This is a genomic window from Streptomyces longisporus (assembly GCF_039532765.1).
Taxonomy (GTDB): Bacteria; Actinomycetota; Actinomycetes; order Streptomycetales; family Streptomycetaceae; genus Streptomyces; species Streptomyces longisporus.
The window spans coordinates 110,775-226,117 of sequence record NZ_BAAASG010000023.1 but is presented as its reverse complement, the minus strand read 5'-3'; the positions used below and the strand labels follow the sequence as shown (position 1 = coordinate 226,117).

Below are 115,343 nucleotides of genomic sequence, written 5' to 3'. Positions count from 1 at the left end.
TGCGGTCCTCGACCACCTCGACCAGGTACGCGACGACGTCCTCGCCTGGGAGAAGCGCACCCGCCGCACGGGCTTCCGCGACTGAACCGCCTCCTGCCCGGCGCCCGCCCCCGCCGAGGCCCGAACTCCGCTCGGGCAGTTGGAACCGAGGGGCGGCTGCGGCTGGGCTGTCGAGGCCGCCAGTACGCGTCGGCGCGGGCCTTGCACGAACCGAGCCGGTACGAGCTGCGGCGATTCTCCGGTGCCGCCCCGTATCCGGCCGCAGGGCCGGCCCTCAGATCCCGTCCACCCACGCCACGGTGAACGGCTCCTCCGGCACCCCCTGCCCCATCGGCCCGCCCTTGTCGAACTGTGAGCGGACGACCAGCAGCCGGCCGTGGGTGCGCGCGAGCGTGGTCGGGATCTGCAGCGCGGTGTCGGTGAACTGCCGCTCCAGGCGGGCCGAGGTGCCGTCCGGGGACAGCCGCCAGCGGCTGAGGGTGTTGGTGGCGTTGTGCGCGGCCCACAGCGTGCCGTGTGCCAGCTCCAGACCGTCGCCGTGCTTCAAGTCACCGCCGTTCAGAGCCACTTGGCGTACGGATCCGGTGGCGGTACCCACCCGGTACAGGCCGCCGCCCGTCATGCCGACGGCGAGCAGGTACCGCCCCGACGGGTCGACGACAATGCCGTTGAGGAAGAGCCCGTCGGAGGGGGCCACGGCGCTCAGGTCGTAGGCGGCGTCGAGTGTCGCACTGCCGCCGTGGGCGCGGCCCAGGTCGGCCGGGGTGACGCGGTAGACCACCGGGCGGGAGCTGTCGGTGAGGTAGGCCGTGCCGTCAGGACCGAGCGCCAGGTCGTTGACGAAAGAAGGGCCGCCGCCGGGGACGGTGAAGCGCGCGAGCAGGGCACGGGTGCGCAGGTCGTAGACGTCCACCCCGGCGGTGGAGTCGATGACCCACAGGCGCCCGGCCCGGTCGGCCTTCAGACCGTTGGCGGTGGTACGGCCGTCGGTGCCGGACGGCAGGAACACCTCGGCCGCACGGCTGCCGCGCACGGCCCGGTACACCGCACCCGTCGTGTACGAGCCGACGTAGGCGTCGCCGGTGCGCGCGTCCAGCGCGATGCCTTCGGGATAGGCGCGCTCCTCGGGAAGCGTGAAGGCGGTGCTGATGCGGGGTGCGGCGGCGGCGCGGGCGGCCGTCGCCGGAAGCGCCACGGCGCCGGCCAGCGCGGCGGCGGTGGTCAGGAAGGTGCGGCGGTGGATCGAACGGGACACGTCGGTGCCTCTCGTCTCGGGTCGATTCGGTACTCACTTCCTTGCGGGTCTGAACGTAGATTAGAACTCTAATCTTCGTCAATGCATTAACTGATGGCTGCATGTGGATCGTTGAATGGGGCCGCTACCATGCGGAGATGACGTCCATGCCCGTGTCCGAGCGCCTCGGCTCCCACCTCAAGCGGGCCGAACAGGCTCTCAGCGCCACCAAGGCGGCCGTCCTCAAACCGGCCGGTGTGACGGTGGCGCAGTACTCGGCGCTGCTGCACCTCTCCGAGAACCCCGGTATCTCGGCCGCGGCCCTGGCCCGCCTGTGCGGCGTCACCCCGCCGACGATGAACACGGTCCTGAACAACCTCCAGGACCGCGCCCTGATCGAACGCACCCCCCACGAGTGGCACAGGAACGTCCTGGAGACCCGTCTCACCGACGAGGGCCGCGCGGTGATGGCCGACGCGGACGCCCGCGCCGTACGGGTCGAGCGCGCCCTGGCCGCCGAGTTCACGGACGAGGAACGCGAGGCGCTGACCGGGCTGCTGGGGCGGTGCGTGGCCCTGCTGGAGACCGAGCGCGGGCGGGCGTAACGGAGGCAGGGGGTCCTCTTCTCCTCACCGCGCGCTTACCATGCGCCCAGTCGTACGAGTTCCGTACGCCCGTTCTGTGCGTCAGTCGTCCGAACCAGGAGCACGGCAGCCGTGTCCACACCACCCCCGCCTCCCGGGCCGTACCCGTACCAGCCCTGGGGGCAGGGTCACCGCCCGTACAACGCGCCTGCGCCGGTCAACGGGGTCGCCATCGCCGCCCTGGTGCTCGGCATCCTCTGCTGCGTCCCGGCCCTCGGGCTGCTCCTCGGGCTGGTCGCGCTGCGCCAGATCAGGAGGACCGGCGAGCGGGGACGCGCGATGGCCGTGACCGGTGCGGTCCTCTCCGGTCTCGGGCTCGTGCTGTGGGTGGCGGTGCCGGTCGGCGGCGCCGCGTTCGGCGACTGGGCGAAGGGCGCCGCGCGCGACCACGGCAGCGCCTACTCCCTCACCAAGGGCGAGTGCTTCGACGCCCCGAGCGGTTCCCTGGAGGGCGTGGCCTACGACATCGACAAGGTGCCCTGCACCGGGCTGCACGACGCCGAGGTCTTCGCCACCTTCCGGATGCCGGGCGGCGCCGACTACCCCGGCGACGGCGAGATCACGGACGCCGCCGACACCAGGTGCTACGCGCTGCGCTACGGCTACGCCATGGACGCCTGGGCCGTGCCCGACGACGTCGACGTGTACTACCTGACGCCGAGCCGGCAGAGCTGGCGCTACGGCGACCGCGAGGTCACCTGCCTGTTCGGCAACACCGACGAGAAGGCCGGCATGGAGGGGTCGCTGCGCAACGACGAGCACACCCTGGACGCCGACCAGGCCGCCTACCTCAAGGCCGTCGACGTCGAGAACGCCGCTTTGGACCGACAGCCCTCGGACAGCCCCGACGACGATCTGCGGGCCAACCGCCAGTGGGCCGGACGGATGTCGGCCGCGCTCAGCCAGGAGGCCCGGATGCTCCACGCCCACTCCTGGCCGGCCGGTGCGCGGACACCGGTCGCCAAGGTCGCCGAGGAGGTCGCGGCACGCCGGCAGGAATGGGCGGACGCCGCGAAGGCCGGTGACGCGAACGGCTTCTACCAGCACTACGACCTCGTCATGGCGCTCTCGACACCCGACCGCGCCGTCACCGCCCGCAAGGCTCTGGGCCTGAACGCCACCCCGCCCGAGTCCAAGGACGCGGACGACGACGGGAACGGCTCCTCAGGGCCCTCCGAGTTCGAGGTGTGACCGCGGCTATAGCGGGGAGAAAGTGCCTGCGTAAAGCCCTCCGCGGGCACATGTCATCACATCGAGTGATTCTCTGGCCTTTGCTTGCACGGCACAACCCACGGTTGCCACGCTGTTGCTGTCTGTACAACCTGATGGGAGCGGCCAGTGACTTTCGGTGAGCAGCCGGCGTACCTGCGTGTCGCGGGTGATCTCCGCAAGAAGATCGTCAATGGTTCGCTGCCGCCGCACACCCGACTGCCCTCCCAGGCCAGAATCCGCGAGGAGTACGGCGTCTCGGACACCGTCGCGCTGGAGGCGCGCAAGGTGCTGATGGCGGAGGGCCTGGTCGAGGGCCGCTCCGGTTCGGGGACCTACGTCCGTGAGCGCCCGGTGCCCCGCAGCGTGGCCCGCTCCGGGTTCCGCCCGGCCGGCGGCGCGACCCCCTTCCGGCAGGAGCAGGCCGACGGCGAGGGGCGCGGCACCTGGGAGTCCAGCAGCGCCCAGGCCGAGGCGAGCAGCTCCGTCGCGGAGCGGCTCGACATCAAGCCCGGCAACCGCGTGATGTGCACGAGGTACGTCTTCCGCGAGGCCGGCGAGGCGATGATGCTCTCCACCTCCTGGGAGCCCCTCGCGGTCACCGGCCGCACCCCCGTGATGCTTCCCGAGGAGGGTCCGCTCGGCGGCATGGGCGTCGTCGAGCGCATGGCGGCGATCGACGTGATCGTGGACAACGTCACGGAGGAGGTCGGCGCCCGCCCCGGCCTCGCCGAGGAACTCGTGACCCTCGGCGGCGTCCCCGGTCATGTCGTCCTGGTCATCCAGCGCACCTTCTTCGCCTCGGGCCGCCCCGTGGAGACGGCCGACGTCGTCATCCCCGCTGATCGCTACCGCGTGGCGTACCACCTCCCAGTGAAGTAGCGCACACCTTTACGGCAGTTGACCCCGCCGCCCCCTCGCCACGACCCTCTGCGCACGCCCTCGGAACCTGTCGGTCCGTCGCTGGAATCTGGCCGTTCTCGCAGGTCGCCCCACGCATGCCCGTGATGCCGCTGACCGGATGCGTCGATGCCCGCGCGCGGCGCGTTCGAGTATGTGCGCCCCCCTCGTTCTGGCCGGTTGCGTACCTCTTTGTGAAAAGGCGTGTTCGCTGCGTAAAGGTAAGGCGTAGGCTCGGGCATATGCGGATTGCGGTTTCCTTAGAGGGTGGGGCACGGCACGAACCGCGGGCGAGGAGCGGGCGGGCCGGGGTGGGAAGGAGCGGTGGGGCGCGATGAACGACGGCACGATCACGCTTCCCTGGCTCGTCATTCGCCAGGACGACAACGGCAATCGCTACCGCGTGGGCCGGTACGCGACCCGCGCCGAGGCCCAGAAGATCGCGGACAGCCTGGACGACCGCGGGCACAAGCAGCTGTACTGGGTCGAGCGCATAGGCCAGAACGGGCAGAACGGATCAGCCGCGGCCAACTGACTCCCGTAGGCTCCCCCGCATGACGGAACGGATCGTGGTGGTGGGCGCCGCCCTTTTCGACGGCGACCGCCTGCTCGCCGCGCGCCGCAGCGCACCCCCCGAACTCGCCGGCCGCTGGGAACTCCCGGGCGGCAAGGTCGAACCGGGCGAGACCCCCGAGGCGGCCCTCGTGCGCGAACTGCACGAAGAACTCGGCGTGCACGCCGACCCCGTGGCCCGCGTATCGGGCGAGTGGCCCCTGAGGCCCCCGTACGTCCTACAGGTGTGGACGGCCCGCCTGTGCCCGGATTCCGCCGCCCCCAAGCCCCTGCAGGACCACGACGAACTGCGCTGGCTCACTCGGGACGAGCTGTGGACGGTGCCTTGGCTGGACCAGGACGTCGAAGCGGTCCGTGAGCTGTCCGCCCTCCAGGGGCGCGGGGCCGTGTAGATACGCGGCTCCGGCCCCCCGCGGAGCAAGCTCCGACCGTGGACGGTACTCCGCCCCAGATATCGGGTATGTGCCCATTAACCCCACGAAACCGGACAAGGGTGGGCTTCTGGCCTGGGAAGTGATCGGCGTGATCGACACAGAAGGCGACTGCGCCGAGTGGAGCTTCCCCGCGGAACCGGGCGCCGCCCGCAGCGCCCGCGCCGCCGTCCGCGGCCAGCTGCGCACCTGGGAGCTCGACGCCCTCGGAGATCTCACGGCCCTGCTGGTCAGCGAGCTGGTGACCAACTCCCTGCGGCACGCCACCGGACCCATCGGCGTACGTCTCGTACGGCCCGCCGGCCTGGAGGACGTCCTGCTGGTGGAGGTCTCCGACCCGCTCCCCGACCCGCCGCGCGAACGCGTCGCCCGCCCCGAGGACGAGAGCGGCCGTGGGCTGCAACTCGTCGCCCACTCCTCGCGTCGCTGGGGGACCCGGCCCGGCGAGGCGGGCAAGACGGTGTGGTTCGAACTGGCCCTGCCCGGCTGAGCCGGTGGCAGTGTCCGGCGAGCGGGATTCGACGAGGTGTCGGCTGGTTAGAAGACTGGAAGTGTTGTCGCAGCCGGGACCGAAAACCGTCGGGACCGTGCTGTGATCGTGAACACCGTGTTGTGCGGCGCCGTAGTGCTGGATACTGCGGGCAGCCGCCCCCGGTGACCGGTACCGGACGCGGTGAGCTGGAGGGGACGGTTCGCGTGAGCGAGATACCAGCGAAGGCCACGGAGTCCGAGGACCCGTCGGACGGCGCGAGGGCAGAGGCCGCGGGCGATGCCGCGGCCGATGTGACGAGCGGGACGGCGGGCGGGACGGGCCTGTCCGCCTTCGACGGGACCGACGGAACGCCTCACGGTGACGCCATGTGGCAGAGCAGTCCACCCGGCTCCATCTACGACTACATCAAGGTCGCGTCCTTCTCCATCGGCCCGGACGGGCTCGTCGACCAGTGGAGTCTGCGCGCCGAGCAGCTCTTCGGGATCCCCGCCGAGCGCGCGGTCGGTATGGACCCCATCGAGGCGTTCATCGACCCGGACCTGCGGGAGCAGGGTCAGCGCAAGATGGCCGAGATCCTCGACGGGCGGGAGTGGACCGGAGTGGTCCCGTTCCGTCAGCCCGGTGCGGCGGCGGGGGAGAGCGGGCGGGAGGGACTCGCCGAGGTCTATGTGATGCCGACGCGGACCGAGGAGGGCGAGAAGGCCGCCGTCTGCATCGTGGTCGACGTACGCACCCTGCGCAGCATCGAGACCGACCTCGCTGCCTCGCAGTCGATTTTCGGTCAATCTCCTTTCGGTTTCCTCCTGATCGACCCCGACCTGCGGGTCCGTCGCGTCAACGAGCAGTTTGCGAACACCTTCGGCGGCACGCCCGACGACCACCGCGGCCGCGGCGTCCACGACTATCTGCAGCGGCCCGAGGCCGAGCGGGTCGCGGCGACCTTGCGCCGGGTCCTGGAGACCGGCAACTCCATCACGGACATGCATGTCACGGGCTTCGTGCCGGGTTCCGAGGACCGCCGGCACTGGTCCATCAACCTGTACCGCGTGCACAGCGGCTCCGGGCGCCCCATCGGGGTCGCATGGCTCGGAACCGACATCACCTCCCGCCGCGCCGCGGCCCGCGAGGCCGCTGCCGCGCGGCGCAATCTCGCCCTTCTCAACGAGGCGGGCGCCCGTATCGGCAACTCCCTCGACCTGGAGACCACGGCCCGCGAACTCCTCGATGTCGTCGTCCCCGGCTTCTGCGACCTCGCCACGGTCGACCTCTACCAGGGGCTGCTGGCGGGCGACGAGACCCCGCCGGGCCTCGCCGACGGCAGCGCGGAGCTGCGCCGGGTCGCCTTCGCCAGCGCGGTCTCCGACGCGCCGTTCGTCGGGGGCGGTGCGCCCGTCGCCGTCGGCGCGGTCCACCACTACCCCTTCAACTCCCCTTGTGCGGACGCCCTGCGCACCGCCCGCCCCCAGCTCGTCCCCGCCGAGGAGGGCGGCCTCGTCCAGTCCACGCTGGCCGTGCCGATGGTCGCCCACGACACCGTCGTAGGACTCGCGCAGTTCGCCCGTACGAAGGGCAGCGAGCCGTTCGGGGACCGGGATCGGGATCTGGCGGTGGAGCTCGCGGCGCGCGCCGCCGTCTGTATCGACAACGCGCGACTGTACCGCCGTGAGCACGAGCGGGCCCTGATACTGCAGCGTTCGCTGCTCCCGCCGGGCGACCCGGTCGCCTCCGGTCTGGACATCGCCTGCCGCTATCTGCCGGGCAACTCCTCCGCCGACCGCCCCAGCGAGGTCGGCGGCGACTGGTTCGACGTGATCGAACTGCCGGGGCACCGTACGGCGTTGGTGGTCGGGGATGTCATGGGCCGCGGTCTGCGGGCGGCGGTGGCGATGGGCGAACTCCGTTCGGCGGTACGGACACTCGCGCTCCTGGACCTGGAACCTGCGGAAGTGCTGAGCGCGTTGGACGAGATCGCCCGGGGCCTCGGCGCCCCCGGCGGGGTCCAGCAGGCCACCCGTGCGGCCCGCCGCCCCCGGGAGGCGGACCTCTCGGAGGTGTACCTCGCCACCTGTGTCTACGCGGTCTACGACTCCGTCACGCGTCGCTGCACGTTCGCCAACGCGGGGCATCTGCCGCCCGTGCTGGTGGAGCCCGGCGAGGACGCGCTGATGCTCGACGTGCCGCCGGGGATGCCGCTGGGCGTCGGCGGGGAGCCCTTCGAGGAGGTGGAGGTCGAACTACCCGAAGGTGCACTGTTGGCGCTCTACACGGATGGACTGGTCGAATCGCGCGACCATCCGCTGGACGAGGGCCTCCAGGCGTTCGTCGGTGCGCTCACGGACCCCTCCGCGCCCCTGGAGGACGTCTGTGACCAGGTCCTCAACACCCTCGACACCCACCACGGTGAGGACGACATCGCGCTGCTGATGGCCCGCGTCCAGGGGCTGCCCGCCGATTCCGTCGGCGACTGGACGCTGCCGCGGGAGCCGCGCAGTGTGGGCAGGGCCCGCGAGTACGCCCGCGGGCAGCTGGTGTCCTGGGACCTCGAACCCCTCGTCGACACAACGGAGCTGCTGGTCAGCGAGCTGGTCACGAACGCGCTGCGGTACGGCGAGGGTGAGATAAGACTGCGGCTGCTGCTGGACCGCACGCTGGTCTGCGAGGTCTGGGACTCCGGCCTCGTCCAGCCCCGCCGCCGCCGTGCCCGCGACACCGACGAGGGCGGCCGGGGCCTGCAGCTCGTCGGCCTCCTGAGCGCCGCGTGGGGCTCCCGCCGTACGCCGCGCGGCAAGACGGTGTGGTTCGAACTGCCGCTGCCGGACGGGGAGACGGGGCTGGCGGATCCGGCGGAGGCGCTGCTGAGTCTGTTCTGAGCCGGGGTGCGCCTATTGGGTGCGGGGTTCTTGTCGTCGGGCGACTGCCGGTGCGTTGTGGCTGGTCGCTCCCCCACTCTCGGCTTCGCTCGAGCGGGGGGACCCCCATCGCGGCGGAGCCGCATACTCCATGCAGCCCCGCGCCCCTTTGGGGGGGCGGCTGGTCACCCTTTCGCGGCGGAGCCGCATGTCGGCACAGCCCTGCGTCCCTTCAGGCGGGGCCGCCGAGGCTTCGTCGCTGTCTGCCGAGGCTGTGCCGCAGGGTCAGTGATGGCCGTTGTGTGTGGCGACACGTCGTGGCTGGTCGCGCAGTTCCCGGCGCTCCTTTGGGGCGCGGCTGGTCACCCTTTCGCGGCGGAGCCGCATGCCGGCACAGCCCTGCGCCCGTTCGGGGCGCGTGACCCCGGCCGGGGCAGTACCCCCTATTCGGGGGACCCCCGTTCCGCGCGACGGGTGCGGGTCTGGGGGCCGCCGAAGCTGGCCGGTGGGGCGGTCTGTGGGGCTGTGCTCAGGAGGATTCCGCCGACGATCGCCCCCGCGACGCCGCTCTCGTGCTCGGCAGCCCCGGCCGTCGGGTTGCCGTGGAGCCGTACGTCGCGTTCGGCGAGTTCGTGTGCCCTGCGGGCCAGGGCGTCGGCGGTGAGGAGGTCCGGTGGTTCCCCGGTGAGCAGCCGCTTCGCCTCCGCCAGCCGGGTGCGCGCCGTGCTGCCGACGACCCCCCGGTGCGTCGTGACGAAGGCGTCGGCCTCGGCCACGGCACTGCGGGCGACCAGCGACGCGGCGGCCGACAGCACCCCGGCCCGCCCCACACCCACCGGCAGGAGCCCCCGTACCAGCAGCCGTAGGGCGTCGAGCGGGTCGTAGGGCCCCGCGGTCAGCTCTTCTCGTACGGCCGCCAGGACGAGGTCGGCGTGCGCGGCGCGGGCGTGCAGTTCACCGGCGGGGACGTCCCCCGCGCCCGTCCGCGCGCCCGCGAGTTCCGCCTCCGCCCCGGTGAGCGCGGCCGGCACCAACTCCGCGGCCGAGGCCAGATCGGCGGCGAGCCGCTCGATGCCGGCCACGAACACCTCGGCCTGTGCCGTCGCCCCCTCGGCGGCCCGCAGATGCCGTGCCGCGTCCGCCGCGTTCCCCATGTCGGCAGCCTGACGGGCCTGGTTCAGCCGGGTCGTGGCGAACACCAGGCGGTCCTTGGCCTGTTCGGCATGCCCGGTGACGGCGTCGACCGCGGCGGACCCGTACCGCCCGGCGAGAGCGGCCGGTGTCGCCCCGGCGCCTCCGGTACGGGCGGCCAGCGCACGGAACCGGTCCTCCGCGACCTCCAGCGCCGCGCCCAGGCCCTCCGCCGTCTCCAGCGCACGCAGCAGATCGAACCCCGCGGCCTCCGCGTCCAGCCGCCGCCCTGCCTCCTGACACCGCCCGATCATCCCGGCGAGCGCATGCCGCCGGGCCGCCTCGTCCTCCGGGATCCCGTCGTCGTACTGCTGCCGCATCCGAAACGCGGCGGACAGCTCGGCCTCGGCGTCCCGCACGGCCCGTACGAACGGCGCCACGGAGTCCGCCCCGGACCGCGCCTCGGCGAAGTCGAGCTCCTCGCGGCTGGTGCGCACCCAGTCGTCGGCCAGGGCCAGCAACACCCGTACCCGCTCGTCGAGTTCGGAGAGCGGCGGTGCGGCGGGCCCGGCGGGGGCCGGGCCGCCACCGGGCGTCGTACGCGTCCGGGCGCGCCGAGTGCGCCGCACATACCCGTACCCCGCGACCACCACCACCGCGCCCGCCGCGACGAGCGGCAGCACCAGATCGGCGGCCGAGGTCCCGTTCTGCTTCGGCGCGGCGGCGCTCGCGGCGGCCGGATGCGCGCGGGCGGCCGGAACCGGCACCTCACTGTTGATCGTCATCCACGGCAACACCAGCCACACCACCGCGGCCAGCCCGCCCACCACGGTGTGCAGCACCCGCACGGATATGTGAGCGGTGGCCCGCCGCGGGCGGCCCCGAATCAAGGGTGACGTCACATTTCGGAGCGTATGAGCAGGAATGCGGCCGCGCGACCGGGGGCGGATCGGACGCAGTCGACGAGGGGGAGCGGGAATGGAGCGCACGGGGAACGGGACGGGGGCCCACAAGGGCAGCGGAACGGAGGAAACCACCCCGGCGGACCCGCCGGCGACCACGCACACCCCCGCAGCCGCCGACGGCGAGGACGCCCCACAAGGGCCACCCGCACCCGACGACGAAAGCAGTACGGGTGGTGCGGGTGGGAACGAAAAAGCCGATGGCGAAGCCGAGGCGCCAAAGCCGCGGTCCCGCCGCTGGCGACGCCTCGCCCTCGCCCTCGTCCTGGCCCTCCTCGTCCCCGTCCTCGCCGCCGAATCCGCCCTCCGCCTCAACTACACCGGCGACCCCAAGGACGGCACGTACACCAGAAACCGTGACGCCATGTGGCTCGGCCACGCCTGGGTCGACGGCCGCAAGACCGACGCCGACGTCACAGCCCTCGCCGACCGCCTGAAGACCACCGGCATCCGCGACCTGTACGTCCACGCAGGCCCGCTGGAACACAACGGCACCCTCCCCGAGTCTGCGTACAGCAAGGCGACTTGGCTGATAAAGACCCTGCACGGCCGAGCGCCGCGGCTACGCGTCCAGGCCTGGCTCGGCGACGTACTCGCGACCGAGGGTCCGACGGGGATGCGCCTGGAGCGGCCGGCCACCCGCGCGGCGGTCGTCGCCTCCACCCGCGAGATCCTGGCGGCCGGTTTCGACGGCGTCCACTTCGACCTAGAGCCCCTCCACTCCGGCGACCGCGACTACCTCACCCTCCTCGACTCCCTCCGCTCCGTCACCAGGGCGCACCACGCCCTGCTGTCCGTCGCCGCCCACCAGATCGATCCGCTCCCCGGCTTCCACGCCTTCTGGGGCACGGTCGCCGGACACCCGAAGTGGTGGTCACAGAGGTTCTTCGGCCAGGTCGCACGCAGGGTCGACCAGATCGCCGTGATGTCGTACGACACCATGCAGCCGCTGCAGAGCCTGTACGGCGGCTATGTCGCGCAGCAGACCTCGCTCGCCCTGGAGGTCACCCCGCCCACGACCGACCTGTTGATGGGCCTGCCCTTCTACCACGAGAACCGGTTCGGCCACTGGAACCATGCAGAGACCGTCCCGGCCGCCGTCCGCGGCGTCCGCCTGGGCCTGTCCCGCACGGACGCGGGCCGGTCCCGCTTCGGGGTCGCGCTCTACGTCGACTTCGCGGCCACGGAGGCGGACTGGAGGGCGTACCGGGACGGCTGGGTGCGCTGACCCGGCCGCCCTCCCGCAGCCTACGAAGACCGCCGCCTGATCTTCGACCCCAGCCACACCAACGGGTCGTACTTGCGGTCGACCGCCCGTTCCTTCAGCGGGATCAGCGCATTGTCCGTGATCTTGATGCCCTCGGGGCAGACTTCGGTGCAGCACTTGGTGATGTTGCAGTAGCCGAGGCCGTGTTCGTCCTGGGCGGTCTTCTTGCGGTCCAGGCCGGTCTCGGCGGCCGCGTCCAGCGGATGCATGTCCAGCTCCGCCACCCGCATCAGGAAGCGGGGCCCCGCGAACGCCGTCTTGTTCTCCTCGTGGTCCCGCACCACATGGCAGGTGTCCTGGCACAGGAAGCACTCGATGCACTTGCGGAACTCCTGCGAGCGGTCCACGTCCTCCTGCATCATCCGGTACTCGCCCGGCCCCACACCCTCCGGCGGCACGAACGCGGGGACCTCGCGCGCCTTGGTGTAGTTGAAGCCGACGTCGGTCACCAGATCGCGTACGACCGGGAAGGCGCGCAGGGGCGTGACGGTGATCGTCTCCTCCCGCGTGAACACCGACATCCGCGTCATGCACATCAGCCGCGGCCGCCCGTTGATCTCGGCGGAGCACGAACCGCACTTGCCCGCCTTGCAGTTCCAGCGGACCGCCAGATCAGGGGCCTGGGTGGCCTGGAGGCGGTGGATGATGTCCAGCACCACCTCGCCCTCGTTGACTTCGACCTTGAAGTCCTCCAGGCCGCCGCCCTTGACATCGCCCCGCCACACCTTGAAGCGGGCCTCGTAGCTGCTCACTCGTACAGCTCCTCTTCGGCGAGGTACTTGACCAGCTCCTCCTTGTCGAAGAGGGCGAGCAGGTCGGCGCGGATGGGTTCGGTGGTCTCACGGGAGAGGGCGATCTGGCCCTGCACGGGGTCCGTCGCCGCAAGGCCGCCCGTGGGGTCGATCAGCTCGCACAGCAGATTGATGTTGCGCCACTTGCGGTCCATCGTCGGATGGTCCTCGCGGGTGTGGCCGCCGCGGGACTCCGAGCGCTCCAGGGCCGCGCGGGCCACGCACTCGCTGACCAGCAGCATGTTCCGCAGGTCCAGCGCGAGATGCCAGCCGGGGTTGAACTGGCGGTGCCCCTCGACACCGGCCCGGCGGGCCCGTACCCGCAGGTCCGCCAGCTTCTGAAGCGCCTGCTCCATCTCGCCCTCGCGGCGGATGATGCCGACGAGGTCGTTCATGGTCTGCTGGAGTTCCTGGTGCAGGGTGTACGGGTTCTCCGGCGGGCGGCCGTCGTCCTCGCCCGCCGCGGGGCCCTCGGCGGAGAAGGGGCGCAGCGCCTCCGCGGCCGCGGTGTCGACCTGGACCTCGTCCACGGCGGGACGTTCGAAGGCCAGGGCCGCCGCGTACTCGGCCGCGTGCCAGCCCGCCCGGCGTCCGAACACGAGCAGGTCGGAGAGCGAGTTCCCGCCGAGCCGGTTGGAGCCGTGCATACCGCCCGCGACCTCCCCGGCCGCGAACAGCCCGGGCACCCCGCGTGCGGCGGCGGTGTCGGACTCGACCGCGATGCCGCCCATCACGTAGTGGCAGGTCGGCCCGACCTCCATCGCCTCCGCGGTGATGTCGACGTCCGCCAGCTCCTTGAACTGGTGGTACATGGACGGCAGCCGGCGCCGGATGACCTCGGCGGGCATACGCGTCGACACGTCCAGGAAGACACCGCCGTGCGGGGAGCCGCGGCCCGCCTTCACCTCGGAGTTGATTGCGCGGGCGACCTCGTCACGGGGGAGCAGCTCGGGGGGACGCCGGTTGTTGTCCGGGTCCTCGTACCAGCGGTCGCCCTCCTCCTCCGACTCCGCGTACTTCTCCTTGAAGACGTCGGGGATGTAGTCGAACATGAAGCGTTTTCCGTCGGAGTTCCTGAGCACCCCGCCGTCGCCGCGGACCGACTCCGTGACGAGGATGCCCTTCACCGACGGCGGCCAGACCATCCCCGTCGGGTGGAACTGCACGAACTCCATGTTCAGCAGCGGCGCCCCGGCCAGCAGCGCCAGCGCGTGCCCGTCGCCCGTGTACTCCCACGAGTTCGACGTGACCTTGAAGGACTTGCCGATGCCGCCTGTCGCGATCACCACGGCAGGGGCTTCCAGGACGAAGAAACGGCCGGTCTCGCGCTCGTAGGCGAAGACACCGGAGACCCTGTTGCCGTCCTTCAGGACCCTGGTGACCGTGCACTCCTGGAAGACCTTCAGCCGGGACTCGTAGTCACCGGTCTCGCGGTGGTCCTCCTGCTGGAGGGAGACGATCTTCTGCTGGAGCGTGCGGATGAGTTCCAGGCCGGTACGGTCGCCGACGTGCGCGAGGCGCGGGTACTCGTGGCCGCCGAAGTTGCGCTGGGAGATCTTCCCTTCCTTCGTACGGTCGAAGAGGGCGCCCCAGGTCTCCAGCTCCCACACCCGGTCCGGGGCCTCCTGCGCGTGCAGCTCGGCCATCCGCCACTGGTTGAGGAACTTGCCGCCGCGCATGGTGTCGCGGAAGTGGACCTGCCAGTTGTCGTGCTCGTTGACATTGGCCATCGCCGCCGCGATGCCGCCCTCGGCCATCACCGTGTGCGCCTTGCCGAACAATGACTTGCAGATGACTGCTGTACGTGCGCCTCGCTCGCGCGCCTCGATGGCGGCACGCAGTCCGGCGCCCCCGGCGCCGACCACGACCACGTCCCACTCCTGGCGGTCGACCACGGACATCAGAAGGCACCCCTCATCAGAAGAATCGCGGATCGTCGAAGGCGCCGGACGCCAGCAGATAGACGTAGAAGTCGGCGAGCGCCACGCTCACCAACGAGGCCCAGGCGAGCAGCATGTGCCGGGCATTCAGCTTTCCGACGAACTGCCACGCCTTGTAGCGCACGGGATGCTTGGAGAAGTGTTTGAGCTTGCCGCCGACGATGTGCCGGCAGGAGTGGCAGGAGATCGTGTAGGCCCAGATCAGCGTGATGTTGACGAGGAACACGACGGTGCCGAGGCCCATGTGGCCCCAGTTCTCGTGCGTGTCGCGGAAGGACAGCACCGTGTCGTACGTCAGCACGCCCGCGACCAGGATCGCCGCGTAGAAGAAGTACCGGTGGATGTTCTGCAGGATCAGCGGGAAGCGGGTCTCACCGGTGTACTTCTTGTGCGGCTCGGCCACCGCGCAGGCCGGGGGCGAGGCCCAGAAGCCCCGGTAGTAGGCCTTGCGGTAGTAGTAGCAGGTCAGGCGGAAGCCGAGCGGGAAGATCAGGATGATGATGGCGGGGGAGATGCCCCACCAGCTCCCGAAGAGGTCGGCGTTCGGGCCCGACGGCATGTTCTTGCAGTTCTGCGCAAGACACGGCGAGTAGAACGGGGAGACGTACGGCGCCGAGTAGTAGTCCGCGTTCGCGAAGGCCCGCCACGTCGAGTACACGATGAAGGCCAGCAACCCGGCCGCGGTGGCGGCCGGAGCCAGCCACCAGCGGTCGGTCCGCAGATGCGGGGCGTCGATCGCGGCGCGCGTACCGGTGCGTACACCGCCGCTGTTCAGATGTGGTTCCGTACCAGTGGCCAACTCATGACTCCGGTCGGGTTCAGGGGGCGTGGCGGTCGCGGGCGCCGAGTCCTTCGTCGTCCGTGTCGATCCACAGCGAGGGGTCGTACGGGGTGTCGGGGATGGTGACGAGTTCCGGCTTGCGCGGTGCGCTCGGACTCGACGCCGCCTCGCGCAGGAGCGCGACGCTCTCCCGCAGGTGATCGGCGTCGGCGCGGACGCGGCGTATGTCCAGTCCGCCGCTGCCCAGCTGCTTCTCCAGGCGGCCCACGGACCGGGACAGGTCGTCCAGGCAGCGCTGCATTGTCGTCAGGTCGTCTTGCACGGACATGACGTGACCTCACTTCCATGGGCCGTCAGGCCCCAGGTGGCAACGTTCATGCGCCTGCGAGTGTTGCGCGTCACACCTGCCGGTGGGAAGGGATGTGCAGCGATTGGCGGATTGCACGCCTCCAGTGCACGCCTGCAAGCGCTCTGTGTGCGCCGGGGGCGCACATTGGGCCGTACGAGTGGGGTTGCCCGGCTCTGCCGCCGTGTCACCCCGGGTCGGCGAACCCTTTCCTCTTCAGTGGGGCCGTACATCTGATCAACTCCAAAATACCGCCAAATGTGAACAGACCCCCACCCGTGTCACCGGCTGGAGCGGCCTCGGAGGTAGCGAAGATGTCCCACGACGGGAGACTGAGGACCAGGCCCGGTGCGGTCGCGCGTTCGGTCGCCTTCCTCGCCGCGGGCGTGCTGGTGGTGCCCGTGCTCGCCGGCTGTGCCTCCGAGGACGAGGCGGGCAAGCCCCTGGCGGGGCCGGACATCGCGCCCGCCGGCCGGGACCTGGTGGCCGACGGCGGCACCCTGCGATGGGCCGTGGACGACGTGCCGGAGACCCTGAACACGTTCCAGTCGGACGCCGACGCGGTCACGAACCGCGTCGCACAGGCCGTCCTCCCGTCCATGTACCGGCTGGACCGGAACGGACGGCCGCAGCGCAACTCCGACTACCTGGAGTCCGCCAAGGTCGTGCAGACCGAGCCCAAGCAGGTCGTGCTCTACAAGATCGCCCAGCAGGCCGTCTGGAGCGACGGCCGCGAGATCGGCGCCGCCGACTTCGCCGCCCAGTGGCGCGCCCTGTCCGGCAAGGACACCGCGTACTGGACCGCCCGCAACGCCGGCTACGACCGCATCGAGAAGATCGAGCGCGGCGCGAACGACCTAGAGGTCAAGGTCACCTTCGCACGGCCGTACGCCGACTGGCAGTCGCTGTTCTCGCCGCTGTACCCCAAGGACGTGATGGGGACGCCGGACTCCTTCAACGACGGGGCGCGCAGGACGCTCAAGGTCACCGCGGGGCCCTTCGCCGTGAAGGCGGTCGACCACAAGAACAACCAGGTCAGCCTGGTCCGCAACCCGCGCTGGTGGGGTCAGCCCGCCAAGCTCTCCGAGATCGACCTGAAGGCCGTACCGCTCGACAAGCGGCCCGCCGCGCTCGCCGACGGGGAGATCGACCTGGCCGAGATCGACCCCGCCGCCGCCCAGCGCATCGCGCCGACCGCCGGGGCCAGGGGCTCCGCCGCGCTGCCGGGCCCGGAGGCCCGGCGCGCGGCCGCCAAGGCGCTGCCCGCCGACGCCCAGGGGCTGACCGGTTTCGAGGTCCGCAAGTCGCTTGAGCCGGTCTACACCCAGCTCGCCCTGAACGGCGCCGAGGGCCCCCTCGCGGACGAGCGCGTCCGCCGTGCGGTGGCCCGTGCCCTCGACCGCAAGTCGCTCGCCGAGGCCGTGCTCAAACCGCTCGGGCTGCCCGCCGTGCCCGTCGGCAGCCATCTCGCGCTGTCCGGGCAGGCCGCCTACGCCGACAACAGCGGTGCGCTCGGCGGCCAGGACACCGCGGAGGCGCAGGCGCTGCTCGCGGACGCCGGGTGGGTGCGCGGCGGTCCGGTCAAGGAGGAGAAGAAGAAGCAGAAGGGCGAGAAGGCCGCCGGGGCCCAGGGCCGGAAGGCGGACGAGTCGGAGGGCGGCGACGACGGTACGTACATCGTCGGCGAGGACGACAACGGCGACAGCAAGAGCGGCCACGACAAGGACCCCAAGGACCACTCCAAGAAGGACGAGAAGGCCAAGGGCGGCACGCACCTCGCGGACGGCAGGCAGTACGCCGGACGGCAGCCGGTGCACGGCGGCGCGCCCGGCGCCTACGCCCCCAAGGGCACCGCGGCCCCGGCGGGCGCCGCCACGGCGATGCTGGCCAAGGACGGCAAGCCGCTCACCCTGCGCTTCGTGCTGCCGTCGGGACCCGGCTCGCAGGCCCTGCGGACCGTGGCCGACCGGATCGGCGCCATGCTGCAGCGGGTCGGCATCGGCACCCGGATCACGAAGGTCTCCGACGACAGCTACTTCAAGGACCACATCGCGTCCGGGGAGTTCGACCTCGCCCTGTACTCCTGGCCCGCCTCCGCCTTCCCGGCCACCGACGCCCGGCCCATCTACGCCAAGCCGGTCCCGGCCGCCGACGGCTCCCTCGACGTCGAGCAGAACTACACCCGCATCGGCACCGACCAGGTCGACCACCTCTTCGACCAGGCGGCCGCCACCCTCGACACCGACGAGAACCTCTCCCTGATCCGCAAGGCCGACTCCCGCATCTGGGCCGCCGCCGGCTCCATCCCGCTGTACCAGCGCCCCCAGCTGACCGCCGCGGCCAGGAACCTGGTGAACGCCGGCTCCTTCGGCTTCCAGACCCCGGTCTACGCGGACATGGGCTTTCTGAAGAAGGGGGCCAAGCCGTCGGCGAGCGCGTCGGGCGGCTGAGCGGTGCGGTAGCTCAGGGCTCCCTCAAGTCGGTTGCCTCTCCCGCCCGGTGCCCGCACCATGAGGTCGGTATCGATCATGGTGCGGGCACCGGGCGTCCGCGCGCGGGGCGGACGGGGGCGGGGCATGCGTGGTGTCGCACGCGGGAGTGGCGCAGTGGGTGTGGCCGCGGCGGTGTTGTTCGCCGGGCTCACGGCCTGCACCGGCGGCGCGAGCGGACACCATGAGGCGAAGGCACCGGTGAGGGCCTGTGCCGACGGCACCTTCACCTGGTCCCGGATCAAACAGACGGACGAGCTGACCGGCATCTCCGACGTGGAGGTGCTGGGCGTCGGCGGCGGACCGCTACGGCACGGCATGCGGCGCGTGTCCAGCCCGCGGCCCTCGGTGCGCGCGGCGGGACCGGACGTCTCCGCCGCCGAGGTCCTCTTCTCGCTGGGCAGGAGGATCGGCGAGATCGACTCCGACGCGCACACGCTTGCGGAGGACGGCGACGGCACGACGTACGCCTTCACGGATGTGCACGCCAAGGCCCCGGCGCCGGCCGGCCGCACCAGCCGGATCGACGGAGCCGGGCACTTCGTGCAGTACGCCGGAGTGCGCATGGAGGAAGGTGACTTCCGCTACTCCTGTGCCGACGGCACCACCACCACCGGCCATGCGCGCAACTGGACGCTCGACATGACCGGCACCCTCGACTGCCAGGTGAACGTCGGCCGCTCCGACCTCGCCCGCCAGGCGGCCCGGCGCTCCTGCACGGCAGGCTCCCCGGCCACCCGGGGCGCCTGAGCCGACCGCCCGGGCGAGCCGCCGCGGCCGAGGCCCCGTACCATGGGGTGAGGCCGTGGCGTGTCCAGCCCGGCAGGGTCCGCGTAACACAGACGTACGCGTCGGCCTTCCTCACACTCCAGGAGTACGCCTTCATGGCCACGCGCCACGACATCCGCAACGTCGCCATCGTCGCCCACGTCGACCACGGCAAGACGACCCTCGTCGACGCCATGCTGAAGCAGGCCGGTGCCTTCGCCGCGCACGCCGCCGAGTCGCTCGACGACCGAATGATGGACTCGAACGACCTGGAGCGTGAGAAGGGCATCACGATCCTGGCCAAGAACACGGCCGTGAAGTACCACCCGAAGGATGGCGGCGACGTCATCACCATCAACATCATCGACACCCCGGGCCACGCCGACTTCGGTGGCGAGGTCGAGCGCGGTCTGTCGATGGTGGACGCGGTGGTCCTGCTGGTCGACGCCTCCGAGGGTCCGCTGCCGCAGACCCGGTTCGTGCTGCGCAAGGCCCTCCAGCAGCGCCTGCCCGTCATCCTCTGCATCAACAAGACGGACCGCCCGGACTCCCGGATCGACGAGGTGGTCAACGAGACCTACGACCTCTTCCTCGACCTGGACGCCGACGAGGACCAGATCGAGTTCCCGATCGTCTACGCGTGTGCGCGTGACGGTGTGGCCTCGCTGACCAAGCCGGAGGACGGCACCGTCCCGGCCGACAGCGACAGCCTCGAGCCGTTCTTCTCCACGATCCTCTCCCACGTCCCGGCCCCGGAGTACGACGAGGCCGCCCCGCTCCAGGCGCACGTCACCAACCTGGACGCCGACAACTTCCTCGGCCGTATCGCGCTGCTGCGCGTCGAGCAGGGCGAGCTGCGCAAGGGCCAGACCGTCACGTGGATCAAGCGTGACGGCACGATGTCCAACGTGCGCATCACCGAGTTGCTGATGACGGAGGCGCTCACCCGCAAGCCCGCCGAGAAGGCCGGCCCCGGTGACATCTGTGCCGTCGCCGGTATCTCGGACATCATGATCGGCGAGACCCTGGCCGATCCGGAGAACCCGATCCCGCTGCCGCTGATCACGGTCGACGAGCCGGCGATCTCGATGACGATCGGTACCAACACCTCGCCGCTGGTCGGCCGCGGCGGTACCGGCAAGGGCGCCGACAACAAGGCCGCGGTCAAGGACCGCAAGGTCACCGCGCGTCAGGTCAAGGACCGCCTCGACCGCGAGCTGATCGGTAACGTCTCCCTCCGCGTGCTCGACACCGAGCGTCCGGACGCCTGGGAGGTCCAGGGCCGCGGTGAGCTGGCGCTCGCCATCCTCGTCGAGCAGATGCGCCGCGAGGGCTTCGAGCTGACCATCGGCAAGCCGCAGGTCGTCACCAAGGACGTCGACGGCAAGGTCTACGAGCCGGTCGAGCGCATGACGATCGACGTGCCCGAGGAGCACATGGGCGCGGTCACCCAGCTGATGGGCGTCCGCAAGGGCCGCATGGACAACATGTCCAACCACGGCTCGGGCTGGGTCCGCATGGAGTTCGTGGTCCCGTCCCGCGGTCTCATCGGCTTCCGTACGGAGTTCTTGACCAGCACCCGCGGCACGGGCATCGCCCACTCCATCCACGAGGGCCACGAGCCCTGGTTCGGCCAGCTGCAGACCCGCAACAACGGCTCCCTGGTCGCCGACCGCGCCGGTGCCGTCACCGCCTTCGCGATGACGAACCTCCAGGAGCGGGGAGTGCTCTTCGTCGAGCCGGGCACCGAGGTGTACGAGGGCATGATCGTCGGCGAGAACTCGCGCTCCGACGACATGGACGTGAACATCACCAAGGAGAAGAAGCTCACCAACATGCGGTCGTCCTCGGCCGACACGTTCGAGGCGATCGTCCCGCCGCGCAAGCTCTCCCTTGAGCAGTCGCTGGAGTTCTGCCGCGACGACGAGTGCGTGGAGGTCACCCCGGAGGCGGTCCGCATCCGCAAGGTGAACCTGGACGCCCGCGAGCGCGCCCGCGCGGCGAGCCGGGCGAAGCACGGCTGACCTCAAAGGCATGTGGATGCCGGGCAACTCCGGTGGACCGGACCCGGCATCCACGGCACGGCCTCGGGTGACCCAGAAGCCCGACTCCCGTCTTCTCCCCGACGCCTGCTGCCTCGTCACCCCCGGCGACTCATCGGGTCGCTGCGCTGACCGCTGCTGCCGTCCCGGTAGAGGCAGAAAGGGTGCCCGGCCGGGTCGAGCATCACCCTGACGCTGTCCTGCGGCTGGTGGCCGCTCTCCCGTGCGCCGAGTTCGAGAGCGTGCGTTACGGCCTCCTGCAGATCGACGACCTCGAAGTCGAGGTGCATCGTGATCCGCTGAGCGCCGTCCTGGGCGGGCCAGACCGGCGGGACATACCCGTCCGCGAGCTGGAAGGCGATGTAGGCCACACCCTCTGGAGGTGCGATGGCCACCCCGTCAGAGTCCTCCTTGACGATCTCCCAGCCCAGCAGGTCCGCATAGAAACGTGCCAGCGCCCGCGGATCGGGCGCCTCGAGCACGACGCCCCACCAGTCGTGTCTGGACATCCGCGGGGTGCCCGGCTCGTGGCCGGCGCCTCCGTCCATGTCGGCGGTACCCCCCGGTGTTCAGACAGATGTAGGGAAAACCCTAGTTCTCGTTCCGGATCCGTAAAGGCGGTTCGAACCGGTCTAGGCTCCTGCCAGCGTGAGTTCTGGCCATCCGCCGTGAGAGCGATGCGAACGGCCCCGGGTTGTCGGTCCGGTGACCGAATGTGAGGGGCCGTGCGGTCCATGCACAGTGGCCGTGGATCCGCAACTCAATTTTCATGGGTTTCGCGTTCGGTATACGGACATGCGGGTCCGATAGGTGTGTAACAAGTCCGTTTCGCAGGGATCTTTCGGCAAACCCTTTGTCCGGATTTTGGAAGATGTACGCGTAAGGTGTGATCGAACCGAGACCTTATGAGTGTGGTTCGGCCATGGCTCATGGCAGATAGTTAGGCGCGTAGCGCTCGGGTCGACGGGTCTCGCACTGTGGGGGCAGCGTGGGCTCGCGAGCACAAGGGATGTCTGACTGTCCGTCAGGGGTGGCGGAGGCCAGACATATGCCCTGCCTGTCGGTGAACACGTGGAGTCATGAGGAGGAGCCCCATGTGCGGTGTCATGAACACCAGGTGGGCCACGCCGCCCGTGGTGGGCAACTGCCCCACTGGTAGCGGCGGTTCACTCTGAGGGATTTGACGGCCGTTCAGCGCGGGCCAGCGCCTACGCGCGTCCGGCTGCGGATTTCTCGCTTCCTCGGGAGCCTCGACACTTCTTCATGAACCGGTCCCCGGTCGCGCACACCCTGCGGCGCCCGTCGGCTCGGCACACCCACACCTGTTGAAATGGACCAACTGTGACCAGTCCTATCGAGGTTGACGGCGGCGGTACGTCGGTCGTCGTCGACGGCGCCCCCCAGCCTCCGAAGGAGGCCGCGGCGGCCGAGCTCGAGGGCCGCTCGCCCGGCCAGCTGATGTGGATCCGCTTCAAGCGCGACCGCACCGGCGTCATCTCGGCGTTCGTCGTGCTCTTCTTCTTCGTCATCGCGGCCGCCGCGCCACTGATCGCGAAGCTGTACGGCAAGAACCCGTACACGATCTACGCCGACGTCCGCCCGGAGTTGTTCGACAGCGCGGGTGTACCGGTACAGCCCAACGGCGGCATCAGCAGCGAGTTCTGGTTCGGGCTCGAACCAGGCAACGGCTACGACGTGTTCACCAAGCTGATCTACGGGATCCGCACCTCGCTGATGATCTCCGTCGCGGTGACGGTCGCCACAGTGCTGACGGGCATCCTGCTGGGCATCGCGGCCGGCTACCTCGGGGGCAGGACCGACTACTGGATCGGCCGGGTCATCGACTTCCTGCTGGCCTTCCCCTCGCAGCTGTTCTTCATCGCCAGCATGCCCGTGGTGGTCTCGCTCTTCGTGAGCCCGCGCGACGAGACACCGACCTATGTGCGGGTGGTCGCGCTCATCCTCGTGCAGTGGTTCCTCGGCTGGATGAGCCTCGCCCGCATCCTGCGCGGCACCACTCTCGCCCTGCGCGAGAGGGAGTTCATCGAGGCGGCGAAGGTCAGCGGAGCCTCTCCCTGGCGCATCATCCGCAGGGAGCTCCTGCCGAACGTGGTGACGCCGATCCTCGTGCAGGCGACGTACATGCTGCCGGCCTTCGTGACGGCGGAGGCGGGACTGTCCTTCCTCGGCGTGGGCATCGTCGAACCGACCCCCGACTGGGGCCAGATGTTCTCCAAGGCGTCGACCGAACTCGTCTTGCAGAACGACATCACCTACATGATCTTCCCCGGCGTCTCGATGGTCATCTTCGTCGTCGCGTTCAACCTGCTCGGGGACTCGGTCAGGGACGCCTTCGATCCCAGGGCAGCGCGCTGACCGAGAGTTTGGGCGTCCTCGCCCGGATACGCACAGCAATTTCTTCGCATCAGGCGACACACAGATGGGTGGAGACTTCAGTGATGAGTAGGGGCGGACGCCAGACATACGCCGCGCTCTCCGTGCTCGCGGCGGGGGCACTCGTGCTCACCGGCTGCAGCAAGGGCGGCAGCAACGCCAGCGACAACGAGAAGAAGGACCAGCAGAACGCCAAGCGGCAGCAGGCGTCCATCAAGTTCGGCAACGCGGCGGACTCGCAGGGTCCGGCCGCCGCCGTCCCGGGAGCCAAGAAGGGCGGCACCATGGAGGTGCTGCAGCGTGACTCCTACGCCCACCTCGACCCGGGGCAGATATACGTCTCCGACGAGGGCTCGCTGGCCACGCTGCTCCACAGAGGGCTGACCGGCTACAAGGCCACCAGCAACGACGGCAGCAAGCACGAGGTCGTCGGCGACCTGGCCACCGACTCCGGTACCACCACGGACGGCGGCAAGACCTGGAAGTACACCCTCAAGGACGGCATCAAGTTCGAGGACGGTACGCCGATCACCTCGGCGGACTTCCGGCAGACCTTCGAGCGCCTGTTCGCGCCCTTCATCAACCAGGGCCCGACGTACCTCCAGCAGTGGATGGCCAACACCTCCAGCGCCGCCGACTACCGCAAGCTGCTGCCGGACGGCCCGTACAAGGGCAAGCACCTGCCCGACAGCGTCCTCGAGACGCCGGACGCCAAGACCATCGTCTTCCACTTCCAGAAGCCGCACCCCGACCTGCCGTACGCCCTCGCCATGGCGGGCTACGCGGTGGTGTCCAAGAAGGGTGACACGCAGCAGAAGTACGACAAGGCGCCGCTCGCGACCGGTCCGTACAAGATCCAGTCGTTCAAGTCCGGCAAGTCGATGGTGCTGGTCAAGAACACCAACTGGGACCCGAAGACGGACCCGATCCGCAACCAGTACGTGGACCAGTTCAACTTCACCTTCAACGTCCAGTACGAGGGCTCCACCAAGGCGCTCCTCGCGGACACCGGTGCCGACAAGACCGGCGTCAGCTTCAACAACTCGGTGGACGCGGGCAACATCAGCGCGGTCCTCGGCGGCAACGCGGCGATCAAGGCCCGTACGGTCGCGGGCTACCAGCCCTACGTCGGCCAGATCAACATCAACATGTCCCACGCGCCGCTGCAGGACAAGACGGTCCGTGAGGCCATCGCCTACGCCCTGCCGATCACGCCGATCATCCGCGCCTTCGGCGGCAGCTCGGCCGCGGAGGTCGCGGGCGGCTTCATCAGCCCGACCGTCAGCGGCTACGACGCCAGCTTCGACCCGTGGGGCAAGAAGAAGAACCCGGGCGGTGACGCGGCCAAGGCCAAGGCGCTGCTGAAGAAGGCCGGCAAGCTCGGTCTGAAGCTGACCTACGGCTACCAGAACACGCCCGAGGGCCAGCAGTACTCCACGGCCATCGCCGCGGCCCTGAAGAACGCCGGCTTCAACGTGCAGCGCCAGGACATCCCGGCCGAGACGTACTACGACCAGGTCGGCAAGACCAACAACAACTACGACATCTACGCCTCCGCCTGGGGCGCCGACTGGCCGTCTGCCTCGACCGTGATCCCGCCGGTGTTCGACGGCCGCACGATCGCCGACGGCTCGCCGAACTACTCGCATGTCAACGACCCGAAGGTCAACGCCGACATCGACGCCGCGAACAAGATCGCGGACCCGGTCAAGTCGGCCGAGGCGTGGGAGAAGATCGACCAGTACCTGGCCAAGGACGTCATCAACGCCGTCCCGACCATCTACTACAAGCAGGTCCAGATCTCCGGCTCCAAGGTCGGCGGCCTGGTCTACGACGACGTCCTCGGCGGAATCGACCCGCGTCGTCTCTTCATCAAGTAACCCCCCTGTCCGACCGGTACCCGGTGCGGCCGCCTCGCGCGGCGGTCGCACCGGGTACCGCCCGGCCCGCTGACGTCAGAGAGCTGCCCCTGTCATGCTGCGCTTCCTCGTCCGCCGGACCCTCGGTGCCGTCGTCATCCTCTTCCTGTTGAGCATCGTGACGTTCTTGCTGTTCTTCGGGATGCCTCGTGATCCGGCGCTGCTGATGTGCGGCAAGACCTGTAACCCGACCAGTCTGGCGAACATCCACCATGTGCTCGGCCTGGACAAGTCGATCCCCGAGCAGTACGGGATCTTCCTGAAGAACCTCGTCCTCGGCAGCAACCAGTTCGCCCAGGGCCCCTGCCCCGCCCCCTGCTTCGGGTACTCGTACCACACCAACGACCAGGTCTGGGCGACCATGATGGACCGCCTGCCCACCACCATCTCGCTCACCCTGGGTGCCGCGGTGGTCTTCCTGATCGTGGGTCTGGGCACCGGCATGCTCGCCGCCTGGAGGCGCGGGACACTGCTCGACAAGTCGGTCACCGCGGGGTCGATGGTGATCGGTTCGCTGCAGATCTACTTCATCGGCCCGCTGCTGCTCGCGGCCCTCGTCTACCAGTCCCACCTCTTCGACAAGCCCGTCTACAACGACTTCACCGCGGATCCGGTCGCCTGGTTCACCGGGTTGATCATCCCGTGGGTGGTGCTGTCCACGATCTTCGCCTCGCAGTACACCCGTATGGCGCGCTCGGCGATGATCGAGCAGCTCCAGGAGGAGCACGTGCGCACCGCCCGCGCCAAGGGCATGTCCCGCAAGTACGTCTTCTTCCGCTACGCCTGGCGCGGCTCGCTGATCCCGATCGTCACCATCTTCGGCATCGACCTCGGCTCGCTGCTGGGCGGCGCCATCATCACGGAGTACACCTTCGGACTGGCCGGCCTCGGCCGACTGGCCGTGGAGTCCGTGCAGTTCAGCGATCTGCCGATGCTGCTGGGCGTGATGCTGTTCTCCGCCGCCATGATCCTGCTGTTCAACATCATCGTCGACGCCTGCTACGCCTTCATCGACCCGCGCGTGCGGCTGTCCTAGGCCGGGTAAGAGGAGCACTCTCGTGACCACTTTGACCAAGGAAGCCGGCGCCCCCGTGCCGGCCGACGCGGGCACCTTCCTCTCCGTGCGGGACCTGCACGTCAGCTTCAAGACCGAGGACGGAGTCGTGAAGGCCGTCAACGGCCTCTCCTTCGACCTGGAGCGGGGTCGGACCCTCGGCATCGTCGGTGAGTCGGGCTCCGGCAAGTCCGTCACCAACCTGACGATCCTCGGCCTGCACAACCCGATGTTCACCACCGTCGAGGGCGAGATCCTGCTGGAGGGCAAGGAGCTCACCACCGCCCGGGAGTCGGAGCTGGAGAAGCTGCGCGGCAACAAGGTCGCCATGATCTTCCAGGACCCGCTGACCGCGCTCTCGCCGTACTACACGGTGGGCCGGCAGATCGCCGAGCCGTTCATGAAGCACACCGGTGCCTCGAAGAAGGCGGCCTGGGACCGGGCCGTCGAGATGCTCGGCAAGGTCGGCATCCCCAACCCCAAGGAGCGGGCGAAGGAGTACCCGCACCAGTTCTCCGGCGGTATGCGCCAGCGCGCGATGATCGCCATGGCACTGGTCTGCGACCCCGACCTGCTGATCGCCGACGAGCCGACGACGGCCCTGGACGTGACGGTCCAGGCCCAGATCCTGGACCTGCTGAAGGACCTCCAGCAGGAGTTCGGCTCGGCGATCATCTTCATCACCCACGACCTGGGTGTCATCGCCGACATGGCCGACGACATCATGGTGATGTACGCGGGCGGCGCGATCGAGCGCGGCACGGTGAACGAGGTGATGCGCACGCCGCAGCACCCCTACACCTGGGGTCTGCTGAACTCCATGCCGCGCCTCGACTCCGACCTCTCCGCCCCGCTCGCGCCGATCCCCGGCGCCCCGCCCTCGTTGCTCACGCCGCCTTCCGGCTGCCGCTTCCACCCGCGCTGCACCTTCCAGGACCGGGTCGGCGGCAACCGCTGCGTCACCGAGCGCCCGCTGCTCGCCCCGGACCGCGCCTCGGCGTGCCACCTCACGGCGGAACAGAAGCACACCATCTTCGTCGAAGAGATCAAGCCCCGTCTGGGCTAGGAGGACACGTCATGACAGAGGACCTCGTCCTTCCCGCCCCCCGCGACGGGGGCACCGGCCCGAGCGGGGAACCGCTGCTCGAAGTCACCGGCCTGACCAAGCACTTCCCGATCAAGGGCGGCTTCCCGATCCGCCGCACGGTCGGCGCCGTACAGGCCGTCGACGGTCTGGACCTCACCGTGCACGTCGGTGAGAGCTTCGGCCTGGTGGGGGAGTCCGGCTGCGGCAAGTCGACCACCGGTCGGCTGATCACGCGGCTGATGGAACCCACCGGCGGCAAGATCTCCTACCGCGGCCGGGACATCACGCACGCCTCGCGCAAGGAGCTGGCGCCGATCCGCTCCGAGATCCAGATGATCTTCCAGGACCCGTACTCGTCGCTGAACCCGCGGCAGACGGTCGGCAAGATCATCTCCGGACCGATGGAGATCAACGGCATCGAGCCCGAGGGCGGCCGTGAGAAGCGCGTACGTGAGCTGCTCGAGATCGTCGGTCTGAACCCCGAGCACTACAACCGCTTCCCGCACGAGTTCTCCGGCGGCCAGCGTCAGCGCATCGGCGTGGCGCGGGCGTTGGCGCTCGAACCGAAGCTGATCGTCGCGGACGAGCCGGTGTCGGCCCTGGACGTGTCGATCCAGGCCCAGGTGGTGAACCTGCTCCAGAAGGTGCAGGACGAACTCGGCATCGCGTTCCTGTTCATCGCCCACGACCTCGCCGTCGTACGGCACTTCTCGCAGCGCGTGGCGGTGATGTACCTCGGCAAGATCATCGAGGTCGGTGACCGCGACTCCATCTACACCCGCCCCCGCCACCCGTACACCCACGCCCTGCTGTCCGCCGTTCCCGAGGTGAGTCTGAGCGGCGAGGACACCGGCGGGCGCGAGCGCATCCGCCTGGCGGGCGACGTCCCGTCGCCCATCGCTCCGCCCTCCGGGTGCCGTTTCCGTACCCGCTGCTGGAAGGCGCAGGACAAGTGCGCGACCCAGGAGCCGCCGCTGATCCAGCTCTCCGGCAACCACGACGGCCACCTGACGGCCTGCCACTTCCCGGAGGAGCCGACCGTCGAGGGGCGTGCGGAGGACATCGTGCTGGATCCGGCGCTGGCGGCGCTGGAGGAGGGCACCGAGCAGTAACGGCCAACCGGGCGGCCGTACCGCGGAGATGAGCTCAGGGGCGGCGGGGACTGTCAGGCCCCGCCGCCCCCTGACTCGTTCTGCGGGCAGAACTTGAAGGGCATGCCCGTTCAGAAGCCGAGTACTTCGGGGATCATGAAGCATGCGCCCGGACGACTGGCAACTCACCGAAGACGTCGACGACTTCCTCGCACGAGCGGGCTCCTTCCTGCGCTCGCGCCCCGTCATGCACAACACGCCGCTGACGACGCTGGAGAAACTGAGAAGAAGCGGCGCGGACGCCTCCGGCGCCGAGGCCACGCTCTTCGGCCGACTGGAGTCGGAGGGTGAGGTCCGGGCCGTCTTCTACCGCACTCCGCGCGGCCGCCTGACCCTCACCGCCCTCTTGGCCGGGCAGGCCGACACGCTCGCCGCTCACCTGGCCGGCCTCGGCCACACCTTCTCCGGCGTCACCTCGGACCACGACACCGCCACGGCTTTCGCCGAGGCATGGAAACGGCACACGGGCGCGGCGCCGGTGCGCGACTGGCAGGCCCTTCTCTACCGACTCGGCACGCTCACCCCGCCGGAGCCGGTCCCAGCGGGCCGGGGGCGGCTCGTGGGCGAGGGAGACCATGAGCAGGTGATGCGCTGGTGCCGTGAGTTCGCGGCGGATGTCGGGGAGGCCGTCACCGTCGACTCCGCTTCCTGGGCCGGCACTCGCTTCGCCGAGAAGCGCTATACGTTCTGGGAGACCCCGGACGGCACGCCCGTCTCCATGGCGGGCGCCAACCCGATGGTGGCCGGCATGGTCCGGGTGGACCCCGTCTACACGCCCGCCCATCTGCGCGGCCGTGGTTACGCGGGCGCGGTGACGGTCGAGGTGAGCAGGGCCGCGCTGGCCGCGGGCGCGACGGACGTGGTTCTGTTCGCCGATCCGTCCAACCCCACCAGCAACGCGCTCTACCAGCGCATCGGATACGTCCTCGTCGCGGACTTCACCGGGTACGACCTCTCCCGAACCGGGTGCGGACGGAGCTGACCCATCCGGATGGCGCGTTCCCCCAACGGGTGGCGTGCGAGTGCGGTGTGCCTTCTCGGACCCGATATTGACCGGTAACGGACAGTATCCCCGAGGAGGCCCCCATGCCCGCAGCCACGCACGCCAAATGGGCCGCAGGCGCCGCGGCGCTCGCCCTCGCCGCGACGGGCTGCGGCGGCGGCAGCGGCGGCAGTGGCGGCGGTGGTGACAGCAGTGCGGTGCTCAGCTCGTCCTGGGGGGACCCGCAGAACCCGCTGGAGCCGGCCAACACCAACGAGGTGCAGGGCGGCAAGGTCCTCGACATGATCTTCCGGGGGCTGAAGCGGTACGACCCGAAGACCGGCGCCGCCAAGGACATGCTCGCCGAGAAGATCGACACCACGGACTCGCAGAACTTCACCGTCACCGTCAAGAGCGGCTGGAAGTTCAGCAACGGCGAGGCCGTCACCGCGAAGTCCTTCGTGGACGCCTGGAACTACGGCGCCAGCCTCAAGAACAACCAGAAGAACGCGTACTTCTTCGGGTACATCGAGGGCTACGACAAGGTCCACCCCGATACCGGCAAGCAGACCGCCGACACGCTCTCCGGCCTCAAGGTCACCGGACCCCAGACCTTCACCGTCAAGCTCACGCAGAAGTTCTCGACCTTCCCGGACACCCTCGGCTACGCGGCCTACGACCCGCTGCCCGCGGCCTTCTTCTCCGACCACGCCGCATGGATCAAGAAGCCGGTCGGCAACGGGCCGTACACCGTGCAGTCGTACACCAAGGGCTCGAAGATGTCCCTGCGGAAGTGGGACGGATACCCCGGCACGGACAAGGCGCAGAACGGCGGCGTGGACCTCAAGGTCTACACCGACAACAACACCGCCTACACCGACCTGATGGCCGGCAACCTCGACCTGGTGGACGACGTCCCGGCCGCCCAGCTCAAGAACGTCAAGAACGACCTCGGCAACCGGTACCTCAACACGCCTGCCGGCATCATCCAGACGCTCGCCTTCCCGTTCTACGACCCGGCCTGGAACAAGAGCGGTTCGGAGAAGGTCCGCAAGGGCATGTCCATGGCGATCAACCGCAAGCAGATCACCGACACGATCTTCCAGAAGACCCGCACCCCGGCCACCGACTGGACCTCCCCGGTCCTCGGCACGAAGGGCGGCTTCCAGGACGGGCTGTGCGGGAGCAGCTGCGAGTACAACCCGAGCGAGGCCAAGAAACTGGTCCAGGAGGGCGGCGGGCTGCCCGGCGGCCAGGTCAAGATCTCGTACAACGCGGACACGGGCTCCCACAAGGAGTGGGTGGACGCGGTCTGCAACTCCATCAACAACGCGCTCGGCAACGACAAGGCCTGCGTGGGCAACCCGATCGGCACTTTTGCCGACTTCCGCAACCAGATCGGGCAGCACAAGATGACCGGGCCGTTCCGGGCCGGCTGGCAGATGGACTACCCGCTCATCCAGAACTTCCTGCAGCCCCTCTACTACACCAACGCCTCCTCCAACGACGGCAAGTGGTCCAACAAGGACTTCGACAACTTCGTCAACCAGGCCAACTCCGAGACCGACACCACCAAGGCGATCGGGCTCTTCCAGAAGGCCGAGAAGGTCGTCCGCGACAACATGGCGGCCATCCCGCTCTGGTACCAGAACGGCAGCGCGGGCTGGTCCGACCGGCTTTCGAACGTCGCGCTGAACCCGTTCAGCGTTCCCGTCTACGACGAGATCAAGGTCGGCTGACCGCGCATGGGACGGTACGTGGTCCGGCGTCTGCTCCAGATGATCCCGGTGTTCATCGGGGCCACGCTGCTGATCTTCCTGATGGTGAACGTGATGGGCGACCCCATCGCGGGACTGTGCGGTGAGCGGCAGTGCGACCCGGCCACGGCCGCGCAGCTGAAGAGGGAGTTCGGCCTCGACAAGCCGGTGTGGCAGCAATACCTGACCTACATGGGGAACGTCTTCACCGGCGACTTCGGCACCGCCTTCAACGGCCAGAAGGTCACCGAGCTGATGTCGACGGCGTTCCCCGTCACCATCCGGCTGACGGTCGTCGCGATCCTCATCGAGATCGTCATCGGCATCACGCTGGGGGTGATCACCGGCCTGCGGCGCGGCCGGCCGGTGGACACCTCGGTCCTGCTGGGCACCCTCGTGGTCATCTCCGTCCCCACCTTCGTGACCGGCCTGCTGCTCCAGCTGCTCCTCGGCGTCGAGTGGGGCTGGATCAAACCGTCGGTCTCCCCCGACGCCACCTTCAGCGAGCTGATCGTGCCGGGCCTGGTCCTCGCGTCCGTCTCGCTGGCCTACGTCACCCGGCTGACCCGGACCTCCATCGCGGAGAACCGGCGTTCCGACTACGTCCGCACGGCCGTCGCCAAGGGCCTGCCCCGGCAGCGGGTGATCATCCGCCATCTGCTGCGCAACTCGCTGATCCCCGTGGTCACCTTCATCGGCACCGACATCGGCGCGCTGATGGGCGGCGCGATCGTCACCGAGCGGATCTTCAACATCCACGGCGTCGGCTACCAGCTCTACCAGGGCATCCTGCGCCAGAACACCCAGACGGTCGTCGGCTTCGTGACCGTCCTCGTCCTCGTCTTCCTGGTGGCGAACCTGCTGGTCGACCTCCTGTACGCCGTACTCGACCCGAGGATCCGCTATGCCTGAGCAGTACGAGTCCGAGGGCGCCGTCTCCTCCACGGGCATGGGCGGTGCGATGGACCTCGCCGTGAGCGAGGCGGGGACCCTGGAGCGGACGCCCGGCGGGCCGGCAGGGACCGGACCAGCGGGCAGGCCGCGCTCCCTGTGGTCGGACGCCTGGCGCGACCTGCGCCGCAACCCGGTCTTCATCGTCTCGGCGCTGGTGATCCTGTTCCTGGTCGTGATCTCCCTGTGGCCGTCCCTGATCGCCTCCGGCAACCCCCTCAAGTGCGACCTCGCCAAGGCCCAGGAGGGCTCCCAGCCCGGGCACCCCTTCGGCTACGACGGCCAGGGCTGCGACGTCTACACGCGCACGGTGTACGGGACACGCATCTCCATCAGCGTGGGCGTGCTGGCCACGCTCGGTGTCGCGCTGCTCGGCTCGGTGCTCGGCGGGCTCGCCGGGTACTTCGGCGGGGGCTGGGACTCGCTGATGTCCCGGGTCACCGACATCTTCTTCGCGATCCCGGTCGTGCTCGGCGGACTCGTCCTGCTCTCCGTGGTGACCAGCAACACGATCTGGCCGGTCATCGGGTTCATCGTGCTGCTCGGCTGGACGCAGGTCTACCGCATCGCCCGCGGCTCGGTCATCACCGCCAAGCAGAACGACTACGTGCAGGCCGCCCGCGCGCTCGGTGCCTCCGACTCCCGCATCCTGCTGCGCCACATCACGCCGAACGCCGTCGCCCCGGTGATCGTCGTGTCGACCATCGCCCTCGGTACGTACATCGCGCTGGAGGCGACCCTGTCGTACCTCGGCGTCGGTCTGAAGCCGCCCACGGTCAGCTGGGGCATCGACATCTCGGCGGCCTCCCCGTACATCCGCAACGCCCCCCACATGCTCCTGTGGCCGGCGGGGGCGCTGGCGATCACCGTACTGGCGTTCATCATGCTCGGCGACGCGGTCCGCGACGCCCTCGACCCGAAGCTGAGGTGACGGCGTCATGGCGCTGGAAGCGTGTGATCTGCGGGTGTGGTCCCGGGCCCTGGCGAAGCATCGCCCGGCCCGGCGCCCTGCGGGCCGGAACGGTCCGGGTTCCTGCACCGCCCGGCGGGACGCCCTGATGCGCGACGCCCTCGACCCGAAGCTGAGGTGACGGCGTCATGCTGCTCGAAGTGCGTGGCCTGCACGTGGAGTTCCGGACCCGGGACGGGGTCGCCAAGGCCGTCAACGGGGTCGACTACGGCGTGGACGCGGGGGAGACCCTCGCCGTGCTCGGCGAGTCCGGGTCGGGGAAGTCCGTCACCGCGCAGGCGGTCATGGGCATCCTCGACATGCCGCCCGGGAGGATCACGGGCGGCGAGATCCTCTTCCAGGGCCAGGACCTGCTGAAGCTGAAGGAGGAGGAGCGCAGGAAGGTCCGCGGCGCCCAGATGGCCATGATCTTCCAGGACGCGCTGTCCTCCCTCAACCCCGTGCTCTCCGTGGGCGACCAGCTCGGCGAGATGTTCGTCGTGCACCGGGGCATGTCGCGCAAGGACGCGCGGGCGAAGGCCGTCGAGCTGATGGAGCGGGTGCGGATCCCGGCCGCCAGGGAGCGGGTCAAGGACTACCCGCACCAGTTCTCCGGCGGTATGCGCCAGCGCATCATGATCGCGATGGCGCTGGCACTGGAGCCGGCGCTGATCATCGCCGACGAACCGACGACCGCGCTGGACGTCACCGTCCAGGCCCAGGTGATGGACCTGCTCGCCGAGCTGCAGCGCGAGTACAACATGGGGCTCATCCTGATCACCCACGACCTGGGCGTGGTCGCCGACGTCGCCGACCGGATCGCCGTGATGTACGCGGGCCGGATCGTCGAGTCGGCCCCGGTGCACGACATCTACAAGGTGCCCGCGCACCCGTACACCAAGGGCCTGCTGGAGTCGATCCCGCGGCTCGACCAGAAGGGCCAGGAGCTCTACGCCATCAAGGGCCTGCCGCCCAACCTCATGCACATCCCGCCGGGCTGCGCCTTCCACCCCCGCTGCCCGATGGCCCAGGACGTCTGCCGGACCGACGAACCACCCCTGTACGAGGTGAACGGGGAAGAGCCGGACCGCCGCAGCGCCTGCCACTTCTGGAGGGAGTGCATGAATGGCTGAGTCGATTCTGCAGGTCAGAGGGCTCTTCAAGCACTATCCGCTCACCCAGGGAATTCTCTTCAAGAAGCAGGTCGGCGCGGTGAAGGCCGTCGACGGCGTGGACTTCGAACTGGCCCGCGGCGAAACCCTCGGCATCGTCGGGGAGTCCGGCTGCGGCAAGTCGACGGTCGCCAAGATGCTGGTCAACCTGGAGAAGCCGACGGCGGGGGAGATCCGCTACAAGGGCGAGGACATCGGCAAGCTGTCCGCCAAGGCCCTGCGAGCCGTGCGGCGCAACATCCAGATGGTCTTCCAGGACCCGTACACCTCCCTCAACCCCCGGATGACCGTGGGCGACATCATCGGGGAGCCGTACGAGATCCACCCTGAGGTCGCGCCCAAGGGCGACCGGCGCAAGAAGGTCCAGGAGCTGCTGGACGTGGTCGGGCTCAACCCCGAGTACATCAACCGCTATCCGCACCAGTTCTCCGGCGGCCAGCGCCAACGCATCGGCATCGCACGGGGCTTGGCGCTGCGCCCCGAGGTCATCGTCGCCGACGAGCCGGTCTCCGCGCTGGACGTCTCCGTGCAGGCCCAGGTCATCAATCTGATGGACCGGCTGCAGAGCGAGTTCGAGCTGAGTTACGTCTTCATCGCGCACGACCTGTCGATCGTCCGGCACATCTCGGACCGGGTCGGGGTGATGTACCTCGGGCGGATCGTGGAGACCGGCAAGGACGCCGAGATCTACGACCATCCGACGCACCCCTACACCCAGGCGCTGCTGTCCGCCGTCCCCGTGCCCGACCCGGTGGCGCGGGAGCAGCGGGAGCGGATCATCCTCGCGGGAGACGTGCCGTCACCGACGAACATTCCCTCGGGGTGCCGCTTCCGCACGCGGTGCTGGAAGGCGCAGGAGCGGTGCGCGCTGGAGGTGCCGCTGCTGGCGGTGCCGGCGGCGTTCCGGGACGTGAGCGGCCCGGCCGCCCATGACTCGGCCTGCCACTTCGCAGAGGAAGCTCCATCGATCAGGCGCTCCGCGCCGGGCGTCGTGCCGACCGATGAGTAACACGCAGGCAACTTGGCCGACCCGGTTCCGATATACGGACGCGTCAGTCTCTAGAGCGTACGGCCGTGCGGGTGCCGTAAACGGGCCGGGGCTCGCCATGTAGCCCCGGCCCGTTGCCGTGCCTAGGCCCGACCCAGCGACCGCTTCAGGAAGTCGAGTTGGAGCCGCAGCAGGTTCTCGGCGACCGACTCCTGCGGGGTCATGTGGGTGACGCCGGACAGCGGCAGCACCTCGTGCGGACGGCCGGCGGCCAGCAGCGCCGAGGACAGCCGCAGCGAGTGGGCGACCACCACGTTGTCGTCGGCGAAACCATGGATGATCATCATCGGCCGGTGCGGTTCGGCCGCGTCCACCAGGCCCGCGTCGTCGATGAGCGAGTTGCGGCGGTACACCTCCGGCTGCTCGTCCGGATGGCCGAGGTAGCGCTCCTGGTAGTGAGTGTCGTACAGCCGCAGATCGGTGACCGGGGCGCCCACCACGGCCGCGTGGAAGACGTCCGGGCGGCGCAGCACCGCGAGCGCCGCCAGATAGCCGCCGAAGGACCAGCCGCGGATACCGACCCGGGTCAGGTCCAGGGGGAAGCGGTCGGCGAGCGCCCGGAGCGCGTCCACCTGGTCCTCGACCGTGGCCCCCGCGAGGTCGTCGCGGACCGCCTTCTCCCAGGCCGGGGAGCGGCCCGGGGTGCCGCGGCCGTCGGCGACCACGACCGCGAACCCCTGGTCGGCGAACCACTGCGAGGTCAGATGCGGATTGTGCGCGGCGACCACCCGCTGGCCGTGCGGACCGCCGTAGGGATCCATGAGGACCGGGAGCGGGGTCTCGCCGTCGTGGTCGCGGGGAAGCAGCACGGCGCACGGGATACGCCGTGCGCCCCCCTCGGTCAGGGTCACCCGCGGTGTCATACCAGGGTCCTCCGCGTAGGAGGCGACGGTCGCCGCCTTCCCCCAGCCTCCGGCCGGGGGGACCCCCATCTCCCTTCGGTCGCCGTCGCGAAGCACCCGCACGCGGGCGCCCGGCCGGTCCAGTGCGGCGGACACCAGCACCGTCACGCCCCCCGCCCGCACCGCCGAGTGCACGCCGGGCTCCTGCGAGACACGCTCCAGGCCGAGTTCGTTGACGCGGTAGACATGCACCTCGCCGGTCTCGGGGGCCTCGGCCTCCTCGCCGGCGGACGCGGCGATCAACACGTTGTCGTCCGAGACGTCCAGCACCGCGCGGATGTGCAACTGCGGTCCCGTCAGCGGGCGTTCGCCCACCGCGAGGACCCGCGCGCCGCCCTCGTCGGCGATGCGCACCAGCTGCCCGGACGGGCTCCAGCAGGGCACCCCGGGGAAAAGATCAAGCCAAACCTGATCTTCGTCCGCGTGCACCAGCCGGGTCGTCCCCGTCTCCGGGCTCACGGCGAGGAACAACTGGCTGCGCTGGTCGCGCGCTTGGACCAGCAGCAGCGGCGCGCCCGCTGCTGACCAGTGCACATGCGCCAGATACGGATAGCGCACCCGGTCCCAGACGACCTCGGTGCGCGCCCCGTCCAGACCGATCACGAACAGCCGTACGTCCGCGTTGTCGGTGCCCGCCGCCGGGTAGGCGACGTGCTGTGGCTCACGCTCCGGGTGGGCCGGGTCGGAGATCCACCAGCGCCGTACCGGCGTGTCGTCCACGCGCGCGACCAGCAGCCGGTCCGAGTCCGGTGACCACCAGAAGCCGCGCGAGCGGCCCATCTCCTCGGCCGCGATGAACTCGGCAAGCCCGTAGGTGACGTTCGCGGACTCCGGCTCCGCGAGGGCCCGTTCGTCCTTGCCCTCGGCGCCCACCACCCGCAGCGCACCCTGCGCGACATACGCGACATGCCGGCCGTCGGGGGAGGGGCGCGGGTCGATCACCGGTCCGGGGGCGGGCAGTTCACGTGCCGTACCGGCCCGCAGTTCGGCCGTGAAAAGCCGCCCTGACAAGGCGAAAGACGCCAACTCCACGGCCGCGTCGGTGGCGTAGCCGACGATGCCGGCGCCACCCTCGCGGCTGCGTTCGCGGCGCGCCCGCTCCTCGGGCGGAAGCTCCTCCAAGGCGCCGCCGAGCAGGGCGCGCGGGTCGGCCGCCACGCGCTCCCCGCCGTCCCGTACATCGAGAACCCACAGGGAACTCGCCCTGTCCGTACCGGAGGTGGAGCGCAGGAACACGACACGGGTGCCGTCGGGCGCCACGGTGAAAGCGCGCGGCGCGCCCAGGGTGAACCGCTGGGTGCGGGCGTGCCTGCGGGGGAAGGAGTCGGACGTCGTCGTCATGCCCTGACCATATTGGCCATGCGCCCCCTTGTGCGGCCGTGCGCCGATCGATGCGCGCGGTCGGATAGTTATGATCACTAGCGCATAGTGGGTATGAACCTGCTGGTTGTTGTGTGGTTCTGTCCGGCCCCTAAGTTCGACCCCCGCGCTCTTGGGACCTTTGGAGGTGAGCCGCCGTGGCACTCTCGATTTCGGCGGTGGTGCTGCTGGCGATCATCGTCTTCCTTCTGATCAAGAAGTCAGGACTGAAGGCGGGGCATGCGATCGTCTGCATGCTGCTCGGGTTCTATCTCGCCTCCTCGACCGTCGCTCCCACCATCCACGAGCTGACGACGAACATCGCCGGGATGATCGGCAGCATCAAGTTCTGACCCCGGGCTGCACCGCGCTGTCGGTGCCGCCTCGTAGGGTGGCTCCATGACGGAACAGCCCTCCCGGCGTCTGCTGCTGGTGCATGCGCACCCGGACGACGAGTCGATCAACAACGGCGCGACCATGGCCGCGTACGCGGCCGGGGGTGCCCGCGTGACGCTGGTCACCTGCACCCTGGGCGAGCTCGGCGAGGTCATTCCGCCGGAGCTCGGGCACCTCACCGGCACCGCCCTGGGCGAGTACCGGCTGCAGGAGCTCACGGCCGCCATGCGCGAGCTCGGCGTGGAGGACTTCCGTCAGCTCGGCGGCCCGGGCCGCTACCGCGACTCCGGGATGACGGGCCTGGCCGACAACGACGACCCGGCGTGCTTCTGGCAGGCGGACGTGGACGAGGCGGCCGCCCACCTCGTCGAGGTGATCCTGGAGGTACGCCCCCAGGTCCTCGTCACCTATGACGACAACGGCGGATACGGCCACCCCGACCACATCCAGGCCCACCGCGTGGCCATGCGCGCCGTGGAACTGGCCGCGCGCGCAGGGTGGGAGATCCCCAAGGTCTACTGGAACCGCGTGCCGCGCTCCGTTGCCGAGGCTGCCTTCGCCCGCCTTGCGGACGATCTGCCCGGTCTGCCTTTTTCGAAGGCCGCCGTCATCGACGACGTACCGGGTGTCGTGCCCGACGACCGGATCACCGCCGAGATCGACGGCACCGCGCACGCCGCCGCCAAGGCCGCCGCGATGCGGGCCCACGCCACCCAGATCGAGGTCGCCGAACCGTACTTCGCGCTCTCCAACGAACAGGCGCAGCCCCTCTTCACCACCGAGTACTACGAACTGGTGCGTGGGGAAGCTGCAGAGCCGAGGGAGACCGATCTGTTCGCCGGGATCGAGTTCGCCGGTGCCGAGGAGGCGTCATGACGGAGCGCGGTTCCCTGCTCGCCCAGCCGCTGCAGCGGCCCTCCGCCGGACGGACGCTGCTGTACGTGGGCCTCTTCGTGCTCGGGGCGGTCGTCGGCGCGGCCGGTGCGCTGGTGCAGGCCGGCTGGTTCCCCGGCGGGCTGCTGCTCGCGCTCGCGGGCGAGGCGGGGCTCTGTCTGGGCGGCGGACGGGCCACCGGCAGCCGCGGCGGGGCGATCGCACCTGCCGCCGGATGGATGATCTCCGTCATCCTGCTCACCGCCAGCAGACCCGAAGGGGACTTCCTCTTCGGCGCGGGAGGCGGCTCCTATCTCTTCCTCTTCGGGGGGATGGCCGTCGCTGTGATCTGCGCCACCCTTGGACAGGGGCGGCAACCTGGTGCCCGTGACGTCCGACTTGGCAAGTGACGTACCACTTCGCCATTAACCGAGCGTGGGAGTCCCGTGTGGGTTTCCCCGGCGGTCATGGGATACGCGCCAGAAGTGGCCAGTATGGTGGTGCGCGCCGCCGAGCCGCCCGTGAGGTTGTGTCGGGCGGCGGAGCCAACCGGGAGAACCTGCCTTGAGTCGTGAAACTGACACTCCGTCCTCCGGGCCCAACGGGCGCGGCGGAGCCGCATACCCGTCGGGCACGCCGCCGTACGGGACCCCCACGGCTTCCGACGCCGGTACGGATGCGGGCCGTTCGGCCACGCAGCCGGAGGACCGCAAGACCGAGACCACCCTGACGACCCGGATCCGGATCAACATCCCAGGGTCGCGGCCCATTCCGCCGGTCGTCGTGCGTACGCCCGTCGCGGACGCCGAGGGCTCCGACGACACCGGGGAGACCGAGGCTCCAGGGCCGGGTGCCACCCAGGCCATGAGCACCGTCGAGCCCCCGGCCGAGTCCGCTCAGCCCGCCGAGGACAGGACGAGCGGGTGGTTCGCGCCCCGCAAGTCGGCCCCCGCCAAGGGCGGTCAGGGCGGCGGCTCCACCAACGGCGCCGGTCTGCCGGGCGGTTCGGGCTTGGGTGCGCCGGCCGCCCCGGGCGCCGGGCCCTTCGGCGGCGGTGCGCCTTCCGGCGGCGCCCGTCCGGGCGCCGGCCGCCCCGGCGGCGTGGTCGGCTCCATGAGCGTGCCGGGCGGCTCCCGGCCCGGCGGCGCCTCCCGCCCGGGCGGGACGAACGGCGCCGGACTCCCCGGAGCGACCGGCGGACCGGTGGCCCCCGGGCACGGCGGCGGCACCGGTTCCTTCGACGTCACCGAGGCGCTGGCCGCCGGACCGCTCGGCAACGGCGCGCGCCCCGGCAGCGGCGGCAGCGAGCCCCGCCGCGACGACCTCCCGTACTTCTCCGACGGCGAGCGCGGCACCCAGAACGGGCAGAACAGGCAGAACGGCCAGGGCGGTTACGGCGGTCCGGGCGGCGCCAGCGGCTTCAACGGGCCGGGCGGCCGCGGCGGCCAGGGCGGCGGCGCCCAGGGCCCCGCGGGCCCGACCGTCGGCCCGGTCACCGGTGACGGCGCGGTGACCTCGCCCTTCGGCGCCGGACCCGGCGGACCTGCCGGGCCCAAGGGACCCGGCGGCTCCGGCGCGCCCGCCGGCCTCGGCGGCCCCGCGGGCATCGGCGGCCCCGGCACCATCGGCGGCGCGCACGGCGCGGGCCTCGGCCCCGGTGGCGGTCTCAGCGACGACACCGCGATCCTCACCCCGCAGAAGCCGGCCCCCGAGCCGGCCCAGCAGGGCTTCCCGGCGCCCGAGAACATCTCCGGACACACCGTCACCAGCGGCGTCCCGGTCGGGTCGCCCGGCGCGGGCTCGCCGTTCGGCCCCGGCTCCCACACCGACGGCCCGCTGCCGCACACGCCCCCGAAGCTGCCCGAGCCGGGCGGCCAGAACACATCGGCCGCCGCAGCGCCCAAGAAGCAGAAGAAGGGGCGCAACAAGCTGGTGCTGCTCGGCACCGGCGTGGTCATCGTCGGCGGTCTCGCCTACGGCGCCGGGCTGCTGATGAACCACTCCGACGTGCCCAAGGGCACCACCGTGCTCGGCGTCGACATCGGCGGCGGCACCCGCGACGAGGCCGTCAAGAAGCTCGACGCGGCCTTCGGTGACCGGGTGGACAAGCCGCTGAAGCTGTCCGTCGGCGGCAGGACGGTCGAGCTCAAGCCGGACCAGGCGGGCCTGCAGTTCGACGAGCAGGCCACGGTCGCGGCGGCCGCGCAGGCCGACTACAACCCGATCTCCGTCATCGGCTCCCTCTTCGGCAACCACCGGGTCGTCGACCCGGTCATGCCCGTCGACGAGGAGAAGCTGACCGCCGCCCTGCAGTCCACGGCGGGCGGCTCCGGCTCGATGACCGACGGCACGATCCAGTTCAAGTCCGGCAAGGCCGTCGCCGTCTACGGCAAGGCGGGCAAGGGCATCGACGCCGCCAAGTCGGCCCAGGCGGTCGAGGATGCGTACCGCAGCCAGGTGGAGACCAACTCCACCGACCCGGTCGCGGTCGTGGCCACGACCCAGCAGCCGACGATCACGAACGCCGAGGTCGACCGGGAGATGAAGGCCTTCGCCGAGCCGGCGATGTCGGGCTTCGTCACGGTCAAGGCGGGCGCGGCGCAGGTCAGGTTCAGCCCGCAGAACTCGCTGTGGAAGTTCCTCAGGGTCCAGGCCGTCGGCGGCAAGCTCGTCGACAAGCCGGACCTCACCGCGCTGAAGAACCTCTACGGCGGCGCCTTCGACGGCGTTCTGATCACCCGGGGCACCGGCAAGAAGACGGCCGTCACCCCGCAGGACGTCTACGTCGCCCTGCGCCAGGCCCTGATGAGCAGGACCAACCGGGTCGGGGTCATCCAGACGAACCCCGGCTGATGTGAGTCCCGCGGAGGGGGCGTCCGGCACCCGCCGGGTGCCCCCTTCGCCGTATGTCACCGTCCGCCGTATGACATCTGTCATCCGGCAGTCAGGACCGCCGACACTGCCGTGACCTCGGTCTGCGCGGCCACCATGGATCCATGACGACGACAGCGAAAGCGACCACCGCCCCGGTGGTCGGCTTCGACCAGGTGAGCAAGACGTACGGGACCGTACGGGCCGTCGACGGGCTGACCCTCGCCCTGCATCCGGGGGAGACGGTGGCCCTGCTGGGGCCGAACGGGGCCGGCAAGTCGACCACCCTCGACCTGCTGCTCGGCCTCAAGCTCGCCGACAGCGGCACGGTCCGCGTCTTCGGCACCAGCCCGCGCGAGGCCATCGTGGCCGGGCGCGTGGGCGCCATGCTGCAGAGCGGCGGGCTGATGGACGAGGTCACGGTCGCCGAGCTGGTGAAGCTCGCCTGCGACCTGCACCCGAAGCCCTACAAGGCCAAGGACGTGCTCGCCCGCGCCGGGATCTCGCAGATCGCCGACCGCAAGGTCAACAAGCTCTCCGGCGGCCAGGCCCAGCGCGTCCGCTTCGCCCTCGCCACGGCGGGCGACAGCGATCTGATCGTCCTCGACGAGCCGACCACGGGCATGGACGTCTCCGCCCGCCAGGCCTTCTGGGCCACCATGCGCGAGCAGGCCGACCAGGGCCGTACGGTCCTGTTCGCCACGCACTACCTGGAGGAGGCCGACGCCATCGCCGACCGGGTGCTGGTCCTGCACCGGGGCCGGCTGCTGGCGGACGGCACGGCGGCCGAGATCAAGGCGAAGGCCGGGGCGCGCAGGGTGTCGTTCGACCTGGAGGGCGCCATCGACGAGGCGCCGATCCGCGCGCTGCCCTTCCTGACCTCGATCGACATTTCGGGTCAGACCGTCCGCATCCAGTCCTCCGACGCCGACGCGACCGTGCACGCCCTGTACGGCCTCGGCGTCTACCCCCGCAACCTCGAAGTCGCCGGGCTCGGTCTGGAGCAGGCCTTCGTCGCCATCACCGCCGCCGAGGAGGCGAAGCAGTCGTGAACAGCCTGATCAAGCTGGAACTCACCCGCGCCCTGCGCAACCGCAAGTTCCTGTTCTTCTCGGTGATCTACCCGTCGGTGATCTTCCTGCTCGTCTCCAACCAGACCGGGAAGGTCGACGGCACAGGACTGAGCGTCGCCTCCTACGTCATGGTCTCCATGGCCTCCTTCGGCGCCCTGACCGCGGTCCTCATGGGCAACAGCGAGCGCATCGCCAAGGAACGGGAGGGCGGCTGGGTACGGCAGCTGCGGCTGACCACGCTGCCCGGGCGCGGCTATGTCCTCGCCAAGACCGCCAGCGCCGCCGTCGTCAGCCTCCCGTCCATCGTGGTGGTCTTCCTGGTCGCCGCGGCCGTGCGGGGCGTGCGGCTGGACGCCTGGCAGTGGTTCGCGCTCACCGGGGCGATCTGGGCCGGCAGCCTGGTCTTCGCCGCGCTCGGCGTCGCCATCGGCTACCTGGCCACCGGGGACGCCGTCCGCCCGATCACGATGATCACGTACTTCGGTCTGTCGATCCTCGGCGGCCTGTGGATGCCGTCCTCGACCTTCCCGCAGTGGCTGCAGGACATCGCCAAGTGGCTGCCCACGCACGCGTACGCTGCCCTCGGACGGGCCATCGAACAGAGCCGGTCCCCCGAGACCAAGGACCTCGCCCTCCTCGTCGTCTACTTCCTCCTGTTCGCGGGCGGCGCGGCGTGGCTGTACCGGAAGGACACGCTGAAGGCGTGAGCACGATGACGGACGACGGGCTGCCCGCGGAACTCCGGGCCGAGAACGCGATCCGGATCGGCCAGCCGCCCCGCGACCGGGGCGAGGCCGTGCGGAAACTGATCTGGATCCTGCCCTGGCTGGTCTTTCTCGGATCGCCGGTGCAGGACCTGGCCTCCGGCCGCCACACGCCCGCCGCGACCGCGGCGGGCTGGGTGGCCCTGGTCTCCTTCACCGGCGTCTATCTGACGCTGGTCTTCCGGAACATGGGCCGCCCGTTCTCCGGCCGGGCCGTCGGCGCCTTCGTCGCCCTGCTCGGCACGCTCGCCCTGGTCCTGTGCCTCACCCTCGGCAGCGCGTGGATCGGCCTCTTCGTGTACGTCTCCGTCACCTGCGGCGCCACGCTGCCGCAGCGGATCGCGTACTGGGCGATCGGGCTGAACACCCTCACCATGCTCCTGGTCCTGCTGCACTTCCGTGCGGACGACTGGAGCCTGGTCCTGGTGGTGCTGCTCCTGGGCTTCGCGATGATGGGCGTGAAGCAACTGGTGCGGACGACCATAGAGCTGCGCAAGGCCCGCGCCACGGTCGCCCAACTGGCCGCCAACGAGGAGCGTCTGCGCCTCGCCCGCGACCTGCACGACCTGTTGGGCCACTCGCTCTCCCTGATCACGCTGAAGAGCGAACTGGCGGGCCGTATGCTCCCCGACCACCCCGACAAGGCGGCCCAGCAGGTCGCCGACATCGAACAGGTCAGCCGGCAGGCGCTGGTGGACGTCCGCGAGGCGGTCACCGGCTATCGCCGCCCGCGCCTGCCCGAGGAACTCGCGGGCACCCAGGTCGCCTTGACGGCAGCCGGCGTCACGGCCGAGGTCCCCGAGGAGCCGGACCTCACAGGGGTCTCCGTGGAGAGCGAGTCCGCCCTCGCCTGGGCGCTGCGCGAGGCGGTCACCAACGTCGTACGGCACAGCGGCGCCACCCGCTGCACGGTGGAGGTCCTGCACCGCCAGACCCTGGACGGCCCGGTGCTCGAACTCGCCGTCGAGGACAACGGCTCGGGCGGCCCCGGCAAGGGTCCGGGCAACGGTCTGACGGGCCTGACGGAACGCCTGGAGAAGGTCGGCGGCACCCTGGAGGCAGGCCGCATCAAGCACGGCTTCCGCCTGATCGCCCGCGTCCCCGCCGGCACCCCGTCGGCCGTAGGATCCGGGGCATGAGCTCTACGATCAAGGTGCTCCTCGCCGAGGACCAGTCGATGGTCCGCGAGGCGCTGGCCGCCCTCCTCGGCCTGGAGGACGACATCGAGGTCGTGGCCCAAGTGGCACGCGGCGACGAGGTGTTGGCGGCGGTCCGCGAGCACGCAGTGGACGTGGCCCTCCTCGACATCGAGATGCCGGGCTGCACCGGCATCGAGGCGGCGGCCCAGGTCCACCAGGCCCTGCCCGCCGTGAAACTGGTCGTCCTCACCACCTTCGGCCGCCCCGGCTACCTCCGCAGCGCCATGGAAGCAGGCGCCGACGCCTTCCTGGTCAAGGACGCCCCCGCAGCCCAACTCGCCCAGGCGGTACGCAAGGTCCTGGCGGGGGAGCGGGTCATCGACCCCACCCTGGCGGCAGCGGCCCTGGCGGAGGGCGCCAATCCTTTGACCGACCGCGAACGCGAGGTCCTCCGCGCAGCGGCAGACGGCTCGACGAACGCGGAACTGGCAGCAACCCTGCATTTGTCGCAGGGCACGGTCCGCAACTATCTCTCGACGGCAATCCAGAAACTGGCGGTACGAAACAGAGCCGAAGCGGTGCGGATAGCACGGGAAAAGGGCTGGCTGTAGCTGCCCCGAAGGGGCGCGGGGCTGTTTCGATATGCGGCTGCGCCGCGTGGGCGCGACAAGCCACGACGCACCCGCACTCGCACCGCCCTCTAGCCCCTACGGCGAACCGGCACATGCGGTACGGGTGCCGCGGAAGAAAGCCCGGTTGCAACCCGCAGGGGCGCGGGGCTGTTTCGGTATGCGGCTCCGCCGCGTGGGCGCGACAGGCCACGACACACCCGCACTCGCACCGCCCCCTAGCCCCTACGGCGAACCGGCACATGCGGTACGGGTGCCGCGGAAGAAAGCCCGGTTGCAACCCGAAGGGGCGCGGGGCTGTTTCGATATGCGGCTGCGCCGCGTGGGCGCGACAAGCCACGACGCACCCGCACTCGCACCGCGACCCAAGCCCCCATGGCGAACCGGCGAATCGCCGAACCGCCAACCTCAGTTGAGCATCGCCCGCGCCGACCGGGCCTGCCCCCGCACCCGCTCCGCCGCCCCCTCGTCCACCGCATCGATCAACTCCGCGTACTCCTCCAGCTCCACGGCCCCCTCGACGAAGTCACCCCGTTGGACGAGCAGTTGCGCCCGCTCGTAGCGCAACCGCGCCGGATGCGAGGGCAACAACAGCGACAACTCCACGGCCCACAGCGATACATCCGACCGCTCCGGCCGCGCGGCAGCCCACGCCCGGATGTTGTTGAGGATCCGCAGAACGACGTCCAGCGGATCCGCCGGCGACAACATCGACGGATCCAGCGCAGCCCCCGTGGCCCCGGCCACCAACAGCTCGGCGTCGCCGACCCCCAGCACCCGCCCCCCGTCGAACGGATCCACCAGCACCTGCTGCTCCTGGGGCCCGAACCCGACCACGAAGTGCCCCGGCAGGGCGACCCCGTACACCGGCGCCCCCGCCCGCCGCGCGACCTCCATCCACACCACCGACAGCAGGATCGGCAGCCCGCGCCGCCGCCGCAGCACCTCGTGCAGCAGCGAGGACTCCAGGCGCTGGTAGTCGGCGGGGAAGCCGCGGAAGCCGTCCTGCACCCCGAGCAGGTGGTGCAGCGCCGTGGCCCACGCCATCGAACCGCCCGGCCGGAACGGCACCCGCCCCGCCAGCCGGTCCAGCTCCATCTGGGCGGCGTCCAGGCCCGCCTCGTCCAGCGCCCCGTCGGCCTCCGCGCCCACCAGCAGGCACAGCGTCGACAGATCGGGCCGCTCGGAGCGCGCCTCCTCGGCGAACCGCCGCCGCAGTTCGGCGGACCGCTCGGGCGGTGGGGGGTATGGGGGACGCATAGCAGCCTGGTGCCCTCTCCCGGCGATCGGTACTACTGGCCGCTGCCGGGAGCCGCCGGTTCCCGGTAGTGGTGGTACGCGTGATGCACGGCGAAGCCCATCCCGGCGTACAGCGCCCGCGCCCCCGCGTTGTCCTCCTCCACCTGCAGCCAGGCGGCCGAGGCGCCCTCGTCCAGCGCCCGCCGGGCCAGCGCGGCCATGACAGCGGTGGCCAGACCGCGCCGCCGCTGCTCCGGATCCACCTCGACGGCGGCGAAGGACGCCCACCGCCCGTCCACGACACACCGCCCGATCGCCGCGGGCGCCGCACCCTCCGACGAGCCCGGGACGGTCGCGAACCACACCGAAGGACCGCTCCCGAGCACCTTCAGCGCCACCTCGCTCACCCCCTTGCGCTGGTACCGCGCAAGCCACGCCTCGTCCGCCTCCCGGGACAGCACGACCCCGGACGCCTCCGCCCGGTCCGCGACCGGCGCCAGCGCCCCGACCCACAGCTCGGCGGTCACCTCACGTACCCACCCGCGCCGCTCCAGCTCCGCCGCCAGCAGCTCCTGCGTGCCCTCGCCGCCGGTCGCGATCTGGATGTACGCGGGCAGCCCACGGTCGCCGTACCAGCGTCGTACGACGTCCAGGGCCTCGTCGAGCGGTACGCCCGGGTCGCCGAGCGGCAGGACCGAATTGGCGCGGCGGGTGAACCCGGCAGCGGCCCGCAGTTCCCACCCGCCGAGCCGCTCGCTCTCCACCGGCCGCCACGCGCGCGCGGCGACGTGCGCGAGCTCCGCGTACGAGGCGGCGGGACCCCTGCGCCTGGCCGGGGCCGAAGGCACGACCTTCCCCGCGACCAGCGCGGATTCCGGAATCCGGACGCTCTCGCCGCCCTTGCGTGTGATCAGCAGCACACCGTCGTCCCATGATGTGAGAACACCCACCGTGTCGGTGAACTTCTCTTCCGGGCGAGCAGGTTCGATCAAGCGTCGTACCGAGACCCGTTTCCCCACGTCAGCAGCGGTGATACGAACCTCGAGACGTCCGCCGGCCGAGATTTCCACAGGTCAGTTCACCCCTCCTGTTCGGATCATGCCCAAGAACGGAGATACTAGGGGCGGGCATCGACGACGCCGCGCTCCCGCGCGCCAGGCGGCGGAGCCTACGGAGGCCCGCCAGCGCCCTATCGAGGAGGAACGACAGCGTGACCTACGTCATCGCGCAGCCTTGTGTCGACGTCAAGGACAAGGCGTGCATCGAGGAGTGCCCGGTCGACTGCATCTACGAGGGCCAGCGGTCCTTGTACATCCACCCGGACGAATGCGTCGACTGTGGTGCCTGTGAGCCGGTATGCCCGGTCGAGGCGATCTTCTACGAGGACGACACTCCGGAGGAGTGGAAGGACTACTACAAGGCGAACGTCGAGTTCTTCGACGAGCTCGGCTCCCCCGGTGGCGCCAGCAAGCTGGGCCTGATCGAGCGGGACCACCCCTTCATCGCCGCGCTGCCGCCGCAGGCCGAGTAATCACGTAAGCGGCCCGCACACCGTGCCGCCTCGGTCCCGTACGGCCGGATCGCCCTGGTGATCGCCGTACGGGGCCGAGGCGTTTGCCGTACCAGGGCCCTTGGGCCGTCTGCCGTACCAGAAAGTGAGCAAGATCCCGTGTCCGCAGTCTCCGACCGCCTGCCCACCTTCCCCTGGGACAAGCTGGAGCCGTACAAGAAAACGGCCGCCTCACACCCGGACGGCATCGTCGACCTCTCCGTCGGCACCCCGGTCGACCCGGTCCCCGAGCTGGTCCAGAAGGCCCTCATCGACGCGGCGGACTCCCCGGGCTATCCGACGGTCTGGGGCACCCCGGCCCTGCGCGACGCGATCACCGGCTGGGTCGAGCGCCGCCTCGGCGCCCGCGAGGTCACGCACAGGCACGTCCTGCCGATCGTCGGCTCCAAGGAACTCGTCGCCTGGCTCCCCACCCAGCTGGGCCTCGGCCCGGGCGACAAGGTGGCGTACCCGCGCCTCGCGTACCCGACGTACGAGGTCGGCGCCCGTCTGGCCCGCGCCGACCACGAGGTCTACGACGACCCGACCGACCTCGATCCGACGAACCTCAAGCTGCTCTGGCTCAACTCGCCGTCGAACCCGACCGGCAGGGTGCTGGGCAAGGAGGAGCTGACGCGGATCGTCGCGTGGGCGCGCGAGCACGGGATCCTGCTCTTCTCCGACGAGTGCTATCTGGAGCTCGGCTGGGAGGCGGACCCGGTCTCGGTCCTGCACCCCGACGTGAACGGCGGCTCGTACGAGGGCATCGTGTCCGTCCACTCCCTCTCCAAGCGCTCCAACCTGGCGGGCTACCGTGCGGCCTTCCTGGCCGGTGACCCGGCCGTCCTCGGCCCGCTCCTCGAGATCCGCAAGCACGGCGGCATGATGACGTCGGCGCCCACGCAGGCGGCCGTGGTGGCGGCCCTGGGCGACGACGCCCATGTGCAGGAGCAGCGGGAGCGGTACGCGGCCCGGCGCACCGCCCTGCGCGAGGCGCTCCTCGGTCATGGCTTCCGCATCGAGCACAGCGAGGCCAGCCTCTATCTGTGGGCGACGCGGGACGAGTCCTGCTGGGAGACGGTGGCCCACCTGGCCGAGCTCGGCATCCTGGTCGCGCCGGGCGACTTCTACGGCACGGCGGGCGAGAAGTTCGTACGCGTGGCGCTGACGGCGACGGACGAGCGGGTGCGGGCGGCCGCGGAGCGGCTGTAGCCGCAGTGGACGTGACGAGGGGGCCCGGGACACTGTCCCGGGCCCCCTCCGTGCCACCGGTGGCTCAGCCGCCGATCGGCAGGCCCTTCACCGGCAGGTTGCCGGTGCTCGGCAGGCCGCCCTTGAGCGAGCCCGCCGGGAGGGCGCCGCCGTTGTCGGCAGCCGTCTGCGTGGTGACGCCGACGATCTCCCCGACGGAGCCCGCCGCGGCACCCGCCGCACGCTGCGCGGCCGGAGCCGCCTTCTTCGCCACGCTGCCGCCGGTCTTGCCCGCGTTCGGCACGGCCTTCTTGACCGCGTTGCTGCCGGCGTCGCCCGCGAGCCCGGTCACGTTCTGCGCCGCACCGTCGACGGTGTTGCCGACGCTCGCTCCGTCCAGGGCGGTCACGCCACCGAGGTTCGGGGTGGCCGGCAGTTCGGGGGTCGCCGCGCTCGCGGAGCCGGCCGCACCGACCCCGGCAGCCGCTCCCGCTGCGACGAGCAGCGCGGCACGGGCGATCCGACGGGTCAGGGGGAGGGACATGATGCTCCTTCGATGGATGTTGATCGTCCGGGCTCGGACGATGTGACTACCGCTCGAAGGCCCCGAAGGTTGCGGCGTCCCAACGTAAAGAGTTGGCAATGCGTCGCATTATCGGCTGCGGATAAAAACGGGCAAAAAGCGTCGTGCCGGAAAGCCTGCCGAATCCTTACAGCCCTTTGTCGGCAAGGGCTTTGACGGATACAGGGGTGACGGTGCGAAAACCTGCCCACAGCGTGGATCGAGCATGCCCGGCATAACCCGTGCGAGTGAAGGACCGTACTACTGCGCAGTGACGATCCGGACCGCGTCGGCGGCCTTTTTCGTCCCGTCGACGCCGTCCGCGGCGGTCGTGTGCCACGGGTTGTCGGCGTTCCCGGCGGTCCACTCCCGCCCGCCGTAGGAGACCCGCTCGATGTGCAGGGCGGAGGAGTTGGCCACGGCCCAGTGGGCGAGCTGCCAGCCGCGCTGGCGGACGCTGCGGCCCTTGGCGGGGCTCTTGCCGGCGGTGACGGGGAGCGTGACGGTGCGGGCGCTCGTCCCCGAGCTCTCGGCCGGCGAAGGTGCCGGTGTCGACACGGCGCTCAGTTCCGCGGCGGCCGGCTGCAGGGCGTCGCGCCCGAAGTCCCGTACGAGAGCGGCCCGTACCGCGTCCGGACCCGCCGCCTGTGTGGTGGCCGGGAGACCGGCGCAGGTCAGCGTGGCCGGTGAGTTGCCGGTGAGAGCGGCGGAGAGCAGGGCGGCGTCCGGCTCGTGCTTGGCGTACGCCTCGGGATACCCGCTGCGCTGCACACGCTGTGCGGCGACCGTGAGGGGGAGATGCGCGTAGTCGGGCACCTTGGCCAGGTGCCGGTAGAACATGCCCGCCGCGTACGTCGGGTCCAGGATCTGCTTCCTGGTGCCCCAGCCCTGCGAGGGCCGCTGCTGGAACAGGCCGAGCGAATCCCGGTCGCCGTGCTCGATGTTGCGCAGGCCCGACTCCTGCAGCGAGGTCGCGATCGCGATGGTCACCGCCCGCTCGGGCATGCCCCGCCCGGTGCCCACCGCGGCGATCGTCGCCGCGTTCACCGCCTGCTCCGGCGTGAAGTCGTACGACGTCCCGCCGGCCTCGCCCGAGACCACTCTGCAGCCCGATCCGCCTCTGCCCCCGGTGACGTACTGCACCGCGAGATAGCCCGCGACGGCGAGCAGGATCACGAAGGCCGCACCGAGACGGAAGAAGCGGCCACGGCGTTTGAGGGTGGATGACGGCTCTGGCACGTCGTACAAGGTAGCGGAGGGCTCTGTGGCCCACGCGACGGATGTGACCGGTGGGCCGCAGCCCCGGCGGGTTAGGGTCGACGGCATGGCCGACACCCCACTTGACCTCACCCTGGACGCCGCCGAGCTCACCGCTCAGCTCGTCGACTTCCCGTCCGAGAGCGGCACCGAGAAGCCCCTCGCCGACGCGATCGAGTCCGCCCTGCGTGCCCTGCCGCACCTGACGGTCGAGCGGTACGGCAACAACGTCGTCGCGCGTACGGACCTGGGCCGGCCGGAGCGGGTGATCCTGGCCGGTCACATCGACACCGTGCCGATCGCCGGCAACGTCCCGTCCCGGCTGGACGCGGACGGCGTCCTGTGGGGCTGCGGCACCTGCGACATGAAGTCGGGCGTCGCCGTGCAGCTGCGCATCGCGGCCACGGTCCCGGCCCCCAACCGCGACCTGACCTTCGTCTTCTACGACAACGAAGAGGTGGCCGCGGATCTCAACGGCCTCAAGCACGTCGCCGAGGCGCACCCCGAGTGGCTGGAGGGCGACTTCGCGGTGCTGCTGGAGCCGTCCGACGGCGAGGTCGAGGGCGGCTGCCAGGGCACCCTCAGGGTCCTGCTGAGGACGACGGGCGAGCGGGCCCACTCGGCGCGCAGCTGGATGGGCTCCAACGCGATCCACGCGGCCGCGCCGATCCTGGCCCGCCTGGCCTCGTACGAACCCCGCTACCCGGTGATCGACGGCCTGGAGTACCGGGAGGGCCTGAACGCCGTGGGCATCTCGGGCGGCGTGGCCGGCAATGTCATCCCCGACGAATGCGTCGTGACCGTCAACTTCCGCTATGCGCCCGACCGCACGGAGGAGGAGGCGATCGCCCACGTCAGGGAGGTCTTCGCGGACTGCGGGGTGGCCGAGTTCCTGGTGGACGACCACAGCGGCGCGGCGCTGCCCGGCCTCTCGCACCCGGCCGCGGCGGCCTTCATCGAGGCGGTCGGCGGAACCCCGCAGCCGAAGTACGGCTGGACGGACGTCTCGCGTTTCTCCTCCCTCGGCATTCCCGCGGTCAACTACGGCCCCGGCAACCCGCACTTGGCGCACAAGCGGGACGAACGGGTCGAAACCGCCAAGATCCTGGCGGGTGAGCAGCGGCTGCGGGCCTGGCTGACGGCCTAGCCCGTACACCGCTCCACGGCGGACATGCTCGCGTCCCCCGTCCGTAACCCGCGTAGATCTACTCTGAGGTGGAGACACCTGCAAGCGGAGGGAGCGCACATGGCTACCGGGAACCCCGAGGGCAAGAAGGTGCCGCCGGATGAGCAGCGACTCGGACCGGTCCTCCGAAGGCGCGGCCAGGTGACGGAGAGCACGACGGACCAGCGGCTGCTGGACGAGCGCGCTCCCACCGACTGGGTCCACACGGACCCCTGGCGGGTGCTGCGCATCCAGTCGGAGTTCATCGAGGGCTTCGGCACGCTCGCCGAACTCCCACCCGCGATCAGCGTCTTCGGCTCGGCGCGCACACCCGTCGACTCCCCGGAGTACGAGGCGGGCGTCCGGCTCGGCCGCGGCCTGGTGGAGGCGGGCTGGGCGGTGATCACCGGCGGCGGCCCGGGCGCCATGGAGGCGGCCAACAAGGGCGCCTGCGAGGCGAAGGGCATCTCGGTCGGCCTCGGCATCGAGCTGCCCTTCGAACAGGGGCTCAACCCCTACGTCGACATCGGCCTGAACTTCCGCTACTTCTTCGTCCGCAAGATGATGTTCGTGAAGTACGCGCAGGGCTTCGTGGTCCTGCCCGGCGGCCTCGGCACCCTGGACGAGCTCTTCGAAGCCCTGACCCTGGTGCAGACCCAGAAGGTGACCCGCTTCCCGATCGTGCTGTTCGGGAGCGAGTACTGGGGCGGCCTGGTCGACTGGCTCAAGAACACCCTGATCGCCCAGGGCAAGGCCTCGGAGAAGGACCTCCTCCTCTTCCACGTCACGGACGACGTGGACGAGGCGGTCGCACTGGTGTCGAAGGAGGCGGCCCGCTGAGCATGTCCAGCCCGTCCGGCGCTTGGTCTTTCAGCCCGTCCGGCGTCTGAGGACGAGGCCGTTCAGGCCGATGGGGGTCCAGGGGGCGAAGCCCCCTGGGGACGGGACGGGTGGGGGCGGCGGGGGCGAGGCTGCATCCGTCAGCGGCTCCGCCGCGGGCCTACGCCAGCCCCCGCCGAGCCACCGCCGGGGGGCGGTGCCCCGCGATGGACGCCACCATGTCCAGCACCTGACGGGTCTCGGCGACCTCGTGCACCCGGTAGACCTGCGCGCCCAGCCACGCCGACACGGCCGTGGTGGCGAGCGTCCCCAAAACCCGCTCCTTCACCGGTTTGTCCAGGGTCTCGCCCACGAAGTCCTTGTTGGACAGGGAGACCAGGACGGGCCACCCCGTATCGACCATCTCCCCGAGCCGCCGCGTCGCCTCCAGGCTGTGCCGGGTGTTCTTCCCGAAGTCGTGCCCCGGGTCGATCAGCACGGACTCCCGGGGCACCCCCAGCGCCACCGCGCGCTCGGCAAGACCCAGCGTCACCCGCAGGATGTCGGCCACGACATCGTCGTACGTCACCCGATGCGGACGAGTGCGCGGCTCGGCGCCCCCCGCGTGCGTGCACACCAGCCCGACCCCGTACCGCGCCGCGACCTCCGCCAGGGCGGGGTCGACGCCGCCCCACGCGTCGTTCAGCAGATCCGCGCCGGCCTCGCACACGGCCTCGCCCACCTCGGCCCGCCAGGTGTCCACACTGATGACCACGTCCGGGAAGCGCCGCCGCACCTCCGCGACGAACCCCACCGTCCGCCGCGCCTCCTCCGCGGCCGACACCTCGTCGCCCGGCCCGGCCTTCACCCCGCCGATGTCGATGACGGCAGCCCCTTCCGACACCGCCTGCTCCACGCGCGCGAGGGCGGGCTCGTCCCGGAAGGTCGCTCCCTGGTCGTAGAAGGAGTCCGGGGTCCGGTTCACGATCGCCATGATCACCGGCTCGTGCGCCTCGAATACGCGCCTGCCCAGCCTGAGCATCCGCTGTGACCTCTCCTCGTACGACCTGGGTAAGACCGGTTCCTCGGCCGCCTGCGACCCTAACTGTCAGACTTGCATGGCACGATCGGACCCTGACACATCCGGCTTCATCTTCAGCTTCATCCAGCTACCGAACATCGAGCGTGGGGACCACAGCGATGGTTATGTTCTTGTTCCTGGTCGTCGCTCTCGCCGTCGTGGTCGCCGCCGTGACACTGGCCGTGGTGGGTGGCGGGGAGGGCGAGGGCCCGTTGCCCGAGGTCGCCCCCGAGCGGCTGCAGGACCCGCTGCCGCTGGACCGGCCGGTCGGCCGCGCCGACGTCGACAGCCTCCGCTTCCCGCTCGCCGCCCGCGGCTACCGCATGGCGGACGTCGACGACGCCCTCAACCGCCTCGGCGCCGAACTCGCCGAGCGCGACGCCCGTATCGCCGACCTGGAGTCCGCACTGGCCGGCGCCCAGGCCGCCGCACACCACGTCTCCATGGACAAGCCGATGCAGGGCCAGGGGGAGCAGCAGTGAGCGACGGCACCGCCATCGCCGGCCCGGACGGTGCCCTGCGCTGCCCCTGGGCCCTGTCCACCGAGGACTACGTGGCGTACCACGACGAGGAGTGGGGCCGCCCGGTCCACGGGGACGACGCCCTCTACGAGCGCCTCAGCCTCGAAGCCTTCCAGTCGGGCCTGTCCTGGATCACCATCCTGCGCCGCCGCCCCGGCTTCCGCGCAGCCTTCGCCGACTTCCGCATCGCCAAGGTCGCCGCCTTCACGGAAACAGACCGCGCCCGTCTCCTCACCGACCCCGGCATCATCCGGAACCGAGCCAAGATCGACGCGACCCTGGCCAACGCACGGGTGCTGGCGGAGTGGGAGCCGGGCGAGCTGGACGGTTTCATCTGGTCGTACGCACCGGCTGCGGGCCCGGCCCCGAAGACCTTGGGGGACGTCCCGGCGGTCACGCCGGAGTCGACGGCCCTTTCGAAGGCCCTGAAGAAGCGAGGCCTCCGCTTCGTGGGGCCGACGACGGCGTACGCCTTGATGCAGGCGTGCGGCTTGGTGGACGATCACTTGGAAACCTGCGTTGCGAGACGCCCCCTTTAGGGGCGCGGGGCTGTATCGATATGCGGCTCCGCCGCGGGGCGCGACAAGCCACGACGTACCCGCACCCCGCAACGGCGCTCACCGCCCCAAGTACTTCGGCTTCTCCTTGTTCACAAACGCCTGCACCGCAATCACATGGTCCTCGGACGACCCCGCCCGAGTCTGCAGCTCGTCCTCCTTGTCCAGGGTCTCGGACAAGGTGTGCGAGAACCCGTAGGCCACCGCCTCCTTGATCGCCGCATACGCCACCGTCGGCCCCTCGGCCAACGCCCGAGCCACCTTCTCCGCCTCGGAGTGCAGCTCGCCGGCCGGCACCAGCCGGTTGGCGATCCCCAGCTCGTACGCCTCCTGCGCCTTGATGCTCCGCGGGAAGAGCAGCAGGTCGGCGGCGCGCCCGGGCCCGACGACCCGCGGCAGGGTCCAGGACATGCCGGAGTCGGCGGTCAGCGCGACCCCCGCGAAGGACGTGTTGAAGGCAGCGGTGTCCGCGACGACGCGGTAGTCCGCGGCGAGCGCGAGGCCGAAGCCGGCCCCGGCGGCCACCCCGTTCACCCCGGCCACCACCGGCTTCGGCATCCCGGCGATCGCCCGCACCACCGGGTTGTAGTGCTCCTTCACCGTGCTCATCGTCTGGCCGGACCCCGTCTCCCGGTCCTGCGCCAGCAGCCCGATGTGCTCCTTGAGGTCCTGCCCCACACAGAACGCCCGCTCCCCGGCGGCGGTCAGCAGCACCGCCCGTACGGCGTCGTCCTCGGCCGCGGAGCGAACCGCCTCCCGCAGGGCGACCTTCGTCGCGATGTTCAGCGCGTTCATCGCCTCGGGGCGGTTCAGCGTGATCGTCGCGAGTCCGTCGCTCACCTCGTAGAGCACGGTGTCGGCCATGGTGTGTCCCCTCGGCTGTCACGGTTCAGGCGTACCGGCCGGTACGCCCCTGTCCGTAGGACAGCATGGCGGAGATCGCCGCCGGGGGACCGCAGTGGACATGTGACCTGCGTCAAAGAATCCTGAACGGTTCCCGGACGGCGGAACTCCGTGCGGCCGCGCAGTATCGCAGCCACATCGCCGAATTGAGTGGTTTTGCTCGCGCGCGTTGCCCAAGCGATGCCGACTGATGTTGGTCATCGGGTCCTGAGATGCGGGATAATGGCTTGGAAGCAATGTGTTCGATGCCGGTGTCGCGTGTCCCACGCTGGACAGGCGTGCCCTGCCAGGGCCGTCGGCTTTGACGATGAGCTGGTTTCAGGAAGGGGAACGAGCATGGCGGCCATGAAGCCGCGGACGGGCGATGGCCCGCTCGAGGTGACCAAGGAGGGGCGGGGCATCGTCATGCGCGTTCCGCTCGAAGGCGGCGGTCGGCTCGTCGTCGAGCTGACCCCTGACGAGGCCGACGCGCTCGGCGACGCCCTCAAGAAGGTCGTCGGCTGACGCGGAAGCGACCATACCCTTTCAGCTGCCCCGGCATCCAAGTGGTGCCGGGGTCGCTGTTTCCCGGCCCTTCCCCGCTCGCTCCCCGGCCTCTCACCGCTTGACCGCGACCCTTCACCGCTTGACCGCGCACAGCAGTCCGTCCCCCACCGGCAGCAGTGACGGCACCAGCTCCTGGCTCTCGCGCACCGCGCGCAGCAGCTCCCGCAGGCGCAGCACCTCCGTGGGCTGCGGGCCCGAGTCCACCGTGCGGCCGTTGGCGAAAACGCCCTCGAAGACCACCAGGCCACCGGGGCGCAGCAGGCGCAACGATTCAGCGAGATAGTCGAGGAATTCCAGGCGGTCGCCGTCGCAGAAGACGAGGTCGTAGCCGGCGTCCGCGAGCCGGGGCAGTACGTCCAGGGCGCGGCCCGGGATGAAGCGGGCGCGGTTGCTGGCGAAACCGGAGGCGCGGAAGGCCTGGCGGGCGAACTGCTGGTGTTCGGGCTCGGGGTCCACCGTGGTCAGCACCCCGTCCGGGCGCATGCCGTGCAGCAGATGGATGCCGGAGACGCCGGTGCCGGTGCCGATCTCCGCCACCGCCTTCGCGTCCACCGAAGCCGCCAGCAACCGCAGCGCGGAGCCCGTGCCGGGCGACACCGAGCGCAGGCCCGCCTCACGGGCCCGGTCGCGGGCCCAGCGCAGCACTTCGTCCTCGGCGACGTAGGCGTCGGCGAACGCCCAGCTCGTCTGCCGGTTGCCGGTAATGACCCTCTCCTGTCCCCGTGGTTGCCTGGGCGTGACTGTATCCGTTGGGCCCGGGAACCCGCAGATGGGACCGGGCGTTTAGAGGGGTAGGAGACGGCACGGGGGGACACAGTTGGATCACGATGAGGGGCGGCGGCCCGAGCAACTGCAGCAGCAGGGGGCCGAGCGGTATCAGCCCAGATCAAATTCTCGTAAAACCGCTTATCCGGAGCTAACGGGCGAGGTGGCTATGGTAGGGGCTCCACTGGACACCACCAGAGCCGACAGGGGAGGTGCGGCCGCGCCTGTGGATCGGGGAGGAGTGCTGCGGCGCTTTCTCGGGTCGGCAGGCAGGCCGAAATCCGTGAACGACACCGCTGCTGACCCCAGCCACGCCGCTGACCACGCCCAGACCGCGACCTTCTCCACCGACGCGGACGGGCAGGCGTGGACTCCGCCCACCTGGGAGGAGATCGTCAGCACCCACAGTGGCCGCGTCTACCGACTTGCCTACCGCCTGACGGGCAACCAGCACGACGCCGAGGACCTCACCCAGGAGGTCTTCGTCCGCGTCTTCCGGTCCCTGTCGACCTACACGCCGGGCACCTTCGAGGGCTGGCTGCACCGGATCACCACCAACCTCTTCCTGGACATGGTCCGCCGCAAGCAGCGCATCCGCTTCGACGCCCTGGGCGACGACGCGGCCGAGCGGCTGCCGAGCCGCGAGCCCTCGCCCCAGCAGGTCTTCAACGACGCCCACTTCGACGCGGACGTCCAGCAGGCCCTCGACACCCTCGCGCCCGAGTTCCGCGCCGCGGTCGTCCTGTGCGACATCGAAGGACTGTCGTACGAGGAGATCGCCGCGACCCTCGGCGTCAAGCTCGGCACGGTCCGCTCCCGGATCCACCGCGGCCGCTCGCAGCTGCGCAAGGCTCTCGCGCACCGTTCGCCGGAGGCCCGGGCCTCCGAGCGCCGCTCCTTCGTGCCTCGTGTGCCCGCACTGGGGGGAGGGGGCGCGACCGCGTGAGTGGAACACGACCCAGCCCCGCCGAGAGGCGTCTGGCCGAGCAGCATCTGGGAGACCGACTCTCCGCCCTGGTGGACGGAGAGCTCGGTCATGAGTCGCGCGAGCGTGTCCTCGCCCACCTGGCCACCTGCGCCAGGTGCAAGGCGGAGGCCGATGCGCAGAGGCAGTTGAAGAACGTGTTCGCGGAGGCGGCTCCGCCGCCGCCCTCCGAGAGTTTCCTGGCCCGGCTGCAGGGCCTTCCGGGGGGAGGTGATCCGGACGGCGGTGGCTCGCCGTTCGGCGGGGGAGGACTCCTCGGCGCGGCCCCCGGAAGACCGGGCGTCGCCGGGGTCTTCGGCCTGAAGCGCGGTGAGCGCTTCGAGTTCGACTACGTCCCCTCCTCTTCCTCGCACGCCCCGATGCTGCCGCCGTCCGCGGAACGCGGCTTCCGCATACACGACGTCAGCCGGCACGAGGCCGAGCGGTCGGCCTCACGCGGGATGCGGTTCGCATTCGTCGCCGCCGGTGCGGTGTCGCTCGCCGCGGTCGCGCTGGGCGGCATCACGGCGGGCACCCCGGTCGACACCACGGACGCACGCGGTGGCACGGGGGCGGGCAGCAATGTGACCCCGATGCGTACGCAGGGGACGGGCGCCGCCACGGCCCCCGAGACCCAGCGGCGCCGTGGCGTCGGCCCGCTGCTCGCGCAGGGGCGGCAGTCGCTCGGTGACGCCCCGGTGGCCCCGACCGAGGTGTCCGCACCGCTGCTGCCGGGGGTACCGAGCCCTGCCGGTGCGGCGCAGACCATGCACGCGCTGACCACCCCCGTGATGGCGGGTGCCGCAGTGATGTCCCCGCTGATACGTCCGCTGACCGCGACCCCGCTGCTCACCCTGACCTCCTGGTCCGCGGCCCCCGAGGTCTCGTCCCACGGGCTGCTGGCCGCACCCCTGCCCGACACGGCCTCCGCTCCCCCCTCCCCCCACCCCTCCCGCTGACCGGCCCCTGCGCGACGGCCCGCGAACCTGGTTGAATCCGTGGTGGACCGCGTCCACGGCAGTCAGCCGCGCGCGGAGTCGACAACCGTGGCCACCGCCGACGAGGCCTGCCGCGTCGTGGCCAGCTGTGGGGAGAGCATGAACGAGGGGAAGCCCACGAAGCCGAAGTGGTGGAACCGCCCACGCCCGCAGACCCCTGCGGCGCCCGCACCGGAGGCGGCGGGGTCGCCGGAGGCTGCGCTGGGTTCGACGGCGGTCGCGGATGCCGCGGCGCTCGCAGCGGAGGCGGCGGCGCCCGCATCGGAGGCGGGGTCGCCGGAGGCTGCGCTGGGTTCGACGGCGGTTGCGGATGCCGCGGCGCTCGCAGCGGAGGCGGGGTCGCCGGAGGCTGGGCTGGGTTCGACGGCGGTTGTGGATGCCGCGGCGCTCGCATCGGAGGCGGCGGGGTCGCCGGAGGCTGGGCTGGGTTCGACGGCGGTTGTGGATGCCGCGGCGCTCGCATCGGAGGCGGCGGGGTCGCCGGAGGCTGCGCTGGGTTCGACGGCGGTTGTGGATGCCGCGGCGCTCGCATCGGAGGCGGCGGGGTCGCCGGAGGCTGCGCTGGGTTCGACGGCGGTTGTGGATGCCGCGGCGCCCGCTGCCGGTTCGCCGAAGTCCGGGGATACGACTCCGGATTCGCCGGAGGCTGCGGCTGCGGCCGCGGGCTCGACGGGAGGCGTCGACGCCGCGGCCGGATCGATTCGGGCTGTGGAGGGGGTTTCGGATCCAACGGCGGCCGCGGGCTCGACGGCGGTCGCCGACGCCGCGGCCGTGGATGCGGCGCCGCGACCCGTGGCCGGGGCGGCGGCGGGGGACGGCAGGGCGGCCCTGGCACATGACGGTGCCGACGGCGACTTCGAGTTGGAGCCGCCGGCCGGGGGTCGCGGCGGGACGGCCGCCTCCGAGGCCGCCGAGGAGCCGGGCGCCGGCGGCGACCGTGCGGTCGTCCCCGACGGTGACTTCGAACTGGGCCGGCCGGAAGGTTTTTCCGCTGACCGCGCGGCCGTTGCCGAGGGCGAGGACGCAGCCGGAAAGGTCGAGCCGGGGCGTCACGACGGTGACTTCGAGTTGAGGGCTCCGCAGGATACGGCCGGGGCCGCGGGCGGCCTCGCCGCCGCGGAGCCCGGTGCGCAGGAGCCCCGCACCGGAGGCGACTTCGAGCTGGACCCGCCCGCCGAGGCGGTTCCCTTCCCGGACGAGGCCTCCACTCCGCCCTCCGCCGAGCGTCCACGACCGCTGCACGACCCCGACCCCTACAGCACCCCGCCGTACGGCGAGCCCGGCCCCTGGGCCCCCGCTCCGCCGGTACAGCACCCGGCGGCCAGAGCCGCGCAGGGCACGGCGATACCGACGCCGACACCGCCCCACGCCACACCGCCGTCGGCCCCCACCCCGCCCGTCGCGGGTGCCCCCACCCCCCTGGCAGACCCCGGACCCCCGGCCGTCCCGGCACTCCTCTCCGCCCCCTGGCAGAACTACGACCCCTGGGCTCCCGGCCCCCTCCAGCAGACCGGGGCTGCTGTCGAGGGAGAGGGCAAGCGGCGTCGGCGCGTGCGCAGGCGGCTGGTGGGGGGTGCTGTGGTGCTGGCGCTCGTGTCCGGTGGGGTCGGTGGGGGGATCGGGGCGTACCTCGAACGCAACGGGGGCGTGGGGGGCGTAGAGCTGCCGCAGGCCGGGAAGGAGCCCGCCGGCCGGGCTCCGGGCAGTGTGGCCGGGATCGCCGCGCGGGCCCTGCCCAGTGTGGTGACCCTGCATGTGACCGGCGCCGACGAGTCCGGCACCGGGACCGGGTTCGTGCTCGACGACCAGGGTCACATCCTCACCAACAACCACGTCGTCGAACCGGCCGCCGGGTCGAACGGCGCCACCGGCGAGATATCCGTGACCTTCAACAGCGGCGACACCGCCAAGGCCACCGTCGTGGGCCGGGACAGCGGCTACGACCTCGCCGTCGTGAAGGTCAGCAATGTGCACGGACTCAAGCCCATGGCCCTCGGCAACTCCGACAACGTCCAGGTCGGCGACCCCGTCGTCGCCATCGGCGCCCCCTTCGACCTGGAGGGCACCGTCACCTCGGGCATCATCAGCGCCAAGGAACGCCCCATCACCGCCGGCGGCGACAGCTCCGACGGCAGCGATGTGTCGTACGTCGACGCGCTGCAGACCGATGCGCCGATCAACCCCGGCAACTCCGGCGGGCCCCTCCTCGATTCGAAGGCCCGTGTCATCGGCATCAACTCCGCCATCCGCTCCGCCGACAGCAGCTCCGACGACAGCGGCCAGGCCGGTTCCATCGGGCTCGGCTTCGCCATCCCCGTCAACCAGGCCAAGCGGGTCGCCGAGGAACTCATCAACACCGGCAAGGCCACCCACCCCGTCATCGGCGTCACCCTGGACATGGACTACTCCGGCGACGGCGCCCGCGTCGGCAGCAAGGCCTCCGGCGGCGGCCCCGCCGTCAGCAAGGGCGGCCCGGGCGACAAGGCCGGCATCAAGGCGGGCGACATCATCACCTCGGTGGACGGCGAGCGTGTGCACTCCGGCGAGGAGCTGATCGTCAAGACCCGCGCCCACCGCCCCGGCGACCTCCTGGAGCTGACCGTGCGGCGCGACGGCAAGGAGAAGAAGGTCTCGCTGGTGCTCGGTTCCGCCGACGGCGACTGATGGACACCAACCTCACAGGTACGACCCCCAACCACCGCCCACAAGGCAAACAACCCCCAAAACCGCGCAGGAAGACGCACGCGGAAACCCCGGGACAGTACCGGTCGTACGGGATCGCCGGGTACCGTGGATCCGGCCCGGACCACGGAAGACCCGCACAGACCACCGAGGGCCGAGGACCGAGGACATCGCAAGGAGCTTCAGGTGTTCAATGACATAGGACCGCTCGAGCTGGTGACGCTCGTTGTCCTTGCCGTGCTCGTCTTCGGTCCGGACAAGCTCCCGAAGTTCATTCAGGACGTCACACGGACGATCCGCAAGATCCGTGAGTTCTCGGAGAGCGCGAAGCAGGACATCCGCAGCGAACTGGGCCCGGAGTTCAAGGACTTCGAGTTCGAGGATCTCAACCCCAAGACGTTCGTCCGCAAGCACCTGGACAACGACGAACTGGGACTCAAGGAGATCCGCAACGGCTTCGACCTGAAGAAGGAGATGGCCGAGGTCACGGACGCCGTCCACGGCACCGAAGCGCCGTCCTCCTCGTCGTCCTCGTCCCCCTCTCCCTCCTCGTCCTCCGGTTCCACCGGCGGCCGCGTCGACATGACGAAGAAGCCCGAGGAAGACGACCGCCCGCCGTTCGACGCGGACGCCACCTGAGCCGTACGCCCCGGCTGATCCCCTGCGCCGTACCCGCGCCGCACGTGACGCGTTTCATAGTCCACGGCGCCCCTGCACGGCCTGAAACCCGCCCTCTGCGCGACCCACGCGCCCGGCGGTTTCCGTGCTGTCCTCAGCGGGGTGGCTATGCTGCCGAGTTGTTGTGCGGACCGTACTTCGAGGAGTAACGCCGCCCGAAGGGGGGCGGGCCGCTCCGGTCCGATGAGAACGAGGAGGCGTCCGGGCACATGGAGACGACGAGTCAGGCGGTCGCGCAGGCGCCGGCTGCGGAGGGACAGGAACAGCTGCCCTCCGCCCGGCGTACGGTCGACGGCTACCTGCTGGCGCCCTTCCCGTGGTACGGCCTCGACGAGGCCTTCACGGGCCCGCGCTGGCTGATGCAGGTCGGGACGGCGGCCGACGACGCCGTCGAACACGGTTCGATCGGACACGGCGACGAGCCCTCCGTGAAGAACGAGTACGCGGTCGGGACGGCCGGCGAGCCCAAGGAGAAGTTCGCGGTCGTGGTCACGGTCGCCGCCAACCCCGTGCGGCGCAGCGCCGACGGCACGGGGCTCCTGGAGGCCACCTCGGTGTCCTCGGCGGCCTGGCTCGCGGGTGTGGGGCTGCTGTCCTTCACCTGGCCGGGGCAGATGGACCACTCCCTGCGCGACGACTGGCTGGAGCAGCAGACCGAGACGGCCTGGGCCCTCGCGGACGACCTGGCCGGTCCTGACTGGTCGACGCTGTCGCTGCCGGTGGACGGCGTCCCGACGCCGTTCCACTACCGCGAGTCCGAGTTCGGCTGGGTCCTGGCGGGTTCCACGCAGCAAGGGGTGCACGTGGGGGCGTACGGGAGAGGCATGAGCGCATACGGCCTGGGCTTCGCCATGATCAAGGACATCAGCACGTACGCCTAGCCGGGGACACGGCAGAGGGGGCGCCGTCCGGCCGGACGGCGCCCCCTCTGCCGTAGGAGCCCTAGAACTTGTTCTTCGGGGTGATCCCCAGTGACAGGCCCGAAAGGCCGCGCTGGCGGCCGCCCAGCTTGCCCGCGATGCCCCGCAGGGCCGCACCCGCCGGGGAGTCGGGGTCGGTCAGGACCACCGGCTTGCCCTCGTCGCCCCCCTCGCGCAGGCGGACGTCGATCGGGATGGCGCCGAGGACCGGGACGGTCGCGCCGGTCGTGCGGGTGAGGCCGTCGGCGACCGTCTGGCCGCCGCCCGTGCCGAAGACGTCGACCATCTCGCCGCAGTGCGGGCAGGGCAGGCCGGACATGTTCTCGACCACGCCGACGATCTTCTGATGGGTCTGCACGGCGATCGAGCCGGCCCGCTCGGCGACCTCGGCGGCCGCCTGCTGCGGGGTCGTCACGACCAGGATCTCGGCGTTCGGGACCAGCTGGGCGACCGAGATGGCGATGTCGCCCGTGCCCGGCGGCAGGTCGAGGAGCAGGACGTCCAGGTCGCCCCAGTACACGTCCGCCAGGAACTGCTGCAGCGCGCGGTGGAGCATCGGGCCGCGCCACACCACCGGCGCGTTGCCCGGCGTGAACATGCCGATGGAGATGACCTTCACACCGTTGGCCGAAGGCGGCATGATCATGTTCTCGACCTGGGTGGGGCGCCCGTCAGCGCCCAGCATGCGCGGCACCGAGTGGCCGTAGATGTCGGCGTCGACGACACCCACCTTGAGGCCGTCGGCGGCCATCGCCGCCGCCAGGTTCACCGTCACCGAGGACTTGCCGACCCCGCCCTTGCCGGACGCGACCGCGTACACACGGGTCAGCGAGCCCGGCTTGGCGAAGGGCACCTCGCGCTCGGCCGTGCCGCCGCGCAGCGCGGCCGCCAGCTCCTTGCGCTGCTCGTCGCTCATGACGTCGAGGGTGACGTCGACGCGGGTGACGCCGTCGACCCGGGAGACCGCCTCGGTCACGCGCTGCGTGATGGTCTCGCGCATCGGGCAGCCGGAGACGGTCAGGTACACGGTGACCGCGACCGCCCCGTCCGCGCCGATCTCCACCGACTTCACCATCCCGAGCTCGGTGATGGGCCGGTTGATCTCGGGGTCGTTCACCGTCGCCAGTGCCTCGCGCACCGCGTCTTCGCTAGCCATAGGAACGATGGTACGGCTCGGTAGCCTGGGCCCGGAAAGCCCGTCAGCGGTCGTCTACGTCACGTCCGCGCGACCGTTCTGCCGGGAATACGGCATGTTCGTGGTGGCCGTCCTGCCGTCCCTCCAGTTCCTTGACCAGGTCCTGCAGCTCGGAGCGGATCCAGTCGCGGGTCGCCACCTCGCCGAGGCCGATGCGCAGAGCGGCGATCTCGCGGGTCAGATACTCGGTGTCGGCGATGGAGCGCTCGTTCTGCTTGCGGTCCTGTTCGAGGTTGACCCGGTCCCGGTCGTCCTGCCGGTTCTGCGCGAGCAGGATCAGCGGGGCCGCGTAGGAGGCCTGGAGCGACAGCATCAGGGTCAGGAAGATGAACGGGTAGTTGTCGAAGCGCAGCTCGTGCGGCGCGAAGACGTTCCACAGCACCCACGCGATGATGACGACCGTCATCCAGACGATGAACCGCCCGGTGCCCAGGAAGCGCGCGATGCGCTCCGAGAGCCGCCCGAAGGCCTCCGGGTCCCACTCGGGCAGGATCCGGCGGCGCGGCGGCCGCGGCTGGTCGAGGCGAGGGCGCGTGCGTGTGGTCGCCGTCGCACCCGCCGGGGTGCGCTCGCGGCCCATCTCGCGCTCAGGAGGCATGGGGGGCCGCCCCCTCGTCGTCCTCGAGGTGGAACTCGGTCTCCCGCCAGTCCTCGGGCAGCATGTGGTCCAGTACGTCGTCCACGGTCACCGCGCCGAGCAGCGACCCGGCCTCGTCGACGACGGGCGCCGCGACCATGTCGTACGCGGCGAAGAACCCGGCCACCAGGGGCAGCGCCGCGTCGGGGTCCAGGGGCTGCAGATCGTCGTCGATGATCGAGCTGACCAGGGTGTACGGCGGGTCGCGCAGCAGCCGCTGGAAGTGGACCGTGCCGAGGTACTTGCCGGTCGGCGTCTCGTCGGGCGGGCGGCAGACATAGACCTGCGCGGCGAGCGCCGGCGACAGATCGCGGTTGCGTACCCGCGCGAGGGCGTCGGCGACGGTCGCGTCGGGCCGCAGCACGATCGGCTCGGTCGTCATCAGACCGCCGGCCGTGTGCTCCTCGTACGACATCAGGCGCCGCATGTCGGCCGCGTCGGAGGGCTGCATCAGGCTCAGCAGCCGCTCCTTGTCGTCCTCGGGGAGCTCGGAGAGCAGGTCGGCCGCGTCGTCCGGGTCCATGGCCTCCAGGACGTCGGCGGCGCGCTCCTCCTTCAGCTTGCCGAGGATCTCGATCTGGTCGTCCTCGGGGAGCTCTTCGAGCACGTCGGCCAGGCGGTCGTCGTCGAGGGCGGCGGCGACCTCGGCGCGGCGCTTGGGGGAGAGGTGGTGCAGGACGTTCGCCAGGTCGGCGGGGCGCAGCTGCTCGAAGGTGGCGAGCAGACTCTCGGCGCCCTGCCCGTGCTCCTCCAGCGAGAAGCCGGTGACGGCCGACCACTCCACGGTCAGCGTCTCGCCCTTGACCCTACGGAAGGCGCCGCCCTTCTTGCCCTTGCGGACGAAGACACGGTCGACCTCCCAGTCCCGGCGGGCCGGGAGCTGCTGCACCGACACATCGAGGACGGTGACCTCCTCGCCGGTCTCCGCGAGTGTGACGCGCCGGTCGAGGAGTTCACCGAAGACGAGGCGCTCGGTGGGGCGCTGCTCGAAGCGGCGGACGTTGAGCACGCCGGTGGTGATGACCTGGCCGGACTCGATGCTGGTGATCCGGGTCATGGGCAGGAAGATGCGGCGCCGGCTGGGCAGTTCGACGACCAGCCCGAGCACGCGCGGGGGCCGCCGCCCGACGCGCAGCATGACGACCAGATCGCGCACACGGCCCACCTGGTCGCCGTTGGGATCGAAGGCGGCGACGCCGGCGAGGTGCGAGACGAAGATCCGGGGCGCGCCCGCTGCCATGGCTGCGGCTCCTTTGCGTACGGGTGTCCAGTGCTGCGTGTCGCTGCTGTGCATCTTTTCCGAATTGCCCGCTGGGATGGGCTTCAGGCTAGCCCGTACCCATCGGATCCGCCCTGGTGGAAGGTCCGGACGAACCGGCTCCGCTCGGCCGGAACGGCACCCGTTACTCTGCCGTACGCTGCTCGCGTCCCTCGACTGAAAGGCAGCCCCACCTGTGACTGCGATCGCCCTCGGCCGAACCCGTCGGACCTCGCTGGTGAGCGCGGTGTGCGCACTGGTCGTGACGGGGACGGGGCTGCTCGCGGGGTGCAGCGAGGACCCCGACGCGGGCACCAACGGGGTCGGCAAGCTGTCGGCCGGCAAGATCCAGTCGAAGACCAGGGCGGCCGCCGAATCCGCCGAAGCGGTGCGGCTCGCCGGGACCGTGGTGACCAACGGGCGGACGTACACGATCGACATGCGCCTGAAGTCCGGCGGCGGCAGCGGCTCGGTCACCTCCAAGGGGGTGGCCTTCGGGCTGCTGCGGATCGGCGAGCAGCTGTATCTGAAGGCCGGCGCGGAGTTCTGGAACCACGCGGACGGCAACACGTCGGCCGGGGGCTCACTCGACGGCAAGTATGTGAAGGTGCCGCAGGGCGACCCCTCGTACAAGAAGTTCAGCGGGTTCACGGACAAGGACGTCCTGCTCGACGGTCTGCTGACCCTGCACGGCACGCTCGCCACGGACGGCCACCACGAGCAGGCGGGCACCCGCACCATCCGCATCACCGGCGACCAGGGCTCCGGCGGCACCCTGGACGTGTCCCTGGAGGGCACCCCGTACCCCCTCCGCCTGCAACGCGCAGGCGGCGCCGGCACCCTCACCTTCTCCTCCTGGGGCAAGGACTTCCCCCTGACCCAGCCGAAGAAGGACGAGACGGTCGACTACGGCAAGAAACTCCCGACGTCGTGACCCCTGTGGGGGTCGCACAGCGCCCCGAAGGGGCTAGCGTCGGCGCTTCCGGAAGAGCAGCCGCGGCAACCCCGCAGGGATCGGCTGACGGGTCGTGGCCGGCGACGGCAGCGGCGCCTGAGCCAGACTGCCGTCGGGCAGCGGGCCCGACACCCCCGCGGGCTCGAGGCGGAGCACCCGGCACTCACGGGCCCAACGCGCCGTCATCGCCTCGCCGTCGGGCGCGTTCAGCCGCTTGCCCTTGAGCTCGGCGACGGCCGCCTCCCACTCCTCGGAACCCGGCGCCAGCTGCACGACCTTCGCCGGCCAGGATACCAGCCGCCCGCCCTTGTCCTTGCTGCGCACGGTCACCTCGGCGGAGCCGCCGTCGGCCAGCCCCGGCAGCGGCTGCTCACCCGGCCCGTCGCCGACGACGCAGGCGGCACCTTCGTGCCACACATGCCACAGCGCACGGGCCGCCGTACCGGCACCCTGGACCCAGATGAGGCCGGACTTCTTGGTGGCCTCCTCGACGAGGGCCTGGTCGAGCAGCTCGCTTGTCATGGGCCCAGCCTATCGAGGCGTCTCACAGCCAGCCGTTGCGCTTGAGCACCCGGTGGATGCCCACACACATGGCGACCGTGACGCTCAGCACCAGCGGGTAGCCGTACTTCCAGTGCAGCTCCGGCATGTAGTCGAAGTTCATGCCGTACACACCGGTCACCATCGTCGGTACGGCGATGATCGCGGCCCAGGCGGTGATCTTCCGCATGTCCTCGTTCTGCGCCACGGACGCCTGCGCGAGGTTGGCCTGGAGGATCGAGTTGAGCAGCTCGTCGAAGCCGATGACCTGCTCCTGGACCCGGGCGAGGTGGTCGGCGACGTCCCGGAAGTACTTCTGGATGTCGGGGTCGACCAGCCGCATGGGCCGCTCGCTCAGCAGCTGCATGGGGCGCAGCAGCGGCGCCACCGCCCGCTTGAACTCCAGCACCTCGCGCTTGAGCTGGTAGATCCGCGCCGAGTCCACACCGCGCGAGACACCGCCCCGGCGCCCCGGCGAGAACACCTCGGTCTCCACCTCGTCGATGTCGTCCTGGACGGCGTCCGCGACCGCGACATAGCCGTCGACGACATGGTCGGCGATCGCGTGCAGCACCGCCGAGGGGCCCTTGGCGAGCAGCTCGGGGTCGTCCTGCAGCCGGTGCCGCAGCGCCCGCAGGGAACCCTGGCCGCCGTGCCGGACGGTGATGAAGAAGTCCCGCCCGGTGAAGCACATGACCTCGCCGGTCTCCACGACCTCGCTGTTGGCGGTCAGCTGGTCGTGCTCGACGTAGTGGATGGTCTTGAAGACGGTGAACAGGGAGTCGTCGTACCGCTCCAGCTTGGGCCGCTGGTGGGCCTGGACGGCGTCCTCGACGGCCAGCGGGTGCAGCCCGAACTCGCGGGCGATACCGGCGAATTCGGCCTCGGTCGGCTCGTGCATCCCGATCCACACGAAGCCCCCGTCGCGGCGCACCAGGCGCATCGCCTCGTGCGGGGTCATCGGGTTGCCGGTGTCGACGCGGGCCCCGTCGCGGTAGACGGCGCAGTCGACGACCGCGGACGGCGTCGAAGGGTCGCGCGTCGTGTCGTACACGCCGGTGTCCTTGCGCAGGGAGATGCGGGACGGCCGGACCGCGGCGCGGAGGTCACGGATCATCGACATGGCTGGCTCCTTCGTGACAGGCAACGCAAGGCGCCGACGACGGGTGGAACTGCCCGGAATGGGGACGTCCTGACTTCGCGTGTTTGGCACGTCCACAAAGCGGGGAGCACCGCACCATCGCGGTGGCGAGCTTCGTTACTGATTCAGATCAGACAGATCAGGCACAACGAAGTGCTCTTCCGCAGGAAGACGTGAGCGTGAAAGGCGGCGGTCAGCCGGAGCCGGATCAGCTGTATCAGCGGCGGGAAGAGCGAGTGGTACTGCACGGGTGACTTCGATCCATGACAGCCCCACCTCCTCCGGCCGGTCCCTCGTAAGGGAGTCTCAATCGGCGTCGGGACTCGATCGCGACGCCTCGGCGTGCTGCCCGAACGACCGGGCCAGAGTATCAGTCGCCCAAACTGTCAAGGTGCCGCTTTGCCCGGTGCTGACGAGTTCTATGCTCGCCGCATGGTTGATGTTCTCCCCCTCGTCGAGGCCCGGTTGCGCAGCGCGCTGGGCGAACCGGACGCCCGCGCGGCGGTCACGTTCCTGGGCACGGACCGCATCGAGGTACTGCGTTTCCGGGACGACTCCGGGGACGGGGGCATCGTCCGCTACGCCACCCTCGGCATGTCCGCACAGCCGATGAGCGACCCCACCGCGGTGCTCGCCGACCCGGTCAAGGGCCCGCGCGCGGAGTTGATCCTCTCGGTGCGCGGCGGCCTCGCGGACACCGACAAGGCGCTGCGCCCGCTCGCCGTGCTCGCCGCGTCCCCGCAGGTCGAGGGCGTGATCGTGGCGCCGGGTGCCTCGCTCGACGTCGGCGAACCCCTGTGGCCCGGTGCCCCGTTCAGTTCCGTGCTGGTCGCCGAGCCGGGCGGCCTGGTCGAGGACCTCGATCTCGACGAGCCTCTGGATCCGGTGCGCTTCCTGCCCCTGCTGCCCATGACGGCGAACGAGGCCGCCTGGAAGCGCGTGCACGGCGCCCAGGCCCTCCAGGAGCGGTGGCTGACGAACGGCACGGACCTGAGGGATCCGTCCCGCAGGTCCGTCCCGCTGGACTGAACGCCGAGTGAGCAAGCTCACCAACACACGGCCACGAGCGGTCAGTTGGCAAAGGCCGCGGCACCGCACATGCCGAACCGGTGGTGAGGGTTCCGGTGAAGGGTTCCGTCCGGACGGGTGATCGTCCTTGACGTGGCGGAGCGGGGGTAGGACCGTGGGGCCCTATGAGGGGCGAACCCAGTTGCCCGAAGTGTGGTGGCCGGGTCAGGGCTCCCGGACTCTTCTCCGACACCTGGCAGTGCGATGTGCACGGCACCGTGCATCCGCTGCAGCCCGTGATCCCGCCCAGCGTCGAGGCCCTCAGCGTGGTGGTGCATCGCACGCAGGTGCCGGTGTGGATGCCGTGGCCGCTGCCGATCGGCTGGCTGTTCACGGGCGTGGCCTGCGCGGGTGACGACCGCCATGGCGGCCGCGCCACCGCCGTGGCGTGCTCGGGCCCGGGACCGCTCGGTGGCATAGGGGAGCTGATCCTGGTCGCCGAGGAACTCGGGGTGGGGCTCGGTGCGCGGTACGCGGGAATCGACGGTCCGGACCCGGGGCCGTACATGAACGTGGAGAAGCCCGCTCAGGCGAAGGTGCTGGCCGGCGGGCGGCCCACCCCGCTGTGGCATGTCGCCGGCAGCCCCGACGACCGGGCGGTGTTCGCGGGCGAGGCGCGGGGGCTGTGGCTGTGGGCGGTGGTGTGGCCCGAGCAGTCCGGGTTGCTGATGTACGACGAGCTGGTGCTGACGGATTTGCGGGATGCGGGGGCGGAGGTCGAACTGGTGCCCTGCGGGGCGCTGTCGCCGCGCTTGCTTGAGCCGTAGCGCCGGGTCGCTGCGCTTGCTTGAGCCGTGCGCCCACCGGGGCAGGGGTGCTGGTTTGTGGGCGGCTGCGGGTTGTCTGTGGCTTGTCGGGCCACGCGGCGGACCCGCAGATCGAAACAGCCCCGCGCCCCTGGGCGGCGGTTTCGGTAGGGGGCGATCGGGCTGTGCGGGTGTGACAGGGGACGTTGAAAATCCGGTTATCCTTGAGCGGTCCCTTTCGTGCCGTCACCGCTTGGAGTCTGCGTAGTGCGTATCGATCTGCACGCCCACTCCACTGCTTCCGACGGTACGGACACCCCGGCTGAGCTGGTGCGGAATGCTGCCGCGGCCGGGCTGGACGTGGTGGCGTTGACCGATCACGACACCACTCGGGGGTATGCCGAGGCGATCGCCGCGGTGCCGGCGGGTCTCACGCTGGTCACCGGTGCCGAGTTGTCCTGCCGGGTCGACGGCATCTCCATGCACATGCTCGCCTACCTCTTCGATCCCGAGGAGCCGGCGCTGCTCGCCGAGCGGGAGCTGGTGCGGGACGACCGGGTGCCACGGGCCAAGGGCATGGTCGCCAAGCTGAACGGGCTGGGCGTGCCGGTCACCTGGGAGCAGGTCGAGCGGATCGCCGGGGGCGGTTCCGTCGGGCGGCCGCATGTCGCGACCGCGCTCGTGGAGCTGGGCGTCGTACCGACCGTGAGCGAGGCGTTCACCGGGGACTGGCTGGCCGACGGCGGGCGGGCCTTCGTCGAGAAGCACGAGACGGATCCCTTCGAGGCGATCCGGCTGGTCAAGGCCGCGGGCGGGGTCACCGTCTTCGCGCACCCGGGCGCCAGCAAGCGCGGCCGTACGGTGCCGGAGTCCACGATCGCCGAGATGGCCGCCGCCGGGCTCGACGGCATCGAGGTCGACCACATGGACCACGACGAGGAGACCAGGGCGCGGCTGCGCGGGCTGGCCAAGGAACTGGGGCTGCTGACCACCGGGTCCAGCGACTACCACGGCAGCCGGAAGACCTGTGTGCTCGGCGAGTACGTCACGGATCCCGAGGTCTACGGGGAGATCACGCGACGGGCGACCGGGGCGTTCCCGGTGCCGGGGACCGGCGGAGCCTGAGGAACCCCTCCACACCCCCCGTTCCCGTCCCTCACCTTTTCCTGCAAGGCGTGTAGCTCACCCATGTTCGACGTCGCCGTCTTCGGCTCCCTGTTCCTGACCCTTTTTGTCATCATGGATCCCCCCGGGATCACCCCGATCTTCCTTGCGCTGACCGCCGGGCGCCCCGGCAAGGTGCAGAAGCGGATGGCCTTCCAGGCCGTGTGCGTGGCGGGCGGTGTGATCACCGTCTTCGGGCTGCTGGGGCACCAGATCCTCAACTATCTGCATGTCTCCGTGCCCGCGCTGATGATCGCGGGCGGGCTGCTGCTCCTGCTCATCGCCCTCGACCTGCTCACCGGCAAGACCGACGAGCCGAAGCAGACCAAGGACGTCAATGTGGCGCTCGTACCGCTGGGCATGCCGCTGCTGGCCGGCCCCGGCGCCATCGTGTCCGTCATCCTCGCCGTCCAGAAGGCCGACAGCGTCGCCACGCAGACGTCGGTGTGGATGGCGATCCTCGCCATCCATGTCGTGCTGTGGCTGGTGATGCGGTATTCGCTGCTGATCATCCGGGTCATCAAGGACGGGGGCGTGGTCCTGGTGACGCGGCTCGCGGGCATGATGCTCTCCGCGATCGCCGTGCAGCAGATCATCAACGGCATCACGCAAGTGATCAAGGGCGCCTGAGCCCCGCGATGCGCCGGGCATGCGCAGAGCCCCCGCACGGCGTCGATGCCGTACGGGGGCTCTGAAGCTGCTGCGGTGATCCGCGTCGTGGTCGTTATGTCTTGGTCGTCACGTCTTCGCGTCGGTGTTAGGCGGCCGAGTCCTCGGCCGGACGGATCCAGAGGCGCTGCCCGATGGCCGCGGCCTGCTGAACGATCCGGTTGACGGAGGCGGCGTCCACGACGGTGCTGTCCACGGTCGTGCCGTCGACCTCGTCGAGTCGCATGATTTCGAAGCGCATGGCCTCTCCCTTCGTCTCGCTGTGTTCCATAGCAGTCAACGGGCTGCGTGTTACAAACATTCCCTACGCTAAAGAAATTTTTCGAACGTCTAACTACTCGGCGGTAAGGAACCGCCGAGGAGGCAGCGCAGACCGACCGGGACCAGTTGTGTTCGCAGCGTGACCGCCGGGACAATGAAGGCGATGAACGACGACCTCGCGGCCCTCAGCGCCCGCATCGACCGCACGAACGAGCTGCTGCAGCGCATGCTCGCCGAGGTGGCGAAGACGCCCTCGACCCATGCGATCTTCGTCGACGCGGGATACCTGTATGCGGCTGCGGGCCGGCTGGTGGCGGGGACGGAGGACCGGCGTGCCTTCGACCTGGACGCCGAGGGCCTGATCGAGGCGCTCATCGACCGGGCCCGCACGATCTTCGCGGACAGCCGGCTGCTCCGCGTCTACTGGTACGACGGCGCGCGCCGCCGCATCCACACCGCCGAGCAGCAGTCGATCGCCGAACTCCCCGATGTGAAGGTCCGGCTGGGCAACCTGAACGCCAACAACCAGCAGAAGGGCGTCGACTCGCTGATCAGGACGGACCTGGAGTCACTCGCCAGACACCGGGCGATCAGCGACGCGGCACTGCTGGGCGGCGACGAGGACCTGGTGTCGGCGGTCGAGGCGGCGCAGGGGTACGGGGCGCGCGTCCACCTGTGGGGCATCGAGGCACCCGAGGGGCGCAACCAGGCGGAGCCCCTGCTCTGGGAGGTCGACAGCCAGCGCACCCTCGACCTCGACTTCTTCAAGCCGTACGTCTCCCGGCGCACCGCGGCCGCCTACGAGGCCACCGCCGCCCGGCCCGGCCGTGAGGACGTCCGCTTCGTCGGCGCGCAGATCGCGGCGAAGTGGCTGGCCGCACGGGGCCGCGACTCCCTGGCGGAACTGCTGCCCGGCCACCCCTATCTGCCGGGCTCGGTGGACCAGGACCTGCTGGTGGAGGCGGAGGGACTGCTGCAGTACTCCCTGCGCGGCCAGGCGGACCTGCGGCGCGCCCTGCGGGACGGGTTCTGGGAGCACCTGCAGGGGCAGTACTAGCGGCTGCGCCTAGGGGAGGGCTTGCGCGCGGTCCCAGAAGTCCGCGAAGGCGCGCGCCGTGTCCAGGGGCCGGTCGGTGTTGGGGGAGTGTTCGGCGCCCTGGACGATGGTGCGGTGCGCGTGGAGGCGCAGCGCCATGTCGTCGAGCAGGGGCACCGGCCAGGTGTCGTCGCTGGAACCCGACAGGACGTGGAACGGCAGCGGCACGGCGGCCAGCTCGGCCACGCGGTCCGGTTCGACGCACAACTGGCGTCCCGTCGCGAGGAGTTGGGCCGGCTTGTTGCCGAGCCAGCGGCGCCGCAGGTCGTCCCGGTCGTCGAGGCCGCCGTCCAGTTCCCCGGGCTCGCCGGTCTCGGTCTCCTCCGGCGGCTCCATGGCCTGGATCGCCTCCCACACCTCGGCCATGTTCATCACGGCGAGAGCGTCACGGAGCAGCTTGACGCGCTGCTGCTGGGAGCCGGAGATCTGGGCGGGGCCGGAGGCCATGAGAGTGAGCGAGAGGAAGGGGGAGTGGTCCAGCAGGACCGCGGCCCGTGCGATCTGCCCGCCCAGGGAGTGGCCGACGAGGTGCACGGGGGTGCCGAGCGCGGCGGCCTGGGCGAGCACGTCCCGCGCCAACTCGTCCTGGGCGTAGGCCGATTGGTCGGTCTCCGGACCGTCGGACTCGTACTGCCCCCGTCCGTCCACCGCGACGGTGCGGTAACCGCGGGCCGCGAGCGGCTCGTGCAGCGGGTTGTAGTCCTCCTTGCTGCCGGTGAACCCGGGCAGCAGCAGCGCGGTTCCCTTGGCGGCGACACCGTCCGCCACGGGCGCGTCGACGACGGCGAATTCCCCGCGCGCGGTGCGCAGCGAGTACGCGCGGGCGCCGGGAGGCGGGGTGAAGGTCGGGGGCCTGCTCATGGGGTGAGGTTATCCGCCTCGGGTGTCCGGGAGGAGGACGGGCTGCGGCATCCAGCCGCAGGCACACAGGCCGACGGCCCGGCCCCTCCCGTGAGGTGGGGGGACCGGGCCGTCGGTGGGTGAGCGCATCAGCTCTCCGCGGGCTCCGCGGCGGCCGTGGCCTTCCGCGTGCGGCGCACCCGGGGCTTCGCCTCGGCGGCGGCCTCGGCGGGCACCGCGGCCTGCGCCGGGATCTCGGCCACGGCGGCGGCCTTGCGGGTACGGCGGGGCTTCGCCTCCTCGGTGGTCTCCGCGGCGGCGGCCGTCTTGCGGGTGCGGCGCGGCTTGGCCTCCGTGTCGACCGCGGCCTCGGGGGCTGCGGCCGCCTTGCGCGTACGACGCGGGTTCGCCACCTCCGGCGCCGGGGCGGCGTCGGCGGACTCGGCGACCTTGCGGGTACGGCGACGAGGCGCGGCCTCGGCGGTTTCCACGGCGGCGGCCGTCTTGCGGGCGCGGGTGCGCGGCTTGGCCTCCGTGCCCTCGACGGTGTCGACCACGGCCTCCGCAGCCTTCCGCGTCCGCGGCTTGGCCTCGGGCTCCTCGGCGGCCTGCGCCGGGATCTCGGCCACGGCAGCGGCCTTGCGGGTACGGCGGGGCTTCGCCTCCTCGGTGGTCTCCGCGGCGGCAGCCGTCTTGCGGGTGCGACGCGGCTTGGCCTCGGTGGCTTCCGCCGTGTCGACCGCGGTCTCCGCAGCGGCCGTTGCCTTACGGGTGCGGGGCTTGGCTTCGGTCGCTTCGGCGGTGTCGACCGCGGTCTCCGCGGCGGCAGCCGTCTTGCGGGTCCGCGTGCGGGGCTTGGCCTCGGTCGCCTCGGTGACGGTGGGCTCCGCGGCGGCCGTCGCCTTGCGGGTCCGGGTGCGCGGCTTGGCTTCGGTGGCCTCGGCGGTGTCGATCGCCGCCTCTGCAGCGGCCGTCGCCTTGCGGGTCCGGGTGCGCGGCTTGGCTTCAGTCGCTTCGGCGGTGTCGACCGCGGTCTCCGCGGCGGCAGCCGTCTTGCGGGTCCGCGTGCGGGGCTTGGCCTCGGTCGCCTCGGTGACGGTGGGCTCCGCGGCGGCCGTCGCCTTGCGGGTCCGGGTGCGCGGCTTGGCTTCGGTCGCTTCGGCGGTGTCGACCGCGGTCTCCGCGGCGGCAGCCGTCGCCTTGCGGGTACGGCGGCGCGGTGCGGCCTCCGTCGGCTCCGGGGCCGACTCGGCGGTGTCGACCGCGGTCTCCGCGGCGGCCGTGGCCTTGCGGGTCCGGGTGCGCGGCTTGGCCTCGGTCGCTTCGGCGGTGTCCACCGCGGTCTCCGCGGCGGCAGCCGTCGCCTTGCGGGTACGGCGGCGCGGTGCGGCGGCGGGGGCCTCGGGCGCCGTGACGGCCGGGGCTTCCTCTGCCGACAGAGCCTCAGCGGCCAGCGGCTCCGCGGCCGGCGTGCTCTCCGCGGACCTGCGGGTGCGGCGGCGGCGCGGCTTCGGGGCCTCGGGGGCGTCCAGTGCGGGGCCCTCCGCCGCCGTGACGGCGGCTTCCGCGGCCTCGGGGGCCGTGGTCGTGGCCGGCACCGGCTCCGAGGCACCGCCGCGGGTGCGGCGACGGCGACGCGGGGTGCGGGGACCGGCGGTCTCCTCGGACGGCGAGAGAGCCGTCGAGGCCTCCGGAGCGGCCGTGGCGTCCAACTGCGCCCCGCCGCGCGTACGGCGGCGGCGACGCGGCGTACGCTCCGGGCGCTCGCGCTCGGTGGACCGGGACTCGCCCCGGCCACCCCGCTCGGGGCGGCCACCGCGACCGCCGCGTGCCCCGCGGCCTCCGGTCTCGCCCAGGTCCTCGAGCTCCTCCGCGTCCAGCCCGGCACGCGTGCGCTCGGCGCGCGGCAGAACACCCTTGGTGCCCGCCGGGATGTTCAGTTCCTCGAAGAGGTGCGGGGAGGTCGAGTACGTCTCCGGCGGGTCGTTGAAGCTCAGCTCCAGCGCCTTGTTGATCAGCTGCCAGCGTGGGATGTCGTCCCAGTCGACGAGCGTGATCGCGATGCCCTTGGCGCCCGCGCGGCCCGTACGGCCGATGCGGTGCAGGTACGTCTTCTCCTCTTCGGGAGACTGGTAGTTGATGACGTGCGTCACGCCTTCGACGTCGATGCCGCGGGCGGCGACGTCGGTGCAGACGAGGACGTCCACCTTGCCGTTGCGGAAGGCGCGCAGCGCCTGCTCGCGGGCGCCCTGGCCGAGGTCGCCGTGGACCGCGCCGGCCGCGAAGCCGCGCTGCTTGAGCTGGTCGGCGAGGTCGGCCGCGGTGCGCTTGGTACGGCAGAAGACCATGGCCAGTCCCCGGCCGTCGGCCTGCAGTATGCGCGCGACCATCTCGGGCTTGTCCATGTTGTGCGCGCGGTACACGTGCTGCGAGGTGTTCGCGACCGTCGCGCCCTCGTCGTCCGGCGCGGTGGCGCGGATGTGCGTGGGCTGCGACATGTAGCGGCGCGCGAGACCGATGACCGCGCCCGGCATGGTCGCCGAGAACAGCATCGTCTGACGGCGCGCCGGCAGCAGGTTGATGATCTTCTCGACGTCGGGCAGGAAGCCCAGGTCGAGCATCTCGTCGGCCTCGTCGAGGACGAGCGCCTTGACGTGCTTGAGGTTGAGCTTCTTCTGGCCCGCGAGGTCCAGCAGCCGGCCCGGGGTGCCGACGACCACGTCGACGCCCTGCTTGAGGGCCTCGACCTGGGGCTCGTAGGCCCGGCCGCCGTAGATGGCGAGAACGCGTACGTTGCGCACCTTGCCCGCGGTCAGCAGGTCGTTGGTGACCTGTGTGCACAGCTCGCGCGTGGGGACGACGACGAGCGCCTGCGGGGTGTCGGTGAGGTCCTCGGGCTTCGCGCGGCCCGCCTCCACGTCCGCGGGGACGGTGACGCGCTCGAGGAGCGGGAGGCCGAAGCCCAGCGTCTTGCCGGTGCCGGTCTTGGCCTGGCCGATGACGTCCGTGCCGGAGAGGGCGACGGGGAGGGTCATCTCCTGGATGGGGAAGGGGGTGATGATGCCGACGGCCTCGAGGGCCTCGGCGGTCTCGGGAAGGATGCCGAGATCTCTGAACGTGGTAGTCAGGGTGCTGCCTCTTCTGTGTGCGCGGTGCGAGGCGAGCGCGGGGGGTCTTTGACGGACCGTGCCGGGGACGTCGGCGGCCTTACGGGCTTGCCGTAGGGCACGGGACCACTGCCGACGCTCTAGCGCTCGTACCGCTGAGGGTGTCCCTCCGGACGCCGTACGCAATGTGCCGTACGGGCTTGGAGGGCTGTCGGGTCGGAGCCGATCGGGCCACCGACCGGGCATCCTCATACGTGCGGCCCGTCGAGTACTCGGCAGGCGCATTACCACCATACCCCGGAATCACGCACATGCGATGGCCGATTTGGTCACGTAGTCGTCATCACACTGATTGACCAGGGACTTCCAGGGCTCGGCAAGCGGACTATTGTGCGCTTCATGACGACGCCTGACAACACCTCTGACGCACCCGCCGAGCAGACCGGAGTGGCCGCCCAGGACTGGGGCCGGGCCGCCGCGGACCCCCAGTACCGGGCAGCGGTCGTCGACCTCCTCGGTGCCCTCGCGTACGGCGAACTCGCGGCGTTCGAGCGGCTCGCGGAGGACGCCAAGCTGGCGCCGACGCTGGCGGACAAGGCGGAGCTGGCCAAGATGGCCTCGGCGGAGTTCCACCACTTCGAGCGGCTGCGCGACCGGCTCACGGAGATCGGCGAGGAGCCCACGCGCGCGATGGAGCCGTTCGTCGCCGCGCTGGACGGCTTCCACAAGCAGACGGCGCCCTCGGACTGGCTGGAAGGGCTCGTGAAGGCCTACGTCGGCGACTCGATCGCCAGTGACTTCTACCGCGAGGTGGCCGCACGGCTCGACTCGGACTCGCGTGAGCTGGTGCTGGCCGTCCTCGACGACACCGGGCACGCCGGTTTCGCCGTGGAGAAGGTGCGCGCCGCGATCGACGCCGACCCGCGCGTGGGCGGCCGTCTCGCCCTGTGGGCCCGGCGTCTCATGGGCGAGGCCCTGTCGCAGTCCCAGCGGGTGGTCGCGGACCGCGACGCACTGTCGACGATGCTCGTCGGTGGCGTCGCGGACGGCTTCGACCTCGCCGAGGTCGGCCGGATGTTCTCGCGGATCACCGAGGCCCACACCAAGCGGATGGCCGCCCTGGGGCTCGCCGCCTAGCTCTCGCTTCCCTGGTCGTCCTCGTCGTCCCGGTCGGGGTCACGCCGGCGCTGATCGCCGGCGGAGTCTCCCGGCCGGGCGCACCAGCAGGGAGAGCGAGGCCGCGGAGACGATCGCCGCGCCGAGCAGGATCAGCAGGAAGTTGCCGGGGTCCAGCGCGCTGTGGGTGACGAAGGCGCCGAAGAGGGCTCCGGCGACACCGGTCGCGAGCACCAGCGAACGGGTCGGCAGACGGTCGGACAGACGGCGGATCGCCGCCCCTGCCAGCACGAGACCGAGAAGTGCGGAGCCGAGCGCTTCGAACAACATCTTGGAGTCCCTCCCACACGGCCACACTGCCCATCACGGTCGTAGCCCGTCATACCCGTGACCTGCGGAATGCAATCCTCCCCTGTGCGCGAGTTGTGCTCCACCTGTGGAGAAAAAAATCTTGCGGGGAAGCGAGAGGGGCCCGGCGGCCATCGGCCGCCGGGCCCCTCTCCAGTGATGTGCTCGTTGTGCGCCTACAGCGCTCCGAAACCCACCTTGCGCGGGGCCGGCTCGCCGAGCTCGACGTAGGCGAGGCGCTCGGCCGGGACGAGGACCTTGCGGCCGTGCTCGTCCACGAGGGTCAGCAGCTGCGACTTCCCGGCCAGTGCCTCGGCCACGACCCGCTCGACCTCCTCGGCACTCTGACCGCTCTCCAGAACGATCTCGCGGGGCGCGTGCTGCACGCCGATCTTGACCTCCACGGCTATGTCCCTCCGACGGTCAGTGAAGTGCGCGACCTTTACGCGCCGTACCCAGCACACATTAGCCCGGTGAGGGGACGTACACCCTCCGCGCCTGCACGCCAGGAGCGAACAGCGGACGGGAACAAACGCCCTGTACGCGTGCGTGCGGGTCAGTGGTGCTGCTCGGTGCCGTGCAGCGGGAAGCCCGCGATACCGCGCCAGGCGAGCGAGGTCAGCAGCTGCACCGCCTGGTCGCGCGGCACGCTGCGGTCGCTGTGCAGCCAGGACCGGGCCACCACCTGGGCGAGGCCGCCGAGACCGGAGGCCAGCAGCATCGCCTCAGCGGGTGAGAGGCCGGTGTCCTCGGCGATCACGTCACGGATCGCCTCCGCGCACTCGTTCGTGACCTTGTCGACGCGCTCGCGCACCGCGGGCTCGTTCGTCAGGTCCGACTCGAAGACCAGGCGGAAGGCGCCGCCGTCGTCCTCGACGTAGGCGAAGTAGGCGTCCATCGTCGCCCGCACGCGCTGCTTGTTGTCGCTCGTCGAGGCGAGCGCCCCGCGAACCGCCCCGATCAGCGACTCGCAGTGCTGGTCCAGCAGTGCGAGATAGAGGTCGAGCTTGCCCGGGAAGTGCTGGTAGAGCACCGGCTTGCTGACGCCGGCGCGCTCCGCGATGTCGTCCATCGCGGCCGCGTGGTACCCCTGCGCCACAAAGACTTCCTGTGCGGCGCCCAGCAACTGGTTCCGTCGGGCACGGCGCGGCAGGCGCGTGCCCCGCGGGCGTGCCGCCTCTGTCTGCTCGATGGCTGTCACGCCGCCTCCCAAAATCGTCCACATGCGGTGTGCGCCGCGCCGCCATCGTACTTTTCGGTAACCCTGTCGTGCGCGGTGCGAGCGCAGAATTTCACGGACCGGACGGCGGCGATAGCCATACAGAGGGTTTCAAAGCAGGCCGAAGCGGGCAGCGGGTTGCCCCGTTCCAGCTCAGCGGCACCCTCCGCCGCCCCGTAAGCGCTTGTCAGCGGTAGTCGTCCTCGTCGATGGAGACGACGCGGCGCTGCTCGACGAGGTCGGCCTCGTTCGCGCGGGCCGGGTCCACGTCCTCGAGAGGGTCGTCGCGGTCGGGCACGAGGTGGGCGTACTGTTCCGCGGCGTCGTTCTCGGGGGCCTCGACGTCGATCTCCTGGGCTTCCTGCGTGTCCTCGTCCCCGAACGTCTCGGGATCGGTGGGGTCTACGGCCATGGCTGGGCTCCCTTCCTACGACTGTCCCTGGAAGAAGCAGGGACCACAGCGGGTGCCCTCTTTAAGAGCCTAGGAGACACCCGATCCGGACGCTATGTGTTGCGCATGCGATCTGTGACGGCGAACACATGAGTCACTGCGTGATCGTCTCGTAACATTGCCGCATGTCTTCGACCGAGCTGCCCTCCGTGCCGGCGACCACAGCGCTCCCGAAGGTGGCGCCCGTCAGGGTCGCGGACGGTGAGCGGCTCAGGTCGGTCGGGCTGCCGGGGATCACGCTGTCGGTGCGGTCGAGACCGCCGGCCCGTGAGGGACTGCCGCCCGCCCTGTACGTCCACGGCCTCGGCGGCTCCTCGCAGAACTGGTCGGCGCTGATGCAGCAGCTTGAGGGCGTCGTCGACGGGGAGGCGATCGACCTGCCCGGCTTCGGCGACTCCCCGCCGCCGGACGACGGCGACTACTCGGTGACCGGGCACGCGCGCGCGGTCATCCGTTTTCTGGACGCCGCCGGACGCGGACCCGTGCACCTCTTCGGCAACTCGCTCGGCGGTGCCGTCACCACCCGCGTCGCGGCCCTGCGGCCCGACCTCGTACGGACGCTCACGCTGGTGTCGCCGGCGCTCCCGGAGATCCGCGTCCAGCGGACCGCGGTCCCCACGGCGCTGCTGGCGCTGCCCGGTGTCACCGCACTCTTCACCCGGTTCACCAAGGAGTGGTCCGCGGAGGAGCGGGTCCGCGGGGTGACGGCGCTCTGCTACGGCGACCCCGGGCGGGTGACGCCGGAAGGTTTCCGCAATGCGGTCGAGGAGATGGAGCGGCGCCTGCAGCTGCCGTACTTCTGGGACGCTTTGACGCGCTCCGCGCGCGGGGTGGTGAACGCCTACACGCTGGGCGGCCAGCACGGTCTGTGGCGCCAGGCCGAGCGCGTCCTCGCCCCGACCCTGCTCGTCTACGGCGGCCGGGACCAGCTCGTCGGCTTCCGCATGGCCCAGCGGGCGGCCCGCGCCTTCCGCGACTCCCGTCTGCTCACCCTGCCGGAGGCGGGGCATGTGGCGATGATGGAATACCCGGACACGGTGGCCCGGGCCTTCTGTGAACTCCTCGGCGAAACGGGGCAGTTGGCCGACGGAGTCCCGTCCGGCGAACCCGCGGCCGCGGTCTCTGTCGACGGAGGTGGTCCGGTCGTCGACGACGGTGAGGCCGCCGCCGAGAGCGCGGGGAGCTGAGGGCCGACGTGGGACGCCACAGCCGCCGCGGGGGCGCCGCCGCGAAGGGTGACGCCGGTGACATAGGGGCCGGGGGCCGCCGGGTGCCCGGGCCGTCGGGCGGGCAGCAGCGGGCTCCGGGGTACGGGACGCCGAGGACGGGGGACGGTACGCCTGCCCATGGGGTGCCGCGGTTCCCCGACGGCACCCCCGCGCACGGCACCCCCCAGGTCCGGGGCGGTCACCCCGAGCAGCGTGAAGCCGGTGGCGGATGGGGTGAGTTGAGGGGGCCCGGCAGCGGTGCCGGTCCCCGTGTCGCCATACCGCGGCAGCGGCAGTCGCCGCCCCGTGGGCCGCGGCAGGACTATCTCGACGCCTTCGACGAGGACGACGACGTCTTCGCGCCCCGCACCGGTGTCTCGGCGCACGCCTCGGACCCGTACACCTCCGTTACCGACCGGGACCCCCGCACCGGTGTCGGCGTGCCCTCCGAGACCGACGACGACGCGCCGCCGACGGGCGTGCCCGCGCAGACCAGGGGCGGCAAGGGGCGGACATTCACCGGTATCGCGGCCGCCGCCGTCACCACCGTGCTGGCCGTCGTCGTCGCCGGCCAGGTCACGCACGGACGCGAGAACACCGGCGTGGGGACGCAGTCGGCCACCGACCAGGCGCGGGACGCCCGGGACTCGGGGCCCTCGCCGACCTCCTCGCCCAGCGTGGCGACCCTGACGTACGCGCAGGCGATGGGGGAGAAGTACCCGCTCAGCGCCACGCTCAAGGGGCCGGGGAAGTTCGATGCGGTCCCCGGGGTCGACAAGGCGCCGGGCACGGGACAGAAGTACACCTACCGGGTGGACGTGGAGCAGGGGCTCGGGCTCGACGGCGCGCTCTTCGCCCAGGCCGTGCAGAAGACGCTCAACGACCCCCGGAGCTGGGCCCACAACGGTGCCCGCACCTTCGAGCGCATCTACACCGGCAAACCCGACTTCGTGATCACGCTCGCCAGCCCCGGGACGACCGCGAAATGGTGCGCGAAGTCCGGGCTCGACACGACCGAGGACAACGTCTCGTGCGACTCGGCCGCCACCGAGCGCGTGATGATCAATGCATACCGATGGGCGCAGGGATCGAAGACATACGGTGATCGAATTCACGCCTACCGGCAGATGTTGATCAATCACGAGGTGGGTCACCGGCTCGGCTACAGCCACGTCACCTGCACCAAGAACGGCCAGCTCGCGCCGGTCATGCAGCAGCAGACCAAGTTCCTCGACCATGACGGGATCCACTGTCTGCCCAACCCCTGGCCTTATCCCGGGAGTTGACAGGCACCTCATATGTCACGTTGACATGCGCAGAAAGTTCATACATATTTCTGGGCATGTCGACCCCCCACGCCTTCGACCGCGCCTCCATCGAGCTGGCGCTCATCGGCGTGACCCCGCTCTGCGTGGCCGACATCCACTGTCGCTGACGCTCGCCCTCAGGCGTTCGCGTCGCGATCTTTCTCTCTCTCCGTGACTCGGTCACGGATTTCGACGACCTGACGCCCGGGCAGAGGTCTGTTCACTTCCGTCTCACTCCTCGTCCATCCGTCTCACCATTCGGGCTGGTTCCTGGTTCACCGGCCCGAACCACTCCGAGAGGTCGTCATTCCGATGCGTCAACCGTCCATGAACAGCGCCCGCTTGGCGGCGACATCCATAGGCCTGGTTCTGGCCCTGGGCGCCGCCGCCTGCGGGCCGAAGGACAACGATGCCAAGGGCTCCGGTGGCGACTCCACGCCGCACAAGGGCGGCACTCTTACGGTGCTGGACGCCGGTACGGGATCGACGGAGAACTTCGACCCGGCCCGCCTGTACACCTCCGGCGGCGGCAACGTCCCCTCCCTGGTCTTCCGTACGCTCACCACGCGCAACCGCGAGAACGGCGCGGCCGGTGCCAAGGTCGTCCCGGACCTCGCCACCGACACCGGGCGCCCCAACAAGGACGCGACCGTGTGGACGTACACCCTGAAGCAGGGCCTCAAGTACGAGGACGGCACCGCGATCACGTCCGCCGACATCAAGTATGGCATCGAGCGCTCCTTCGCGCCCGAACTGTCCGGTGGAGCCCCCTACTTGCGGGACTGGCTGGTCGGCGCGGCGGACTACCAGGGGCCGTACAAGGACAAGAAGGGCCTGTCGGCGATCGAGACGCCGGATGCCCGGACCATCGTCTTCCATCTGAACAAGCCCGAGGGCGAGTTCCCGTACCTGGCCACGCAGACGCAGTTCACGCCCGTTCCGAAGAGCAAGGACACGGGTACGAAGTACGCGCAGCACCCGGTCTCGTCCGGCCCGTACAAGGTCGTGAAGAACGAGAACAACGGCGAGCACATCCTCCTCGAGCGCAACCCGTACTGGTCGACGGCGACGGACGCCGAGCGCAAGGCGTATCCGGACAAGGTCGATGTGAAGTCGGGTCTGGACCCGTCCGTGATCAACCAGCGGCTGTCGGCGTCTCAGGCTACGGACGCGACCTCTGTCACGGTGGACACCAACCTCGGCCCGGCCGAACTCGCCAAGGTGACGGGCGACAAGGAGCTCGCCTCGCGCGTCGGCACCGGGCACTTCGGCCAGACGGACTACATAGCGTTCAACCCGACCGTCAAGCCGTTCAACGACGTCAGGGTGCGACAGGCGATCTCGTACGCCATCGACCGGTCGTCGGTGATCAATGCGGCGGGCGGTTCCGCGCTCGCCGAGGCCGCCACCACCTACCTGCCCGACCAGAAGTCCTTCGGCTACACGCCGTACGACCTCTTCCCGGCGGGCAGGACGGGCAACCCGGCGAAGGCCAAGGAGCTGCTGGCACAGGCCGGTTACAAGAACGGGCTCACCGTCACGCTGACGCACTCCAACGCCAAGAACTTCGAGACCAGCCCGGAGATCGCGACCGCCGTCCAGGACGCCCTCAAGCAGTCCGGGATCACGGTCAAGCTGCAGGGCCTGGAGGACAACGACTACTCGGACAAGATCCACAACGTGAAGACCGAGCCCGGGTTCTTCCTCACTCACTGGGGTGCCGACTGGCCCTCCGGCGGTCCCTTCCTCGCCCCGATCTTCGACGGCCGGCAGATCGTCAAGGACGGCGCGAACTTCAACACCGGCCTGCTCAATGACAAGTCGGTCAATGCCGAGATTGACGCGATCAACAAGTTGACCGATCTTGACGCTGCGGCCAAGAGGTGGGGTGCACTGGACAAGAAGATCGGCGAGCAGGCGCTGACCGTGCCGCTGTTCCACCCCGTCTACAAGCGCCTGGTCGGCAAGGACATCAGGAACGTCGTGATCAGCGACTGGACCGGTGTGCTGGACATCTCGCAGGTCGCGGTGAAGTAGCGCCGTGAGCGAGGCACTTGTCGCCACCCAGGTCCCCGAGGTCTCCTCCTCGGGGGCCTCGGCGGCCCGTCAGTTCTGGCGGCGGCTGCGCACGCAGCGCGCCGCCCTCGTCGCGGCGGCCGTCGTCGCGCTGCTGGTCCTGGTCGCGCTCGCCGCACCCCTCCTCACCGCCCTCGAGGGCCAGGACCCCACCACGTACCATCCCTCGCTCGTCGACTCCGCGCGCGGAGGCGTGCCGACCGGCTCCTTCGGGGGCATCGGCGCGGACCACTGGCTGGGCGTCGAGCCGCAGACCGGGCGGGATCTGTTCGCCCGGCTGGTGTACGGGGCGCGGGTCTCACTGGGGGTCGCACTCGCCGCGACGGTCATCCAGGTCGTCGTGGGTGTGGTGATGGGCATCGCCTCCGCACTCGGCCGTGGATGGGTTGATCAACTGCTGAGCCGGATCACCGACATCTTCGTCGCCATGCCATTGATGATCATGTCGTTGGCCCTGCTCGCGATCGTCCCGGCGGGCTTCCCGCGACCTGTACTGGTCACCCTGGTCATCGGGTTCATCGCCTGGGGCAACATCGCCAAGATCGTGCGCGCCCAGACGCTCACCCTGCAGGGGCTCGACTACGTGTCCGCCGCGCGGCTCAGCGGCTGGGGCACCTGGCGTATCGCTCGCAGGGAGCTGCTGCCGGGGCTCGCCGCGCCGGTCATCACGTACGCAGCGATCCTCATACCGGTCAACATCAGCATCGAGGCCGCCCTGTCGTTCCTCGGCGTCGGAGTGAAGCCGCCGACGCCGTCCTGGGGACAGATGCTCACCGCCGCGGACGTCTGGTACCAGGCGGCCCCGCAGTACCTGCTGCTCCCGGCGGGCTCGCTGTTCGTCACCGTCCTCGCGCTGACCGTCCTCGGCGACGGCGTCCGCGTCGCCCTCGACCCGCGCGCGGCCTCCCGTCTGAGCGTCGGCACGGGCAGCAGGCGTGAGGCCAGGGCCGACAAGGAGGAAACCGCATGAGCGGCTTCGGAGGCTTTCTCCTGCGTCGCACCATCGGCGCCGTGGTGACCCTGCTGGCCATCTCGGTGATCGTCTACGTCGTCTTCTACGCCACCCCCGGCAACGTCGCCCAGATCACCTGCGGCCCGCGCTGCTCCCCGGAGCAGGTGTACCAGGTGGCGCAGCAACTGAAGCTCGGCGATCCGCTGTACCTGCGCTACTGGCACTTCCTGGAGGGCCTGGTCGTCGGCCAGGACTACTCCACGGGCACCTCGGTGGAGCACTGCTCGGCCCCCTGCCTCGGGCTCTCCTACCAGAGCGACCAGCAGGTCATGGCCCTCATCCTCACGAAGCTCCCGGTGAGTCTCTCGCTCGTGCTCGGCGCCATGCTGCTGTGGTTGGTGCTCGGCGTCGGTACCGGTGTGCTCTCCGCCTGGCGGCGCGGCCGGTTCACCGAGCGCGTGCTGACCGCCCTCACCCTCGCGGGCTGGGCCACGCCGGTCTTCGTCATCGGGTTGGTCCTGATGATCGTCGTCTGCGGCGAACTGCAGCTGCTGCCCTTCCCGCAGTACGTGAACTTCACCGACGACCCCGAGCAGTGGGCCTGGAACCTGCTCCTGCCGTGGTTCTCGCTCGCCCTCACCGAGGCCGCGGCGTTCGCCAGGCTGACCAGGTCGTCGATGCTGGAGACCCTGGCCGAGGACCACATCCGCACGTTCCGGGCCTACGGCGTCGCCGAGCGGACGATCGTGGGACGGCACGCGCTGCGCGGGGCGCTGGCGCCCGTCATCGCGCTAAACGCCAACAACGTCGGCTCGTCGATCGGCGGCGCCGTGCTCACCGAGACCCTCTTCGGCCTCCCCGGCATCGGCCAGGAACTCGTCCACGCCGTCACCGTGGTCGACCTGCCGGTCGTCGTCGGCATGGTCCTGGTGATCGGCTTCTTCGTGGTCCTCGCCAACGCCGTCGCGGACGTGCTGTACGCGCTGGCCGACCGACGGGTGGTACTGACGTGAGTCTCGTCCAAGTCACGGATCTGTCCGTCGAGTTCGGAGACCTGCGGGCCGTCGACGGCCTCTCCTTCCGCCTGGAACAGGGCGCCGCCCTGGCCCTGGTCGGCGAGTCAGGCTCCGGGAAGTCCACCGTCGCCTCGGCGCTGCTGGGGCTGCACCGGGGCACCGGCGCGCGGGTCGGGGGCTCGATCGAAGTCGTCGGCACCGACGTACGGCAGGCGCCGGAGGACGAACTGCGGCGGCTGCGCGGCGCAAAGGCCGCGATGGTCTTCCAGGACCCCCTGTCGTCCCTCGACCCGTACTACGCGATCGGCGACCAGATCGCCGAGGTGTACCGCGTGCACACGCGCGTGTCACGACGGGCGGCACGCGCGCGTGCGGTGGAGGTGCTCGACCGGGTGGGAATTCCGGACGCACAACGCCGGTCCCGCTCCCGCCCGCACGAGTTCAGCGGCGGCATGCGCCAGCGTGCGCTCATCGCCATGGCACTCGCCTGCGAGCCCGAGCTGCTGATCGCGGACGAGCCGACCACCGCGCTCGACGTCACCGTCCAGGCCCAGATCCTCGACCTGCTGCACACCCTGCGCGAGGAGACGGGCATGGGGCTGCTGCTCGTCACGCACGACGTGGGCGTCGCCGCCGAGAGCGTCGACGAGGTCCTCGTCATGCGCCACGGGCGCGTGGTCGAACACGGCCCGGTCACGGACGTACTGGACGCCCCTACGGAGCCCTACACGCGCGCCCTCCTGGCAGCGGTCCCGCGCGTGGACGCGCGGCGGACGATACCTGGGGCCGTCCCGGAATCCGCGACGACGGATGGCGGGGACACCCCGCCGGAAGCCTTGGCGGAGGGCCCCGCGGCGGTCTCGTCGGGGGAGAGCACCGAGGCTGCCTCGCCGGCCACCGTGAGGGAGAACTCCCGCGGTGTTCCTTCGGGTGCTTCCGGGGACGTCGTCCTGGAGGCGGCCGGGCTGCGGCGTGAATTCGGGCGCGGCAAGCGGGCGTTCGCCGCCGTGGACGACGTGTCGTTGACCCTCCGCCGTGGCGAGACACTCGGCGTCGTCGGCGAGAGCGGCAGCGGCAAGACGACGCTCGGGCGGATGCTGGTCGGGCTGTTGGAGCCGACCGCGGGTGAGGTCCGCTACGAGGGGCACGCGCGCGTGGGCGTGAATCCGGCCGTCCAGATGGTGTTCCAGGACCCCGTCTCCTCCCTCAACCCCCGTCGCAGCGTGGGCGAGTCGATCGCCGATCCGCTACGCGCGCGTGGCGAACGGGACGAGAGGGGCATCAGGCAGCGCGTGACGGAACTGCTGGAGCGCGTCGGGCTCGAAGGAGCGCACTACGACCGCTACCCGCACGAGTTCAGCGGCGGCCAGCGCCAGCGCGTGGGCATCGCCCGGGCACTCGCGGCCGACCCGCGCGTCATCGTCTGCGACGAGCCCGTCTCCGCGCTGGACGTGACCACGCAGGCCCAGGTGGTGGCCCTGCTCGGCGAGCTGCAGCGCGAACTCGGGCTCGCGCTCGTCTTCGTCGCCCACGACCTCGCCGTCGTACGACAGGTCAGCGACCGGGTCGCGGTGATGCGCGGCGGCCGGATCGTCGAGTCCGGGCCCGCCGACGAGGTGTACGACAACCCCCAGGAGCCGTACACCAAGCAGCTGCTCGCCGCCGTACCCGCACTCGACCCCCAGGTCGCGGCCCGGCGCAGGGCCGCCCGGCGGGAACTGGCCGCGGCCTGACGTAACGTAACTGCTTGATCTCGTAGCGCGATCGAACGCGATCCGCACGGGAAAGTTACGACCGTTCACCCCTTTTGGTGGCGCGATGGACAACCGTCCGTCGCGCCACCGCCTTGTCCGCATACGTTCTTCCCGCTGCGAGCCGCCGGGTCAACGGCGGCTCCCCATACGGGAGATCGGGGGTGCGCTCGTGCGCATCGGACTGCTTACGGAGGGTGGCTATCCGTATCTGAGCGGTGACGCCAGGCTCTGGTGCGACCGGCTCGTGCGCGGGCTCGGGCAGCACGAGTTCGACGTCTACGCGCTCAGCCGCAGCGAGCGCCAGGAGAGCGAGGGCTGGGTCCCGCTCCCGCCGCAGGTCGGCCGGGTGCGTACGGCGCCGCTGTGGACGGCCGAGGACGACGGGACGAGCTACGGGCGCCGGGCGCGGCGGCGGTTCGCCGAGTGCTACGGGGAGTTGGCGGCGGCGCTGTGCGCGGGGAACCCCCAGGATCCTTCCAGGGCTTCGGAGGAGACCCCGGCCACTGAGGCGGACCGTTTCGGCAGCGCGCTGTACGGGCTCGCCGAACTCGCCCGCGACGAGCGCGGTCTGGTGGGAGCGCTCCGCTCCGAGGCCGCCGTACGAGCCCTGGAGCGCGCCTGTCGGGCGCCGGGCGCCCTCGGAGCGGCGCGTGAGGCCCGCGTACCGGATCTGCTCGCGGTCGCCGCGCACCTGGAACGCGCCCTGCGCCCCCTCTCGCTCGACTGGTACGAGGACGACGACCTCGGCTCGGCCGACCTGTGCCACGCGACGTCCGGCGGCCCCGCGGCCCTGCCCGGACTGCTCGCCCGCCACTTCCACGGCGTACCCCTGCTGCTGACCGAGTACGGCGTGCGGCTGCGCACGCACTACCTGGCCGCCACGGACGCGTCGCCCGCCGTACGGTCCCTGCTCGCCGCCTTCCACGGCCGGCTCGCCGCCGAGATCTACGACCGCGCCACGATCGTCACCCCCGGCAACGCGCACGCCCGCCGCTGGCAGGAACGGTGCGGCGCCGACCGCGCGAAGCTCCGCACGGTGTACCCGGGCATGGACGCCTCCCGCTTCACCGAGGTCGGCGAGTCCCCGGAGTCCGCGGACCCCGACACGCTGGTCTGGGTCGGCCGCGTCGAACCCGCCAAGGACCTGGTGTCGCTGCTGCACGCCTTCGCGGAGATCCGCAAGGAGGCGCCGAAGACCCTGCTGCGGATCGTCGGCACCCCGGACGGGCCCGACGGCGAGGCCTATCTCGGGCACTGCCGGGCGCTGGCCGCGCAGCTCTTCCCCGACGAGGCGGCAGGACTGCACGCCGTCGGCGACAACCCCGTGTCCTTCGAGGAGATCGGCGGCCCGGAGCTGCCGAGCCTCGCCGACGCGTACGCCGCCGGCGCCGTGACCGTGCTGTCCAGTGTCGTCGAGGGCTTTCCGATCAGCCTCGTCGAGGCGATGTTCTGCGGCCGCGCGACCGTCTCCACGGACGTCGGCGCGGTGGTGGAGGTCATCGGGGGCACGGGGCTCGTCGTACCGCCACGCAACCCGCGCGCGCTCGCCGAGGCCTGCCTGGCGCTGCTGCGTGACCCCGAGCGCCGGGAGCGCCTGGGCGCCGCGGCACGCGCGCGTGCGCTCGAACTGTTCACCGTCGAGCAGAACACCACGGCATTTCACGGCATTTACCTGGAGGTCGTCTCGCGCACCCCGCTGCGCCGTGTCGTCCTCGGCGACACGGGAGAGCCCCTGCCGTTCGCCGTCCCCGCCGAGGCACACCTCCCCGGCCGCTGGACCCACCCGGACGCACGCGTGGTGGCCCGGGGCGGCCCCGGCTGGGCAACGGGCACCCCGGTACGCGCGACCTCGCCGCGGCCCGCACCCCCCATGCCGGCCACCGAGGGGGCCCGATGAGCGACCTGGGAGCACTGGACCGCCCTGGCACCCCGGACAGCCCCGGAGCCTGGGACGAACGGTCACAGGAATGGCTCGCGGGGGAGCCCACCGGCTCGGACACCACCGGAGGGGAGGCGGTACCTGGTGGGCGCGGGGGCGATGACGCCCTGGCATACGCGCGGGCCGACGCCGAAGCGCCGGCACGCACGCGTGGCGACACCGAACCCTCGGCTCGCGCGCGTGCAGACGCCCGAGCCACGGCGCACCCGCGTGCGGACGCTCCAGCTGTTCCCCGGCGCGCCGCCGCCGACCCGGTGAAAGCGCTGATGCACCGTCACCGCGAGTTGTGCGAGCGGGCGGTGGACCCTTTGGAGATCGCTGCGGGTCTGGAGGCGCACGGCGTCACCGACCGGACCGCCGCACGCTTCCGGCACCGGGACGTCTTCTCCCTGGCGGAGGAGATGTACGCGCGTGTACCCCGCGACGACGGTGCAGCCGGCCGCCCAGCAGCCCTCGACGTGCCCAGGGCACGCTTCGACTGGGCCCTGCTCACCCTCCTGCCCGGAGCGCTGTGCGCGGCGACCGTCACCGCCCTGAACCTCACCCACGGACAGGTCCGCGCGATCGCGGCCGCCGTCGGAGTCCTCGCCGTCGCTCTCGCCGTGCGCGCGGCGCTCAGCCGCGGCCCCCTCAGCGTTACGGACCGCAGACCCCCGGGACCCCTCCCGCACGCCCCCCGCAGCCGTATGAGCACGTACGGGCTCCTCGGGTACGCCCTCCTCGGCGACGGACTCCTGCGCGCAGCCCTCGCCGGAGGCCCCGACGGCCCCTGGCCCATCCCCACGGCCCCCCTCCTGGCCCTCATGCTGGCCTGCGCACCCGCGGCCTGGAGCGCCCACCTCTTCGCCGTACGCGCCCGCCGCAGACTGGCCGCCAGCCGTGCCCTGGAGGAGTACGCAGCCTCCGTACGACCGCTCCTCATCGGCACGTTCGCCCTGTTCCTGTGCGCGCTGACGGCCCTGCTCGCCCTGTGCGGCGCGGTCCTGGGCGAGCCCGCGGCCTACGCCCAGACCGTCACCCTGGGCGCCCTGCTGCTCCTCGCCCGCCTGCTCACCACACACGGTTTCACCCACGCCCCGGCGCTCGTCCTCACCACCACGGCCGCGGCCGAGGTCACCGCCACGGCCACCGTCTTCGCGGGCCGCCTCCCCGGGTGCGGCTTCCTCGCCACCCCCGTGGAGACCCTCGTCGACCACTGGGGCCCCGGCAGTGTCCCGGCCCTGGCCTGTGGGGCAGCCGCGCTGACGCTGCTGATCCACGCGACCCGCACCCTCACCCGGGCTTCGGCCCATGCGCCCGCGGACCGGCCGTGCTGACGCGGCAGCCGCCCCCGGCGCACCCTCACGACTCGCACGCACTCCGACGCGCGCCGGCCCACGCCCTGCCGCAGGCGCCCGGGCCCGCCGCCCGAGGCAAGCGCACCACCCCCTCCGAAGGAGAACCCCAGATGATCACCTCCCGACCCGACATCTCGGCCCCGGGAGCCGCCCGATGAGAGTCCTGCTGATCGGAGCCAACGGCTACCTCGGCCGCTTCGTCGCCGACCGTCTGCTCGCCGACCCGGCCGTCCAGCTCACCGCGCTCGGCCGCGGCGACGACGCCGACGTCCGCTTCGACCTCGCGTCCGGCAGCCCCGGAGCCCTCACCCGCTTCCTCGACGCGGTCCACCCCGGCGTCGTCATCAACTGCGCCGGCGCCACCCGGGGCGGCGCCCGCGACCTCACCCGCCACAACACCGTCGCCGTCGCCACCGTCTGCGAGGCCCTGCGCCGCAGCGGCTGCGGCGCCCGCCTGGTGCAGATCGGCTGCGGCGCCGAGTACGGCCCGAGCCAGCCGGGTTCGTCGACGGCGGAGGACGCCGTCCCGCGCCCCGGCGGCCCGTACGGGGTGAGCAAGCTCGCCGCCACCGAACTGGTCCTGGGCTCGGGCCTGGACGCGGTCGTCCTCCGGGTCTTCTCACCGGCCGGCCCCGGTACCCCCGCCGGCTCGCCGCTCGGCCGGCTCGCCGAGGCCATGCGCCGCGCCATGCAGTCCGGCGACGGCGAACTCAAGCTCGGCGGCCTCGGTGTGCAGCGCGACTTCATCGACGTACGCGACGTGGCGCGCGCCGTGCACGCCGCCTCGCTGTCCGCCGCGCAGGGCGTCATCAACATCGGCTCGGGCCGCGCCGTCCGGCTGCGCGACGCCGCCGCCATGCTCGCCCGCGTGGCCGGATACGGCGGCGCGCTCCACGAACTGGACGGCCCGCCCGGCCCGCTGCGGGCCACCATCGGCCACCCCCGCAGCGAATCCGACCACGCGGCCCCGGTCGCGTACCCGTACCCCGACGGCTGCGGGAGCTGGCAGCAGGCCGACGTGCGCACCGCACGCGACCGGCTCGGCTGGCGGCCCCGCATCAACCTCGAAGAGTCCCTCGCCGACATCTGGATGGAGGCGGCATGCCGTATCTGACCAGTACCAAAGCGGGCACCGCGAGCACCGACGTCCGCACCGGCTTCGGCATCCCCGGTTACGCACACCCCCTCGTCGCCCCCACCGAATGGGGTGAACTCACCCGCCCCGGAACGCCCTTGCACTGGGTCGTCCTCAACGTGGCCGACGGCCCCGGCTCCCGCCCCGACCCGCACTGCCTGGAGGCCGCCGGCCGCCTGCGCAACGCGGGCGTACGGGTCCTCGGCCACCTCGACACCGCCCACGGGGCCCGCACCTTCGGCGAGGTGATCTCCGACGCGCACCGCTACATCGACTGGTACCGGGTCGACGGCTTCCTGCTGGACCGCTGCCCGGCCGAACGCGTCTGGCTCCCCGAGGTCCGCCGCACCGTCACCACGCTCCGCGGTATCCGTGACGATGCCCACATCGTCCTCGGCCACGGCGCCCACCCGCACCCCGGCTACGCCGAGACCGCCGACCAGCTGGTCACCTTCTCCGGGTCCTGGAGCGACTACCGCTGGTCGCAGGTGGCCGAGTGGACCGCGGACCACCCGCCGGAGCGCTTCTGCCATTTCGTCCACGGGGTGCCGCGCCCCCACCTGGAGGAGGCACTGCGCATCGCCCGCTGGCAGGGCGCCTCGACGATCTACTTCACCGACCGCACCGACCGGGGCGGCCGCGCCGACCCGTGGGAGACCATGCCCGGCTACTGGGACGAAATCGTCTCGCGGATCGGAACGGGTGTCTCGGAATGAAGAAGGCCGTGGCAGTGTTACGGGGAGAACAACTGTAGTGATTGACCGACCAACGGAGTCCCCGTGTCGCTGCCACCCCTGGTCGAGCCAGCCTCTGAGCTCACCGTAGACGAGGTCCGCAGGTACTCCCGCCACCTGATCATCCCCGACGTCGGGATGGACGGGCAGAAGCGGCTGAAGAACGCCAAGGTGCTCTGTGTGGGCGCCGGCGGCCTGGGCTCGCCGGCGCTGATGTACCTGGCCGCGGCGGGCGTCGGCACGCTCGGCATCGTGGAGTTCGACGAGGTCGACGAGTCGAACCTGCAGCGCCAGATCATCCACAGCCAGGCCGACATCGGCCGCTCCAAGGCCGAGTCCGCGCGCGACTCCGTCCTCGGCATCAACCCGTACGTGAACGTGATCCTTCACGAGGAGCGGCTCGAGGCCGACAACGTGATGGACATCTTCAGCCAGTACGACCTGATCGTCGACGGCACGGACAACTTCGCGACCCGCTACCTGGTCAACGACGCGTGCGTGCTGCTCAACAAGCCGTACGTGTGGGGTTCGATCTACCGCTTCGACGGCCAGGCCTCCGTCTTCTGGTCCGAGCACGGCCCCTGCTACCGCTGCCTGTACCCGGAGCCCCCGCCGCCGGGCATGGTCCCCTCCTGCGCAGAGGGCGGCGTCCTGGGCGTGCTGTGCGCGTCCATCGGCTCCATCCAGGTCACGGAGGCCATCAAGGTCCTCACCGGCACCGGCGAGCCCCTCGTCGGCCGCCTGATGATCTACGACGCCCTGGAGATGCAGTACCGCCAGGTCAAGGTCCGCAAGGACCCGAACTGCGCGGTCTGCGGCGAGAACCCCACCGTCACCGAGCTCATCGACTACGAGGCCTTCTGCGGCGTCGTCTCCGAGGAGGCCCAGGAGGCGGCCGCCGGCTCGACGATCACTCCGAAGCAGCTCAAGGAGTGGATCGACGACGGCGAGAACATCGAGATCATCGACGTCCGTGAGATCAACGAGTACGAGATCGTCTCGATCCCCGGCGCCAAGCTGATCCCGAAGAACGAGTTCCTCATGGGCACCGCCCTGGAGACCCTTCCTCAGGACAAGAAGATCGTCCTGCACTGCAAGACGGGTGTCCGCAGTGCGGAAGTCCTCGCTGTCCTGAAGTCCGCGGGCTTCGCCGACGCCGTACACGTGGGCGGCGGCGTGATCGGCTGGGTCAACCAGATCGAGCCGCACAAGCCGGTCTACTGATCACCGGTCTCGCCGACCAGCGAGACTGAAGAAGCCCACGGCTCTGACCAGTTCAGATGCCGTGGGCTTCTGTCGTTGTCGGTCGGCGTCGGGCACCCCGTTCCCCGTTGGTACTCGCGGCTCCGGCAGGTGGGGGACACGCCCATGGTGAGCCGTGTCCGGTGATTGTCATGGTCGTTGGAGCGAGCATGCGAAAGATCATCCTGACCGCCACGCTGGCCGTGGCCGCTGTCGCCATGGCAGTTCCTGCTCATGCCGACGACAAGTCGACCCCCCACTGGACCTTCGCGCCGGGATCCGTCTGCGGGCTGGAAGGGGCAGAGGTGTCGGCGCTGCCGATTCTCACTGACTTCGTTCCCATCCACGCCAACAACTGCCCGAACGGCAACGTGCTCGATTACCCGACGATCTAGGTCGAACGGTCACCTCAACCCACTACTCTCCCCAGCTTCCCTCCCGTCCGCCGTCGACCCACACACCGTGGAGCGGGCGTGGTTCACGGCGTCCACGTGGAGCGCGCCACTGTACGGACGACCTGTACGCCATGGGCCGTGTCTGGTCGGCTCTGCCTGGCCGATGGTGGACGGGATGGAAGCACCCCGAGGAACGCCATCCTCTGCCGGGCCGCGCATCCCGCTGCCCGGCTACGAGGCGCAGACCTTGCCGTCCTTCGGCACCGTCCCGTTCAGCAGATAAGCGTTCACCGTGGTGTCCACGCAGTCGCTCCCGTTTCCGTACGCCCCATGTCCCTCGCCCTTCCAGGTGAGCTCCACACCGACGCCCTTGCCCAGTTCGTCGGCCATCTTGCGGGCACCCTCGTAGGGAGTCGCCGGGTCGCCGGTGTTGCCGACCACGAGGATCGGTGCCGCGCCGGGCGCACTGGCCGGCGGGGTGTCCCACTGGCCGGCCACCGGCCAGTCGTGGCACCAGCCAGCGGTGTCCCAGCCCATGAAGTCGCCGAATACGGGCGAGATCTTCTCGAACCGCGCCAGCCGCTTCTTCGTTTCGGCGGGTGTCGGGCGCAACTTGCTGTCCAGGCACGATATGACCCGTTGTGAATGGGTCGTCGTCTCGTAGTGCCCCGAAGCGTCGCGGCCGTTGTAGCCGTCGGCCAGCGACAGCAGTTCCGAGCCGTCTCCGTTCTCGGCGGCGTTCAGCGCGCTGGTGAGACTGGGCCAGCTCTGCCTGGAGTAGAGGGGGTAGGTCAGTCCGGTCAGCGCGAGCGTCTGGGTGAGCTTGCGGCCGCTCGAGGTGGGCAGCGGGCGGCTGTCGATCCGCTTCAGCAGGGCCGCGATCTTCTGTGATCCCTGCGCCGGGTCCTGTCCCGTCGACTTGAGGTAGTCGTCCAGTGCCCGCTGGAAGCCCCTGGCCTGGTTCTCGGCGTGACCCACCATGTCGGCGCTCGGGTCGACCACGGCGTCGAGGACGAGCCGCGCAACCCTCTTCGGGAACAAGTGGGCGTAGACACCGCCGAGTTCGGTGCCGTACGAGATGCCGAAGTAGTGCATCTTCGAGTCGCCCAGCACCTGGCGCATCAGATCCATGTCGCGGGCGGTGTCGGTCGTCGACGCGTGCGACATCAGCTTTCCGGCGGCCTTCGCGCAGCCCTCGCCGAAGTCGACGGCGTCCTGGAGGTAGGCCTTCTCCTCGGCCGGGGTGTCCGGTGTGGTGTCCACCGACTCCGCGGCCTGGATCTCCTTGTCGCTGCGGCAGCGGATTCCCCCGCTCGATCCGACGCCGCGCGGGTCCCAGCTCACCAGGTCGTACCGTTCACGCAGTTTGGCGAAGGTGGGGCCGAAGGAGGGGAGGTAGGAGACGCCCGGGGCGCCGGGGCCGCCGAAGTTGAACAGCAGCGAGCCGATGCGCTTGCCCCCGCGGGCCTCGGCGCGGATCAGAGCGAGGCCCATCGTCTCGCCCTGCGGCTTCGACCAGTCCAGCGGCACCTTCAGCGTCGCGCACTGCCAGTCGTTGCCCGGCGCCGGGGAGTCGTCGGTGGCCTTGCAGCGGCCCCATGCGAGCCTTTGTGTGGTCAGCGAGGAGGGCAGCGCGGCCGTGGTGCCGGGGGAGCCGGACGACGGCGAGGCGGCCGCGCTCGTCCTCCCGCCGCCCTTGCCGTCGTCGGACGACGAACCACTGCTGCAACCCCCCACCAGGAGCGCTGCGGCGGCCCACAGAGCCGTCCACCGTACGAATCGCGCCATGTGCGTCCCCCCTCGCGGGCCGTCCGCATCGAGCAGCAGACGGCTGTCAGGCCATCGTAGGCGGATCAAGCCAGACCTGCCGGAGCCTGTGGATAACCTTCTGACCTGCTGCTTTACCGCAAACGCGGGTCGGGTCTCAGGAACAGACGGTGCCGGCCGCCGGTACCTTCCCGTCCAGCAGATAGCCGTTCACGGCGGCCTGCACGCACTTGTTCTTGCTGTCGTAGGAGCCGTGCCCCTGCCCCTTGTACGTCAGCTCCACGCCGACGCCCTTGCCCAGCGCGTCGACCATCTTCTTCGCACCCTCGTACGGCGTGGCGGGGTCGCCGGTGTTGCCCACGACGAGGATCGGCGCGGCTCCCGGCGCGCTCACGTCCGGATGGTCGGCGGCCCCCGCGACGGGCCAGTCGGTGCAGCTGAGCATGGACCAGGCCAGGAAGTCACCGAACAGCGGTGAGGCGGCCCGGAACTCGGGCAGTTTCTGCTCCACGTAGGCCGTGCTGTAACGGGGCTTCTCGTCGGCGCAGTTGATGGCGATGTTGGCGGCGGTGATGTTGCTGTACTCGCCGTTCTCGCTGCGCCCGTTCAGCGAGTCGGACAGGGCCATGAGGACCTTGCCGTCGCCGCTGTACGCCTGTTGCAGGCCTTCGGTGAGGTACTGCCAGTAGTCCTTGGAGTACAGGGCCTGCGCGATGCCGTTGGTCGCGGCGGTCTGGGTCAGTCGGCGGGGGAGGATGCCGGGGATCGGCTTCGCGTCGAGGTCCCTGAGCAGCTTGGCGATACGGTCCTTCACGTCCTGCGGGGTGTTGCCGATCGGGCAGGCACCGGCCTTCGACGTGCAGTCCGCGGCGTAGTTGTCGAGCGCGAGCTGGAAGCCCTTGGCCTGTCCGAGCGAGCTCTGCTCGGCGTTCTGCGTCGGATCGACGACCGCGTCGAGGACGGCGCGGCCCACCTTCTTCGGGAACAAGTGGGCGTAGACGCCGCCGAGTTCGGTGCCGTACGAGATGCCGAAGTAGTACAGCTTGTCGTCGCCGAGAACCTGCCGCATGAGGTCCATGTCACGGGCCGCGTCGGTGGTGCGCACATACGGCAGCACCTTCTTGGAGTTCTTCTCGCAGGCCGCGTTGAACTTCTTGGTGTTGTCGAGGTACGCGGTGCGCTCGCCGGCGTCGTCGGGGGTCGCGTCCTGCTGGAAGTACGCGTCGAGCTGCTGGTCGTTCTCGCATTTCACGGGGGCGCTGCTGCCGACGCCGCGGGGGTCGAAGCTGACCAGGTCGTAGCGGGTGCGCAGTTTCGCGTAGTCCTGGCCGAAGGCGGGCAGGGTGGTGACGCCCGAGCCGCCGGGACCGCCGAAGTTGAAGACGAGCGAGCCGATGCGTTTGCTGCTGTCGCCACTGGTCTTCGCCCTGATCAGCGCGATGCCGATCGTGTCGCCCTTGGGCTTCGCCCAGTCGAGGGGCGCCTTCATGGTGGCGCACTGCCACTGGCCGCCGTTCGGCAGGGGCGACGGGGCGTTGCCGCCGCCTTCCGCCGCGGACGGGGCCGGACAGTCCTTCCAGTCCAGCTTCTGCGCCGACAGGTCCCCGTCCTTGGCGTCCTTGGAGCTGTCGCTGCAGCCCGCCAGCACGGAGGACAGCAGCAGGAGGGTGGCGGTCAGGGCGGCCGCGCGCGGGCGGAAAGGGTTCGGCATGCTCCCATCCTGTCGTCACGCGCGCGTGGGCGCTCGGGGCACGGGCCGTAAGAGGTAGCCCGGCTACGGTCTTCGTACTACAGCGCACCCTTGCGCGACAGTTGGTTGAAGGCCAGCCAGCCCGGCAGCACGGGCAGCCACAGCGTCAGCAGCCGGAACAGCAGCACGGCGGGGGCCGCCACTTCCTTGGGCAGGCCCACGGCGATCAGGCCGACCGTCAGGGTCGCCTCCACGGCGCCCACGCCGCCCGGGGTCGGGGCCGCGGAGCCGAGCGCGTTGCCGGCGAGGAAGACCACGGCGACGCTGGCGATGCTGAGTGAGGTCCCTGCCTGGCCGAAGGCGCGGATCGAGGCGTCCAGGCACATCACGAAGCAGGCGGTCAGCAGCAGCATGCCGCCGATGCCGGTGACGAGCTTCTGCGGCCGCTGCAGCACGTCCAGCATGCGCGGCACGACGCCGGCGAAGAGCGACCGCACGCGCGTGGCGACGAATTTGCGCAGGAACGGCACCGAGGTGACGACGAGGACGAGCACGGCCACCGTCAGCAGACCCGCGATGACGGTCCGGGACGGCGACAGGGACGGCGTCTTCTCGGTGCCGGTCAGATAGCCGAACGACAGCAGCATCAGGATGTGGCAGCCGAGCCCGAACAGCTGCGAGGCGCCGACGCTCGCCACCGCGAGCCCCGGGCGTACTCCCGCGCGCTGCAGGAAACGCGTGTTGAGGGCTACACCGCCCACCGCGGCCGGCGCGACGATCTTGACGAACGACCCGGCGACCTGCGCCGCCACGGCCCGCAGGAACGGCACCCGTTCCGGCACGAACCCCAGGAGGGCCATGGCCGCCGCGACGTAGCTCAGCGCCGAGAACAGCACGGCCGCGACGACCCAGCCCCACTGCGCGTTGGCGACCAGAGGACCGAACTCGATATGGGTGAGCTGCGTCAGCAGGAAATACGCGCCGATGGCACCGGCGATGAAACTGATCAGCGTCCGCGGCCGTACCCGCTCGAGCCGGGCCGGCTCGACCGGCGCCTGCGGTCTGATCAACAACACCTGGTGCCGGATCTGCGTGAGCAGGTCCTCCTCGCGCGCCTCGTCGATGGCTTCGTCGATGGCCCGCTTCTCGGCCCGCTGCTCAGCGCGTACGGCCTTCTTGTCGGGCTTGTCGAGTCCCGGGCCGGTCTCGTCCGGGGCCTCTTCCAGGCGGTCCTGTTTGGCCTGCCGGGACGCCTCCAGGACCGCCTCCCGCTCGCGCTGGGCCCTTTCCCGGGCCAGCTTGCGCAGGGTCGCTCGGGAGGTGCGGCTGAGCGCGATGGGCTGCAGCATCGGCAGGCAGTCGGCCACGTCGTCCGGACCGAGCACGGCCACCGCCGACGCCACCGCGCGCTCGGCGCCCACCCGCAGCCCGAGCGTCACCAGGAGCTGCGAGATGTCCATGCGCAGCAGCAGATCACCGGCCGCGATCTCACCGACGCGCAGGTCGGTGAGGATGACCGTGCCGGAACGATCCACCAGAATCGCGTCACCCACCAGTCTGCGGTGCGCGATGCGCCGGGACTGCAGTGCGCGTACCTGGTGCCAGGTGTCGTGCAGCAGCTCGTCGGTGATCTCCTCGTCCGCGAGGGTGTCGAGGGTGCGCCCGCCGGTGTGCTCGTAGACGAGCATCACGGCGTCGGGACCGAGCTCGGAGGTCGCGATCAGCTTGGGCGCGTTCGCGCCGGCCGCGATCGCCGCGTAGGCGAGCAGGGCCTCCTGCTCCAGTGCCTGGCGCAACGACTGGAGACTGCTGCGGGTGGCGAAGCCGCGCAGCGTCAGATTGCGCCACACGCGGTAGAAGAACCCCTGCGCCTGCTGCTCACGGTCGACGACCGTCACGTCCAGGGGCGGGCCGTCCTCAAGGGTGACGAAGTAGCGCCGTCCGCGGTCGCCGGTCTCCGGTGTCTCCGGAACTTCCTCGCGCGACGCGGTCACCGGGCGGAATCCGACGTGCCGCAGACCCGCCATCAGCGTCCGCCCGGTGGGGCGGACGTTGGGCGAGCCGACCGCGTACAGCGTCCCGTAGGCCACGGTCCAGCCGATCAGCACCGTCAGGATGATCGAGAACGGTGTCGTGTAGCCGGAGACGAGCATGGAGAACGCATCGAGGAGCAGCACCGTCCACAGCACCGCGCGCCAGCGCGGCCGCCGCGACATGCCGACGGCCGTCATGTACGCGATGACCGGCGCGAGATAACCGTGCACCGGGTCCGTCAGGGCGTGGATGTCGCCGGGGGAGGGCTGGGTGAGCGCTTCCTGGATGGAGCCGGGGGCGCCCTTGGCGACCCACAGGTCTGTGGCGAGAGTCACTCCGTGCGCGAGGACCGCCGCGAGCACGCCGTCGGCGATGCGCAGCCCGTCGCGCTTGATCAGCCGTTCGATCGCGAACGCGACCGGTACCAGCAGGATCGCGATGCTGGAGGCCAGACCGGCGATCTTGATGAGCAGGTCGGGCGCCTGCCCGGTGCCCTTGTTGATGTCCTGTTCGAGGCCCGAGGTGGTGCCGTGGGCGAACGCGGCGATCGCCAGCAGCAGGATGATCCCGAGCACGCCCACCAGGAGGCGCATCAGATCCGACGGGCGGTGCACGCGCGCGGGGAGCAGCGGTTCGTCGCCCTCGACCTCGTCGATGTGCGTCTCGTCCAGGAAGCCGTCCTCGCCCGGGTGGACGTCCTTCGAAGCGGTGTCCTTGCCGTCGGTGCCCGAGCCGGAGCCGTTGCCGGGGCGCGACGAGGCGTCAGAGGCGCTCTTGGCGTCCTCTGGGTGCGCACCCTGCTGCTTCATCGTCTCTTCTTGGTCTCGTATCACCGGTCACCGCCCGCATGATGGTGGCATGCTCCACCGACACACGGGGGCATCAGGGTGCAAGAGCGGGGGCGCACAGTCTGCCGGAAGCGCCGCCCGGGGGCGAGGGATACGCATCGTTGCGAGCGCGTCACGCTGTCGGTGGCATGCGGCAGGATGGGCCGGATGAGCGAGGAGAGCCTTCCGTGGGACGCCGGTCCGGGGCACGCGGACGCGCTGCCGGAGTACGCCGAGCGGGTACTCGAGGTCGCCGAACTGATCCCGCCCGGGCGTGTCATGACGTACGGGGACGTCGCCGAATGGCTGGAGCAGGGCGGCCCCCGTCAGGTCGGCCGAGTGATGGCCCTTTACGGCGGAGCCGTCCCGTGGTGGCGCGTCGTGCGCGCGGACGGCGCCCTGCTCCCGGGACACGAACTGCGTGCTCTCGATCACTACCGCGCTGAGGGCACCCCCCTGAAGGAGGCGAGCAGGACCGCCGAGGGTCACCTGCCGCGCCTCGACATGAGGCGGGCGCGATGGGACGGCGGCGAACGCGCAGACGGTCACACCTGAAAGCTTCCGCCATGGGACGGGCCGGTGTGTGACCCGTGATCCGTACGGGGGACGAGGGGCACGTTTGTGGCATGGCGTACGTTCGTGGGACGAGGGACGTGCGGGATACGCGTGTCGCGAGGGAAGAAGAGGAAGCCCTGCTTCCGCAACCTGCGTCGGCGTAGCGTCGGCTGCACCTGCCCCCCTCACCTCCCGATCACCGCCGTGCACGTGCGGTGGTCCGACGACCAGTACGACCACCAGGACCGGCGAACCACGTGAGCTCCTCTTCCTCCACCAGGCGCCTGTCGCACCCCCGGGTGCGACAGGGGGGCCGCGGCGCCTACCGACTGCTGCGTACCCCGCCGAGCCGACAGGATCCCCCTCGTCTTGACGCGCCACAGCGCTCCGTGGTTGACCACAAGGCCGGACCGCTGCTCGTCCTCGCAGGTCCGGGCACCGGCAAGACCACCACGCTCGTCGAGTCCGTGGCGGCGCGGATCGCCCGTGGCGGGGACCCCGAGCGCATCCTGGTGCTGACGTTCAGCCGCAAGGCGGCCGTCGAACTGCGCGACCGCATGGCACTGCGCATAGGGGCGGCACGCGCGCCCCAGGCGACCACCTTCCACTCGTTCTGCTACGCCCTGGTCCGCGCCCACCAGGACAACGACCTGTTCGTGGAACCGCTGCGGCTGCTGTCCGGCCCCGAGCAGGACGTGACCGTCCGGGAACTGCTCGCGGGCCAGGCCGACCTGGAACGGCTCGGCCTGGCACATGTGCGCTGGCCCGACGAACTGCGGGCCTGCCTGACCACCCGGGGCTTCGCCGACGAGGTCCGCGCGGTCCTCGCCCGAAGCCGCGAACTGGGCCTCGGACCCGGCGCGCTGGACGCCTTCGCCCGCCGCATCGGCCGCCCCGACTGGCGTGCCGCGGCCACCTTCCTCGCCGAGTATCTCGACGTGCTCGACCTGCAGGGCGTGCTGGACTATGCGGAACTGGTCCACCGCGCGGTCCTCCTCGCCCGCCGCCCCGAGGCCGCCGAGCGGCTCGCCGCGCGCTACGACGCCGTCTTCGTGGACGAGTACCAGGACACGGACGCCGCCCAGGTACGGCTGCTGCACGCCCTCGCAGGCGGCGGCCGCACCCTCGTCGCCTTCGGCGACCCCGACCAGTCGATCTACGCGTTCCGCGGTGCGGACGTGGGCGGCATCCTCGAGTTCCCGGGCGCCTTCCCGCGCGCGGACGGCCGCCCCGCGCCCGTCGAGGTCCTGCGCACCTCGCGCCGCTCCGGTGCCGCCCTGCTCGCCGCGACCCGGCTGCTCACCCAGCGCATGCCGCTCACCCGGCTCCCGGCCGAGAAAGTACGCGCGCATCGCGACCTCACCCCGGTGCGGGACGGCGGCCGCGTCGAGGTGTACACGTACCCGACGCCCGGCACCGAGCTGGACAACATCGCCGACATCCTGCGCCGGGCACACCTGGAGGACGGCGTCCCCTGGCGTGAGATGGCCGTACTGGTGCGGGCCGGATCGCGCACCATTCCCACGGTCCGCCGCGCGCTCACCGCGGCGGGCGTGCCCCTGGACATCGACGGTGACGACCTGCCGCTGCGGCACGAACCGGCCGTGGCACCGCTGCTGACGGCACTGCGGGCGGTGGCCGAGGCGGAGGCGGCGCGGACCGAAGTGCCGGACGCCGCAGGTGCCGAGCCCGCCTCCGAAGGCGCCCTGCCCGAGGAGGACGGTCCCGAAGAGGCCGTCTCTCCAGGGCCCGTCTCCGAAGAGACCGGGACCGCCGCGTGCTGGCTCGCCACCGAAACCGCCCTGACCCTGCTGGCCTCCCCCCTGGCCGGCATGGACGCAGCCGACCTGCGCCGCCTCGGGCGTGCCCTGCGCGACGAGGAGCGGGCCGCGGGAAACCCGCTGCCGCCGCCCTCGGACGAGCTGCTCGCGCGGGCGCTGGCCGAGCCGGAGCGCCTCGTCGCGCACGACCCCGCGTACGCGCGGGGCGCCCAGCGGCTCGGCGCACTGCTGCGCGCCGCCCGCGAGCGCCTCGCGAGCGGCGGCACGGCCGAAGAGGCCCTGTGGGACCTGTGGGACGGCACACCGTGGCCGGCCCGGCTGGAGCGGTCCGCGCGGCGCGGCGGCGCCGCCGGGCGCAACGCCGACCGCGACCTGGACGCCGTGTGCGCACTGTTCGCGACCGCCGCGCGCGCGGAGGAGCGCACCGGCGGCCGGGGCGCCCTCAACTTCCTGGAGGAGATCGAGGCCGAGGACATCGCCGCCGACACCCTCACGCGGCGTGCCGTCCGCCCCGACGCCGTACGCCTGATGACCGCGCACCGCTCCAAGGGCCTGGAGTGGCGCCTGGTCGTCGTCGCGGGCGTGCAGGAGGGACTGTGGCCGGACCTGCGCCGCCGGGGCTCCCTCCTGGAAGCCGACCGCATCGGCCGCGACGGACTCGCCGAACCGCTCACCCCGGGCGCGCTGCTCGCGGAGGAACGCCGCCTGTTCTACGTGGCCGCCACGCGCGCGCGTGAACGTCTCGTCGTCACCGCGGTGAAGGCCCCCGCGGACGACGGTGACCAGCCCTCCCGCTTCCTCACCGAGCTCGGCGTCGAACCCAGGGACGTCACGGGCCGCCCGCGCCGCCCGCTGTCCGTCGCCGCGCTCGTCGCCGAACTGCGCGCCACCACCGTCGACCCGCGCGTCTCGGACACCCTCAGGGAGGCCGCCGCCCACCGCCTGGCCCGGCTCGCCGCGCTCGCCGACGAGGACGGCCGCCCACTCGTCCCCTCCGCCCATCCCTACCGCTGGTGGGGCATGTACGAGCCGACCGAGAGCAAGGTGCCGCTGCGCAACCGCGACCAGCCCGTCGTGCTCTCGGGCAGCGCCCTCGACCAGCTCGCCAACACCTGCGCCCTGCAGTGGTTCCTGAGCCGCGAGGTGAAGGCCGACGCGCCCGCGACGGCCGCCCAGGGCTTCGGCAACGTGGTGCACGTCCTCGCCGACGAGGTCGCCTCCGGACACACTCCCGCCGACCTCGCCGTCCTCATGGAGCGCCTGGACTCCGTGTGGAACGCGCTCGCCTTCGACGCGCCGTGGAAGTCGGCGCAGGAGAAGGAGAACGCGCGCGTGGCGCTCGAACGCTTCCTGAAGTGGCACGTCATGGACCGCACCGGCCGCACTTCGGTGGCCAGCGAGCACGGCTTCGACGTCACCCTCGAAGCGGGCGAGTACGAGGTCCGCATCCGTGGCTCCATGGACCGCGTCGAGGCCGACGGCGAGGGCCGCGCCTACGTCGTCGACTTCAAGACCGGCAAACAGGCGCCCACCGCCCGCGAGGTGGCGCGCCACCCCCAGCTCGCCGTCTACCAGCTCGCCGTGCGCGAAGGCGCCGTCGACGAGGTCTTCGACGGCGTGCGTCCCGAACCCGGCGGCGCCGAACTGGTCCAGCTGCGCCAGGGCGCCGCCCGGCGCGACGGCGGCGAGACCCTGCCCAAGGTGCAGGCCCAGGACCCCATCGAGCGTGCGGCGGGGGAGTGGGTCGGCGAGCTGCTGGCCAACGCCGCCGGGAAGGTCCTCGACGAACGGTTCACACCCAGCGCCGGCCAGCACTGTTCGCACTGCGCCTTCCAGGCGTCCTGCAGTGCGAGGGCCGAAGGGCGACACGTGGTCGAGTGACGCGTGCGATCTTCCGGGCCCTTTGTGATCGACCCCACCACGCGTGCTGACCTGCGCTTCTCCCCGCCCGGAGGTCGATTCGGGCCTCCACTGTCAGTGGCCGCCGCTAGCCTCTCTGACGTGCCGCCCCGTATCACCGATCCCGATCAGCTCAAGGAGCTCCTCGGGATTCCGTTCACCCCGGAGCAGACGGCCTGCATCATCGCGCCGCCCGCCCCGCAGGTGATCGTGGCCGGAGCCGGATCGGGCAAGACGACGGTGATGGCCGCACGCGTGGTGTGGCTGGTCGGCACCGGGCAGGTCGCCCCCGAACAGGTCCTCGGTCTCACCTTCACCAACAAGGCGGCCGGTGAACTCGCCGAGCGCGTCCGCAAGGCGCTCGTCAAGGCGGGCGTCACCGACCCGGACGTCATCGACCCGGACCATCCGCCGGGCGAGCCCGTGATCTCGACGTACCACGCCTTCGCGGGCCGCCTCCTGACCGACCACGGCCTGCGCATCGGCCTGGAACCGACCGCCCGTCTGCTCGCCGACGCCACCCGCTACCAGCTCGCCGCGCGCGTACTGCGCGAGGCCCCGGGCCCCTACCCGGCGCTCACCCGCTCCTTCGCGGACCTCGTCAGCGACCTGCTCGCCCTCGACGCCGAACTCGCCGAGCACCTCGTACGGCCCGAGGAACTGCGCGCGTACGACACCGGGCTGCTGCGCACCCTGGAGGGCGTCAAGCTCACCAACGCCGACCTGCGCAAGGTCCCCGAAGCCGCTGCCGCCCGCCGTGAACTCGCCGACCTGGTGGTGCGCTACCGCGCCGCCAAACGCGAGCGCGACCTCCTCGACTTCGGCGACCAGATCGCCCTGTCCGCACAGCTCGCCCGCATCCCCGAGGTGGGCCGCATCCTGCGCGACGAGTTCCGTGTCGTCCTCCTCGACGAGTACCAGGACACCTCGGTCGCCCAACGCATCCTCCTGGCGGGCCTGTTCGGCGACGGAACCGGCCACCCCGTGACCGCAGTCGGCGACCCCTGTCAGGCGATCTACGGCTGGCGCGGCGCCTCCGTCGCCAACCTGGACGACTTCCCGGAGCACTTCGCGCACCCCGGCGGCCGCCCGGCCACCCGCCAGGCACTGAGCGAGAACCGCCGCAGCGGCGGCCGTCTCCTCGACCTCGCCAACGGCCTCGCGGAGCCCCTGCGCGCCATGCACGCGGGCGTGGAGGCCCTCCGCCCGGCTCCCGGCGCCGAACGCGACGGCATCGTGCGCTGCGCGCTGCTGCCCACCCACGCCGAGGAGATCGACTGGATCGCCGACTCCGTCGCCCACCTCGTCGACACCGGGAAGGCGCCCGGTGAGATCGCCGTCCTGTGCCGTACGGCAACCGACTTCGCCGAGATCCAGGGTGCGCTCGTCGCCCGGGACGTCCCCGTCGAGGTGGTCGGCCTGTCCGGGCTGCTGCACCTGCCCGAGATCGCCGACCTGGTCGCCGTCTGCGAGGTCCTCCAGGACCCCGGCGCCAACGCCTCCCTGGTCCGCCTGCTGACCGGCCCGCGCTGGCGCATCGGCCCCCGCGACCTCGCCCTCCTGGGACGCCGCGCCCGGCTCCTCGTCGCCCACGCGCGCGTGGGCGACGATGACGACCCCGACCGTCGGCTGGCCGAAGCCGTCGAGGGAGTCGACCCGTCCGAGGTGACCTCCCTCGCGGACGCCCTGGACACGTTCCTGGAGATGCCGCTCGACGCCGAACAGGAGGACGACGGGCTGCCCTTCTCCCCGGACGCGCGCGTGCGGTTCGCCCGCCTGGCCGCCGAACTGCGCGACCTGCGCCGTTCACTGGCCGACCCGCTCATGGACGTCCTGCACCGTGTCCTCGCCGTCACCGGCCTGGAAGTGGAGCTGTCGGCGTCCCCGCACGCCCTGGCCGCCCGCCGCCGCGAGACCCTCTCCAACTTCCTGGACATCGCCGCCTCCTTCGCCGCCGGCGACGGCGAGGCCACCCTGCTCGCCTTCCTCGGCTTCTTGCGCACCGCCGCCCAGTACGAGAAGGGCCTCGACAACGCCCTGCCAGGGGGCGAGAACACCGTGAAGGTCCTCACCGCCCACAAGTCCAAGGGCCTGGAGTGGGACGTGGTCGCCGTCCCCGGCCTGGTCACCGGCACCTTCCCCAGCACCCAGGGCCGCGAGAAGTGGACCGCCCAGGGCAAGGTCCTGCCCCACGAACTGCGCGGCGACGCCGACACCCTCCCCGACGTCGACTCCTGGGACTCCCGAGGCCTCAAGGCCTTCCAGGAGGCCATGAAGGAACACCAGCACACCGAGGAACTCCGCCTCGGCTACGTCACCTTCACCCGCCCCCGCTCCCTTCTCCTCGGCTCCGGCCACTGGTGGGGCCCCACCCAGAAGAAGCCCCGCGGCCCGTCCGACTTCCTGCAGGCCCTCCACGACCACTGCGCGGCCGGATACGGCGAGATCGAGGCGTGGGCGGACGAACCCCCCGAGGGCGAGGAGAACCCGGCCCTGCACACGGCGACCGCCGACCAGGTCTGGCCCCTCCCCCTGGACGAGGCATCCCTGGCCCGGCGCCGGACGGCCGCCGAAACGGTCCTCGCCCACCTGGAGGACCTCGCCTCCCACCTGGACGGCCACCCCGCCGCCACACACGACCCGGACAGTCACGACGACCCGGAGTGGCCCCCGCCGCCGGACGACGAGGACCTGCCGTACGAAGCGGACCTGCCGTACGGAGAGGAGGACCTCTTCGCCGAGGAGAACCCGGCCGACTGGGACGCCTGGTCCACGGACCGCCCGACCGTCCCGCACCAGGCAGCGGCTCCGGAGGAAACCGGGCACCAGGGCGCACGCCCACACCCCGCCACACCGAAAGCCGCTGCCGAGCGCGCCCGCACCACCCCTGGCCGCCGCGCCGCCGCCCCCACCCGCCTCACCCCGGAAGAGGCCCGCACCCTCGCCTCCTGGGACCGCGACCTCGACGCCCTCACCGGCGAACTCCTGCGCGCCCGGGAGGCCGTCACAGACGTCCCCCTCCCGGCGTCCCTCACCGCTTCCCAGGTGCTGCGCCTGGCCACCGACCCCGACGGTTTCGCGCAGGAACTCGCACGCCCCATGCCGCACCCCCCGCAACCCGCCGCGCGCCGGGGCACCCGCTTCCACGCCTGGGTCGAGGCCCGCTTCGAAGAACTCACCCTGCCGATGCTGGAACCCGAGGAACTGCCCGGCAGCGAGACCGAGATCGCCGACGAACGCGACCTGGAAGCCCTCAAGGACGCCTTCGAACGCACCGAGTACGCCCACCGCACACCCCACCGCGTCGAAGCGCCCTTCCAGCTCGCCATCGCCGGTCGTGTCGTCCGGGGCCGCATCGACGCCGTCTACAAGGACGACGACGGCAACGGGACGACGTACGAGATCGTCGACTGGAAGACCAGCCGCTCGCGCACCGCCGACCCCCTCCAGCTCGCCCTCTACCGGCTCGCCTGGGCCGAGCAGCAGGGCGTGCCCCTGGAGTCCGTCAACGCCGCGTTCCTGTACGTACGCACTGGTGAGGTTGTACGACCGGAAGGCCTGCCGGACCGGGCCGCACTGGAGCGGCTGCTGCTGGACGAGCCGGCCGCACAAGCAAACTGTGAGGAACCGCCCACCGAGGATGTCAGTGCGGGCCGATAGGCTCGTGACCATGAGCCAGCCCGTTGACAGTGCCGTCAGCGCCGTCCGTACGTATATCGAGCAGCACCGCGCCGCCTTCCTCGACGACCTCGCCGAGTGGCTGCGCATCCCGTCCGTGTCGGCCCAGCCCGACCACGCACCCGATGTACGACGCAGCGCAGACTGGCTCGCCGCCAAACTCAAGGACACCGGCTTCACCACCGCGGAGGTCTGGGAGACACCGGGCGCCCCGGCCGTCTTCGCCGAGTGGCCCGCCACCGACCCCGCGGCACCCACCGTCCTCGTCTACGGCCATCACGACGTGCAGCCCGCCGCCCGCGAGGACGGCTGGGACAGCGACCCCTTCGAACCCGTCGTCCGCGGAAACCGTCTCCACGCGCGCGGTGCGGCCGACGACAAGGGCCAGGTGTTCTTCCACACACTCGGCGTTCGCGCCCACCTCGCCGCCACCGGCCGCACCGCCCCCGCGGTCAACCTGAAGCTGCTGATCGAGGGCGAGGAAGAGTCCGGCTCACCGAACTTCCGCACCCTCGTCGAACAGCACGCCGACCGGCTCGCCGCCGACGCCGTGATCGTCTCCGACACCGGGATGTGGTCCGAGGACACCCCCACCGTGTGCACCGGCATGCGCGGCCTCGCCGAGTGCGAGATCCACTTCTCCGGCCCCGACCAGGACATCCACTCCGGCTCCTTCGGCGGCGCCGTCCCCAACCCGGCCACCGCCGCCGCCCGCCTGGTCGCCGCCCTGCACGACGAGCACGCACGCGTGGCGATCCCCGGCTTCTACGACGGCATCGTCGAACTCACCGACCGCGAACGCGAACTCTTCGCCGAACTGCCCTTCGACGAGCAGCAGTGGCTGCGCACCGCCAAGTCGTACGCCACCCACGGCGAGGCCGGACACACCACCCTGGAGCGCATCTGGGCCCGCCCCACCGCCGAGGTCAACGGCATCGGTGGCGGCTTCCAGGGCCCCGGCAGCAAGACGATCATCCCGTCCACGGCCATGGTGAAGCTCTCCTTCCGCCTGGTCGCGGGCCAGGACCCCGACCACATCGAGAAGGCCGTCCGCGCCTGGGCCGCCGAGCAGGTGCCCGCCGGGATCCGGTACGAGATCACGTTCGCCGCGGCCACCCGCCCGTGCCTGACACCACTGGACCACCCCGCCCTGCAGTCCGTCGCCCGCGCGATGGGCCGCGCCTTCGACAAGCCCGTCCGCTTCACCCGCGAGGGCGGCTCCGGACCCGCCGCCGACCTCCAGGAAGTCCTCGGGGCAGCCGTGCTCTTCCTGGGCATCTCCGTCCCCTCCGACGGCTGGCACGCCCCGAACGAGAAAGTCGAGCTCGACCTGCTCCTCAAAGGCGTCGAGACCAGCGCACACCTGTGGGCCGACCTCGCCGACACCTGGCGCCATGCACCCTGAGCGCCCCGCGCCGTCCGTAGCGGCACCGCGCGCGGGGCACACTGAAAGAGCCGCCCCGCACCGCCCAGCCCCGCCGGACCCGTTCGCCTCCCGCCGTCCGTACCGCCGTACCGCCCGCCGAAACAATCCGTTCCACTGGGGGAGTTGGAAGCACCCGTGACCACCTGGACCGACCACACCGCCGACCGCCCCATCTCCCTCACCGCCCCCAGCGGCATCGACCGCGCCGCCCACCACCGCCTCGACGAGGCCTGGCTCGCAGCGGCATGGAGCCACCCCACGACCCGCTGCTTCGTGGTCTCAGGCGGCCAGGTCCTCATCGACGAGACGGCCGACGGCCGCACCGAACTCGTCATGACCCCCTCCTTCGAAGCCCCCCTGACCGAGGCCCACCGCTACTTCCTGGGCACCGACGAGGAGGGCATCAGCTACTTCGCCCTCCAGAAGGACGCCCTGCCCGGCCGCATCGACCAGTCGGCACGCCCCGCGGGCCTGCGCGAGGCCGGCCTCCTGCTGTCCCCCCGCGACACCGGCCTGATGGTGCACGCGGTCGGCCTGGAGAACTGGCAGCGCACCCACCGCTTCTGCTCCCGCTGCGGCGAACGCACGGTCATCGCCGCCGCCGGCCACATCCGCCGCTGCTCCGCCTGCGGCGCCGAGCACTACCCGCGCACCGACCCCGCCGTGATCATGGCCGTCACCGACGAGGAGGACCGCATCCTGCTCGGCCGGCAGGTCCACTGGCCCGAAGGCCGCTTCTCCACGCTCGCCGGCTTCGTCGAACCCGGCGAGTCCATCGAGCAGTCGGTGCGCCGCGAGGTCTTCGAGGAGGCCGGCATCACCGTCGGCGCGGTCGAGTACGTCGCCAGCCAGCCCTGGCCCTTCCCGTCCAGCCTCATGCTCGGCTTCATGGCCCGCGCCACCTCCACCGAGATCAACGTCGACGGCGACGAGATCCACGAAGCCCGCTGGTTCTCCAGAGACGAACTCGGCGCCGCCTTCGAAGCCGGCGAGGTACTGCCCCCCTACGGCATCTCCATCGCCGCCCGCCTGATCGAGATGTGGTACGGCAAGCCCCTGCCGACGAGGAGCTTCGTCTGAACCGGACGCCGCGATGACAGACCCGTACTGGAACCACAACGTCCACTACCATCCCGCCGTCCTCGCAGCCGTCCCCGACGGCTGCCGGACCGCCCTGGACGTCGGATGCGGTGACGGGCTGCTCGCACGCAAGCTGGCACAGAAAGCCGAATCGGTGACAGGCATGGACCGCTCGCCGGAAATGATCCGGCTCGCGCGCGAGCAGACACCGGACAACGTCACATTCCAGGAGGGCGACTACCTCGACGACACCCTCCCCGAGAGCACGTACGACTTCGTCAGCGCCGTCGCCGTGGTCCACCACGCACCGTTCGAGGACGCCGTGCGGGGCCTGGTACGACTGCTCGCCCCCGGCGGCAGACTGATGATCGTCGGGATGGCGTACAACCACACCGCCCTCGACTGGGTGATCAGCGGCTGCGGCCTGCCCTTCAGCCTGCTGAACGCACGGCTGCGAGGCGGCAAACGGGGCCCGGCCGGCATGCCCGTCAAGGACTCGGCCATGCACTGGACCGAGGCCCGCAAAGCCGCACACCGTCTGCTGCCCGGCTGCCGCTTCCGCCGCCGACTGCTGTGGCGCTACACCGCAGTGTGGGACAAACCACAAGAAGGCGGTTCCTGAGCCGACTCAGGAACCGCCCTCCGGACAAAACCCTGCGACGCCTACGCGCCGATCTTCTGCTTCACCTGCGCCAGCGACGGATTCGTCAGCGTCGAACCATCCGGGAACAGCACCGTCGGCACCGTCTGGTTTCCGCCATTCGCCTTCTCCACGAACGCCGCGGAATCCGGGTCCTGCTCGATGTTGATCTCGTTGTACGCGATGCCCTCACGGTCCATCTGGCTCTTCAGCCGACGGCAATAGCCACACCACGTGGTGCTGTACATCGTCACAGTGCCCGGCATGTCTCTCGCGCTCCTCAGCTGCTCGGGGATGCTTAGTCGCAGAGATGGAACGTACTTGAAACAGCCACCATTCCCGCACGCGGTACCGCACCCCACGTGACGCCTGCCGCATTAGTACGACTGCAGGTACCTGCCTGTGGACAACCACCGCACCCGTCTCCGACGACCTGGCAGCATGGCCATGTGACAGCAGCAACGCACTCCACGCTCTTCCCCCAGGTACCGGACACACCCGATGCCGTGCTCGAAGGGCTCGACCCCGAACAGCGCGAGGTGGCCACCGCCCTGCGCGGACCGGTGTGCGTACTGGCCGGCGCCGGAACCGGCAAGACCCGGGCGATCACCCACCGCATCGCCTACGGAGTCCGCGCCGGAATTCTCCAGCCCTCCAGCGTGCTCGCCGTCACCTTCACCAACCGCGCCGCCGGCGAGATGCGCGGCCGACTGCGCCACCTCGGCGCCGCCGGAGTCCAGGCCCGCACCTTCCACTCGGCCGCCCTGCGCCAGCTCCAGTACTTCTGGCCGAAAGCAGTCGGCGGCTCCATGCCACGGCTCGTCGACCGCAAGATCCAACTCGTCGCCGACGCAGCCGCCGCCTGCCGCATCCGCCTCGACCGCGGCGAGCTGCGGGACGTCACCGCCGAAATCGAATGGTCCAAGGTCACCCAGACCGTCCCCGCCGACTACGCCCCCGCCGCCGCCAAGGCCGGCCGCGACACCCCCCGCGACCCGGCCGAGATCGCCCAGCTCTACTCCGTCTACGAAGACCTCAAACGGGACCGCTCCGTCATCGACTTCGAGGACGTCCTGCTGCTCACCGTCGCCATCCTCCAGGACCGGCACGACATCGCCGACCAGGTCCGCTCCCAGTACCAGCACTTCGTCGTCGACGAGTACCAGGACGTCAGCCCCCTCCAGCAGCGACTCCTCGAACTGTGGCTCGGCGAACGGGACAACCTGTGCGTCGTCGGCGACGCCAGCCAGACGATCTACTCGTTCACCGGAGCGACCCCCGACCACCTCCTCGACTTCCGCACCCGCCACCCCGGAGCCACCGTCGTCAAACTCGTCCGCGAC

At 70.9% G+C, this 115,343-nt stretch carries 102 protein-coding genes (2 of these 102 cut by a window edge); 71 read left to right on the top strand and 31 right to left on the bottom strand.

Annotated elements, in window-relative coordinates; all coding sequences use genetic code 11:
- Nucleotides 1-85, top strand: partial view of an SDR family NAD(P)-dependent oxidoreductase gene (locus ABD355_RS37520; RefSeq protein WP_344405520.1) — the end only. It extends 740 nt beyond the left edge of the window; only the last 85 of its 825 coding nucleotides appear in the window; the start codon falls outside the window, past its left edge; the stop codon is at nt 83-85.
- A 189-nt stretch (nt 86-274) separates the two neighbouring features.
- Here ABD355_RS37520 and ABD355_RS37515 read toward each other — a convergent pair whose 3' ends face one another.
- Entirely contained in the window at nt 275-1,255 is a 981-nt protein-coding gene (locus ABD355_RS37515; RefSeq protein WP_344405517.1) for an SMP-30/gluconolactonase/LRE family protein, read from the bottom strand.
- Nucleotides 1,256-1,392: 137 nt separating this feature from the next.
- Between ABD355_RS37515 and ABD355_RS37510 the strand changes: the two genes are divergently transcribed.
- The 7 genes from ABD355_RS37510 to ABD355_RS37480 all read left to right on the top strand — a co-directional run bounded on the left by ABD355_RS37510 (nt 1,393) and on the right by ABD355_RS37480 (nt 8,354).
- Entirely contained in the window at nt 1,393-1,839 is a 447-nt protein-coding gene (locus tag ABD355_RS37510; RefSeq protein WP_344405515.1) for a MarR family winged helix-turn-helix transcriptional regulator, read from the top strand.
- A gap of 111 nt (nt 1,840-1,950) precedes the next feature.
- A complete protein-coding gene (locus tag ABD355_RS37505; protein WP_344405514.1) occupies nt 1,951-3,069 on the top strand; it encodes a DUF4190 domain-containing protein in 1,119 nt (372 codons plus the stop codon).
- A gap of 147 nt (nt 3,070-3,216) precedes the next feature.
- The gene (locus ABD355_RS37500) at nt 3,217-3,969 is read left to right on the top strand and encodes a GntR family transcriptional regulator (protein ID WP_344405513.1); all 753 of its coding nucleotides are present in this window, start codon (nt 3,217-3,219) and stop codon (nt 3,967-3,969) included.
- A gap of 352 nt (nt 3,970-4,321) precedes the next feature.
- Nucleotides 4,322-4,522, top strand: a complete 201-nt coding sequence (locus tag ABD355_RS37495; protein WP_344405510.1) for an SPOR domain-containing protein — start codon at nt 4,322-4,324, stop codon at nt 4,520-4,522.
- 19 nt (nt 4,523-4,541) lie between these two features.
- A complete protein-coding gene (locus ABD355_RS37490) occupies nt 4,542-4,952 on the top strand; it encodes a (deoxy)nucleoside triphosphate pyrophosphohydrolase (RefSeq protein ID WP_344405508.1) in 411 nt (136 codons plus the stop codon).
- A 70-nt stretch (nt 4,953-5,022) separates the two neighbouring features.
- Nucleotides 5,023-5,481, top strand: coding sequence for an ATP-binding protein (locus ABD355_RS37485; RefSeq protein WP_344405507.1), 459 nt, complete (start codon nt 5,023-5,025; stop codon nt 5,479-5,481).
- A 206-nt stretch (nt 5,482-5,687) separates the two neighbouring features.
- Nucleotides 5,688-8,354 (top strand): SpoIIE family protein phosphatase, encoded by a 2,667-nt coding sequence (locus ABD355_RS37480; protein WP_344405506.1) that lies wholly within the window; start codon nt 5,688-5,690, stop codon nt 8,352-8,354.
- Nucleotides 8,355-8,776: 422 nt separating this feature from the next.
- Here the strand turns inward: ABD355_RS37480 and ABD355_RS37475 are convergent, their stop codons facing one another.
- Nucleotides 8,777-10,249, bottom strand: a complete 1,473-nt coding sequence (locus ABD355_RS37475; protein ID WP_344405597.1) for a hypothetical protein — start codon at nt 10,247-10,249, stop codon at nt 8,777-8,779.
- A 193-nt stretch (nt 10,250-10,442) separates the two neighbouring features.
- Here ABD355_RS37475 and ABD355_RS37470 point away from each other — a divergent pair, with 193 nt between their 5' ends.
- Complete coding sequence (locus ABD355_RS37470; protein ID WP_344405505.1) at nt 10,443-11,654, top strand: glycoside hydrolase family 18 protein; 1,212 nt, start codon at nt 10,443-10,445, stop codon at nt 11,652-11,654.
- A 20-nt stretch (nt 11,655-11,674) separates the two neighbouring features.
- On the opposite strand, the gene ABD355_RS37465 is transcribed toward ABD355_RS37470, so the two are convergent.
- The 4 genes from ABD355_RS37465 to ABD355_RS37450 are packed head-to-tail and all read right to left on the bottom strand — an operon-like array spanning nt 11,675 to nt 15,533.
- Nucleotides 11,675-12,445, bottom strand: a complete 771-nt coding sequence (locus tag ABD355_RS37465) for a succinate dehydrogenase/fumarate reductase iron-sulfur subunit (protein WP_344405504.1) — start codon at nt 12,443-12,445, stop codon at nt 11,675-11,677.
- A complete protein-coding gene (locus tag ABD355_RS37460; protein ID WP_344405502.1) occupies nt 12,442-14,385 on the bottom strand; it encodes a fumarate reductase/succinate dehydrogenase flavoprotein subunit in 1,944 nt (647 codons plus the stop codon). The genes ABD355_RS37465 and ABD355_RS37460 overlap by 4 nt, the downstream gene beginning before the upstream one ends.
- Before the next feature lie 16 nt (nt 14,386-14,401).
- Complete coding sequence (locus tag ABD355_RS37455) at nt 14,402-15,223, bottom strand: hypothetical protein (RefSeq protein WP_344405499.1); 822 nt, start codon at nt 15,221-15,223, stop codon at nt 14,402-14,404.
- 19 nt (nt 15,224-15,242) lie between these two features.
- Nucleotides 15,243-15,533 carry a hypothetical protein gene (locus ABD355_RS37450; protein WP_115906133.1) on the bottom strand — a complete coding sequence of 97 codons (291 nt, stop codon included), beginning with the start codon at nt 15,531-15,533 and terminating at the stop codon, nt 15,243-15,245.
- 332 nt (nt 15,534-15,865) lie between these two features.
- Here ABD355_RS37450 and ABD355_RS37445 point away from each other — a divergent pair, with 332 nt between their 5' ends.
- The 3 genes from ABD355_RS37445 to typA all read left to right on the top strand — a co-directional run bounded on the left by ABD355_RS37445 (nt 15,866) and on the right by typA (nt 20,832).
- On the top strand, nt 15,866-18,001 hold the full coding sequence (locus tag ABD355_RS37445; RefSeq protein ID WP_344405498.1) for an ABC transporter family substrate-binding protein: 2,136 nt from the start codon (nt 15,866-15,868) through the stop codon (nt 17,999-18,001).
- 156 nt (nt 18,002-18,157) lie between these two features.
- The gene (locus ABD355_RS37440) at nt 18,158-18,790 is read left to right on the top strand and encodes a hypothetical protein (RefSeq protein WP_344405497.1); all 633 of its coding nucleotides are present in this window, start codon (nt 18,158-18,160) and stop codon (nt 18,788-18,790) included.
- Between the two features lie 134 nt (nt 18,791-18,924).
- Nucleotides 18,925-20,832 carry a translational GTPase TypA gene (gene typA, locus ABD355_RS37435; protein ID WP_344405496.1) on the top strand — a complete coding sequence of 636 codons (1,908 nt, stop codon included), beginning with the start codon at nt 18,925-18,927 and terminating at the stop codon, nt 20,830-20,832.
- A 116-nt stretch (nt 20,833-20,948) separates the two neighbouring features.
- Here typA and ABD355_RS37430 read toward each other — a convergent pair whose 3' ends face one another.
- The gene (locus ABD355_RS37430; protein ID WP_344405495.1) at nt 20,949-21,398 is read right to left on the bottom strand and encodes a VOC family protein; all 450 of its coding nucleotides are present in this window, start codon (nt 21,396-21,398) and stop codon (nt 20,949-20,951) included.
- A 793-nt stretch (nt 21,399-22,191) separates the two neighbouring features.
- On the opposite strand from ABD355_RS37430, the gene ABD355_RS37425 reads away from it, so the two are divergent.
- From ABD355_RS37425 to ABD355_RS37370, 12 genes are all read left to right on the top strand, one after another.
- The gene (locus tag ABD355_RS37425; RefSeq protein ID WP_344405493.1) at nt 22,192-23,226 is read left to right on the top strand and encodes an ABC transporter permease; all 1,035 of its coding nucleotides are present in this window, start codon (nt 22,192-22,194) and stop codon (nt 23,224-23,226) included.
- A gap of 83 nt (nt 23,227-23,309) precedes the next feature.
- A complete protein-coding gene (locus ABD355_RS37420) occupies nt 23,310-25,124 on the top strand; it encodes an ABC transporter substrate-binding protein (protein WP_344405492.1) in 1,815 nt (604 codons plus the stop codon).
- Between the two features lie 94 nt (nt 25,125-25,218).
- Complete coding sequence (locus tag ABD355_RS37415; RefSeq protein ID WP_344405491.1) at nt 25,219-26,199, top strand: ABC transporter permease; 981 nt, start codon at nt 25,219-25,221, stop codon at nt 26,197-26,199.
- A 22-nt stretch (nt 26,200-26,221) separates the two neighbouring features.
- Entirely contained in the window at nt 26,222-27,283 is a 1,062-nt protein-coding gene (locus ABD355_RS37410) for an ABC transporter ATP-binding protein (protein WP_344405488.1), read from the top strand.
- Nucleotides 27,284-27,294: 11 nt separating this feature from the next.
- A complete protein-coding gene (locus ABD355_RS37405) occupies nt 27,295-28,416 on the top strand; it encodes an ABC transporter ATP-binding protein (RefSeq protein WP_344405487.1) in 1,122 nt (373 codons plus the stop codon).
- A gap of 142 nt (nt 28,417-28,558) precedes the next feature.
- The gene (locus ABD355_RS37400) at nt 28,559-29,437 is read left to right on the top strand and encodes a GNAT family N-acetyltransferase (protein WP_344405486.1); all 879 of its coding nucleotides are present in this window, start codon (nt 28,559-28,561) and stop codon (nt 29,435-29,437) included.
- Between the two features lie 104 nt (nt 29,438-29,541).
- The gene (locus tag ABD355_RS37395; RefSeq protein WP_344405485.1) at nt 29,542-31,176 is read left to right on the top strand and encodes a peptide ABC transporter substrate-binding protein; all 1,635 of its coding nucleotides are present in this window, start codon (nt 29,542-29,544) and stop codon (nt 31,174-31,176) included.
- 6 nt (nt 31,177-31,182) lie between these two features.
- Nucleotides 31,183-32,106, top strand: coding sequence for an ABC transporter permease (locus tag ABD355_RS37390; protein ID WP_344405483.1), 924 nt, complete (start codon nt 31,183-31,185; stop codon nt 32,104-32,106).
- On the top strand, nt 32,099-33,076 hold the full coding sequence (locus tag ABD355_RS37385; protein ID WP_344405482.1) for an ABC transporter permease: 978 nt from the start codon (nt 32,099-32,101) through the stop codon (nt 33,074-33,076). The genes ABD355_RS37390 and ABD355_RS37385 overlap by 8 nt, the downstream gene beginning before the upstream one ends.
- A 7-nt stretch (nt 33,077-33,083) precedes the next feature.
- Nucleotides 33,084-33,236, top strand: a complete 153-nt coding sequence (locus ABD355_RS37380; protein WP_344405481.1) for a hypothetical protein — start codon at nt 33,084-33,086, stop codon at nt 33,234-33,236.
- Nucleotides 33,237-33,243: 7 nt separating this feature from the next.
- Complete coding sequence (locus ABD355_RS37375; RefSeq protein WP_344405479.1) at nt 33,244-34,227, top strand: ABC transporter ATP-binding protein; 984 nt, start codon at nt 33,244-33,246, stop codon at nt 34,225-34,227.
- Nucleotides 34,220-35,275 (top strand): ABC transporter ATP-binding protein, encoded by a 1,056-nt coding sequence (locus tag ABD355_RS37370; protein ID WP_344405478.1) that lies wholly within the window; start codon nt 34,220-34,222, stop codon nt 35,273-35,275. Before ABD355_RS37375 ends, ABD355_RS37370 begins: the two co-directional genes overlap by 8 nt.
- 122 nt (nt 35,276-35,397) lie before the next feature.
- Here ABD355_RS37370 and ABD355_RS37365 read toward each other — a convergent pair whose 3' ends face one another.
- Nucleotides 35,398-37,557 (bottom strand): prolyl oligopeptidase family serine peptidase, encoded by a 2,160-nt coding sequence (locus ABD355_RS37365; RefSeq protein WP_344405477.1) that lies wholly within the window; start codon nt 37,555-37,557, stop codon nt 35,398-35,400.
- Nucleotides 37,558-37,733: 176 nt separating this feature from the next.
- Here ABD355_RS37365 and ABD355_RS37360 point away from each other — a divergent pair, with 176 nt between their 5' ends.
- The 8 genes from ABD355_RS37360 to ABD355_RS37325 all read left to right on the top strand — a co-directional run bounded on the left by ABD355_RS37360 (nt 37,734) and on the right by ABD355_RS37325 (nt 45,302).
- Entirely contained in the window at nt 37,734-37,928 is a 195-nt protein-coding gene (locus ABD355_RS37360; protein WP_115906118.1) for a hypothetical protein, read from the top strand.
- A gap of 46 nt (nt 37,929-37,974) precedes the next feature.
- Nucleotides 37,975-38,847 carry an N-acetyl-1-D-myo-inositol-2-amino-2-deoxy-alpha-D-glucopyranoside deacetylase gene (gene mshB, locus ABD355_RS37355; protein WP_344405476.1) on the top strand — a complete coding sequence of 291 codons (873 nt, stop codon included), beginning with the start codon at nt 37,975-37,977 and terminating at the stop codon, nt 38,845-38,847.
- Nucleotides 38,844-39,254, top strand: coding sequence for a DUF6113 family protein (locus ABD355_RS37350; RefSeq protein ID WP_344405475.1), 411 nt, complete (start codon nt 38,844-38,846; stop codon nt 39,252-39,254). Before mshB ends, ABD355_RS37350 begins: the two co-directional genes overlap by 4 nt.
- Nucleotides 39,255-39,408: 154 nt before the next feature.
- Nucleotides 39,409-41,697, top strand: coding sequence for a hypothetical protein (locus ABD355_RS37345; RefSeq protein WP_344405473.1), 2,289 nt, complete (start codon nt 39,409-39,411; stop codon nt 41,695-41,697).
- Nucleotides 41,698-41,840: 143 nt separating this feature from the next.
- A complete protein-coding gene (locus ABD355_RS37340) occupies nt 41,841-42,767 on the top strand; it encodes an ABC transporter ATP-binding protein (protein ID WP_344405472.1) in 927 nt (308 codons plus the stop codon).
- Nucleotides 42,764-43,495 (top strand): ABC transporter permease, encoded by a 732-nt coding sequence (locus ABD355_RS37335; protein ID WP_344405471.1) that lies wholly within the window; start codon nt 42,764-42,766, stop codon nt 43,493-43,495. Before ABD355_RS37340 ends, ABD355_RS37335 begins: the two co-directional genes overlap by 4 nt.
- A gap of 5 nt (nt 43,496-43,500) precedes the next feature.
- Nucleotides 43,501-44,691, top strand: coding sequence for a sensor histidine kinase (locus ABD355_RS37330; protein WP_344405595.1), 1,191 nt, complete (start codon nt 43,501-43,503; stop codon nt 44,689-44,691).
- Entirely contained in the window at nt 44,688-45,302 is a 615-nt protein-coding gene (locus ABD355_RS37325) for a response regulator transcription factor (RefSeq protein ID WP_344405470.1), read from the top strand. The genes ABD355_RS37330 and ABD355_RS37325 overlap by 4 nt, the downstream gene beginning before the upstream one ends.
- Before the next feature lie 426 nt (nt 45,303-45,728).
- Here the strand turns inward: ABD355_RS37325 and ABD355_RS37320 are convergent, their stop codons facing one another.
- Nucleotides 45,729-46,580 carry a transglutaminase-like and tetratricopeptide repeat-containing protein gene (locus tag ABD355_RS37320; RefSeq protein WP_344405469.1) on the bottom strand — a complete coding sequence of 284 codons (852 nt, stop codon included), beginning with the start codon at nt 46,578-46,580 and terminating at the stop codon, nt 45,729-45,731.
- Nucleotides 46,581-46,612: 32 nt separating this feature from the next.
- A complete protein-coding gene (locus ABD355_RS37315) occupies nt 46,613-47,629 on the bottom strand; it encodes a GNAT family N-acetyltransferase (RefSeq protein WP_344405468.1) in 1,017 nt (338 codons plus the stop codon).
- A 140-nt stretch (nt 47,630-47,769) separates the two neighbouring features.
- Here ABD355_RS37315 and fdxA point away from each other — a divergent pair, with 140 nt between their 5' ends.
- Nucleotides 47,770-48,090, top strand: a complete 321-nt coding sequence (fdxA, locus tag ABD355_RS37310) for a ferredoxin (RefSeq protein ID WP_030929316.1) — start codon at nt 47,770-47,772, stop codon at nt 48,088-48,090.
- Between the two features lie 138 nt (nt 48,091-48,228).
- Complete coding sequence (locus ABD355_RS37305; protein ID WP_344405467.1) at nt 48,229-49,320, top strand: bifunctional succinyldiaminopimelate transaminase/glutamate-prephenate aminotransferase; 1,092 nt, start codon at nt 48,229-48,231, stop codon at nt 49,318-49,320.
- Nucleotides 49,321-49,384: 64 nt separating this feature from the next.
- On the opposite strand, the gene ABD355_RS37300 is transcribed toward ABD355_RS37305, so the two are convergent.
- Nucleotides 49,385-49,843 carry an ATP-binding protein gene (locus ABD355_RS37300; protein WP_344405465.1) on the bottom strand — a complete coding sequence of 153 codons (459 nt, stop codon included), beginning with the start codon at nt 49,841-49,843 and terminating at the stop codon, nt 49,385-49,387.
- A gap of 279 nt (nt 49,844-50,122) precedes the next feature.
- On the bottom strand, nt 50,123-51,100 hold the full coding sequence (locus ABD355_RS37295; RefSeq protein WP_344405464.1) for a heavy metal transporter: 978 nt from the start codon (nt 51,098-51,100) through the stop codon (nt 50,123-50,125).
- 85 nt (nt 51,101-51,185) lie between these two features.
- Here ABD355_RS37295 and dapE point away from each other — a divergent pair, with 85 nt between their 5' ends.
- Together dapE and ABD355_RS37285 are read left to right on the top strand one after the other, a co-directional pair.
- Nucleotides 51,186-52,265 carry a succinyl-diaminopimelate desuccinylase gene (gene dapE / locus ABD355_RS37290; protein WP_344405463.1) on the top strand — a complete coding sequence of 360 codons (1,080 nt, stop codon included), beginning with the start codon at nt 51,186-51,188 and terminating at the stop codon, nt 52,263-52,265.
- A gap of 99 nt (nt 52,266-52,364) precedes the next feature.
- Nucleotides 52,365-53,123: an LOG family protein gene (locus tag ABD355_RS37285; RefSeq protein WP_232647819.1), complete on the top strand. Its 759-nt coding sequence runs from the start codon at nt 52,365-52,367 to the stop codon at nt 53,121-53,123.
- Between the two features lie 160 nt (nt 53,124-53,283).
- Here ABD355_RS37285 and folP read toward each other — a convergent pair whose 3' ends face one another.
- A complete protein-coding gene (gene folP / locus ABD355_RS37280; protein ID WP_344405462.1) occupies nt 53,284-54,144 on the bottom strand; it encodes a dihydropteroate synthase in 861 nt (286 codons plus the stop codon).
- A 164-nt stretch (nt 54,145-54,308) separates the two neighbouring features.
- On the opposite strand from folP, the gene ABD355_RS37275 reads away from it, so the two are divergent.
- The gene (locus ABD355_RS37275) at nt 54,309-54,665 is read left to right on the top strand and encodes a DivIVA domain-containing protein (RefSeq protein WP_425585832.1); all 357 of its coding nucleotides are present in this window, start codon (nt 54,309-54,311) and stop codon (nt 54,663-54,665) included.
- Nucleotides 54,662-55,243 (top strand): DNA-3-methyladenine glycosylase I, encoded by a 582-nt coding sequence (locus ABD355_RS37270; RefSeq protein WP_344405459.1) that lies wholly within the window; start codon nt 54,662-54,664, stop codon nt 55,241-55,243. Before ABD355_RS37275 ends, ABD355_RS37270 begins: the two co-directional genes overlap by 4 nt.
- Nucleotides 55,244-55,321: 78 nt before the next feature.
- Here ABD355_RS37270 and chcB read toward each other — a convergent pair whose 3' ends face one another.
- The gene (chcB, locus tag ABD355_RS37265; RefSeq protein ID WP_344405458.1) at nt 55,322-56,125 is read right to left on the bottom strand and encodes a 2-cyclohexenylcarbonyl CoA isomerase; all 804 of its coding nucleotides are present in this window, start codon (nt 56,123-56,125) and stop codon (nt 55,322-55,324) included.
- 375 nt (nt 56,126-56,500) lie between these two features.
- Between chcB and ABD355_RS37260 the strand changes: the two genes are divergently transcribed.
- Complete coding sequence (locus ABD355_RS37260; RefSeq protein WP_003966491.1) at nt 56,501-56,668, top strand: DUF3117 domain-containing protein; 168 nt, start codon at nt 56,501-56,503, stop codon at nt 56,666-56,668.
- Between the two features lie 114 nt (nt 56,669-56,782).
- Here the strand turns inward: ABD355_RS37260 and ABD355_RS37255 are convergent, their stop codons facing one another.
- Entirely contained in the window at nt 56,783-57,415 is a 633-nt protein-coding gene (locus ABD355_RS37255) for an O-methyltransferase (protein ID WP_099931145.1), read from the bottom strand.
- A gap of 301 nt (nt 57,416-57,716) precedes the next feature.
- On the opposite strand from ABD355_RS37255, the gene sigE reads away from it, so the two are divergent.
- The 5 genes from sigE to ABD355_RS37230 all read left to right on the top strand — a co-directional run bounded on the left by sigE (nt 57,717) and on the right by ABD355_RS37230 (nt 63,678).
- Nucleotides 57,717-58,421: an RNA polymerase sigma factor SigE gene (gene sigE, locus ABD355_RS37250; protein WP_078912335.1), complete on the top strand. Its 705-nt coding sequence runs from the start codon at nt 57,717-57,719 to the stop codon at nt 58,419-58,421.
- Complete coding sequence (locus ABD355_RS37245) at nt 58,418-59,398, top strand: anti-sigma factor family protein (RefSeq protein WP_344405457.1); 981 nt, start codon at nt 58,418-58,420, stop codon at nt 59,396-59,398. The genes sigE and ABD355_RS37245 overlap by 4 nt, the downstream gene beginning before the upstream one ends.
- An 810-nt stretch (nt 59,399-60,208) precedes the next feature.
- A complete protein-coding gene (locus ABD355_RS37240; RefSeq protein ID WP_425585831.1) occupies nt 60,209-62,101 on the top strand; it encodes a S1C family serine protease in 1,893 nt (630 codons plus the stop codon).
- 204 nt (nt 62,102-62,305) lie between these two features.
- A complete protein-coding gene (locus ABD355_RS37235; RefSeq protein ID WP_344405456.1) occupies nt 62,306-62,758 on the top strand; it encodes a sec-independent translocase in 453 nt (150 codons plus the stop codon).
- A gap of 248 nt (nt 62,759-63,006) precedes the next feature.
- Nucleotides 63,007-63,678 (top strand): hypothetical protein, encoded by a 672-nt coding sequence (locus ABD355_RS37230; RefSeq protein WP_344405455.1) that lies wholly within the window; start codon nt 63,007-63,009, stop codon nt 63,676-63,678.
- A gap of 61 nt (nt 63,679-63,739) precedes the next feature.
- On the opposite strand, the gene ABD355_RS37225 is transcribed toward ABD355_RS37230, so the two are convergent.
- Genes ABD355_RS37225 through ABD355_RS37215 form a run of 3 tightly spaced genes read right to left on the bottom strand, consistent with a single transcriptional unit; the run spans nt 63,740 to nt 66,789 of the window.
- Nucleotides 63,740-64,873, bottom strand: coding sequence for an Mrp/NBP35 family ATP-binding protein (locus ABD355_RS37225; RefSeq protein WP_099931150.1), 1,134 nt, complete (start codon nt 64,871-64,873; stop codon nt 63,740-63,742).
- Nucleotides 64,874-64,916: 43 nt separating this feature from the next.
- Nucleotides 64,917-65,510 carry a DUF1003 domain-containing protein gene (locus tag ABD355_RS37220; RefSeq protein ID WP_344405454.1) on the bottom strand — a complete coding sequence of 198 codons (594 nt, stop codon included), beginning with the start codon at nt 65,508-65,510 and terminating at the stop codon, nt 64,917-64,919.
- Complete coding sequence (locus ABD355_RS37215; protein ID WP_344405453.1) at nt 65,500-66,789, bottom strand: magnesium transporter MgtE N-terminal domain-containing protein; 1,290 nt, start codon at nt 66,787-66,789, stop codon at nt 65,500-65,502. The genes ABD355_RS37220 and ABD355_RS37215 overlap by 11 nt, the downstream gene beginning before the upstream one ends.
- Nucleotides 66,790-67,003: 214 nt before the next feature.
- Between ABD355_RS37215 and ABD355_RS37210 the strand changes: the two genes are divergently transcribed.
- Nucleotides 67,004-67,741 carry a hypothetical protein gene (locus ABD355_RS37210; protein WP_344405452.1) on the top strand — a complete coding sequence of 246 codons (738 nt, stop codon included), beginning with the start codon at nt 67,004-67,006 and terminating at the stop codon, nt 67,739-67,741.
- A gap of 33 nt (nt 67,742-67,774) precedes the next feature.
- Here ABD355_RS37210 and ABD355_RS37205 read toward each other — a convergent pair whose 3' ends face one another.
- Together ABD355_RS37205 and ABD355_RS37200 are read right to left on the bottom strand one after the other, a co-directional pair.
- Entirely contained in the window at nt 67,775-68,284 is a 510-nt protein-coding gene (locus ABD355_RS37205) for a hypothetical protein (protein ID WP_344405451.1), read from the bottom strand.
- 22 nt (nt 68,285-68,306) lie between these two features.
- Nucleotides 68,307-69,425, bottom strand: coding sequence for a magnesium and cobalt transport protein CorA (locus ABD355_RS37200; RefSeq protein WP_344405449.1), 1,119 nt, complete (start codon nt 69,423-69,425; stop codon nt 68,307-68,309).
- Between the two features lie 450 nt (nt 69,426-69,875).
- On the opposite strand from ABD355_RS37200, the gene ABD355_RS37195 reads away from it, so the two are divergent.
- From ABD355_RS37195 to ABD355_RS37180, 4 genes are all read left to right on the top strand, one after another.
- Entirely contained in the window at nt 69,876-70,472 is a 597-nt protein-coding gene (locus tag ABD355_RS37195) for a suppressor of fused domain protein (protein ID WP_344405447.1), read from the top strand.
- A gap of 164 nt (nt 70,473-70,636) precedes the next feature.
- Nucleotides 70,637-71,278 carry a DUF6758 family protein gene (locus tag ABD355_RS37190; protein ID WP_344405446.1) on the top strand — a complete coding sequence of 214 codons (642 nt, stop codon included), beginning with the start codon at nt 70,637-70,639 and terminating at the stop codon, nt 71,276-71,278.
- 246 nt (nt 71,279-71,524) lie between these two features.
- The gene (locus ABD355_RS37185) at nt 71,525-72,382 is read left to right on the top strand and encodes a PHP domain-containing protein (RefSeq protein WP_344405445.1); all 858 of its coding nucleotides are present in this window, start codon (nt 71,525-71,527) and stop codon (nt 72,380-72,382) included.
- Nucleotides 72,383-72,445: 63 nt separating this feature from the next.
- The gene (locus ABD355_RS37180) at nt 72,446-73,051 is read left to right on the top strand and encodes a MarC family protein (RefSeq protein WP_115906088.1); all 606 of its coding nucleotides are present in this window, start codon (nt 72,446-72,448) and stop codon (nt 73,049-73,051) included.
- 127 nt (nt 73,052-73,178) lie between these two features.
- On the opposite strand, the gene ABD355_RS37175 is transcribed toward ABD355_RS37180, so the two are convergent.
- Entirely contained in the window at nt 73,179-73,331 is a 153-nt protein-coding gene (locus tag ABD355_RS37175) for a hypothetical protein (protein ID WP_344405444.1), read from the bottom strand.
- Nucleotides 73,332-73,514: 183 nt separating this feature from the next.
- Here ABD355_RS37175 and ABD355_RS37170 point away from each other — a divergent pair, with 183 nt between their 5' ends.
- Nucleotides 73,515-74,408 carry an NYN domain-containing protein gene (locus ABD355_RS37170; protein WP_180292244.1) on the top strand — a complete coding sequence of 298 codons (894 nt, stop codon included), beginning with the start codon at nt 73,515-73,517 and terminating at the stop codon, nt 74,406-74,408.
- A gap of 9 nt (nt 74,409-74,417) precedes the next feature.
- Here ABD355_RS37170 and ABD355_RS37165 read toward each other — a convergent pair whose 3' ends face one another.
- The gene (locus ABD355_RS37165; protein ID WP_344405442.1) at nt 74,418-75,308 is read right to left on the bottom strand and encodes an alpha/beta fold hydrolase; all 891 of its coding nucleotides are present in this window, start codon (nt 75,306-75,308) and stop codon (nt 74,418-74,420) included.
- 128 nt (nt 75,309-75,436) lie between these two features.
- Nucleotides 75,437-78,322: a DEAD/DEAH box helicase gene (locus tag ABD355_RS37160; protein ID WP_344405441.1), complete on the bottom strand. Its 2,886-nt coding sequence runs from the start codon at nt 78,320-78,322 to the stop codon at nt 75,437-75,439.
- Between the two features lie 471 nt (nt 78,323-78,793).
- Here ABD355_RS37160 and ABD355_RS37155 point away from each other — a divergent pair, with 471 nt between their 5' ends.
- Nucleotides 78,794-79,531: a ferritin-like fold-containing protein gene (locus tag ABD355_RS37155; RefSeq protein WP_344405440.1), complete on the top strand. Its 738-nt coding sequence runs from the start codon at nt 78,794-78,796 to the stop codon at nt 79,529-79,531.
- Nucleotides 79,532-79,570: 39 nt separating this feature from the next.
- Here the strand turns inward: ABD355_RS37155 and ABD355_RS37150 are convergent, their stop codons facing one another.
- From ABD355_RS37150 to ABD355_RS37135, 4 genes are all read right to left on the bottom strand, one after another.
- Nucleotides 79,571-79,840 (bottom strand): hypothetical protein, encoded by a 270-nt coding sequence (locus ABD355_RS37150; RefSeq protein ID WP_344405439.1) that lies wholly within the window; start codon nt 79,838-79,840, stop codon nt 79,571-79,573.
- A gap of 194 nt (nt 79,841-80,034) precedes the next feature.
- Nucleotides 80,035-80,262 carry a DUF3107 domain-containing protein gene (locus tag ABD355_RS37145; RefSeq protein WP_030929216.1) on the bottom strand — a complete coding sequence of 76 codons (228 nt, stop codon included), beginning with the start codon at nt 80,260-80,262 and terminating at the stop codon, nt 80,035-80,037.
- A gap of 152 nt (nt 80,263-80,414) precedes the next feature.
- Entirely contained in the window at nt 80,415-81,059 is a 645-nt protein-coding gene (locus ABD355_RS37140) for a TetR family transcriptional regulator (RefSeq protein ID WP_115906081.1), read from the bottom strand.
- 205 nt (nt 81,060-81,264) lie between these two features.
- On the bottom strand, nt 81,265-81,489 hold the full coding sequence (locus ABD355_RS37135; protein WP_344405438.1) for a hypothetical protein: 225 nt from the start codon (nt 81,487-81,489) through the stop codon (nt 81,265-81,267).
- A 164-nt stretch (nt 81,490-81,653) separates the two neighbouring features.
- Here ABD355_RS37135 and ABD355_RS37130 point away from each other — a divergent pair, with 164 nt between their 5' ends.
- The 13 genes from ABD355_RS37130 to ABD355_RS37070 all read left to right on the top strand — a co-directional run bounded on the left by ABD355_RS37130 (nt 81,654) and on the right by ABD355_RS37070 (nt 96,623).
- Nucleotides 81,654-82,715, top strand: a complete 1,062-nt coding sequence (locus ABD355_RS37130; RefSeq protein WP_344405436.1) for an alpha/beta fold hydrolase — start codon at nt 81,654-81,656, stop codon at nt 82,713-82,715.
- 8 nt (nt 82,716-82,723) lie between these two features.
- Nucleotides 82,724-84,022 (top strand): DUF3152 domain-containing protein, encoded by a 1,299-nt coding sequence (locus ABD355_RS37125; protein ID WP_344405434.1) that lies wholly within the window; start codon nt 82,724-82,726, stop codon nt 84,020-84,022.
- Between the two features lie 56 nt (nt 84,023-84,078).
- A complete protein-coding gene (locus tag ABD355_RS37120) occupies nt 84,079-84,171 on the top strand; it encodes an Ms4533A family Cys-rich leader peptide (protein WP_344405433.1) in 93 nt (30 codons plus the stop codon).
- A gap of 184 nt (nt 84,172-84,355) precedes the next feature.
- Nucleotides 84,356-86,080, top strand: coding sequence for an ABC transporter substrate-binding protein (locus ABD355_RS37115; protein ID WP_344405432.1), 1,725 nt, complete (start codon nt 84,356-84,358; stop codon nt 86,078-86,080).
- A 4-nt stretch (nt 86,081-86,084) separates the two neighbouring features.
- Nucleotides 86,085-87,089, top strand: a complete 1,005-nt coding sequence (locus tag ABD355_RS37110; RefSeq protein ID WP_344405431.1) for an ABC transporter permease — start codon at nt 86,085-86,087, stop codon at nt 87,087-87,089.
- Complete coding sequence (locus ABD355_RS37105) at nt 87,086-88,084, top strand: ABC transporter permease (protein WP_344405429.1); 999 nt, start codon at nt 87,086-87,088, stop codon at nt 88,082-88,084. Before ABD355_RS37110 ends, ABD355_RS37105 begins: the two co-directional genes overlap by 4 nt.
- Complete coding sequence (locus ABD355_RS37100; RefSeq protein WP_344405428.1) at nt 88,081-89,820, top strand: dipeptide ABC transporter ATP-binding protein; 1,740 nt, start codon at nt 88,081-88,083, stop codon at nt 89,818-89,820. The genes ABD355_RS37105 and ABD355_RS37100 overlap by 4 nt, the downstream gene beginning before the upstream one ends.
- A 190-nt stretch (nt 89,821-90,010) precedes the next feature.
- Nucleotides 90,011-91,738, top strand: a complete 1,728-nt coding sequence (locus ABD355_RS37095) for a DUF3492 domain-containing protein (protein WP_344405427.1) — start codon at nt 90,011-90,013, stop codon at nt 91,736-91,738.
- Complete coding sequence (locus ABD355_RS37090; RefSeq protein WP_344405425.1) at nt 91,735-93,096, top strand: hypothetical protein; 1,362 nt, start codon at nt 91,735-91,737, stop codon at nt 93,094-93,096. The genes ABD355_RS37095 and ABD355_RS37090 overlap by 4 nt, the downstream gene beginning before the upstream one ends.
- Before the next feature lie 175 nt (nt 93,097-93,271).
- Nucleotides 93,272-94,231: an NAD-dependent epimerase/dehydratase family protein gene (locus ABD355_RS37085; protein WP_030929185.1), complete on the top strand. Its 960-nt coding sequence runs from the start codon at nt 93,272-93,274 to the stop codon at nt 94,229-94,231.
- Entirely contained in the window at nt 94,219-94,968 is a 750-nt protein-coding gene (locus ABD355_RS37080) for a spherulation-specific family 4 protein (protein WP_344405424.1), read from the top strand. Before ABD355_RS37085 ends, ABD355_RS37080 begins: the two co-directional genes overlap by 13 nt.
- A gap of 63 nt (nt 94,969-95,031) precedes the next feature.
- A complete protein-coding gene (gene moeZ, locus ABD355_RS37075) occupies nt 95,032-96,210 on the top strand; it encodes an adenylyltransferase/sulfurtransferase MoeZ (RefSeq protein WP_344405423.1) in 1,179 nt (392 codons plus the stop codon).
- Between the two features lie 188 nt (nt 96,211-96,398).
- The gene (locus ABD355_RS37070) at nt 96,399-96,623 is read left to right on the top strand and encodes a hypothetical protein (RefSeq protein WP_344405422.1); all 225 of its coding nucleotides are present in this window, start codon (nt 96,399-96,401) and stop codon (nt 96,621-96,623) included.
- A 231-nt stretch (nt 96,624-96,854) separates the two neighbouring features.
- Here ABD355_RS37070 and ABD355_RS37065 read toward each other — a convergent pair whose 3' ends face one another.
- From ABD355_RS37065 to ABD355_RS37055, 3 genes are all read right to left on the bottom strand, one after another.
- A complete protein-coding gene (locus tag ABD355_RS37065) occupies nt 96,855-98,411 on the bottom strand; it encodes an alpha/beta hydrolase (RefSeq protein WP_344405421.1) in 1,557 nt (518 codons plus the stop codon).
- Between the two features lie 136 nt (nt 98,412-98,547).
- Nucleotides 98,548-100,101, bottom strand: coding sequence for an alpha/beta hydrolase (locus ABD355_RS37060; RefSeq protein ID WP_344405419.1), 1,554 nt, complete (start codon nt 100,099-100,101; stop codon nt 98,548-98,550).
- A gap of 77 nt (nt 100,102-100,178) precedes the next feature.
- Entirely contained in the window at nt 100,179-102,923 is a 2,745-nt protein-coding gene (locus tag ABD355_RS37055) for a lysylphosphatidylglycerol synthase domain-containing protein (RefSeq protein WP_344405418.1), read from the bottom strand.
- 186 nt (nt 102,924-103,109) lie between these two features.
- On the opposite strand from ABD355_RS37055, the gene ABD355_RS37050 reads away from it, so the two are divergent.
- The 6 genes from ABD355_RS37050 to ABD355_RS37025 all read left to right on the top strand — a co-directional run bounded on the left by ABD355_RS37050 (nt 103,110) and on the right by ABD355_RS37025 (nt 113,982).
- The gene (locus tag ABD355_RS37050) at nt 103,110-103,496 is read left to right on the top strand and encodes an MGMT family protein (RefSeq protein WP_344405417.1); all 387 of its coding nucleotides are present in this window, start codon (nt 103,110-103,112) and stop codon (nt 103,494-103,496) included.
- A 257-nt stretch (nt 103,497-103,753) separates the two neighbouring features.
- Nucleotides 103,754-107,158 (top strand): ATP-dependent helicase, encoded by a 3,405-nt coding sequence (locus tag ABD355_RS37045; RefSeq protein ID WP_344405416.1) that lies wholly within the window; start codon nt 103,754-103,756, stop codon nt 107,156-107,158.
- A gap of 120 nt (nt 107,159-107,278) precedes the next feature.
- A complete protein-coding gene (locus tag ABD355_RS37040; RefSeq protein ID WP_344405415.1) occupies nt 107,279-110,836 on the top strand; it encodes an ATP-dependent helicase in 3,558 nt (1,185 codons plus the stop codon).
- 10 nt (nt 110,837-110,846) lie between these two features.
- Complete coding sequence (locus ABD355_RS37035; protein ID WP_344405414.1) at nt 110,847-112,259, top strand: dipeptidase; 1,413 nt, start codon at nt 110,847-110,849, stop codon at nt 112,257-112,259.
- A gap of 156 nt (nt 112,260-112,415) precedes the next feature.
- Nucleotides 112,416-113,360 carry an NAD(+) diphosphatase gene (gene nudC, locus ABD355_RS37030; RefSeq protein ID WP_344405413.1) on the top strand — a complete coding sequence of 315 codons (945 nt, stop codon included), beginning with the start codon at nt 112,416-112,418 and terminating at the stop codon, nt 113,358-113,360.
- A gap of 13 nt (nt 113,361-113,373) precedes the next feature.
- Nucleotides 113,374-113,982: a class I SAM-dependent methyltransferase gene (locus tag ABD355_RS37025; RefSeq protein ID WP_344405412.1), complete on the top strand. Its 609-nt coding sequence runs from the start codon at nt 113,374-113,376 to the stop codon at nt 113,980-113,982.
- 41 nt (nt 113,983-114,023) lie between these two features.
- On the opposite strand, the gene ABD355_RS37020 is transcribed toward ABD355_RS37025, so the two are convergent.
- Nucleotides 114,024-114,266, bottom strand: coding sequence for a mycoredoxin (locus tag ABD355_RS37020; protein ID WP_115906059.1), 243 nt, complete (start codon nt 114,264-114,266; stop codon nt 114,024-114,026).
- A 183-nt stretch (nt 114,267-114,449) separates the two neighbouring features.
- On the opposite strand from ABD355_RS37020, the gene ABD355_RS37015 reads away from it, so the two are divergent.
- A protein-coding gene (locus tag ABD355_RS37015; protein WP_344405411.1) for an ATP-dependent DNA helicase UvrD2 crosses the window boundary here: on the top strand, nt 114,450-115,343 show its 5' end (the start). Its footprint extends 1,302 nt past the window's final position; 894 of the gene's 2,196 nt are visible here — the first part of the coding sequence; the start codon lies at nt 114,450-114,452; its stop codon lies off the right edge, out of view.

Bases quoted from the DNA above. Each gene is read 5' to 3' on its own strand.
- ABD355_RS37070 (WP_344405422.1), top strand. From the start codon at position 96,399: ATGCGAAAGATCATCCTGACCGCCACGCTGGCCGTGGCCGCTGTCGCC.
- ABD355_RS37055 (WP_344405418.1), bottom strand. From the start codon at position 102,923: ATGAAGCAGCAGGGTGCGCACCCAGAGGACGCCAAGAGCGCCTCTGAC.
- ABD355_RS37135 (WP_344405438.1), bottom strand. From the start codon at position 81,489: ATGGCCGTAGACCCCACCGATCCCGAGACGTTCGGGGACGAGGACACG.
- ABD355_RS37320 (WP_344405469.1), bottom strand. From the start codon at position 46,580: ATGCGTCCCCCATACCCCCCACCGCCCGAGCGGTCCGCCGAACTGCGG.
- ABD355_RS37180 (WP_115906088.1), top strand. From the start codon at position 72,446: ATGTTCGACGTCGCCGTCTTCGGCTCCCTGTTCCTGACCCTTTTTGTC.
- ABD355_RS37365 (WP_344405477.1), bottom strand. From the start codon at position 37,557: ATGACGACGACGTCCGACTCCTTCCCCCGCAGGCACGCCCGCACCCAG.
- ABD355_RS37470 (WP_344405505.1), top strand. From the start codon at position 10,443: ATGGAGCGCACGGGGAACGGGACGGGGGCCCACAAGGGCAGCGGAACG.
- ABD355_RS37475 (WP_344405597.1), bottom strand. From the start codon at position 10,249: ATGACGATCAACAGTGAGGTGCCGGTTCCGGCCGCCCGCGCGCATCCG.
- ABD355_RS37415 (WP_344405491.1), top strand. From the start codon at position 25,219: ATGCTGCGCTTCCTCGTCCGCCGGACCCTCGGTGCCGTCGTCATCCTC.
- ABD355_RS37285 (WP_232647819.1), top strand. From the start codon at position 52,365: ATGGCTACCGGGAACCCCGAGGGCAAGAAGGTGCCGCCGGATGAGCAG.
- ABD355_RS37060 (WP_344405419.1), bottom strand. From the start codon at position 100,101: ATGCCGAACCCTTTCCGCCCGCGCGCGGCCGCCCTGACCGCCACCCTC.
- ABD355_RS37205 (WP_344405451.1), bottom strand. From the start codon at position 68,284: ATGACAAGCGAGCTGCTCGACCAGGCCCTCGTCGAGGAGGCCACCAAG.
- ABD355_RS37450 (WP_115906133.1), bottom strand. From the start codon at position 15,533: ATGTCCGTGCAAGACGACCTGACGACAATGCAGCGCTGCCTGGACGAC.
- ABD355_RS37490 (WP_344405508.1), top strand. From the start codon at position 4,542: ATGACGGAACGGATCGTGGTGGTGGGCGCCGCCCTTTTCGACGGCGAC.
- ABD355_RS37215 (WP_344405453.1), bottom strand. From the start codon at position 66,789: ATGGCAGCGGGCGCGCCCCGGATCTTCGTCTCGCACCTCGCCGGCGTC.
- ABD355_RS37300 (WP_344405465.1), bottom strand. From the start codon at position 49,843: ATGTCCCTCCCCCTGACCCGTCGGATCGCCCGTGCCGCGCTGCTCGTC.
- ABD355_RS37105 (WP_344405429.1), top strand. From the start codon at position 87,086: ATGAGCGGCTTCGGAGGCTTTCTCCTGCGTCGCACCATCGGCGCCGTG.
- folP (WP_344405462.1), bottom strand. From the start codon at position 54,144: ATGCTCAGGCTGGGCAGGCGCGTATTCGAGGCGCACGAGCCGGTGATC.
- ABD355_RS37165 (WP_344405442.1), bottom strand. From the start codon at position 75,308: ATGAGCAGGCCCCCGACCTTCACCCCGCCTCCCGGCGCCCGCGCGTAC.
- ABD355_RS37340 (WP_344405472.1), top strand. From the start codon at position 41,841: ATGACGACGACAGCGAAAGCGACCACCGCCCCGGTGGTCGGCTTCGAC.
- ABD355_RS37195 (WP_344405447.1), top strand. From the start codon at position 69,876: ATGGTTGATGTTCTCCCCCTCGTCGAGGCCCGGTTGCGCAGCGCGCTG.
- ABD355_RS37510 (WP_344405515.1), top strand. From the start codon at position 1,393: ATGACGTCCATGCCCGTGTCCGAGCGCCTCGGCTCCCACCTCAAGCGG.
- ABD355_RS37085 (WP_030929185.1), top strand. From the start codon at position 93,272: ATGAGAGTCCTGCTGATCGGAGCCAACGGCTACCTCGGCCGCTTCGTC.
- ABD355_RS37130 (WP_344405436.1), top strand. From the start codon at position 81,654: ATGTCTTCGACCGAGCTGCCCTCCGTGCCGGCGACCACAGCGCTCCCG.
- ABD355_RS37445 (WP_344405498.1), top strand. From the start codon at position 15,866: ATGTCCCACGACGGGAGACTGAGGACCAGGCCCGGTGCGGTCGCGCGT.
- ABD355_RS37050 (WP_344405417.1), top strand. From the start codon at position 103,110: ATGAGCGAGGAGAGCCTTCCGTGGGACGCCGGTCCGGGGCACGCGGAC.
- ABD355_RS37160 (WP_344405441.1), bottom strand. From the start codon at position 78,322: ATGACCCTCCCCGTCGCCCTCTCCGGCACGGACGTCATCGGCCAGGCC.
- ABD355_RS37080 (WP_344405424.1), top strand. From the start codon at position 94,219: ATGCCGTATCTGACCAGTACCAAAGCGGGCACCGCGAGCACCGACGTC.
- ABD355_RS37380 (WP_344405481.1), top strand. From the start codon at position 33,084: ATGGCGCTGGAAGCGTGTGATCTGCGGGTGTGGTCCCGGGCCCTGGCG.
- ABD355_RS37275 (WP_425585832.1), top strand. From the start codon at position 54,309: ATGTTCTTGTTCCTGGTCGTCGCTCTCGCCGTCGTGGTCGCCGCCGTG.
- dapE (WP_344405463.1), top strand. From the start codon at position 51,186: ATGGCCGACACCCCACTTGACCTCACCCTGGACGCCGCCGAGCTCACC.
- ABD355_RS37405 (WP_344405487.1), top strand. From the start codon at position 27,295: ATGACAGAGGACCTCGTCCTTCCCGCCCCCCGCGACGGGGGCACCGGC.
- ABD355_RS37495 (WP_344405510.1), top strand. From the start codon at position 4,322: ATGAACGACGGCACGATCACGCTTCCCTGGCTCGTCATTCGCCAGGAC.
- ABD355_RS37175 (WP_344405444.1), bottom strand. From the start codon at position 73,331: ATGCGCTTCGAAATCATGCGACTCGACGAGGTCGACGGCACGACCGTG.
- ABD355_RS37385 (WP_344405482.1), top strand. From the start codon at position 32,099: ATGCCTGAGCAGTACGAGTCCGAGGGCGCCGTCTCCTCCACGGGCATG.
- ABD355_RS37220 (WP_344405454.1), bottom strand. From the start codon at position 65,510: ATGCCTCCTGAGCGCGAGATGGGCCGCGAGCGCACCCCGGCGGGTGCG.
- ABD355_RS37170 (WP_180292244.1), top strand. From the start codon at position 73,515: ATGAACGACGACCTCGCGGCCCTCAGCGCCCGCATCGACCGCACGAAC.
- ABD355_RS37035 (WP_344405414.1), top strand. From the start codon at position 110,847: ATGAGCCAGCCCGTTGACAGTGCCGTCAGCGCCGTCCGTACGTATATC.
- ABD355_RS37350 (WP_344405475.1), top strand. From the start codon at position 38,844: ATGACGGAGCGCGGTTCCCTGCTCGCCCAGCCGCTGCAGCGGCCCTCC.
- ABD355_RS37375 (WP_344405479.1), top strand. From the start codon at position 33,244: ATGCTGCTCGAAGTGCGTGGCCTGCACGTGGAGTTCCGGACCCGGGAC.
- ABD355_RS37020 (WP_115906059.1), bottom strand. From the start codon at position 114,266: ATGCCGGGCACTGTGACGATGTACAGCACCACGTGGTGTGGCTATTGC.
- ABD355_RS37460 (WP_344405502.1), bottom strand. From the start codon at position 14,385: ATGTCCGTGGTCGACCGCCAGGAGTGGGACGTGGTCGTGGTCGGCGCC.
- ABD355_RS37330 (WP_344405595.1), top strand. From the start codon at position 43,501: ATGACGGACGACGGGCTGCCCGCGGAACTCCGGGCCGAGAACGCGATC.
- ABD355_RS37190 (WP_344405446.1), top strand. From the start codon at position 70,637: ATGAGGGGCGAACCCAGTTGCCCGAAGTGTGGTGGCCGGGTCAGGGCT.
- ABD355_RS37090 (WP_344405425.1), top strand. From the start codon at position 91,735: ATGAGCGACCTGGGAGCACTGGACCGCCCTGGCACCCCGGACAGCCCC.
- ABD355_RS37430 (WP_344405495.1), bottom strand. From the start codon at position 21,398: ATGGACGGAGGCGCCGGCCACGAGCCGGGCACCCCGCGGATGTCCAGA.
- ABD355_RS37395 (WP_344405485.1), top strand. From the start codon at position 29,542: ATGCCCGCAGCCACGCACGCCAAATGGGCCGCAGGCGCCGCGGCGCTC.
- ABD355_RS37370 (WP_344405478.1), top strand. From the start codon at position 34,220: ATGGCTGAGTCGATTCTGCAGGTCAGAGGGCTCTTCAAGCACTATCCG.
- chcB (WP_344405458.1), bottom strand. From the start codon at position 56,125: ATGGCCGACACCGTGCTCTACGAGGTGAGCGACGGACTCGCGACGATC.
- typA (WP_344405496.1), top strand. From the start codon at position 18,925: ATGGCCACGCGCCACGACATCCGCAACGTCGCCATCGTCGCCCACGTC.
- ABD355_RS37155 (WP_344405440.1), top strand. From the start codon at position 78,794: ATGACGACGCCTGACAACACCTCTGACGCACCCGCCGAGCAGACCGGA.
- ABD355_RS37025 (WP_344405412.1), top strand. From the start codon at position 113,374: ATGACAGACCCGTACTGGAACCACAACGTCCACTACCATCCCGCCGTC.
- ABD355_RS37230 (WP_344405455.1), top strand. From the start codon at position 63,007: ATGGAGACGACGAGTCAGGCGGTCGCGCAGGCGCCGGCTGCGGAGGGA.
- ABD355_RS37325 (WP_344405470.1), top strand. From the start codon at position 44,688: ATGAGCTCTACGATCAAGGTGCTCCTCGCCGAGGACCAGTCGATGGTC.
- ABD355_RS37115 (WP_344405432.1), top strand. From the start codon at position 84,356: ATGCGTCAACCGTCCATGAACAGCGCCCGCTTGGCGGCGACATCCATA.
- ABD355_RS37420 (WP_344405492.1), top strand. From the start codon at position 23,310: ATGAGTAGGGGCGGACGCCAGACATACGCCGCGCTCTCCGTGCTCGCG.
- ABD355_RS37225 (WP_099931150.1), bottom strand. From the start codon at position 64,873: ATGGCTAGCGAAGACGCGGTGCGCGAGGCACTGGCGACGGTGAACGAC.
- ABD355_RS37120 (WP_344405433.1), top strand. From the start codon at position 84,079: ATGTCGACCCCCCACGCCTTCGACCGCGCCTCCATCGAGCTGGCGCTC.
- ABD355_RS37260 (WP_003966491.1), top strand. From the start codon at position 56,501: ATGGCGGCCATGAAGCCGCGGACGGGCGATGGCCCGCTCGAGGTGACC.
- ABD355_RS37065 (WP_344405421.1), bottom strand. From the start codon at position 98,411: ATGGCGCGATTCGTACGGTGGACGGCTCTGTGGGCCGCCGCAGCGCTC.
- mshB (WP_344405476.1), top strand. From the start codon at position 37,975: ATGACGGAACAGCCCTCCCGGCGTCTGCTGCTGGTGCATGCGCACCCG.
- ABD355_RS37390 (WP_344405483.1), top strand. From the start codon at position 31,183: ATGGGACGGTACGTGGTCCGGCGTCTGCTCCAGATGATCCCGGTGTTC.
- ABD355_RS37150 (WP_344405439.1), bottom strand. From the start codon at position 79,840: ATGTTGTTCGAAGCGCTCGGCTCCGCACTTCTCGGTCTCGTGCTGGCA.
- ABD355_RS37400 (WP_344405486.1), top strand. From the start codon at position 28,559: ATGCGCCCGGACGACTGGCAACTCACCGAAGACGTCGACGACTTCCTC.
- ABD355_RS37200 (WP_344405449.1), bottom strand. From the start codon at position 69,425: ATGTCGATGATCCGTGACCTCCGCGCCGCGGTCCGGCCGTCCCGCATC.